Source organism: Streptomyces sp. NPDC059850, from assembly GCF_042731515.1.
Lineage (GTDB): Bacteria > Actinomycetota > Actinomycetes > Streptomycetales > Streptomycetaceae > Streptomyces.
In genome coordinates, this window is record NZ_JBHWJI010000003.1 from 57,672 (window position 1) to 173,014 (window position 115,343).

76 protein-coding genes and 9 pseudogenes (2 of these 85 cut by a window edge) are annotated in these 115,343 nt (G+C 71.4%); 49 read left to right on the forward strand and 36 right to left on the reverse strand.

Features of this window, described 5'->3' with window-relative positions:
• On the forward strand, positions 1-110 hold the 3' portion of the coding sequence (locus tag ACFV9T_RS03450) for an ATP-binding cassette domain-containing protein (RefSeq protein WP_385436409.1). It extends 562 nt beyond the left edge of the window; 110 of the gene's 672 nt are visible here — the last part of the coding sequence; the start codon falls outside the window, past its left edge; its stop codon occupies positions 108-110.
• Positions 107-1,111: a transporter gene (locus ACFV9T_RS03455; protein WP_385436410.1), complete on the forward strand. Its 1,005-nt coding sequence runs from the start codon at positions 107-109 to the stop codon at positions 1,109-1,111. The genes ACFV9T_RS03450 and ACFV9T_RS03455 overlap by 4 nt, the downstream gene beginning before the upstream one ends.
• Positions 1,112-1,454: 343 nt before the next feature.
• Here ACFV9T_RS03455 and ACFV9T_RS03460 read toward each other — a convergent pair whose 3' ends face one another.
• The 5 genes and pseudogenes from ACFV9T_RS03460 to ACFV9T_RS03480 all read right to left on the reverse strand — a co-directional run.
• Positions 1,455-1,712 (reverse strand): DUF4158 domain-containing protein, encoded by a 258-nt coding sequence (locus ACFV9T_RS03460; RefSeq protein WP_385436411.1) that lies wholly within the window; start codon positions 1,710-1,712, stop codon positions 1,455-1,457.
• Between the two features lie 95 nt (positions 1,713-1,807).
• Positions 1,808-3,583 (reverse strand): stealth family protein, encoded by a 1,776-nt coding sequence (locus ACFV9T_RS03465; RefSeq protein ID WP_385436548.1) that lies wholly within the window; start codon positions 3,581-3,583, stop codon positions 1,808-1,810.
• A gap of 152 nt (positions 3,584-3,735) precedes the next feature.
• Positions 3,736-4,419 carry an RDD family protein gene (locus ACFV9T_RS03470; RefSeq protein WP_385436412.1) on the reverse strand — a complete coding sequence of 228 codons (684 nt, stop codon included), beginning with the start codon at positions 4,417-4,419 and terminating at the stop codon, positions 3,736-3,738.
• Between the two features lie 76 nt (positions 4,420-4,495).
• On the reverse strand, positions 4,496-6,703 hold the full coding sequence (locus ACFV9T_RS03475) for an NACHT domain-containing protein (RefSeq protein ID WP_385436413.1): 2,208 nt from the start codon (positions 6,701-6,703) through the stop codon (positions 4,496-4,498).
• A gap of 125 nt (positions 6,704-6,828) precedes the next feature.
• Positions 6,829-7,074, reverse strand: a pseudogene (locus tag ACFV9T_RS03480) (alpha/beta hydrolase); the annotation flags it as partial.
• Positions 7,075-7,106: 32 nt separating this feature from the next.
• Here ACFV9T_RS03480 and ACFV9T_RS03485 point away from each other — a divergent pair.
• A pseudogene (locus ACFV9T_RS03485) lies at positions 7,107-7,418 on the forward strand (helix-turn-helix domain-containing protein); the annotation flags it as partial.
• A gap of 85 nt (positions 7,419-7,503) precedes the next feature.
• On the opposite strand, the gene ACFV9T_RS03490 reads toward ACFV9T_RS03485, so the two are convergent.
• Positions 7,504-8,457 (reverse strand): hypothetical protein, encoded by a 954-nt coding sequence (locus ACFV9T_RS03490; protein ID WP_385436414.1) that lies wholly within the window; start codon positions 8,455-8,457, stop codon positions 7,504-7,506.
• 197 nt (positions 8,458-8,654) lie between these two features.
• On the opposite strand from ACFV9T_RS03490, the gene ACFV9T_RS03495 reads away from it, so the two are divergent.
• Positions 8,655-10,919, forward strand: coding sequence for a heavy metal translocating P-type ATPase (locus ACFV9T_RS03495; protein WP_385436415.1), 2,265 nt, complete (start codon positions 8,655-8,657; stop codon positions 10,917-10,919).
• Positions 10,920-11,002: 83 nt separating this feature from the next.
• Here ACFV9T_RS03495 and ACFV9T_RS03500 read toward each other — a convergent pair whose 3' ends face one another.
• The 4 genes from ACFV9T_RS03500 to ACFV9T_RS03515 all read right to left on the reverse strand — a co-directional run bounded on the left by ACFV9T_RS03500 (position 11,003) and on the right by ACFV9T_RS03515 (position 15,496).
• The gene (locus tag ACFV9T_RS03500; RefSeq protein WP_385436416.1) at positions 11,003-12,112 is read right to left on the reverse strand and encodes a hypothetical protein; all 1,110 of its coding nucleotides are present in this window, start codon (positions 12,110-12,112) and stop codon (positions 11,003-11,005) included.
• Positions 12,113-12,114: 2 nt separating this feature from the next.
• Complete coding sequence (locus ACFV9T_RS03505; RefSeq protein WP_385436417.1) at positions 12,115-13,164, reverse strand: hypothetical protein; 1,050 nt, start codon at positions 13,162-13,164, stop codon at positions 12,115-12,117.
• A gap of 104 nt (positions 13,165-13,268) precedes the next feature.
• Positions 13,269-13,991 carry an aspartate/glutamate racemase family protein gene (locus ACFV9T_RS03510; protein ID WP_385436418.1) on the reverse strand — a complete coding sequence of 241 codons (723 nt, stop codon included), beginning with the start codon at positions 13,989-13,991 and terminating at the stop codon, positions 13,269-13,271.
• A 23-nt stretch (positions 13,992-14,014) separates the two neighbouring features.
• Complete coding sequence (locus ACFV9T_RS03515; protein ID WP_385436419.1) at positions 14,015-15,496, reverse strand: NCS1 family nucleobase:cation symporter-1; 1,482 nt, start codon at positions 15,494-15,496, stop codon at positions 14,015-14,017.
• Between the two features lie 227 nt (positions 15,497-15,723).
• Between ACFV9T_RS03515 and ACFV9T_RS03520 the strand changes: the two genes are divergently transcribed.
• Positions 15,724-17,106 carry an erythromycin esterase family protein gene (locus ACFV9T_RS03520; protein ID WP_385436420.1) on the forward strand — a complete coding sequence of 461 codons (1,383 nt, stop codon included), beginning with the start codon at positions 15,724-15,726 and terminating at the stop codon, positions 17,104-17,106.
• 117 nt (positions 17,107-17,223) lie between these two features.
• A complete protein-coding gene (locus tag ACFV9T_RS03525) occupies positions 17,224-18,744 on the forward strand; it encodes a purine-cytosine permease family protein (RefSeq protein ID WP_385436421.1) in 1,521 nt (506 codons plus the stop codon).
• On the opposite strand, the gene ACFV9T_RS03530 is transcribed toward ACFV9T_RS03525, so the two are convergent.
• From ACFV9T_RS03530 to ACFV9T_RS03545, 4 genes are all read right to left on the reverse strand, one after another.
• On the reverse strand, positions 18,720-19,232 hold the full coding sequence (locus tag ACFV9T_RS03530; RefSeq protein ID WP_385436422.1) for a flavin reductase family protein: 513 nt from the start codon (positions 19,230-19,232) through the stop codon (positions 18,720-18,722). The genes ACFV9T_RS03525 and ACFV9T_RS03530 overlap by 25 nt on opposite strands.
• 51 nt (positions 19,233-19,283) lie before the next feature.
• A complete protein-coding gene (locus tag ACFV9T_RS03535; RefSeq protein WP_385436423.1) occupies positions 19,284-20,708 on the reverse strand; it encodes an LLM class flavin-dependent oxidoreductase in 1,425 nt (474 codons plus the stop codon).
• 187 nt (positions 20,709-20,895) lie between these two features.
• Positions 20,896-21,690: an IclR family transcriptional regulator gene (locus ACFV9T_RS03540; RefSeq protein ID WP_385436424.1), complete on the reverse strand. Its 795-nt coding sequence runs from the start codon at positions 21,688-21,690 to the stop codon at positions 20,896-20,898.
• A gap of 128 nt (positions 21,691-21,818) precedes the next feature.
• Entirely contained in the window at positions 21,819-23,189 is a 1,371-nt protein-coding gene (locus tag ACFV9T_RS03545) for an MFS transporter (RefSeq protein WP_385436425.1), read from the reverse strand.
• 217 nt (positions 23,190-23,406) lie between these two features.
• On the opposite strand from ACFV9T_RS03545, the gene ACFV9T_RS03550 reads away from it, so the two are divergent.
• The 10 genes from ACFV9T_RS03550 to ACFV9T_RS03595 all read left to right on the forward strand — a co-directional run bounded on the left by ACFV9T_RS03550 (position 23,407) and on the right by ACFV9T_RS03595 (position 32,838).
• On the forward strand, positions 23,407-24,195 hold the full coding sequence (locus tag ACFV9T_RS03550) for a 2-keto-4-pentenoate hydratase (protein WP_385436426.1): 789 nt from the start codon (positions 23,407-23,409) through the stop codon (positions 24,193-24,195).
• Positions 24,196-24,241: 46 nt separating this feature from the next.
• On the forward strand, positions 24,242-25,543 hold the full coding sequence (locus tag ACFV9T_RS03555) for a flavin monoamine oxidase family protein (RefSeq protein WP_385436427.1): 1,302 nt from the start codon (positions 24,242-24,244) through the stop codon (positions 25,541-25,543).
• A 57-nt stretch (positions 25,544-25,600) separates the two neighbouring features.
• Positions 25,601-27,076 (forward strand): aldehyde dehydrogenase (NADP(+)), encoded by a 1,476-nt coding sequence (locus ACFV9T_RS03560; RefSeq protein WP_385436428.1) that lies wholly within the window; start codon positions 25,601-25,603, stop codon positions 27,074-27,076.
• Between the two features lie 54 nt (positions 27,077-27,130).
• On the forward strand, positions 27,131-27,898 hold the full coding sequence (locus tag ACFV9T_RS03565; protein WP_385436429.1) for an SDR family NAD(P)-dependent oxidoreductase: 768 nt from the start codon (positions 27,131-27,133) through the stop codon (positions 27,896-27,898).
• An 18-nt stretch (positions 27,899-27,916) separates the two neighbouring features.
• Complete coding sequence (locus ACFV9T_RS03570; RefSeq protein WP_385436430.1) at positions 27,917-28,678, forward strand: SDR family NAD(P)-dependent oxidoreductase; 762 nt, start codon at positions 27,917-27,919, stop codon at positions 28,676-28,678.
• Positions 28,679-28,765: 87 nt separating this feature from the next.
• Positions 28,766-29,479, forward strand: coding sequence for a GntR family transcriptional regulator (locus ACFV9T_RS03575; RefSeq protein WP_385436431.1), 714 nt, complete (start codon positions 28,766-28,768; stop codon positions 29,477-29,479).
• 115 nt (positions 29,480-29,594) lie between these two features.
• Positions 29,595-30,662 (forward strand): Ldh family oxidoreductase, encoded by a 1,068-nt coding sequence (locus ACFV9T_RS03580; RefSeq protein WP_385436432.1) that lies wholly within the window; start codon positions 29,595-29,597, stop codon positions 30,660-30,662.
• On the forward strand, positions 30,659-30,961 hold the full coding sequence (locus ACFV9T_RS03585; RefSeq protein ID WP_385436433.1) for a putative quinol monooxygenase: 303 nt from the start codon (positions 30,659-30,661) through the stop codon (positions 30,959-30,961). The genes ACFV9T_RS03580 and ACFV9T_RS03585 overlap by 4 nt, the downstream gene beginning before the upstream one ends.
• Before the next feature lie 18 nt (positions 30,962-30,979).
• Complete coding sequence (locus tag ACFV9T_RS03590; RefSeq protein ID WP_385436434.1) at positions 30,980-31,414, forward strand: cupin domain-containing protein; 435 nt, start codon at positions 30,980-30,982, stop codon at positions 31,412-31,414.
• Positions 31,411-32,838 (forward strand): aldehyde dehydrogenase family protein, encoded by a 1,428-nt coding sequence (locus ACFV9T_RS03595; RefSeq protein WP_385436435.1) that lies wholly within the window; start codon positions 31,411-31,413, stop codon positions 32,836-32,838. Before ACFV9T_RS03590 ends, ACFV9T_RS03595 begins: the two co-directional genes overlap by 4 nt.
• Here ACFV9T_RS03595 and ACFV9T_RS03600 read toward each other — a convergent pair.
• On the reverse strand, positions 32,778-33,776 hold the full coding sequence (locus ACFV9T_RS03600) for a helix-turn-helix domain-containing protein (RefSeq protein ID WP_385436436.1): 999 nt from the start codon (positions 33,774-33,776) through the stop codon (positions 32,778-32,780). The genes ACFV9T_RS03595 and ACFV9T_RS03600 overlap by 61 nt on opposite strands.
• A 140-nt stretch (positions 33,777-33,916) precedes the next feature.
• A complete protein-coding gene (locus ACFV9T_RS03605) occupies positions 33,917-35,905 on the reverse strand; it encodes an FAD-dependent oxidoreductase (RefSeq protein ID WP_385436437.1) in 1,989 nt (662 codons plus the stop codon).
• A gap of 179 nt (positions 35,906-36,084) precedes the next feature.
• Between ACFV9T_RS03605 and ACFV9T_RS03610 the strand changes: the two genes are divergently transcribed.
• Positions 36,085-37,863: a GntR family transcriptional regulator gene (locus ACFV9T_RS03610; RefSeq protein WP_385436438.1), complete on the forward strand. Its 1,779-nt coding sequence runs from the start codon at positions 36,085-36,087 to the stop codon at positions 37,861-37,863.
• Positions 37,864-37,892: 29 nt separating this feature from the next.
• Here the strand turns inward: ACFV9T_RS03610 and ACFV9T_RS03615 are convergent, their stop codons facing one another.
• Complete coding sequence (locus ACFV9T_RS03615) at positions 37,893-40,283, reverse strand: FHA domain-containing protein (RefSeq protein WP_385436439.1); 2,391 nt, start codon at positions 40,281-40,283, stop codon at positions 37,893-37,895.
• A gap of 212 nt (positions 40,284-40,495) precedes the next feature.
• Here ACFV9T_RS03615 and ACFV9T_RS03620 point away from each other — a divergent pair, with 212 nt between their 5' ends.
• The 8 genes and pseudogenes from ACFV9T_RS03620 to ACFV9T_RS03655 all read left to right on the forward strand — a co-directional run bounded on the left by ACFV9T_RS03620 (position 40,496) and on the right by ACFV9T_RS03655 (position 48,164).
• A complete protein-coding gene (locus ACFV9T_RS03620) occupies positions 40,496-41,125 on the forward strand; it encodes a DUF4232 domain-containing protein (RefSeq protein WP_385436440.1) in 630 nt (209 codons plus the stop codon).
• Positions 41,126-41,306: 181 nt separating this feature from the next.
• Positions 41,307-41,588 (forward strand): hypothetical protein, encoded by a 282-nt coding sequence (locus tag ACFV9T_RS03625; protein WP_385436441.1) that lies wholly within the window; start codon positions 41,307-41,309, stop codon positions 41,586-41,588.
• Complete coding sequence (locus ACFV9T_RS03630; RefSeq protein ID WP_385436442.1) at positions 41,507-42,355, forward strand: tetratricopeptide repeat protein; 849 nt, start codon at positions 41,507-41,509, stop codon at positions 42,353-42,355. The genes ACFV9T_RS03625 and ACFV9T_RS03630 overlap by 82 nt, the downstream gene beginning before the upstream one ends.
• 255 nt (positions 42,356-42,610) lie before the next feature.
• Positions 42,611-43,093, forward strand: a pseudogene (locus ACFV9T_RS03635) (heavy metal translocating P-type ATPase); the annotation flags it as partial.
• Between the two features lie 129 nt (positions 43,094-43,222).
• Positions 43,223-43,768: a copper chaperone PCu(A)C gene (locus tag ACFV9T_RS03640; RefSeq protein WP_385436549.1), complete on the forward strand. Its 546-nt coding sequence runs from the start codon at positions 43,223-43,225 to the stop codon at positions 43,766-43,768.
• A 301-nt stretch (positions 43,769-44,069) separates the two neighbouring features.
• On the forward strand, positions 44,070-44,357 hold the full coding sequence (locus ACFV9T_RS03645; RefSeq protein WP_385436443.1) for a hypothetical protein: 288 nt from the start codon (positions 44,070-44,072) through the stop codon (positions 44,355-44,357).
• Positions 44,358-44,422: 65 nt separating this feature from the next.
• A complete protein-coding gene (locus ACFV9T_RS03650) occupies positions 44,423-45,250 on the forward strand; it encodes a BTAD domain-containing putative transcriptional regulator (RefSeq protein ID WP_385436550.1) in 828 nt (275 codons plus the stop codon).
• Positions 45,240-48,164, forward strand: coding sequence for a BTAD domain-containing putative transcriptional regulator (locus tag ACFV9T_RS03655; protein ID WP_385436444.1), 2,925 nt, complete (start codon positions 45,240-45,242; stop codon positions 48,162-48,164). The genes ACFV9T_RS03650 and ACFV9T_RS03655 overlap by 11 nt, the downstream gene beginning before the upstream one ends.
• Here the strand turns inward: ACFV9T_RS03655 and ACFV9T_RS03660 are convergent.
• A complete protein-coding gene (locus tag ACFV9T_RS03660) occupies positions 48,128-54,541 on the reverse strand; it encodes a type I polyketide synthase (protein WP_385436445.1) in 6,414 nt (2,137 codons plus the stop codon). The two genes, ACFV9T_RS03655 and ACFV9T_RS03660, sit on opposite strands and share 37 nt — an antisense overlap.
• A gap of 58 nt (positions 54,542-54,599) precedes the next feature.
• Positions 54,600-66,203 carry an SDR family NAD(P)-dependent oxidoreductase gene (locus ACFV9T_RS03665; RefSeq protein ID WP_385436446.1) on the reverse strand — a complete coding sequence of 3,868 codons (11,604 nt, stop codon included), beginning with the start codon at positions 66,201-66,203 and terminating at the stop codon, positions 54,600-54,602.
• A 183-nt stretch (positions 66,204-66,386) separates the two neighbouring features.
• Here ACFV9T_RS03665 and ccrA (ACFV9T_RS03670) point away from each other — a divergent pair, with 183 nt between their 5' ends.
• Genes ccrA (ACFV9T_RS03670) through ACFV9T_RS03680 form a run of 3 tightly spaced genes read left to right on the forward strand, consistent with a single transcriptional unit; the run spans position 66,387 to position 71,370 of the window.
• The gene (gene ccrA / locus ACFV9T_RS03670) at positions 66,387-67,742 is read left to right on the forward strand and encodes a crotonyl-CoA carboxylase/reductase (protein WP_385436447.1); all 1,356 of its coding nucleotides are present in this window, start codon (positions 66,387-66,389) and stop codon (positions 67,740-67,742) included.
• 40 nt (positions 67,743-67,782) lie between these two features.
• Positions 67,783-70,041 carry an aspartate aminotransferase family protein gene (locus ACFV9T_RS03675; protein WP_385436448.1) on the forward strand — a complete coding sequence of 753 codons (2,259 nt, stop codon included), beginning with the start codon at positions 67,783-67,785 and terminating at the stop codon, positions 70,039-70,041.
• Between the two features lie 6 nt (positions 70,042-70,047).
• Entirely contained in the window at positions 70,048-71,370 is a 1,323-nt protein-coding gene (locus tag ACFV9T_RS03680) for a PucR family transcriptional regulator (RefSeq protein WP_385436449.1), read from the forward strand.
• Positions 71,371-71,424: 54 nt separating this feature from the next.
• Here ACFV9T_RS03680 and ACFV9T_RS03685 read toward each other — a convergent pair whose 3' ends face one another.
• A complete protein-coding gene (locus tag ACFV9T_RS03685; protein WP_385436450.1) occupies positions 71,425-72,606 on the reverse strand; it encodes an acyl-CoA dehydrogenase family protein in 1,182 nt (393 codons plus the stop codon).
• A gap of 200 nt (positions 72,607-72,806) precedes the next feature.
• Here ACFV9T_RS03685 and ACFV9T_RS03690 point away from each other — a divergent pair, with 200 nt between their 5' ends.
• Together ACFV9T_RS03690 and ACFV9T_RS03695 are read left to right on the forward strand one after the other, a co-directional pair.
• On the forward strand, positions 72,807-73,514 hold the full coding sequence (locus tag ACFV9T_RS03690) for a hypothetical protein (protein ID WP_385436451.1): 708 nt from the start codon (positions 72,807-72,809) through the stop codon (positions 73,512-73,514).
• Between the two features lie 104 nt (positions 73,515-73,618).
• The gene (locus tag ACFV9T_RS03695) at positions 73,619-73,762 is read left to right on the forward strand and encodes a hypothetical protein (RefSeq protein ID WP_385436452.1); all 144 of its coding nucleotides are present in this window, start codon (positions 73,619-73,621) and stop codon (positions 73,760-73,762) included.
• Here ACFV9T_RS03695 and ACFV9T_RS03700 read toward each other — a convergent pair.
• Positions 73,729-73,857 (reverse strand): annotated as a pseudogene (locus tag ACFV9T_RS03700) (type I restriction endonuclease subunit M); the annotation flags it as partial. The gene ACFV9T_RS03695 and the pseudogene ACFV9T_RS03700 overlap by 34 nt on opposite strands.
• A gap of 14 nt (positions 73,858-73,871) precedes the next feature.
• On the opposite strand from ACFV9T_RS03700, the gene ACFV9T_RS03705 reads away from it, so the two are divergent.
• Positions 73,872-74,069: a hypothetical protein gene (locus tag ACFV9T_RS03705; RefSeq protein WP_385436453.1), complete on the forward strand. Its 198-nt coding sequence runs from the start codon at positions 73,872-73,874 to the stop codon at positions 74,067-74,069.
• Here the strand turns inward: ACFV9T_RS03705 and ACFV9T_RS03710 are convergent.
• Both ACFV9T_RS03710 and ACFV9T_RS03715 read right to left on the reverse strand, forming a co-directional pair.
• Complete coding sequence (locus tag ACFV9T_RS03710) at positions 74,023-74,733, reverse strand: GNAT family N-acetyltransferase (RefSeq protein WP_385436454.1); 711 nt, start codon at positions 74,731-74,733, stop codon at positions 74,023-74,025. The two genes, ACFV9T_RS03705 and ACFV9T_RS03710, sit on opposite strands and share 47 nt — an antisense overlap.
• Positions 74,734-75,033: 300 nt before the next feature.
• Positions 75,034-79,914 carry a DUF4132 domain-containing protein gene (locus ACFV9T_RS03715; protein WP_385436455.1) on the reverse strand — a complete coding sequence of 1,627 codons (4,881 nt, stop codon included), beginning with the start codon at positions 79,912-79,914 and terminating at the stop codon, positions 75,034-75,036.
• A 149-nt stretch (positions 79,915-80,063) separates the two neighbouring features.
• Here ACFV9T_RS03715 and ACFV9T_RS03720 point away from each other — a divergent pair.
• From ACFV9T_RS03720 to ACFV9T_RS03730, 3 genes and pseudogenes are all read left to right on the forward strand, one after another.
• Positions 80,064-80,408, forward strand: a pseudogene (locus ACFV9T_RS03720) (aminotransferase class V-fold PLP-dependent enzyme); the annotation flags it as partial.
• Positions 80,394-80,904 (forward strand): annotated as a pseudogene (locus ACFV9T_RS03725) (class I SAM-dependent methyltransferase). The pseudogenes ACFV9T_RS03720 and ACFV9T_RS03725, both read left to right, overlap by 15 nt.
• Before the next feature lie 53 nt (positions 80,905-80,957).
• Positions 80,958-81,257 carry a hypothetical protein gene (locus tag ACFV9T_RS03730; RefSeq protein ID WP_385436456.1) on the forward strand — a complete coding sequence of 100 codons (300 nt, stop codon included), beginning with the start codon at positions 80,958-80,960 and terminating at the stop codon, positions 81,255-81,257.
• 123 nt (positions 81,258-81,380) lie between these two features.
• On the opposite strand, the gene ACFV9T_RS03735 is transcribed toward ACFV9T_RS03730, so the two are convergent.
• Both ACFV9T_RS03735 and ACFV9T_RS03740 read right to left on the reverse strand, forming a co-directional pair.
• A complete protein-coding gene (locus ACFV9T_RS03735) occupies positions 81,381-82,133 on the reverse strand; it encodes a TIGR03943 family putative permease subunit (protein WP_385436457.1) in 753 nt (250 codons plus the stop codon).
• Positions 82,130-83,203 carry a permease gene (locus tag ACFV9T_RS03740; RefSeq protein WP_385436458.1) on the reverse strand — a complete coding sequence of 358 codons (1,074 nt, stop codon included), beginning with the start codon at positions 83,201-83,203 and terminating at the stop codon, positions 82,130-82,132. Before ACFV9T_RS03740 ends, ACFV9T_RS03735 begins: the two co-directional genes overlap by 4 nt.
• A 234-nt stretch (positions 83,204-83,437) precedes the next feature.
• On the opposite strand from ACFV9T_RS03740, the gene ACFV9T_RS03745 reads away from it, so the two are divergent.
• On the forward strand, positions 83,438-83,896 hold the full coding sequence (locus ACFV9T_RS03745) for a Fur family transcriptional regulator (protein WP_385436459.1): 459 nt from the start codon (positions 83,438-83,440) through the stop codon (positions 83,894-83,896).
• A 100-nt stretch (positions 83,897-83,996) separates the two neighbouring features.
• On the opposite strand, the pseudogene ACFV9T_RS03750 reads toward ACFV9T_RS03745, so the two are convergent.
• The 4 genes and pseudogenes from ACFV9T_RS03750 to rpmG all read right to left on the reverse strand — a co-directional run.
• A pseudogene (locus ACFV9T_RS03750) lies at positions 83,997-84,107 on the reverse strand (30S ribosomal protein S18); the annotation flags it as partial.
• A gap of 21 nt (positions 84,108-84,128) precedes the next feature.
• The gene (locus ACFV9T_RS03755) at positions 84,129-85,295 is read right to left on the reverse strand and encodes a CobW family GTP-binding protein (protein WP_385436460.1); all 1,167 of its coding nucleotides are present in this window, start codon (positions 85,293-85,295) and stop codon (positions 84,129-84,131) included.
• Positions 85,292-85,549, reverse strand: coding sequence for a type B 50S ribosomal protein L31 (locus ACFV9T_RS03760; RefSeq protein ID WP_385436461.1), 258 nt, complete (start codon positions 85,547-85,549; stop codon positions 85,292-85,294). Before ACFV9T_RS03760 ends, ACFV9T_RS03755 begins: the two co-directional genes overlap by 4 nt.
• 5 nt (positions 85,550-85,554) lie before the next feature.
• Positions 85,555-85,719: a 50S ribosomal protein L33 gene (rpmG, locus tag ACFV9T_RS03765; protein ID WP_009719228.1), complete on the reverse strand. Its 165-nt coding sequence runs from the start codon at positions 85,717-85,719 to the stop codon at positions 85,555-85,557.
• Positions 85,720-85,805: 86 nt separating this feature from the next.
• On the opposite strand from rpmG, the pseudogene rpmB reads away from it, so the two are divergent.
• The 5 genes and pseudogenes from rpmB to ACFV9T_RS03790 form a co-directional block, all read left to right on the forward strand.
• A pseudogene (gene rpmB / locus ACFV9T_RS03770) lies at positions 85,806-85,940 on the forward strand (50S ribosomal protein L28); the annotation flags it as partial.
• 156 nt (positions 85,941-86,096) lie between these two features.
• A complete protein-coding gene (locus tag ACFV9T_RS03775; RefSeq protein WP_385436462.1) occupies positions 86,097-87,587 on the forward strand; it encodes an ABC transporter substrate-binding protein in 1,491 nt (496 codons plus the stop codon).
• Entirely contained in the window at positions 87,584-89,323 is a 1,740-nt protein-coding gene (locus ACFV9T_RS03780; protein WP_385436463.1) for an ABC transporter permease subunit, read from the forward strand. The genes ACFV9T_RS03775 and ACFV9T_RS03780 overlap by 4 nt, the downstream gene beginning before the upstream one ends.
• A gap of 54 nt (positions 89,324-89,377) precedes the next feature.
• Positions 89,378-90,391 (forward strand): ABC transporter ATP-binding protein, encoded by a 1,014-nt coding sequence (locus ACFV9T_RS03785; RefSeq protein WP_385436464.1) that lies wholly within the window; start codon positions 89,378-89,380, stop codon positions 90,389-90,391.
• On the forward strand, positions 90,388-91,161 hold the full coding sequence (locus ACFV9T_RS03790) for an ATP-binding cassette domain-containing protein (RefSeq protein ID WP_385436465.1): 774 nt from the start codon (positions 90,388-90,390) through the stop codon (positions 91,159-91,161). The genes ACFV9T_RS03785 and ACFV9T_RS03790 overlap by 4 nt, the downstream gene beginning before the upstream one ends.
• 83 nt (positions 91,162-91,244) lie before the next feature.
• Here the strand turns inward: ACFV9T_RS03790 and ACFV9T_RS03795 are convergent, their stop codons facing one another.
• Positions 91,245-92,459, reverse strand: a complete 1,215-nt coding sequence (locus ACFV9T_RS03795; protein WP_385436466.1) for a GTP-binding protein — start codon at positions 92,457-92,459, stop codon at positions 91,245-91,247.
• Between the two features lie 186 nt (positions 92,460-92,645).
• Here ACFV9T_RS03795 and rpmF point away from each other — a divergent pair, with 186 nt between their 5' ends.
• The 6 genes from rpmF to ACFV9T_RS03825 all read left to right on the forward strand — a co-directional run bounded on the left by rpmF (position 92,646) and on the right by ACFV9T_RS03825 (position 97,428).
• Entirely contained in the window at positions 92,646-92,816 is a 171-nt protein-coding gene (gene rpmF, locus ACFV9T_RS03800; protein ID WP_385436467.1) for a 50S ribosomal protein L32, read from the forward strand.
• A 7-nt stretch (positions 92,817-92,823) separates the two neighbouring features.
• Positions 92,824-94,041, forward strand: coding sequence for a GTP-binding protein (locus ACFV9T_RS03805; protein WP_385436468.1), 1,218 nt, complete (start codon positions 92,824-92,826; stop codon positions 94,039-94,041).
• 232 nt (positions 94,042-94,273) lie between these two features.
• The gene (locus tag ACFV9T_RS03810) at positions 94,274-94,573 is read left to right on the forward strand and encodes a Fur family transcriptional regulator (RefSeq protein ID WP_385436469.1); all 300 of its coding nucleotides are present in this window, start codon (positions 94,274-94,276) and stop codon (positions 94,571-94,573) included.
• Between the two features lie 151 nt (positions 94,574-94,724).
• Positions 94,725-95,645 (forward strand): metal ABC transporter solute-binding protein, Zn/Mn family, encoded by a 921-nt coding sequence (locus ACFV9T_RS03815; protein WP_385436470.1) that lies wholly within the window; start codon positions 94,725-94,727, stop codon positions 95,643-95,645.
• An 11-nt stretch (positions 95,646-95,656) separates the two neighbouring features.
• Positions 95,657-96,550 (forward strand): metal ABC transporter ATP-binding protein, encoded by an 894-nt coding sequence (locus ACFV9T_RS03820; protein WP_385436471.1) that lies wholly within the window; start codon positions 95,657-95,659, stop codon positions 96,548-96,550.
• Positions 96,547-97,428 carry a metal ABC transporter permease gene (locus ACFV9T_RS03825; RefSeq protein ID WP_385436472.1) on the forward strand — a complete coding sequence of 294 codons (882 nt, stop codon included), beginning with the start codon at positions 96,547-96,549 and terminating at the stop codon, positions 97,426-97,428. Before ACFV9T_RS03820 ends, ACFV9T_RS03825 begins: the two co-directional genes overlap by 4 nt.
• A gap of 560 nt (positions 97,429-97,988) precedes the next feature.
• Here the strand turns inward: ACFV9T_RS03825 and ACFV9T_RS03830 are convergent.
• The gene (locus ACFV9T_RS03830; RefSeq protein ID WP_385436473.1) at positions 97,989-100,343 is read right to left on the reverse strand and encodes an MMPL family transporter; all 2,355 of its coding nucleotides are present in this window, start codon (positions 100,341-100,343) and stop codon (positions 97,989-97,991) included.
• 126 nt (positions 100,344-100,469) lie between these two features.
• On the opposite strand from ACFV9T_RS03830, the gene ACFV9T_RS03835 reads away from it, so the two are divergent.
• Positions 100,470-101,108 carry a TetR/AcrR family transcriptional regulator gene (locus tag ACFV9T_RS03835; RefSeq protein WP_385436474.1) on the forward strand — a complete coding sequence of 213 codons (639 nt, stop codon included), beginning with the start codon at positions 100,470-100,472 and terminating at the stop codon, positions 101,106-101,108.
• 572 nt (positions 101,109-101,680) lie between these two features.
• On the opposite strand, the gene ACFV9T_RS03840 is transcribed toward ACFV9T_RS03835, so the two are convergent.
• Positions 101,681-102,418, reverse strand: a complete 738-nt coding sequence (locus tag ACFV9T_RS03840; protein WP_385436475.1) for a hydroxylase — start codon at positions 102,416-102,418, stop codon at positions 101,681-101,683.
• A 214-nt stretch (positions 102,419-102,632) separates the two neighbouring features.
• Positions 102,633-103,406, reverse strand: coding sequence for an endonuclease/exonuclease/phosphatase family protein (locus tag ACFV9T_RS03845; RefSeq protein WP_385436476.1), 774 nt, complete (start codon positions 103,404-103,406; stop codon positions 102,633-102,635).
• A gap of 395 nt (positions 103,407-103,801) precedes the next feature.
• On the opposite strand from ACFV9T_RS03845, the gene ACFV9T_RS03850 reads away from it, so the two are divergent.
• A complete protein-coding gene (locus ACFV9T_RS03850; RefSeq protein WP_385436477.1) occupies positions 103,802-104,206 on the forward strand; it encodes a helix-turn-helix domain-containing protein in 405 nt (134 codons plus the stop codon).
• A gap of 9 nt (positions 104,207-104,215) precedes the next feature.
• Positions 104,216-105,144, forward strand: a pseudogene (locus ACFV9T_RS03855) (integrase).
• Positions 105,145-105,195: 51 nt separating this feature from the next.
• Here ACFV9T_RS03855 and ACFV9T_RS03860 read toward each other — a convergent pair.
• The 3 genes in view from ACFV9T_RS03860 to ACFV9T_RS03870 are tightly spaced (at most 59 nt apart) and all read right to left on the reverse strand, a layout consistent with a single transcriptional unit that may run on beyond the window.
• Positions 105,196-112,968: a type I polyketide synthase gene (locus tag ACFV9T_RS03860; RefSeq protein WP_385436478.1), complete on the reverse strand. Its 7,773-nt coding sequence runs from the start codon at positions 112,966-112,968 to the stop codon at positions 105,196-105,198.
• A gap of 59 nt (positions 112,969-113,027) precedes the next feature.
• On the reverse strand, positions 113,028-114,263 hold the full coding sequence (ccrA, locus tag ACFV9T_RS03865) for a crotonyl-CoA carboxylase/reductase (RefSeq protein ID WP_385436479.1): 1,236 nt from the start codon (positions 114,261-114,263) through the stop codon (positions 113,028-113,030).
• Positions 114,264-114,299: 36 nt separating this feature from the next.
• Positions 114,300-115,343, reverse strand: the 3' portion of a protein-coding gene (locus ACFV9T_RS03870; RefSeq protein WP_385436480.1) for a glycosyltransferase. It continues 180 nt past the right edge of the window; the window shows 1,044 of its 1,224 coding nt (coding positions 181-1,224); its start codon lies beyond the right edge, outside the window; the stop codon is at positions 114,300-114,302.

The following is a 115,343-nucleotide window of genomic DNA, read 5'->3' on the forward strand; positions in this document are numbered from 1 at the left end:
CGTCCTGGACCGTCAGCCCGCTCGGCCTGGAAGACATCGTCCTGGCCTACATGACCCGGCCTGCCGATGCGGTACGTGACACCCGACCCGCACTGGAGGTACTCCGATGATCTGGCTGACCTGGCGCCAGTTCCGCACTCAGGCCGCCGTGCTGTTCGCCGCGGTGGCTGCCCTCGCCGCCACCCTCGCGGTCACCGGCCCGCAGTTGGCCGGCCTCTACCGGACGGCCGGCAGCGACCTGGTGGACCAGGTCTCCAGTTCGGACCAGACCCTCTACTACACCGGACTGGCGGTTGTGCTCGCCGTGCCGGCGGTCATCGGGATGTTCTGGGGCGCGCCGCTGATCTCCCGTGAACTGGAGGCCGGCACCCACTACCTCGCGTGGAACCAGGGCGTCACCCGCACGCGCTGGCTGGCGACCAAGCTGGGCCTTGGTGCGGCGGGCTCCATTACCGCCGCAGGACTGGCCGCACTCGCGGTGAGCTGGTGGAGCAGCCCCATCGACCGGGCTGTCAACGGCGGTGCCGAGACGGACACGTACTTCCCGCGGCTCGACCCCGTGGCCTTCGCCGCACGCGGTGTCGTCCCCATGGCCCATGCCGCCTTCGCCTTCGTCCTGGGCGTCGCCCTCGGCCTCGTCATCCGCCGCACCCTAGCCGCGATGGCAACCACACTCGTCGCCTACGCCGCCGTCCAGATCACAGTGCCGATGTGGATCCGGCCTCATCTGGTCGCCTCGGATCAGACCACCGTGCCGATCACGACCGGTATCCCCATCAGCATCCAGGAAGGCGCCAAGGAGATCGTTGCGCAGGCCGAAGTGCCCGGTGCCTGGGAAACCTCCCAACAGACGCTGAACGCCGCCGGTCAGCGGTCCTCCCTGCCGTCGTCCTTCGCCGAGTGCCTGCGCCCCGAGTCGGGCTCGCCCACCGCGCGGCAAATCGACGGCTGCATCGCCGACCTCGGTGCCCAGGGCTACCAGCAGCAGGTGACGTACCAGCCCGCCAGGAACTTCTGGGCCCTTCAATGGGCCGAGACCGGGCTTTACATCGCACTCGCCCTAGCCCTGACCGGGTTCTGCGCCTGGTGGATCCGCCGCCGAGTGACCTGACAGACGGCAGTCCCACCACGGGAGTATCCGCGAGGGCCTGCCCGGAGGCCCGCCGAGCCGTCCGCGAGCGCCCGCCGACATCCTGTCCAGGCTCTCGGTCATCCGCTGCTTCAGGCTCGCGATGAACGCCCTCGACATAGATCTCCCGGCGCCGGATCGCGTCCCGCAGCGCGACCAGGACGCACAGCTCGTACGGGATGCGCTCGACCTTGCCCTTGTCGTCCACGACAGCCTAGAGCCAGTCCTTGCGTACGACGCCGTCCAGCGCCATCGCGTCCATCACCGACCGGTAGGCAGTGTTGTTGCACTTGAAGCCCAGCGTCCTCAGCAGCGGCGGCAGCATTTACCGGTAGTACGAGCTGTAACCAGCAACTCCACCAGCGGTCAGCCGCTCCTCGTCGTCCAGCGTCGCAGGCCGGAACTTCAGGGCTTCCCGGGTCTGCTTACGGTGCCGCTTCGCCCCCGTCAGGTCGTACAGGTCGTACTTCGCAAGCTCAGTCGCAGGGACCTTCGCCAGACCGGCGACGTACTCGACAGCGGGCTGTGGGAACTCCTCGATGAACTCCGGGAACCGGCCCTCCATCTCGAAGATCTTGAGCATCAGGCAGCGTCCAGCACGCCACCACGTCCTCCGGCGACCACCCCTGCCGCACACCCGCCCCATTTCGTCCGCCCCACCCTGGGACTACGGGGCCGTCAAGAGTGCGTACGGGCCCGCTCGTAGCGGCTGGGGAAGGGGAAGTAGTGCTCCAGGAAGGTGTGGAGAGCGGCGGCGACGCGCTCCCTCTCGTGCTCGGGAGTGTTGACGTCGTTCAGGCAGAAGAAGTCGTGGCCACGGGAGCGGGCGAGTTCGGCGAGCGCGTCGGTGACGTCCGGCCGGGCCACGTCGATGTAGCGCAGCTTGTACTTGGCGGGCACGGCCCGGCCCGTGAGGTAGGCGTAGTGGTGGTGCAGTGATGTGGTCATCGCGATGTCGGTGACCGAGCGGAAGCGTGCGCGGCTGGTGCGGGCGATGTCCTCGGCGAAGCGATTCTCCAGCTCCTCCATCACCACGCGCCGCTGGGGGTGCGGGGTGTGCATGAACTTGTTGACGGTGAACCGGTCGTGGGTGTCGCGCAGCAGCCCCCGCACGTTCTTGCCCGCCGAGTTCGGCGCGGGGTCATCGGGGTGCGGTGCGCCCAGGCCGAGCTGGAAGGGGGAGAAGGGGAGCTTGGCGATGCCATTGCCGTGGAAGAAGTGCCCCGCGCCCACCGGACGGCCGAGGAAGACGTCGTCGTTGAGGTAGAGGTAGTGCTCCGACAGACCGGGTATGTGGTGGAGCTGCGTCTCGATGGCGTGGGAGTTGAACACCGGCAGGACGTCCGGCTCGGCGAAGATGTCCTTGTGATCCACGATCTGTATGCCGGAAGCGTCGGTGTTCAGCCAGGCAGGGGTCTGGCCGTCGGTGACGATGTGGATGTTCCGTACGAACGGGGCGTACATCTCCAGGGAGCGCAGGGAGTACTTCAGCTCGTCGTGGCTGGTGTACCGGGAGACACCGGTCTCGCGGGGATGGATGCGCGGCGCCTCGCTCCCCTCGCCCCGGTGTGCCTCGCGCCTGGCTGCCAGCTCGGGGTCCGCTCCGTCGACCCAGGTGTAGACGACGTCGATGGGGAAGTCGACGGTGTCGATGCGGGGCTGGAAGAGATCCGGGTAGGTCGGGTAGACGCGGCCCTCGATCGTGCGGGACGCCGGGATACGGGCCTCCGCGGGCAGGGCGTCGGTGACGGCGTTGAGGCGGGGTGCGACCAGGGCGTCGGTGAGCACGGCCGGAGGCGTCTGGCTCCGCAGCGCGGCGATCCGTTCGGCACCCCGCTCGCCGTCCTCCAGTAACTGCTGTCCCTCGTGCCAGAATTCGACGTCGCAGCCATAAGAGAGGTCCGCGAGCATCTGGTCTGCGGGGCCGAGCAGGATCTCGCCGAAGCGCAGGGTGTCCTGCCGTTTGAGCGAGGTGGGCAGCGCTCCGTCCGCGTACAGGACCGCGTCGGCCGGCATCGGGTCGCTGCCCGGCTTCATGACGTACAGCGCGGTGGAGCCGTAGATCTCGCGCAGGGTCTCCAGCAGCCGTTTACGGTCGGCCAGGCGCATGCCGATGACGTGGCGGACGCGGGAGCGGCCGGGGGCCAGGAAGTACGGGATGGCGGCGCGTTCGAGGGCATCGCCGATCAGGGCGAGGTTGCGGGCCGATGCCTCGTCGGCCCGGAAGTGGCCCACGCGCCGGCCATAGTACGTCCGCCCCTCGACGGTCACCGGCCGCAGATCGCCGTCCGACTCGAGAAGCGCCCGCCGCAGCGCCTCGATACGCTCCCGGCGCCGTCGCCGCTCCGCTTCGGCCGCCGCTTCGGCCTCGGCCGCCCTGCGCTGCTCGGCGCGCTCTTCACGCAATCGCGCGGGCAGCATTCGTTCCCGCAGCGCCTCGATGCGTGACGGCATGCGCATACCTCTCTCCATTGTGGGCCGCGAAGCGTCGGCGCAACGGAATGATGAATGGCATGCGATCACGAAGGAAAGAAGTGTGGAACTTTTGCTAAAACTTCGCCAAATGGCAGCGACGGGCACAGAGCACAGGCCGACCGGCGGCGGGCCTAGCGCAGTACGCCGACCCGGGCGAGCACGGCACGGACCTGCCACGCGCTGGTGACGGTGACACCGGCCAACCGGTCGGCCAGCGACCTGCGGGAACCCACCAGCGCCAACCCGGAGTTGAAGGCGAAGGAGACCACGGCGACGACCCAGCACAGCACCGAGAGCGCGATCTCACCCCCGACCAGCAGGCAGCAAGCCAGTGCGTACCAGCCGACATCGACCACCGTGGTCACCGCGGCGCGCACCGCGGCCCGGCCCCGGCCGGGCTTCCCGCCGCCGCCACGCCGCACGACGCACAGGGCCGCCAGCGCCTGCCCCGGCGTGCGGCTCATCACGGCAAGCGAGACGAAGTGGTAGACGAAGGTGAACACGACCAGTGCCGCGAACGCCTGCTGGACGGCGCTCATGGAAGACCGCCACAGCGACTCCCCGACGTCCCGGCCCACCCCCGCCACGTCGCCGTCCGAGGTGATGACCTCCCAGGCGCTCGTCCCGGCCAGGCTCGTCATATCGGGCACCTCGGCGCTGATCCGCTGGAAGGTGAGCCAGCCGAGCAGCACGGCCACCGCCACGCTCACCGCGAAGTCCAAGGCCCAGGCGCACAGTCGGCGCGTCCGAGGGGAACCGGCCGACGCCGCCCCCTCCTCAGCTGTCGCGGGTGTCGACACCGCTCGCTTCCACATCAGTCCTCCCCCAGATGGCGTGACGTCGCGGTGCCACAGTGTAACCAGGTCCGGCGGGAAGCGGGCCCCTTCGCACCTAACGTCCGAGCCACTGGAGCAGGCGGTCGTGGCGGAACTGGTACGTCGTGGAGGCGATGCGCAAGATGCCCGCTGTACGCGCCCACCGCATGAATCGGGTAAGGCGCCAGGGAAGGTGACGCCTGGAACAGAGCAGCAGAGCCAGATAGCGCCGTGACACCGCCGAGGTGAATCCGGGTCCGGCGGCCAGGAAGGCCGAAGCCCCCACGAGGACCGCGAGCGGCAGCGGGGCGGACATCCATGACGCACGCCAGGCCACGACGAACGCGATGGCCCCCGTGATCGCTCCCGCGACAACACCCGCCACCACATCGTTGCGCAGTGCGCTGTCGGGACTCGGAAGGCCGGGTTCATCCTGGTCGGGGAGGCCGCCTCCCCTTCTGCGGGCCAGAGCGATCCCCACGTGCACGGCCACAACCAGCGCCAGCGCTCCTCCGGCGAGCCCCGCCACCAGCCCGGCGAACGCACCGAAGCCCAGGACCGTCACCCCAGCACCGGCGCCTCCAGCCAGGCCCACGACGAGGGCTGCCGACAAGGCTGCTTTGAGATGGATGTCCGAGCGCACGGATACCGCCAGGCCGAGACCGAAGACAAGGGCGAATCCCGCGCCGTACATCACGCCGAACCCGGCGGTGAAGGCCACCGCCCCGTTCGCGGCCAGCACCGTCCCCAACGCCGCCGCGCAGGCGACGCGGCCGATGCCGCGGGCGGTGACGAGGTTGCCGAGAATGACGCGCCGGGGCTGTGGCCAGTGACCCGCACTGGCCAGCACAGCAGCCGAGGGCAGTAGCGCCAGCAGCAGCAGAATCCCGGCACCGGGCTGCGGAAAGTGACTCTGCCGATCCAGGCACATCACCAGGGAAACGAACGCCGGGACCCACAGGGCCACCGTGATCGCGGCGGTGACCGTCCGCGGCAGAATGTTCCCCGCGATGGGCCACAGCTCATGAAGAGTGATCTCCCTGCCCGACATCATTCGTCCGCCGAAGACCCGCCCGCCGGTCTCCCGCAGATGGCCCGCGAGCCGCGACGACCAGCGGCGGACATCACCGTGGTCGTAATGCCCTCCGCCCGGAAGGGCGTGCAGCGCGGTGACCGAGGCCAGGTAGCGCGGCAGCAGCTCGTGCTCGAACGCCGAGAGGGCGGCCGACTGCGCCGGTTGCTCAAGGAACGGCTGGAGGAATGCCGTATCACCGTCGGCTTCGGCGACGGTGGACACCATGGTCAGCAGCCAGGGCGTGGTCAGCGTCGTGGCCAGCACACCCGACTCCCGCTGATCGAGGTCGTGCAGCACCTCGCGCCACAATCCGACGTCGTACGCCCGGGCCTCCAGGTACTCACGAGCCTGGTGTGGCGGAACGTCCTGAAGGTCGACCGGAGCGCAGTCCCGCAGTCGGCAGCGCGCCGCTCGCATGGCGTCGTACTCGTCCCTGCGGCAGGTGAGCACGAGCGCTTCGCCGCGCTCCGTCTCGTTGAGCGTCATCAGGGCTGCCCGGGAGCGTCGGCTCGGGTCGCCCTCATGCACCATCTCGTCCAGCCCGTCGAGTACGGGGAGGATCGATCTGTCCTGCACCAGCATGGCGGCGAGCGACCGGGGGCATTCCGGTAATCGGGAGAGTTCGTCCACGAGCCAGTCGGCGAAGGGGACAGCGGTGTCCCACGTGGCCAGGGAGACTTTGAACGGTACGGGATCGTCTGCCTCGCGGTCCTCCAGCAGCTGTATGGCCAGCTCGATTACGAGCAGGGTCTTGCCCGAGCCCGGCGCCCCCGTGATCACCAGGCGCCGGGGATGCAGCTGCCGGTAGTAGTCCGCGATGTGGCCGAAGGAGCCGGTCGGCCCGGCGTTCTCCGCGTTGCGCCCTCGCTCCGGCGTGTAACGGAAACCGACGTCGATCGCCTTGAAGTCGTTGCCCAGCAGGTTCTTCCGCTCATCCCGGTAAACGCCCAGCAGCGTCCGCGCCAGATTGCGGCGTGCGGTCTCCAGGGCGTCCACATCAACGGATTGCGGCCGGTGCCAGCCCGCAATCGCTATGAAAGCGCTGACGAATGAGCCCACGACCGTCACCAGATTGGCGACGGTCGTCAAGTCGCTTCCCTGCGTGGCTTTCCAAGCGACCGCCGCGAGGAAACCGACAGCCGCCATGAGGGCGAGCACGCCGACCAGTGACCGCCCGTGCCGCCCCAGCAGACCCAGACGTTCGACCACGTCCGCTCCTCTCGCCGCTGTGCGCGACAGCGGGTTGCCTCCACAGCAATCTAGGGCACGGACGGGCAACCTCACATGCCCCCGCGGCCCCCTCGCGGCCTGCGGCCCAGGTGGGTGGTAAAGAAAGTGGTGAGTTTGGCGACGGCCGGAGTGACGTGCTCGTCCTTGTCATAAAAGGGGTTTTCCAGGCCGCGCGGCTCGCCCTCGCTCTCGCCTTGGCAGGCGGCGTCGAAGACCAGCGCGGCGAATCCCTCGCGGGCCAGACGCTCGGCGTAGACGCTCGCGGTCTGCTCCTTCACACCGCCGCCCGGGTGGGAGACGACGACGGCCGGGAGCCGGTCGGCGGAGGGCGTGCCCGGCAGGAAGAGGATCCCGGCGAGCGCGAAGTCGCCGCTGGGTTCGCATGAGCAGCGAACCGGGCGACTTCCTCAAGGCGCGGCGGAGGGAGCTGAGCCCCGTGGCGGTCGGGCTCCCCGGCGGGGGGCGGCGGCGGGTTCCGGGCCTGCGGCGGGCGGAGGTCGCCCTGCTCGCGTCGATCAGCCCCGACTACTACACCCGTCTGGAACAGGGGCGCCGACAGGCCGCCGAACCGGTGCTGGACGTCCTGGCGAGCGCGCTGCGGCTCAGCGAGGATGAGCGCGTCTACCTCTTCGAACTCTCGGGCAAGGACGTCGGCCGACCGCGTCGGCGACGTGGAACCCGCTGGCCGCCGCGCTGTTCACCGACTTCACCCCGCCGTCACCACCGTCGCGTCGGCGCCGCCGCGTTCGTCAGCGCTCGGGTAGGCCACCGTGCCACGGTCAGTGCGAGTGCTCCGAGGACTCTTCGGGTTGCTCCGGCTTCTCGGGTTGCTCCGGCTTCGCGTCCGCGCCCCGCGCATGCACCGTGAAGGCCGCCGTGCGGACCGTGCCCTGGTGCTTGAAGTCCAGGAACAGGCGGTACGCGCCCGGGCTCGGCGCCGTAGCCGTGAAGGAGATGCCGGGGCCGGGCCTGGTCTTGCCGTCGCCCGGCTCGCCGTTGGGGTGGACGTGCAGGTACGCGAGGTCGCCGGAGCGCAGGGCGACCAGGTGGCCGTAGGCGCCGAGGTAGGGCTGGAGGTCACGCACCGGCTTGCCGTTCTTGGTGACGGTCAGCGTGAGTTCACCGGCCTCGCCGGGGGTCAGACCGCCACCCAGCTCGACCTCGTAACCGTCGGCCTTGGCCGTGGCGTGGTGCGCGGGTAGCCGCGTCGGCTCGTACGACCCGGATACGGCGAGGTCGGCGCCGAGCGTCAGCGCCTCTCCCCCTTTGGGCTTGAAGTCGGCGAAGACGCGGTAGCCGCCCGCCCGAGGCAGGTCCACGGGAGTGGACCAGGTGCCGTCGGCCGCCCGGGTCGGATGCAGATGGCGGTATTCCGCCAGGTCGCGCGAGGCGACGATCAGGTGCAGCTCCTTGTCGTGTTCCCGGGCGTAGCCGGTGACCTGACGCCCCGTCGCGTCGCGCACGATGGCGAAGCGCAGGTCGGCGCTCTTGCCTGCCCGGAGTCGCGGAGTCTTGAGGTCGAGGGTGTAGCCCCCGTCGGAGACCTGCAGACCCCCGGGCGGGGGCCCGGAGACCTGCGGACCCCCGGGCGGGGCGGCCTCTTGGTGCTTTCCGTGAGCCGCCTTCGCGGGCTCGGGCGAGATCTCGCCGACCCCGCTGCCCACGCCGTACGCGGTGCCGAAGGTCGCGGCGAGCGCGGCGGCGAATGCGGTGATCCGCAGTCCGGTGTTCATGGCGCACTCCTCGTCTGCTGGCCGCCCGTGGCGCGGCCTTCCGCACTTCACGATACCCCTGGGGGGTATCGTGTCAAGCCGCTCCCCCACCTTGCCAAGGATACGGGTGGGGGGTATACAGGAACGGGTCGCGACCATACCCCAGCGGGGTATACGCCACCTTCATGTGTCACGTCCGTGAGCTGCGAGGAGCAGACATGACCACCACCACACCCAGCACCGAAGAGGTCGAACTCGCCATCGGCGGCATGACCTGCGCCTCGTGCGCCGCCCGGATCGAGAAGAAGCTCAACCGCATGGACGGGGTCGAGGCCACCGTCAATTACGCCACCGAGAAGGCCAAGGTCACCTTCCGGGAGGACATCGCCGTCACGGAACTGATAGCCACCGTCGAGGCCACCGGATACACCGCCCGCGAGCCCGAGCCGGACCCCGCGCACACCGCGCCCGGCGCCGATCCGGACGACGAGGGGGAGGCCGAACTACGCCCGCTGCGGCAGCGGTTGACCGCCGCCGTCGTGCTCGCCGTTCCCGTGATCGCGATGGCGATGGTCCCCGCGTTGCAGTTCGAGTACTGGCAGTGGCTGTCGCTGACGCTGGCGGCGCCCGTGGTGACGTACACCGCCTGGCCCTTCCACAAGGCGGCCTGGACCAACGCCCGGCACGGCGCGGCCACCATGGACACGCTGATCTCGGTCGGCACGACCGCGGCGTTCCTCTGGTCCCTGTGGGCCCTGTTCTTCGGCACGGCCGGAACGCCCGGCATGACGCACGCCTTCGAGTTCACCATCGCCCGCACCGACGGCGCCGGGAACATCTATCTGGAGGCGGCGGCTGGGGTCACCGCCTTCATCCTCGCCGGGCGGTACTTCGAGGCACGGTCGAAGCGGAAGGCGGGCGCGGCGCTCAAGGCGCTGATGGAACTGGGCGCCAAGGAGGTCACGGTCCTGCGCGGCGGCCGTGAACAGCTCACCCCCATCGGCGAGTTGACGGTCGGCGACCGGTTCCTGGTCCGGCCCGGCGAGAAGATCGCCACCGACGGCGCGATCGTCGAGGGCACGTCCGCGATCGACGCCTCGATGCTCACGGGCGAGTCGGTTCCCGTCGAGGCCGGTGTCGGCGACCACGTCACCGGGGCCACGCTCAACGCCGGTGGCCGCCTGGTCGTGGAGGCCACCCGGGTCGGCGCCGACACCCAGCTCGCCCGCATGGCCAAGCTCGTGGAGGACGCGCAGAACGGCAAGGCGGCGGCCCAGCGGCTCGCCGACCGGATCTCGGCGGTGTTCGTCCCGGTCGTGATCGCCCTGGCTCTCGGCACCCTCGGCTTCTGGCTCGGCAACGGCGCGGGGCTGACCGCCGCCTTCACCGCCGCGGTCGCGGTCCTCATCATCGCGTGCCCGTGCGCCCTGGGCCTGGCCACTCCGACCGCGCTCATGGTCGGCACGGGACGCGGCGCCCAGCTCGGCATCCTCATCAAGGGCCCCGAAGTCCTGGAGACCACGCGCACGGTGGACACCATCGTCCTGGACAAGACCGGCACCGTCACCACCGGCCGCATGACGCTGCTCGCGGTGCACACCGCCGACGGTACGGACGAGACGGACGTACTGCGGCTCGCGGGCGCCCTGGAGCACTCCTCCGAACACCCCATCGCCCAGGCCGTCGCGGCCGGGGCGGCCACCCGCGTGGGCAACCTGCCCACCCCGGAGGACTTCGCCAACGTGGCCGGACTCGGCGTCCAGGGCATCGTCGAGGGTCACGCGGTCCTGGTCGGCCGCACCAAGCTCCTGGCCGAGTGGACCATCTCCCTGCCCACGGAGCTGGAGCGCGCCAAGGCGGAAGCCGAAGCCGCCGGACGTACCGCCATCGCCGTCGCGTGGGACGGCGAGGCCCGCGCGGTCCTGGAGGTGGCCGACGCCGTCAAGGACACCAGCCCGGAGGCGATCCAGCGGCTGCGCGCCCTCGGTCTCACCCCCGTCCTCCTGACCGGCGACAACAAGACCGTCGCCGAGGCGGTGGCCGCCGAGGTGGGCATCGATGCCGGGCAGGTGATCGCCGAGGTCATGCCGCAGGACAAGGTGGACGTGGTCAAGCGGCTGCAGGCCGAGGGCCGTTCGGTGGCGATGGTCGGCGACGGAGTCAACGACGCCGCCGCCCTCGCCCGGGCCGACCTGGGCCTCGCGATGGGCACCGGCACCGACGCCGCCATCGAGGCCGGGGACCTGACCCTGGTGCGCGGCGACCTCAGGGCCGCCGCCGACGCCATCCGGCTGTCCCGCAAGACCCTGGGCACCATCAAGTCGAACCTCTTCTGGGCCTTCGCCTACAACGTCGCAGCCCTCCCCCTCGCCGCCTCCGGACTCCTCAACCCGATGATCGCCGGAGCCGCGATGGCCTTCTCCTCCGTCTTCGTGGTCGGCAACAGCCTCCGCCTGCGCGGCTTCCGGGCCGCGGGCCAGTGACCCGGCGGAGCCGAGCCGTTGGCCGGAGCGGCCTTGACCTTGACGTCGTGCGGTACGCCTCGGGCGGAGCCCCGTTCGTCAGCTCAGCCGAACCGCAGGACGCGCGGGGCGAAGGTGGCCTCGGGGCCGTCGGCTCTGCCGACCGACCACACCGTCGCCGTGCCCGGCACCGGGGCCAGCCGCAGTATCGAGGAATCGCCCTCCCCGGCCACCGCCGGTTCGCTGTACTCGGTGAACGACTGCCCGTTCCAGGCGAGGAAGTCCGGCCCGGGGACAAGTGGCGGAGAGCTGCCCGGCGGGCCCCACTTCTGGGAGCGGGCCACCGAGACCCAGGCCAGGGCGCCGGAGGTGGCGGGCGCCAGTGAGGTGATCGAGCCGAAGTCGGTGGGCAGGGTCACCCGATTCCACGCCTGCCCGTCCCAGCGGGCCAGCAGGGGCGGGATCGGACGGCCCGGTGGGCCGCCGACGAACCCGGCCGTGCCACCCGCCCACACCTCCGTCGGCGAGACCGCCAGCACACTGCCCACGGCCGATCGCGGGAAGCCGTCCACGACCGTCTGCTGCCACGCCTGTCCGTTCCAGTGCGACACGGCCGCACCCGAGTTGGTGGCGCCCGCGGCCCAGACGTCGTCGGCGGCCAGGATGTGCAGGCCGTATACGGCTCCCGGCGGCACCGGCACGTCCTGCCAGCCGCTCCCGTCCCAGCGCAGCAGTACCTGCGCGCTGTCCCGCGAGCCGATCAGCCAGGTCTCACCGCCACCCGCGACGACTTTGGTCAGCACGACACCGCTCGGCGGCCGGTTCTCGGACCAGGCGGTGCCGTCGAAGCGGAGCAGGCGGGTGCCGCCCGCCGCGTCGCGGCCGACCGCCCAGACCTCGGCCGGTGAGGTCGCGGCGATGGACAGCAGCTCTCCCTGCCAGCCGATGCCGGGCAGACCCTGGCGCTGCCACGCGGTTCCGTCCCAGCGCAGCACCAGCGGGAAGCCCGGCGCCTCGCGGCCGACGGCGTCGGCGCCCACCGCCCACGCCCGGTCCGGCCCGAGCGCCACGGCCTCGTTCAGCCCGGCCTGTGGGCGTACCTGTGCCGGGACCGGAACGTGTTGCCAGGGCGAGGTGTCCGCCGCCGCCGAGCCCATGAGGGTCACGAGGGTCATGGCGACGGCGAGCGCCGCGACGAGAAGTCGGCGTGCCATGGTCAGCCTCCCAGCCGCTCGCTCATCAGATTCGGTTTCGTGCCGTAGATCTCGGCGGTCCCGAAGGACAGCAGCGCGAATCCGGCCTTGGTCAGGGCACGCGGCTTGACGTCGATCGCGCCTCCCCGCTCCGGGCCGTAGGAGAAGGTGGTGCGGGGGCCGTCCACCCGCGCGTACTTCGACTGGAACGCGCGGTCGCTACGCACCGGCAGCCACAGCGCGCCGTCCGGGCCGCGCGCCATGGCCTCGGTGGAGGTGTCGCCCAGCGGTGGGTAGGTGGTGCGCCAGGCGTGCCCGTTCCAGGTCATGAGGTAGGTGCGGGCCACGCCGTCGGTGTACTGGCTGCCGCCGACCGTGACCCGGCCGGACGGTTCGGGCAGGATCGTGTGCACGTTGCTGTCCGGGGGCAGCGGCACCTTCGCGTCCCGCCACGCCGTGCCGTTCCCGCGCAGGACGGTGGTCCCGGTGCTGGTGTCCGCCCAGGCCCAGACGTCGGTGGCGGTACGCGCGGTGATCCCCATCAGGAACAGCACACCGTCCGGGGTGGACTGCGTGGTCCAGCGGGAACCGTCGTAGTGCAGCACCTTCAGCCCGGTGGCGTCCTCACCGACCACCCACGCGGCGCCCGGTACGGCGGTGAAGTCCTGGTAGGTCCACAGGGTCTGCGGCAGCGGGACGGCGCTCCACCCTCCCGCCGTCCGGCGCAGGATCTGCCCCTCCCCCGCGCGGCCGTGGAGGATCCACACTTCCTCGCCGACGAACCGCACCTTCCCGAGCCAGCCCGGTTCACCGGCGCCGGGGAAGGTGGTGTCCCGGCTCCACGCCGTGCCGTCCCACCGGTACAGCATCGGCCGCGGTCCATCGGCGGCGTGCTCGTACCCGGTCGCCCACGCCTCGCCCTTCCCTCGGGCGGCGAGATCGGACACGGTCACGGGCGGGGCCGCCCCCGGCACGGGCAGCGCCGACCAGCTCGGCGTCACCGCCCCGGCAGGCGACACCAACGTGGCACACGCGAACACAAGGCAGACCAAAACCGCACGGAGACCGTTCATGAGCCCCCCAGAGCGCGAAGGTCGCACAGCCTATGGGCGCTCACGCACCCATGAACAGGCGGCATCCGGCCGATCCCGGTGGGGTGTTGACCGCACGGCACCCGTCACGCCGGTGGGGGCCAGTTGACGATCTTCTTGGGCCGAGGAGGTGCGTAGGTGCGCACCTTGGAGGTGGACAGGCCGAGGCGGACGAGGGACTCGGCGATCGTCACAGCCGCCGTCACCCCGTCGACGACGGGGACCCCGGTACGGTCGACGACGCGTTCGGTGAGGCCGGACATGCCGCCGCAGCCCAGGCAGATCACCTCCGCCCGGTCTTCCTCCACCGCACGGGCGGCCTGTTCGGCGATGGCGTCGATGGCCGCGCTCTCGTCCCGTTCGAGATCCAGTACGGCGAGCCCGCTGGCGCGTACGGAGGCGCACCGGGCGCTCAGACCGGCGGCGTGCAGGCGCTCCTCGATCAGCGGGACCGTGCGGTCGAGGCTCGTGACGACGGAGTAGCCGCGGCCGAGGAACTGGGCGGTGCTCGCGGCCGCCTCGGTGATGTCGACCACCGGGACGTCGAGCAGTTCCTGCAGCCCTTCCCTGCCGTGTTCGCCGTATCCGGCCTGGATCACGGCGTCGAACGGCTCCGGGTAGGCGCGGACGGTTTCCATCACGGCGACGGCGGCGAGGTAGCTCTCGTAGTTGCCCTCGACCGACTCCGCCCCGAAGGCGGGCGTCAGCGCGATGATCTCGGTTCCGGGCGATGCCACACCGGCCGCCTGCTGGCCGATCGCGTCGGTGATGGACGGGGTGGTGTTGACGTTCACGACGAGGATGCGCATCGTTCGGCCTTCTGCTGAGGAGGTCATTCGGCGGCGACGGCGATGGCCTCGCCGTCCACGTCCCGGTGCTGCACCGTGCGGTCCGCGATGACCGCGTACAGCGCCGCGGCGAGGGCGGCGCCGATGAACCAGGAGAATCCGGCCACGGCGTGGAACACGGGGGCCAGGGCCATGGCGACGGCGATGGCGGCGCTGGGGACGAAGGCCCAGACGGCCCGGGGGTTGTAGCCTCGGCGGTAGTGGTACTCGCCCCGGGCGTCGTCGGTGTAGAGGTCGGGCACGTTGACGCGGGACTTCCGCAGCAGCCAGTAGTCCGCCATGATCACGCCGAACAGCGGTCCGAGCAGGGCGCCGAGCCCGCCGAGAAAGTAGTTCACCACGACCGGGCTGTTGTAGAGGTTCCACGGCAGGATCACCAGACCGATGACCGCGCTCACCAGACCGGCCCGGCGGAAGTTCAGCCGTCGGGGGAAGAGGTCGATCAGCGCGTAGATCGGTGCCACGAAGTTGGCCAGCAGGTTCACCGCGATGGTCAGGGTGATGAGGGCGAGTGAGGCCGCGGCCAGCAGGAACTCGTTCGGGATCGTCCGGACGATGTCCGTGGGGCTGGTGATGACGTGGCCGTCGAGCTTGAACTGCGCCCCGCTGAGCACCACGACGATGACGGCGAAGAAGAGCATGTTCACCGGGATGCCGATCACGTTTCCGCGGACGATGGAGCTGCGGCTCTTCGCGGACCGGGTGAAGTCGCAGAAGTTGAGCACGAACGTTCCGTAGATCACCACCCACAGCGCGGCGCCCTGCAGGATCTGCAGCCACATCTCGGCGCCGACGAGCGGCTCGTCGACGGACAGCGAGATCGAACCGTCCGCGCGGACGAACATCCAGACCGCGAGGGCGCACATGGTGATCAGCGTCGTGGGCGCCGCGAAGGCCATGTACCGCCGGATCATCTGCATCCCGTAGCTCACGATGAGGACCTGGAGGGTCCACAGGGCCAGGAAGGTGATCCAGCCGAGCGTCGACTGGCCGAGCAGGGAGTTCGTGTCCAGGGTGCGGAGGCCGGGAAACATCGCGACGAGAAGGGCGCTCAGGACCGAGGAGGCGAGGTAGGTCTGGATGCCGAACCAGGCGATGGCGACGGCGCCCCGGACGATGGCCGGTATCTTCGCTCCCTTGATGCCGAACGCCATGCGGCCCATGACGGGAAAGGGGACGCCCGTCTTGTGCCCCATGAAGCCGGACAGCGTGAGCAGAAGGAAGAGCAGGACGGAGGCGAGCGCGAAGGCCGCCAGAATGCCCCACACGTTGAGCCCGAGCGCGAAGAGGCCGATGGCGAACGCGTAATTTCCCAGGCTGTGCACGTCATTCGCCCAGAGCGTGAAGACGTTGTAGGCGCCCCAACGGCGCCCTTCCTTCTTCGTCGGGGCGAGATCGTACGTATACAGGCCGGAACTGACAGCGCCTTCGGTGCCCACACACGATCGGCCATCCACAGCAGTCATACGGCGCTCCAGAGGGGGGAAGTAGGTGGCGTACGCGACTGGAGGTTTCCACAAAACGGAAGCAATCTTCCGTTCAGCGAAACGTAGTTTTCGACAACCACGCCGTCAAGGGGTCGGACCCAGACAACTTCACGCCTCAGACGTGGCGCCGGACCTGTGGTTGTCCCCCGGAGGAGACTGACGCTGGCAGGCTGTCCGAGCCTGCCGCCCATCGGCAGCCTTACTCCATGCCTGTATCGCACAGACCACATCGATCGCATCGGTTACGACTGCTCCTGCTGGCGCTGACACTCCAGGTCGGCGCGCTGACGGTCGCCACCCCGACGGCGCACGCGAGCGCGAGGGCCACCACCGATCCAGCGCGCGAACTGGCGCGCGTCGCGGAGCCGCTGCGCTCCACCGAACCCGGCGCCCCCGGCGGCGATCTGCGCCCGCTGGGCCGCATGATCGGCTCGGCGAAGATCGTCGGGCTGGGCGAGGCCACCCACAGCTCCCGGCAGTTCTTCACGATGAAGCAACGCGTCTTCCGGTACCTCGTCGAAGAGAAGGGCTTCACCACCTTCGCGCTGGAGGCGCCCTGGTCCACCGGCCTGGTCCTCAACAGGTACGTGCTGCACGGGAAGGGCGACCCGGAGAAGATCATGCGGAAGGAGTTCCAGAGTTCGTACCGGATCTGGAACACCCGCGAGTATCTCGATCTGCTGAGGTGGATGCGCGCCCACAACGTCCGCCACCCCGGCCACCCCGTGCAGTTCATGGGCGAGGACAACGGCTACGCGGGACCTGAGCTTTTCGACCGGGTCACGGAGTACGTGTCCGCCCACCACCCACGGCTGCTGCCGGAGTTCCGCCGCTCCTACCGCGAGCTGCGGCCGACCGGGAGCGTGGAAGAGACCGTCAACGGGAACCTGGCCAAGCCCCTCGCCGAGCGCGAGCGGATCGCCGCGAACGTGCGCCGCGCCTACGAGCTTCTCCGGGCGCAGGGGCCGGACGGGGACCGGCGGGCGTACGAGTGGGTTCTCCAGCACGCCAGGGCCATCGCCCAGACCGGCACCCTCTACGCGTACTACGGCTTCGACGACCCGCAGAAGATCGCCAGGGCCATGCTCTACCGCGACCAGATCATGGCCGAGAACACCGTGTGGTGGCAGCGGCACACCGGCCACCGGATGCTGCTGTCGGCCCACAACGGCCATGTCTCCTACGAGTCCGACAACCCTGAGCAGTATCCGAAGACCCAAGGGGAGTTCATCCGCGAGAGCGTCGGGCCCGAGTACGTGAACATCGGCTACACCTTCGGGCAGGGCTCGTTCAACGCGATGGATCTGACGGACCCGGAGGAGCCCTACCGCCGCTTCTCCGTGGAGCCGCTGGGCGCGGGCAGCAACGAGGAGGTGCTGGAGCGCGTCTCGCGCCGGGACTACTACGTCGATCTGCGGACCGTGCCCGAGCCGACGCGAGACTGGCTGCTGGCGAAGCGGCTGACCCGCTCCATCGGGAACTCCTGGCCGGAGAGCCCCTACCAAACCTCGCTCAGCCGCCAGTTCGACGTCCTGATCCACCTCCATCGCGTCACGGCCGCGGATCTCCTGCCGACGACCCGGGACTGAGTACGGAGCATCAGCAACCGCGCCACCGACGGTTGCCGCTGGTCAGGGGCGGGACGCAGACTGTGGCCCGGCCCTGACCACGGGGCGATGCCACCGCCGGACCGGAGAGTGAAGCCTGTGACCACGTCGATCACCGAGATCGAGACCCATGGCGTCGAACGCATACCGGACGAGGACCGGTCGGCCCGCCCGATCGACCTCTTCCGGCTGGCCTTCGGCGGCGCCAACACCTTCGCGACGTGCGTGCTCGGCGCCTTTCCCATCCTGTTGGGGCTGTCCTTCACGCAGGGTCTCGCGGCGACCGTCCTCGGCCTGGTCGCCGGGGCGCTGCTGCTCGCCCCCATGGCGCTGTTCGGCCCGGCGAACGGCACGAACAACGCGGTCTCCTCCTCGGCACACCTGGGAGTGCACGGCCGGATCGTCGGCTCGTTCCTCTCGCTGCTCACCGCGATCGCGTTCTTCTCGATCTCGGTGTGGTCCTCGGGTGACGCGCTCATCGGCGGGGCCCACCGGCTCGTCGGCGTACCGGAGTCGGAGGTTTCGTACGGCGCCGCCTACGCGGTGTTCGCGGTGCTCGTCCTCATCGTCTGCGTCTACGGCTTCCGCTTCATGCTGCTGGTCAACAAGGTTGCCGTGATCGCCGCGTCGGCGCTCTTCGTGCTGGGCGCCGTCGCGTTCGGCGGTGATTTCGACCCCGGCTACGCGGGCACCTTCGACTCGACCGCCGACCCGCTGTTCTGGCCGTCGTTCATCGGCGCCGCGCTGATCGTGCTGTCCAACCCGGTCTCCTTCGGCGCCTTCCTCGGTGACTGGTCCCGCTACATCCCGGCCGCGACACCGCGCCGCCGGGTGATGGGCGCCGCGTTCCTCGCCCAGCTCGCCACCCTGCTGCCGTTCGTCTTCGGCCTGGCCACCGCCTCGGTCATCGCGACCAAGGCCGCCTCGTACGTCGACCCGGCCGCCCCCAACTACGTCGGCGGGCTGCTGGCGGTCTCGCCCGGCTGGTACTTCCTGCCGGTGTGCCTGATCGCGCTGATCGGCGGCCTGTCCACTGGCACCACCGCGCTCTACGGCACCGGCCTCGACTTCTCCAGTGTCTTTCCGCGCTTCAGCCGGGTCCGGGCGACGTTCCTCATCGGGGCGCTGTCGATCGTGTTCGTCTTCCTCGGCCGGTTCGCCCTGAATCTCACCCAGTCCATCTCGACCTTCGCGACGCTGATCGTCACGTGCACCGCGCCCTGGATGGTCGTGATGGTTCTCGGTTATGTGACCCGCCGTGGCTGGTACGACGCGGAGGCGCTGCAGGTCTTCAACCGCCGCCAGCGCGGCGGCCGTTACTGGTTCACCCACGGCTGGAACTGGCGCGGGATGTCCGCCTGGCTGGTGTCGGCCGTGGTGGCGCTGCTCTTCGTGAACCTGCCGGGCCAGTTCGTCGGCCCGCTGGGCGACCTCGCGAACGGGGCCGACATCTCCCTGCCGGTCGGCCTCGCCCTCGCCGCCGTGAGCTACCTCGGCCTGCTGACCGCGTTCCCCGAACCGCGCGGGGTGTACGGGCCGGACGGCCCCCGTCTCGTACGGGCCTCCGCCGCCGACACCCCGCCCATCAGCGACGCTCAGGCGGCGACCGCTTCGCTGTAGCTGCCGAGCTTTCCCTTGTGGAAGACCAGGGGCTGCCCGGGCCCCGCGGCCATGCGCAGCACTCGGGCGACCACGATGAGGTGGTCGCCGCCGTCGAGTTCCTGCGTCACCTCGCAGTCGATCCAGGCGACCGCGCCGCTGATGTGCGGGGCGCCGTCAGGGGACGGGTGCCACTCCACATCGGCGAACTTGTCACCGCTCTTGCGGGACAGGGACCGGCAGACCGCGTCCTGGCCTCCGGCGAGAATGCTGGCGCTGAACCGGACCCCGCCGCGGACCTTGGGCCAGCTGCTGGAGGTACGGGCGACACTGAAGGCGACCAGCGGCGGGTCGAGGGAGAGCGAGGCGAACGTACCGACGATCATGCCGACGGGCTGGGCCGTGGACGGCTCGATGCCCGTCACCGCCACCACGCCGGTCGGCAGGTGGGACATGACGTGGCGGAAGTCCATCTGGTCGAGCTGCTGCTCGGTGGCGTAGGTGGTCATGGTGACGCTCCCTTCGAGGTGGTCAAACGGTGAGTGGGGGTGTGCGGGCCGTCAGGCCCGTGCTCCGCTGAGGGTGGCCCGTGGCCGGTCGCCCTCGGGCAGGGCGGAGCGGATCTTCGAGGCCGGGTGGTCCGGCAGCGTGCGGCGCCGACCCGCTCCGTAGAAGCTCTCGCGGAGCGTGGTGGCGTTCTCGTCGTAGCACTCGCGCGCCAGGCCCTGTCGGCGCAGCTCCGGAAGCGCCAGCTCGATGAAGTCCTCCCAGCCACCGGGCTTGGTCGCGTAGCTGACGTTGAAACCGTCGAGGTCGGCCACGTCCCGCCACCTGCGCAGCTCGGACGCCACCGTCCGCGGCGAGCCGACGATGACCGCGCCGGTACCGCCGATGCCGATGAACTCGGCGATCTGGCGGGTGGTCCAGGTCCGCGTGGGGTCCGCCTTGGAGAACATCTCCACCATCGAGCGCGAGCCGTCCACCTCCGCGTACTCCAGCGGCATGTCCGGGTCCACGCCGCTCAGGTCGATCCCGGTCCAGCCCGCGAACCGGGCCAGCGCGCCCTCGTAGCTGACGTTGCGAAGGTGCCGCTCGTACTTCTCCCGCGCCTGGGCGTCGGTGGGCGCGACGATCACGGTGATCAGCGCGAGGACCTTGACGCTCCGCGGGTCGCGGCCCGCCTCCGCCACCGCGGTACGGACCTTGTGGACGCTGCGCCGGGTCAGCTCGGGAGTCATCGTGTTCACGAAGACCGCTTCGGCGTTCTGGGCGGCGAAGAGCATCCCCCGGGAGGAGGCCCCGGCCTGGAAGAGCATGGGGGTGCGCTGCGGGGACGGCTCGCACAGGTGCAGCCCCGGCACATCGAAGTAGGTGCCCTGGTGGTGAATCGGGTGGACGCGCCGCGGGTCGAGGTAGGAACCGGCCGCTGCGTCGCGGATGACCGCGTCGTCCTGCCAGGAGCCCTCCCAGAGCTTGTAGCAGACCCGCAGGTACTCATCCGCCATGTCGTAGCGCTTGTCGTGCGGGATCTGCGTGCCGAGCCCGAGGTTGCGCGCGGCCGATTCGTTGTAGGAGGTGACGATGTTCCAGCCGACCCGGCCGGCCGTGAGGTGGTCCAGCGTGCTGAACTTGCGCGCCAGGGCGTAGGGCTGTTCGTACGTCAGGGACGAGGTGACGCCGAAGCCCAGGTGACGCGTGGCCGAAGCCATCGCCGAGACGACGAGCGCGGGGTCGTTGATCGGAAACTGGGCGGCATCGCGCAGGGCGGCGTCGGGGGACCCGCCGTAGACGTCGTGGTAGCCGACGGTGTCGGCGAAGAAGATGCCGTCGAAGCAGGCCTCTTCCAGCATGCGGGCCGTGTCGGTCCAGTAGCTCAGGTCGGTGTAGCGCCGTCCCTCGTCATCCGGGTCGCGCCAGGAACCCGCGGTCAAATGCGCGGGAGCGGACACATCGAAGGCGAAGAACTTCAGCGGCTGATTGCTCATGCTGCGCTCCAGAGTCATGTGGAACGTTCACTAAGCGAACGTCGCGTTCATGTTGCGACGCCCAGAAGGGTCATGTCAACAGAGTGGATGGGGCTGCTCTACGTCGATTCTGAACGTCACGTTCGCTTAGCGGTCGCTCGGGGATACAAAAAAGCCGCCGCTCATCGCGGCGGCTGAACGGGCTCGGTCACTCAGCGGCCGAGTCCTGCCAGAACACCTCGATCAACCGGTCGACGATGGTCTGCATCTGCTGAAGGGCCTCGGGGATCTGGGCCCGGCTGAACCGGTACCGGGGCCCGTTGACGGTCAGGACCGCCACCAGCGTGCCGGACGAGTCGCGGAGGGGGCGCGACAGCGACAGCAGCTCCTCCTCCAGCTCGTTGTCGATGACGGCGAAACCCTGCTCGCGGACCTCGTCCAGCTCCCTGAGCAGGGTCGCCCGATCGGTGATGGTGCGCGAGGCGAAGGACTCCAGCTCCTTCGGCAGCAGCGCGACCACCTTCTCCACGGGCATCTCCGCGAGCAGCACCTTGCCGGTGGAACTGGCGTGCAGGGGGTAGTGCAGCCCCACCATGTTGTGCTGCACGATGCCCACCACATGTGACCCCGTGGCCTCGGCGACCACTTCGAGCCCGTCCTGAAGATCCGGCACCGAGAGGGTCACCTGCTCGTTGAACTTCTCCGCCAGCTCCTCCAGCAGCGGCTGCGCGCGGGCGACGAGACCCGCGTGCGGATCCGCGTAACGGCCGAGCCGCGCCAGCTCCCAGCCGAGGATGTAGTTGTTGCCGACGCGGTCGACGAACCCGCTCACCTCGAAGCTGTGCAGCAGGCGAAACGCGGTGGGCCGGGAGATCCCCGTCGCCTTCGCGAGCGTCGTCACGGTGGCCCCGGACCGGGGCTGGGCCGCCAGCTCGCGAAGCAGCCGCACACCCTTGGTCACCGACTTGTTCGTCATCTCTACCGGTGCGGACGCGTCGCTCATGAGGCCCCTTCGTGGTGCAGAACGCTGCGCGCGCACGCAGCTCAAACCTTCCTCTCTGCCACTCTAACGTCTGCATGTTCAGATACTGAACGCACCGTGAGCCCGCCCCCGTGGGGCAGCCCGGGCTTTCAGACCGGGGCCTTCCCCGGACGAGACCTGCCGCGGTGCGGGGCGGAGGTTTCGCTCAGCGGCCGGCCGGTGGTCTCCGGTGCGAGGACCTGGGAGACCACGGCGCCGACGACACAGACTCCGGCCGCGATGAGCATGCTCGGCCCGGGGCCGAGGTTGTGCATCGACCACGGCAGCAGGAAGGTGCCGAGGCCGGCGCCGACGCGGCTGAAGGCGCAGCCGAAGCCGGTCCCGATGCCGCGGATCTCGGTGGGGAACACCTCGCCGGGATAGACGCCGGTGATGGCCGTGGGTATGGCGTTCGTGAAGGCGAAGACGAGGAAGCAGACAAGGACCAGAGCGGGCGGCGCGGAGGTCCACACCCCGATGACCAGGAGGACGATCGCGCACACCCACTGGGTGGGAATGATCAGCCTACGGCGGCCGACACGTTCGATGAGCGCCAGGGAGACCAGCACGCCGACCAGGGCGAGCCCGTTGAGGCCCAGCGCCCCGCCGAAGCCGTCGCCGAGACCGTAGTCGGACAGCACGCTGGCCGCGAAGGTGGCGATGGCGAAATACGGGGTGACGGTGCAGAACCAGAACACGGAGACGAAGGTCGTGGTCCGCCAGTAGTCACGGGAGAACAGCATCCCGAAGGTGCCCTGACGGGTGGTTTCACCGGCGAGGTCGAGGACGTCGGCGGGTGATTCGAGAAAGTCGTGGGCGATCCGGTGCGCTTCCTCGGTACGGCCCTGGTTCATCAGCCAGCGCGGCGACTCGGGGAGGCCGAGCCGGGCCAGGAACAAGATCGCCGCCGGCACCGTGCTGGAGCCGAGGATGATCCGCCAGTCCGCCGAGAACACCGAGTTCATCGCGTAGCCGACGCAGAAGGCGAACATGAAGCCGACGTACCAGGCGACCTCCGAGAGGGACATCAGCCGTCCGCGCAGGCGCGCCGGGGCGAATTCGGCCAGCAGTGGCCAGCTCACCGAATAGTCGACCCCGATCGCGATCCCCATCAGCAGGCGCACGCCGAACAGCTGCCAGGTCGAGTCGACGAAGAACTGCAGGACCGAACCGACCAGGAAGAGCGCCAGGTCGAGGGTGAACGTCGGCTTGCGGCCGAGTTTGTCGGCCAGCCAGCCGCCGAGCGGCCCGCCGATGAAGATGCCGATCAGGGCGGACGCCCCGGTCAGCCCTTCCCAGAACAGGGACATGTGAAGCTCGGCGGTGGCGGCGGCGATGGCAGTGCCGATGATGCCGAGGATGTAGCCGTCGATGAACATGCCGCCGACGGTCAGACCGGTCAATTTGATCATGAAGCGCCGTTTGTCGACCGGACCGGCCCCGCCCCTCGCCAGGGGGTCGGGTTTGCTGATGGTGGTCACACTTCAGTCCTTCCTCAGCAGAAGGTGTTCAAATATTGAGCACCACGACCAAAATTTTCGGAAGCGTGGCATGAACACCATGGCCCGTCAAGGCTTCCGGACAGCACTGCAACCCTCTGCGACCCTTGACAGCAGGGCATGCGCGACCCACCATCACACTCATCTTGCTTGAACGTTAAGTTCACTATGTGAACGCCTTGAGATGTGGGTGGCTTCCATGCAGACGTCCGAACTCCACGACATCGCTACGGCACTGCGCACGGCGCGAGCCAACGCCAAGCCCGTCACCGCGCCGACGACGACCTGGCCCACCCTCGACGCGGACAGCGCTTTCGCGGTCCAGCGGATCACCATGGAAGCGGCCATCGCCGACGGCGACCGCCTGGTCGGTTACAAGCTGGGCAACATCGCCAAGGTGATGCAGGACGCCTTCGGTCTCGACCAGCCCGACTACGGGTATCTACTCGGATCGACGTTCGCCTGCGAAGGCATCCCGCAGGAGCGGCAGCGCTACATCGAGCCGTTCGTGGAACTCGAACCGGCCTTCATCCTGGGGCGCCCCCTCAGCGGTCCCCACGTCACCGTCGCCGACGTCATCAACGCCGTCGAGTACGCCGTGCCCGCCATCGAGATCATCGACTCGCGCGTGGAGAACTGGGCGATCGGCCTGCCGGACACCCTGGCGGACAACGGCTCGACCGGCGCCGTCATCCTCGGTGGAACACCGCGCCGCATAGCCGACCTCTCGCTGAGCGACACCCGAGGGGTCCTGCACTTCAACGGCCGCCAGGTCATCGAGGGAAGCACCAAGAACATCCTCGGCAACCCCTTCGCCGCCACCGCGTGGCTGTGCAACCGGCTCGCCGCCTACGACATCGCCTTCGAACCGGGACAGGTCATCCTCCCCGGCAGCTGCCTGCGGGCCGTGCCCATGAACGAGACCGGTCACTGGGCGGGCACCTTCGAGGGCTGGGGAACGGTCGAGTTCGACGTGTCCACGGCGTAGTCGGCGCCCGTCACAGGAAAGGCCCGTCACACAGGAAAGGGCAGACATGGAACAGCAGGCAGACGTGGTCGTCGTCGGAGCGGGAGTCGCCGGACTGATCACCGCGCGCGAACTGAGCCGCCAGGGCGTGCGGACCGTCGTCCTCGAAGCGCGCGACCGGATCGGCGGCCGGACCTGGACCGATCACCGTCTCGGCCGGGACCTGGAGATCGGCGGCACCTGGCTGCACTGGGTCCAGCCGCACGCCTGGGCGGAGGTCACCCGCTACGGACTGGACGTCACCCGCGGGCCCCGCTCGGAGGAAACGTACTGGCTCGCCGGTGACGAGGTGCGCCGCGGGACGCTGGACGACTTCATGAACCTGATCAACCCGGGCATGACCCGGCTGCTGGAAGACACCATGAAGTGGATTCCCCGCCCCGACGCACCCCTGACCGTGCGGCGGCTGGCCGACGTCGACCAGTTCACCCTGCAGGAGATGCTCGACGAACTCGACCTGCCCGTTGAAGAGCGCAACGCCAACGAAGCCGCCTGGGTCGGGCACTTCAACGCCCCGCTCACCCAGTGCGCCTACCTCAGCGCCCTGCGCTGGACCGCCGCGGCCGCCGGCTCCTGGCACCTGATGCACGAAGCCTCCGCGATCTTCCGGCTCACGGGCGGCACGCGGGGTCTGGTGGAGGCCATCGCCGCCGACTCGGGCGCCGACATCCGGCTGGAAGCCCCGGTCCGCTCGATCACCCACGACGAGCGGGGAGCCGAGATCACCTACGGCGACGGCCACACCCTCCGGGCCCGGCGCGTGGTGATCACCCTGCCGCAGAACATGCTGCACCAGCTCGACGTCACCCCCGCGCTGCCGGAAGACAAGATCCGCCCCAGCCTGGAGAAGACCGCTTCCCGGGGCGCGAAGGCTTGGATCCGGGTGCGCGGCCCCATCACGCCGTTCTTCGCCTACTCCTCACAGCACCACCCGCTCTCCGTGGTGCGCACCGAGTTCATCGGGGCGGACGACGCCGTACTGGTCGCCTTCGGCGCCGACTCCTCCCGGATCGACGTCAACGACCCGAAGGCCATCGACGCGGCGCTGCGGGTCTGGCGCGATGACCTCGATGTGCTCGAAGCCGGCGGGCACGACTGGATGGCAGATCCCCACTCCCAGGAGACCTGGCTGATCCAGCAGCCCGGCCAACTCACCCAGTATCACGAGGCGTTGCAGGCGAGCACCGGGGTCCTGCACTTCGCGAGCAGCGACGTCGCGAACATCTGGGCGGGTTTCATCGACGGCGCCGTCGAAAGCGGCACCCGAGTGGCCCGCCACGTCCACACCAGCCTGGAACAGCGGCACTGAAAGCACACTGCCAAACACCGACACTGCCAAACACCGACACCGACGAGGAAACACTGCATGACCACCACTGCGGACGCCCTGTCCACGACCTCCACCGAACAGCTCGATGAGCAGATCCGAGCGGCCCGGACGGCTTACGAGCGGGCAACGGAGGTGCCCCCGCGCCGACGGGCGGAGTGGCTGGAGGCCATCGCCTCGGCGCTGGAAGAACACGCCGGGGAGCTGGTGCCGCTGGCCCAGCAGGAGACACACCTGGCCACGGGACGTCTCCAAGGCGAGCTGAAGCGCACCGTCTTCCAGCTCCGGTTCTTCGCCGACGAGATCGTCCGCGGCGAGCACTTCGCCGCCACCATCGACCACGAAGACCCTTCCTGGGGCATGGGGCCACGTCCGGATATCCGACGCGTCAACGAACCGCTCGGCGTCGTCGGCGTCTTCGGTGCCTCCAACTTTCCCTTCGCCTTCAGCGTGATCGGCGGAGACTCCGCCTCCGCGCTCGCCGCCGGATGCGCGGTGGTGCACAAGATCCACGACGGCCACTATGCCCTCGCCGTGCGCACCGGGCAGATCGTGACCGAAGCGCTTCGGGCCGCCGGTGCCCCGACGAGCCTGTTCTCCACGGTGACCGGACGTGACGCGGCACAAGCCCTGGTGGACCATCCGCTCGTGCGGGCCATCGGGTTCACCGGCTCCCCGACCGGAGGACGCGCCCTCTTCGACCGGGCCTGCCGCCGTCCCGTTCCCATCCCCTTCTACGGAGAGCTGGGCAGCGTCAACCCCGTCTTCGTCACCGAGAAGGCCTGGACCACCCGCCGGGACGAGATCCTGGCCGGTTACGCCAACGCCTCCACCATGGGCATGGGGCAGTTCTGCACCAAGCCCGGACTCCTCTTCGTGCCCGCTTTCGACGACGACGAGGTCACCGACGTACTCCGCCGGGAACTCGGCACCAAGCCGCTCACGGCGCTGCTGACCCCGAACCTGCGCGAAGCGTTCGACACGGCGCTCGCTTCCGTGCGGGCCCTGCCGCAGGTGGACGAGCTGATCTCCGGCGACGATGCCGAGGCCCCCCGGCCGACGGTGCTGATCACCACCTCGGAGGCCGTCCGGGAAGACACCACCGTGCTGGAACGGGAGATCTTCGGCCCGGCCACGGTGATCGTTCAGTACCGTTCCGAAGGCGAGCTGGCGGAACTGGCGTCGCTGCTGGACGGGCAGCTCACCGCCACCCTCCAGGCCGAGCCCGACGAACAGCTCACCGGCCTGGTGGGCGTACTGCGCGACAAGAGCGGCCGGGTGCTGTGGAACAGCTGGCCGACCGGTGTCACCGTCTCCTACGCCCAGCACCACGGTGGCCCTTACCCGGCCACCACCGCTCCCGCCACCACCTCCGTGGGCACCGCCTCGATCGGCCGGTTCATGCGGCCGGTGGCCTACCAGTCCTTCCCGGAGGGCCAGCTCCCACCGGCCCTGCGAGAGGCGAACCCCTGGGCCATCGCGCGCCGCGTGGACGGACACCGCACACAGAACTAGCCGTCGGCACACACGGTCGGGACACACGGTCGGGACACCTGAAGGAGGAGCACGGTGAGGTTTTCGGGAAAGGTCGCCATCGTCACAGGCGGCGCGGGAGGCGTGGGCAAGGCTCTGGTACGCACGCTGACGCGGGAAGGGGCCGCCGTCATGGTGGCCGACGTCGCGGCGGAGGGATGCCGGACGCTGGCAGCGGACATCGAAGCGGCTGGCGGCACGATGCGGTTCAGCGTCGGTGACCTGCGAGAGAAGACCTATTGCGAGCACGTGGTCGCGGACACCCTGGAACACTTCGGCAGGGTGGACATCCTGGTCAACAACGCCGGGATCATCCCCCGGGGAACGATTCTGGAGACCTCCGACGACATGTGGCACACCGCCCTCGACGTCAATCTCACCGCGATGTTCTACCTGTGCCGAGCCGCCATTCCCGCCATGAAGGAACGTGGCGGAGGCGCCATCGTCAACACGTCTTCCGTATGGGGCGTGTACCCGGGTCCGCAGCACCTCGCCTACTGCACCACCAAGGGAGCGGTAGCCGCCTTCACCAAGAGCCTGGGGCGCGACCACGCACCCGACGGCATCCGCGTGAACGCCGTCTGCCCGCACGAGATCAACACCCCCATGCTGCGCTCCGGGTTCGAGCGCCGGGGCCTGGATCCGGATGAGGCCGTCGCGGAATTGAACAAGACCGTACCGCTGGGACACATCGCGGAGCCCGAAGAGATCGCGGACGTCATCGCGTTCCTCGCGTCCAGCGAGGCCCGCTACATCGCCGGGGAGACCGTCGAGGTCACCGGCGCCAAGCCGGTGGCGAACTGAGGAGAAGGGAGAAGCACGGTGCAACTGGACGGAAAAATCGCCCTGGTGACCGGCGGCGGGCGCGGCATAGGCCGAGGCATCGTCGATCGTTTCCTCGAGGAAGGAGCGCGGGTGGCGGTCGTGCAACGCCAGGCTCTGGACACCGCGCTTCAGGACCACCCGGGGGTCGCTCATATCCATGCCGACCTGAGTATCCCGTCATCGATCGCGACGGCCGTCGAGGGTGTCGTCGAGCGGTTCGGCGGGATCGACATCCTGGTCAACAACGCCGGGATCATGTTCGAGCGCGGTGTCTCCGACATCCAGGTGGAGGAGTGGGACCTCATGGTCGCCGTCAACATGCGCGCACCGTTGTTCCTGGCCCAGGCGGCTCTGCCGCATATGCGAGGACGCGGAGGCGGAAGCATCATCAATATCGGCTCCATCGAAGGGCTCGGGGCGAACCCTGGACATGCGGCCTACTGCGCCTCCAAGGCAGGTGTTCACGGCCTGACCCGCGCCCTGGCGGTCGACCTCGGCGAACACAACGTCCGCTGCAATGCGATCGCGCCCGGCTGGATCACCTCCGAACTCAGCGAGAACTACCTGGCGTCACACCCCGACCCGCCCACGGCCCGTGACGCTCTCCACCGCCTGCACCCCCTGGGGCGCGTAGGACAGCCCACCGATGTCGGCGACCTCGCCGTGTACCTCGCGAGTGACAAGTCGGGCTTTCTCACCGGAGAGACCGTGGTGCTCGACGGCGGACGGACCGCGAAACTGCCCACACCGTCCTCATAGCTCCCTCCGCATAGGTACCGGCCCCCCTCGCGATCAGCCCGCTAATCTGTATACAGAAGCGTGTGCGGCGGATCGGCGAGGAGTTTCATGGCCCGGGCGACTGGTAAGGGCGAGGCGGTCTACGAGCGGCTCAAGGGGGACATCGAGTCGCTTCGGCTGCGGCCGGGGGCCAAGCTGAGCGAGGTTCAGCTGGGTGAGGAGCTGGGTGCCTCGCGTACGCCGGTGCGTGAGGCCATCCGGCGGCTGGCCCAGGAGGGGCTGGTCGATTTCGCGCCGGGTGAGATGGCCCGGGTCGCCGCCATCTCGCTGGGCGGTGTGCGCGCGCTGTTCGAGTTCCGGATGCTGCTGGAGCCCCGGGCCGTCACGGCGGTGGCGACGGCGGGGGCGTCGGACGAACGCGTACTGGGCCCGTTCCATGAGCTGCTGGAGCGCCTGGAGGAGTTCGACGCCTCGTTCCGCGCGCTGGACACCGCCGGGCAGGTTCGGTCGTATCAGGAGTTCTACGACCTGGCCGAGGGCTTCGACCAGGCGGTCATCGCGGCGTGCCGCAATCCGTATCTCGCCCGCACCATCCGTGACCTCCGCAGCCAGACCGTCCGTCTGCGGAACATCTCGCACAGCGGTCCGCGGCGCATGCTGACGTCGCTGGAGGAGCACCGGGCGATGCTCAAGGCGATCACGCAGGGAGACGCCCGAGCGGCGAAGGCGGCGTGCCTGCACCACCTGGCGCAGACCCTGCAGGCGCTCATCGACAGCCTGACGGGCGAGGATCCGACCTTCGGGGCCGACGTCCAGCTCTGACGTCCAGCTCTGACGGGCAGCCCTGACGTCCAGCTCTGACCCGCAGACCTGTGGTTTTGGCGGGGCATGTGATGTATACAGAGGTGAATACATCTGCTGATGCGAGGTCCGTCTCATGCCGTACACCGTCGGTGCCACCGACCTGCTGGGGTTCGCCGCCGCCACCTCCGAAGCCCACGGCGTTCCCCCCGTGGACGCCCAGCTGCTCGCGGACACTCTGGTGACGGCGGAACTGTGGGGGCATCCGTCCCACGGGATGCTCCGCCTGTCGTGGTACCTCAGCCGTATCGCGAGCGGCGCGACGGCGGCGGTCGCCACCCCCGATGTCGTGAGCGACAACGGCGCCGTCCTCGTCGTGGACGGCCGCGACGGTCTCGGCCAGGTGCTCACCGACCGCGCCGTGACCTGGGGTGTGGAGCGCGCCGGGCGGCACGGGATCAGCGCGGTCGCGGTGCGCGGCTCGGGCCACTTCGGGACGGCCGCGTACTTCACCCGCAAGGCCGCCGAGCAGGGCTGTGTGGCGCTGCTGGCCACCAATGCCAGCCCGGCGATGGCGCCCTGGGGCGGACGGGAGAAGCGGGTCGGCACCAACCCCTGGTCGATCGCCGCCCCGGGTGGCCGCTACGGCACGGTCGTGATGGACATCGCCAACACCGCCGTGGCGCGCGGCAAGATCTACCACGCCCGGGAGCGCGGCGAACCGATACCCGAGGGCTGGGCGGCCGACGCCGACGGCGTGCCGACCACCGATCCGCGCCAGGCCATCGAGGGCCTGATCCTGCCCATGGCCGGCCACAAGGGCTATGCCATCTCCTTCATGTTCGACGTGCTGGCGGGTGTCCTGACCGGCAGCGCGTTCGGCACTTCGGTCGTCGGCCCCTACCAGCCGACCGGTCGCAGCGGCGTCGGCCATCTGCTGATCTGCGTCGACATCCGGTCGATGGCCGATCCGGCCGAGTTCGAGCGGCGGATGGAGGCGCTGATCGAGGAGACCAAGGCCACCCCCACGGCCCCGGGCACCGCCGAGGTCTTCGTCCCGGGCGAGCCGGAGGTCCGTACGGCCGAGCGCCTGAGGACCGAGGGCATCACCGTCGCCGATGACACCTGGGCCGCCCTGGCGAGCATCGCCGACGCCACCGGTGTCCCCCTGCCCACCCCCACCTGCGAGGAGCTTCCCGCATGATCGCGCTGACCGTTTCGCTCCAGGTCGTCCCCGGCCGCCGGGACGACTTCCTCGCGGCCATCGAGGAGAACGCCGGGCGTTCCTTCACCGATGAGCCCGGCTGCCGCTACTTCGACGTCGTGTGCGATCTGGCGGACGACCACCACTTCGTGTTCCACGAGATCTACGACGACGAGGCCGCCGTCGAGGCCCATCGCGCCGCCCCGCACTTCGCGGTCTGGCGCGAGGCCGCCGGGAAGTACGTCGTCCCCGGCAGCCAGGTCAACACGCTCTCCCGTCGCCTCTTCCACCACTCCTGACCAAGAACGGAACCAGCCATGTGCACCAAGCCCCCGGCACCCAATCTGCTCATCCACCCCGATGAGGTCGAACGCTTCGACCGTGGCGGAGGCGTCGCCACCATCCCCTACGTCGGCAAGTGGAACTCCGAAACGGCCGTCATCACCACCGGCCAGACGGTCTTCCAGCCCGGTACGGGGCTGCCTCTGCACAGCCACAACGTCGAGGAGTCGGTCCTGATCCTCGAGGGCGAGGCGACGGCGGAGATCGACGGCGAGTTCTTCGATCTGGAGGCCGGGCAGGCGACCTGGGTCCCGGCCGGTGTCCCGCACCGGTTCTTCAACCGGGGTGCGGGCGTCATGCGGATCTACTGGGTCTACGGCGGCCGGGACGTCACCCGCACCATCACCGCCACCGGCGAGACCTTCGCGCACCTTTCCGAGCACGACAAGGGAGGGGCGGCCACCGCATGAGCGGCACCATCACGACCGTCAACCCGGCGACGGGTGAGGCGATCGCCACGTACGAGGGCTGGGACGCGGAACGCGTCGAGGCCGCCGTGGCCCGGGCGCATGCCGCACACCGCGCCTGGGCCCTCGTCCCGGTCGCCGAGCGTGCGGCCCGCTCAGGCCGCCTCGCCCGCACCCTGCGTGCGCGCGAGGACCACCTGGCGTCCCTGGCCGTCATGGAAATGGGCAAGCCCGTGGCGGAAGCGGAAGGAGAGGTCGAGAAGTCGGCGGTGACGGCCGAGTACTACGCCCGGCAGGGGCCCGGCATCCTCGCCGACGAGCGCGTCGAGGTCGACGGAGCGGAAGCCTGGGTGGCGTACGAACCGGCCGGGCTGGTGCTGGCGGTCATGCCGTGGAACTTCCCCGTCTGGCAGGTCATGCGCTTCGCCATCCCCTCGCTGGTGGCGGGCAACGGCATCCTGCTCAAGCACGCGTCCAACGTCACCGGCAGCGCGCTGGCCCTCCAGGACCTGTTCGTCGAAGCCGGATTCCCCGAACACCTGGTGACCACGCTCGTGATCGGCGACGGCGCCGTGCCCGAGGTCACCGCGGGGCTCATCGAGGACGACCGCGTCGCCGCCGTCACCCTGACCGGAAGCAATCGGGCGGGCGCGGCGGTCGGATCGGCGGCCGGGCGCGCGGCGAAGAAGTCCGTTCTGGAGCTGGGCGGTTCGGACGCCTTCGTCATCCTCGACGACGCCGACATCGCGGCCGCCGCGGCGGCCGCGGTGCGGGCCCGCTTCGCCAACTCCGGGCAGAGCTGCGTGTGCGCCAAGCGATTCATCGTCAGCGCCACCGTGGCGGACGCCTTCACCGCCGCGTTCGTGGCCGGTGTCGACGCCCTGCGCGTCGGTGACCCGCGCGACCGCGACACCCAGGTCGGCCCGCTCGCCCGGGACGACCTGCGGGCGGCGATCCAGCGGCAGGTCGAGGAATCCCTCGCGGCCGGGGCCCGGCTGCTCACCGGGGGCAAGGCCCTGCCCGGCGACGGCTACTTCTACGAGCCGACCGTCCTGGCCGGCACCGGGCCGGGGATGGCGGCCTTCGACGAGGAAACCTTCGGGCCGCTCGCCGCCATCGCCGTCGCCCGGGACGACGAGGACGCCGTCCGGCTCGCGAACGCCACGCCGTACGGGCTCGGCCTGAGCGTATGGACGGCCGACCCCGCCCGTGGCGTCGCCCTCGCCCGCCGCGTCACCAGCGGGGCGGCCTTCGTCAACGCGATCGTCGCCTCCGATCCGCGCGTGCCCTTCGGCGGCACCAAGCGCAGCGGCTACGGCCGTGAACTGGCAGCCGCCGGTATCCGCGAATTCACCAACCCCCGCACCTACTGGGTGACCGCGCCCAGGCCTGAAGCGTCATGTGAACCGAGCGCCTGGTGTCGGTAGTCCCTGGGTGGCATGCCGTACTGGGCGCGGAAGGCGCGGGTGAAGTCCGCGGCGTGGGCGAAACCCCAGCGGGCGGCGATCTGGTGGATGGGGGTGTGCCTCAGCGCCGGGTCGGTGAGGTCGCGGCGGGTGCGTTCGAGGCGTTGGTGGCGGATCCAGACGGCGACGGTGGTGCTGCCTTCTTCGCGGAAGAGGCGGTGCAGGTGGCTGAGGGAGATGTGGTGTGCGTCGGCGATCACGCCGGGGGTGAGGTGGCGGTCGGCCAGGTGCTGCTGGATGAAGGACTGGATGCGCAGGGTCAGCGTCCGCCGCCGGGTTTCCGGGGTGAGGTTGTCGTCGGCGTGGAGTTCGTGGGCGAACAGTCCGGACACCAGGTCGAGCAGGATGGTCCCCAGCCGGGGGCCGTCGGCGGGCTGAAAGGAGGTGCTGTCCGTCGTGACGCTGGTGAGGAACTGCGCCAGCAGGGCACCGAACCCGTTCTGCGCCGATATCCGGCGTCCGAGCAGCTTGTTGACCTTGTTCCCGGTCAACGTCAGCATCTGCTTGGGGATTTCGACCCCCACCCCCTTCACCGGGCCCGCGTGGGAGTCGAACGGCTGCGAGAAGTCGACCACGCACAGCTCCCCGGCGCCGGGTACGGTCTCCTGCCCGGCGTGGACCATGCCCATGGTCCCGCTGGCGACGATCGTCATGTGGAGCAGTTCGGGATCGGCCTGCCGGATGAGCTTGGGGGTCCGGTGAAAGCTCACCGCCTGGAAGGCCGTCGGCCACACGTACACGGCGCCGAGCTCCATCACACGCATGGATGCCCGAAAGTCGTCAGCATGGTCACTGCTCATGTCCATCGGCGCGACCGTCTGGATCATCAGCTCACGCCAGTAGTCGAACCGATCCGCGGCGGATACGTCCTCGCTTCGGAACACCGTCTCGTACACCATGGCCTGTCGCTACCCTCACTGTTGAATGCCTGCCCCCCGTCGCCCCGCCTCAAGAGGCCCGGCACAGTCTCCTTGAGCACCCCGGCAAAGCTCGAATCGGCCTGCGAGAACAGGCCGGGAGGAGCCCGCCCTCGCGCTCACTACCGCACCGAGGCGGTGGCGAGTCGTCGCAGGATGTCGTGGGCGAGGCGGCTGCCACCGGTGACGGCGTGGCGGATCAGCCCGGGGGAAGAGGCGTCGCCCACGACGTGCCAGCGTGCCTGCGGGCATGCCGCCCTCAGCGACACGTGCCGCGCCTCGTCCGGCGACCGGTATCCGCAGCCGAGCACCGTGCTCCCCGCGTCCACTTCGGTGGTGTCCTTGGTGACCACGTCGCGCAGGAACAGCTTCGAGTCGTCGGTGCGGATCAGTTCGGTGTAGGGCAGCACACGCACGGCGGAGCGGAGGAGCCCCTTGGTGAGCCGGAGCCGGTTCGGTGTTTCCACCTGGCCCCCGGCCGACCCCAGCGGTGTCACCAGGGTGACCCTGCGGTCGGTGTCCGTGGCCAGCCGGAGTGCGATGACGCTGCCCGCGCTGTAGCCCTCGGGGTCGTACACGACGACGTTGCCGTTCTGAGCCGGTTCCCACGCCCCGGCGAGGTAATCCGCATCGGTCCGTACCTCGTGGTGCGCGGACTCCAGCCACGGGGGCAGCACCGGCGACGAGCCGCCCGCGAACACCACGCGCTCAGGCGTCAGACCCGCCAGGACGGACGGCGTGGCGCGGGTGCCGAGGCGAACCTCGACACCGTATGCGGACAGGGACCGCTCCGCCCAGCGCCGGTACTGGCGCACCTGGTGCGGATCGGCGAGCAGCGCGTAGCCGATGCCCCCGCCGACGCTGTCGTCCTGTTCGAGCACGACAACGTCCAGTCCGCTCCTCGCCAGGACGCGGGCCACTTCGATACCGGCGGGCCCCGCACCCACGATGGCGGTCCGTCCGGCGCCCGCGAGGTCCACGGGCATGGGTGCCTCGGCCAGTTCCGGGTGCGCCACCTCGGGGTTGACCGAGCACGCGAGCGTGAGCGACGCGCCGACACGGCGGCATCCCTCGTTGATCGAGATGCACGGCCTCGCCAGCTCTGCCGTGCCGGTGTGGATCCGCGCGGCCAGCCGGGGTTCGGCGATCATGGCGCGGGTCATGCCGACGAGGTCGGCGTCCCCGGAGGTGACCACGTCCTCGGCCTGCTCGGCGTCCAGGACCCGCCCGGCCACCAGCACCGGGGCGCGCAGGCGGGCCCGCGCCCGCGCCGCGAGTTCCCGGTACACGCCCCGGGGGTAGTCGGCGGTCGGCACGGTGCCGACGGCGCCATCGGCGGTCGCCGAGCTGCTGCCGACGACGTCGAAGAGATCGACGACGCCGAGTCCGTCGTAGTGGCCGGCGATATCGAGCAGGTCGTCCCTGCTCAGCCCGAGCCGCCTGGTGCGGGTGTCGAGGGACATGCGCAGGGCGACCACGAAGTCACCGGACACGGCCTCCCGCACAGCGCTCAGCACCTCGGAACCGAACCGCAGCCGGTTCTCCGGACTGCCACCGTAGGCGTCGTCGCGGCGGTTCAGCACGGGGCTCCAGAACTGTTCCAGCAGATGCGTGCCGTACGCCGTCACCTCGATGCCGTCCCAGCCGCAGCGGTGCAGTCGCCGGGCGACATCCGCGTAGTCGCGCACCAGGCTCGCGATGTCCTCCTCGCTCAGCACCCGCGGTGTGCCGCTGGGCAGGAACCCGGCGCCCGCCGAGGGCGCCACGTGTTCATGGTCGGGATCCGCCATCACTTCCCGGGCACCGCGATGCGTGGCCTGGGCGATCAGGGCGGTGCCTTCCGCGTGCGCGGCGTCGGCCATCCGGCGCAGGGCGGGCTCGTTCTCCGGGTTCCAGAGGGCGGGGTTGAACCTGTTCGCGGCCGTGGCGCTCACCGACGCGGAACCGAACGCGATGATCAGCCCTGCGCCGCCCTGCGCCCGGCGCAGGTGGTAGCCCTCCAGATGGGGGGTGATCAGCCCGTTCACCGCGAGCTGTTCGGAGTGGGCGGTGGAGACGACGCGGTTGCGCAACGTCAGGTGTGCGAGGCGGAAGTGCTCCATGAGTTTCATACGTGGCCCTCCTTGCGGTCGGACGAGGGACGTCGAGCGGGTCGGCAAGGATCTCCGACCAGGCACGGCCGTGCTCGGTCGCAGGGAGTATGCGAACAGGTCGGGATGTCAACAAGAATTTTGGTGCGCGGCGGGGAAAAGAGGGGACACCGAGTCGAAAGTTCTCTTACAGTCCGACCATGGCCAGACCTTCGCGGGCCGCGGTGACACTGACGAGCCAGGAGCGGCGGATGCTGGAGAACTGGGCGCGCAGCCGGGTGTCGTCGCAGGCGATCGGGTTGCGGGCCCGGATCATCCTGGCCCGCGCGGAGGAGCCGACCGACCGGGCGGTGGCCGACCGCCTGGGTATCTCCCCGCAACTGGTCGGCAGATGGCGTTCGCGGTTCCTGGCCGGGCGTCTCGACGGACTCACCGATCGGCCACGATCCGGCCGACCGCGCGCGGTGACCGGAGCGCAGCGCGATCGCGTCGTACTGCGGGTGCTGGAGGATCCGCCCGGGGGTGGATCCGGGTGGTCCACCCGCTCGCTCGCCGCGGCGACCGGCGTGAGCCAGACAAGTGTCAGCCGCATCATGAACGCACTCGATCCCGGCGCGGACGCGCCCGCCGACTGGTTTCCCGGGCGGGAGCGCACCATCGGCGGCGTCCTGCTCGATCCGCCCGTGCGTGCTCTCGCGGTCGTCCTGGCCGAGGACACACCGCCCGCCTCCGGCGCCGCCCGGGGCTCGCGCGGGACGAGCCACCGGGACGATGCCGTGCTGGTCCTCGCGGCGGCCGGTGCTTTCGCCGCCGCCGCGCCGGACGAGTCGAATCTGTCGGACGTATCGGAAGCGCACACGAGCGGCTTCCGGGTGTTCCTCGACCGGCTCCACCAGGCCACCCGGCCCGGAACCGAGGTGCACATCCTGGTGGACGGCGCAGCCGTGCACACCGATCCGCACGTCGCCCACTGGCTGCGTCGGCACCCGCGCGTCCGCATGCATCCGGTGGCCGTCGGCCGCACATGGACCGGCGACGCGAGAGCGCTGCTGCTCGGAAACCCGGCCGACCGGCACGGCACGGTGGCGCGGGCGCTCGTACGTGACCTCCGCGACCACGTCCGGACGTGGCTGGCCGACCGGTCCGGGCCGCTGATCTGGGTCCCCGGCCAGCCTGAGCGACATCACGTTGGTTACGACTCACCACCGGACGCTTCCCGCCTCACCGCCACCTCCGGAGCCGGTACAGCGGTCACGGGCGTACCGGGTTCACCGCGTCTGGTGGACCGGGTCGCCCACGCGCTGCGGGAACAGATCGCCAGCGGGCACTTTCCGCCGGGTGAGCGGATCAAGGAAGCACCGCTGGCCGCACGGCTCGGCGTCTCCCGTGGCCCGGTCCGCGACGCGCTGAGACTGCTCGCCGAGGACGGCCTCGTCGAGTCGATGCCCCACCGGGGCACGACCATTCCGATGGCCACGGCGGAGCGGGTCATGGAGGTCTACGCGGCGCGCGCCGCGCTCGGCGCGGTGCTCCTCCGGCGGCTGGCCACGCTCGAACCCGAGGCGCTCCACCCGGTCGGCACCGTGCTCGCCGACGTGTGCCGAGTCGCGCGGCAACGGGACCACTCCCGGATCGGAGACGCCGACCTCCGGTTCCAGGACGCGATCGCCCGCGCGGCCCGGCTGCGCCACACGTCCCTGTTCTTCCTGCGTCTCACGATGCAGCTGCGGATGTTCATCGCCATCCTCAAGCTCGATTACGCCGACGTACCCGGCCGCATCGAGCGGGCCAACAGCGCGATCTTCCGCGCGCTGCGGGAGCATGACGGGGGCGAGGCCGTCCGCGTGTGGCGCGCCAAGTTGGACATCAGCGTCAGGTACATGGTGGCTCAGCTGCCGACGGAGAACTTCGACCCCGAACTGTGGCTCACGATCTCCGGCTTCACCCAGCCGCGAGACGGCCGACGGCGGCCTCACTGACCCACGCGATCTCCGCGGCCGCCGCGGGCTTAGTCCCGCATGACCTCGGGTTCGTGCCGACGCAGCAGGCGGGCCACCGCGAAGCCGCAGACCAGCGCGATCGCCAGGAGCGCACCGAGGTCGATGCCCCACTGGGTGACGGTGTGGGCCCACAGCGGGTCGACGTCGTCCGGCTTGTCGAGGTCCCAGGGCGGCATGGTGTGCGCGAGGTCGAGTGTCGTCCCCGCGCCCGCGACCGCCCAGCGGGCGGGCATCAGCCAGCCGATCTGTTCGATGCCCGGAGAGTCGAACAGCTTGAAGAGGACCCCGGTGAAGACGACCTGGACGACGGCGAACATCACGAGTAGCGGCATGGTCTTTTCCGCGGTCCTCACCAGCGCGGAGATGACCAGGCCGAACATCATGGTGGTGAAGCCCAGCGCGCTGATGACCACGCAGACCTCGACGGCCGTGGGCATGAGCATCCCCTGGGCGGGCAGCTGACGGACGGAGAAGCCGATCGCGCAGATGACGACACCCTGCATCGCGGTGATCAGACCGAGGACGATCACCTTCGACATCAGATACGCGGACCGGGACAGCCCGGTGGCTCTCTCCCGTTCGTAGATCACCCGCTCTTTGATCAATTCCCGTACGGAGTTGGCCGCGCCGGAGAAGCACATTCCGACGACCAATACCAGCAGAATGGTTCCGGACTCCTGGTTGTAGCGGAAACGGCTGTCGGGCGGTGGCGGGGCGAGTCCGTACGGCGCCGGAACCAGACAGCTCACTCCGCCCAGCACGGCCGGGAGCAGCACCATCAGCACCATGAAGCCCTTGTCGGAGGCGATGACCGACACATAGCGGCACATCAGCGTCCACAACTGGCCGAGCCAGCCCTGTGGTGTGGGCTTCAGGGCTCGCGCGGGCGGATGGGCCGCCGCGGTGTCCGGCTGCTGCGGCGGTACGGCCGAGTCGATCTCCGCGGCGCACCGTTCGTACTGCCGGGACGACAGCCAGCGCCCGCCCCAGTCGTCGTCGCGATGGTTCTCGAAGGCGGAGAACACATCGGCCCAGCTTTCGTGACCGAAGAAGTCCAGGGCCTCGCCCGGAGGGCCGAAGTACGCCACGGAGCCACCGGGCGCCATGACCAACACCCGGTCGCACAGGGCCAGTTCGGCGACCGAGTGGGTCACCACCAGCACGGTGCGGCCGTCGTCGGCCAGCTCCCGCAGCAACTTCATGACATCACGGTCCAGGCCCGGGTCCAGACCGGAGGTGGGCTCGTCGAGGAAGAGCAGGGAGGGCTTGGTCAGCAGTTCCAGGGCGACGGACACCCGTTTGCGCTGGCCGCCGGAGAGCGAGGCGACCTTCTTGCCCCGGTGAACGTCGAGCTTCAGCTCCTGGAGCACCTCGTCGATACGGGCCTTGCGCTCGGCCGCCTTGGTGTCGCCGGGAAAGCGGAGCCTGGCGGCGTACTTCAGAGCGACGTCAACGGTCAGCTCCTTGTGCAGGATGTCATCCTGCGGGACGAGGCCGATACGGTGGCGCAGCTCGGCGAACTGGGCGTAGAGATCGCGGTGGTCGTAGAACACCTGACCACGGTCCGCGGGCCGGTAGCCGGTGAGTGCGCGCAGCAGGGTGGACTTTCCGGAGCCCGACGGTCCGATCACCGCGACCAGCGACTTCTCGGGGACGCCGAAGGAGACATCGTCCAGGATGGTCTTGCCGCGCCCGACGGTCACCGTCAGGTCGCGGGCGGTGAAGGTGACCTCCCCGGTGTCGACGAACTCCTCCAGCCGGTCCCCGGCGAGACGGAAGGTGGAGTGGCCGACACCGACGATGTCCTGCGGGCCGATGATCCGGCGGCGGTCCACGGGTTGCCCATTGACATAGGTGCCGTTGTGACTGCCGAGGTCGACGATTTCGAAGCGGCCACCGGGCAGGGGCCGGAACTCCGCGTGGTGGCGGGAGACATACGGGCCCTCCACCACGAGTTCGTTGTCCTCCGCGCGACCGATACGCAGCCGTTGCCCCAGGACGATCCGGTGGACGCCCGAGGGTTCCCGGTCGAGGGAGAGGGTCGCGGCGGCTCCACGGGGATCGGCGGCGACACCGTCCCGCGCCTGCTCGTCGTTCACCGCCGCCGACGCTCCGGTGAAGTCCAGCCGCGTGCCGGTGGCGACATCGCCCAGCCGGACGATCGAACCGTGGCCGATCTCGATCCGCTGGATACGGCGCCCTTCGGTAAACGTGCCGTTCGCGCTGCTGAGATCTTCGACGACCCACGTTCCGCCGTCGCAACGGATCACGAGATGCCGCCGGGAAACCCGGCGGTCGACGCACGGGATGTCGGCCTGCTGATCGCGCCCGATGGTGTAGCTCCGGGACGCGTCCAGGGTCCAGGTGCGTCCATTGGCATGCAGTACAAGTTCCGGCACGTCTGCGGTGTCCTCATGGAGTCGGAGTCGGTCAGCCGGTGTGGAAGAGGGCGCGGGACATGCGGAGGTTGCGCGCCATGGCGTGGTGATCGTCCTGCCCGGCAGCGCGTGTAACAGGACTGTATTAGGCGGCGGTTGGAGTGAACGGTTCGCCGACCGATTGGATCTTGGTGCTCGGAAACGCTCCCCCAACCGATTCTGAGGAAGAAACGATGCGCGTTCACAAGCTCACCTTCGCCGCCCTCGCCGTTGCCGCAGGCCTCTCACTCACGGCCTGCCAGAACGACGACGGCACCGGGCAGAGCGACCCGTCCTCCGCGTCCTCCGCGTCGTCCTCGGGCGGCGCTTCGGATCAGGGCGGCGGGAAGGACTCCGGCGAGCAGGGCACGGCCGCCGGGACCGGCTCCAACGAGAACGGCGAGGTCGACAAGTGCCGCACCGACGAGCTGGAGGTCACGGCGGCGGACCGCACCATCGACGGCGACGGCGAGGGCACCGTCGCGGTGACACTGAAGAACGGTGGCGGCCGGGACTGCGCGATCTCCGGGCACGCGGGCGTCGACCTCAAGACCAGCGAGGGGGCGCTGTCCGCGAAGCGCAGCGGTGAACCGGCCGACACCCACATCCTCAAGGACGGGGAGTCGACGTACTTCGGCGTCAACTACCCGATCAACGAGTCGGGTGGCTCCGGCGTCCGCATCACGGGGCTGGTGGTGACCCCGCCGAACGAGACGAAGTCGGTCACCCTCGACTGGCCGGGCACCGGCACACTGCCCGTCACGGACGGCTCCGGCTCCCCGGTGAAGGTCGGCCCGATCGGCGGCATCGGCCAGGGCGGCTGACCCGCACGCCCCAGGGTGCTCGGGCCCCACCGGGCCTGCTGTCGGTCCAGGTCATCGCCTTGTTGATCGCGGTTGTGGTCGATGTGCTGACTCCGGTCAGCGAGCCTCCGGTGACTCCACCGACCGGCAACGGCCGTGGTGAGGGCTCCGGGGGATCCTCACGGCCGCCCTCACCGGGGCCGTGTCACCGGAGGACGGCAGCGCCCTGCTCGCGTGGATCGGCCTGGAGCGGCCCCTGCGGCTGCTCACCGACCACGGCACGTGCTATCCGGCGGCGGAGCCGGGCGCCGTCCTCGAGCCGCTCTACCCGGACCGACTCGACGAGGACTTCCTCGCCCTCAGCCTCGACGGGCACCGCGTGACCGGCTATCCAGCCGCCCCTTGGGCCGCACCGTCCGGGGCGCGCACGCTCAGCGCCCGCGCCCGGACGGTGCGGTTCCGCCGTCGGTCACGCGCGGCCTGACGTTCCTGGCCGCCGCGGCGGCGCCGGGGCGCTGGCCGCACATCGTCGGGCACCTGGAGCAGATCCTGCGGCAGGACCCTTCGGTGGCCGTCGCCGCGGGCAGCGCGGCCCTCACGGCGCTCGCCGAGACCTCCCTTCCGGCCTCCGTACTCGCCTCCGTGGAGACCTGCTTTCCGGAGTTCGGGCAACCCGACCTGGACGCCGGCATCGCCACGTTCACTGCCCGACTGGTCGCCGAACACCTCCCCCACACCGCCGACCCTGCCGAGCGCGGCCGCCTGCACCAAGGCCTCGGCTTCCGGCTCGGCCGGGCGGGGCGGGCGCAGGAGGCGCTGGCCGCGGACGAGGAGGCGGCCGCGCTATTCCAGGACCTGGCCGTGACGGACGCGGTGACCCACGAGACCGGCCTCGCGCTCGCCCTGAACAACCTCGGCGCGTTCTCCTGGCAGCTGCGCCGCCTCCCGGACGCCGTGGCCGCGCAGGCGCGGGCCATCGAGTTCGCCCGGCGCGGCCTGGCGGCCGGTCCACCCGCCGGGTCGCTGCTCGCCCGCGCGTTCGTACTCGACGAGTCCGGGCTGGCGCAGTGCCTGAGCAATCTGTCCGTCCTGCTGTGGGCGTCGCGGCGCAGGGAGGAAGCAGTCACCGCGCTGGAGGAGGCGGTCGCGACCGCCCGGCAGCTGGCCGCGGTGGCGCCCGCCACGCAGGAACCGGTCCTGGCCGACATCGCGTCGCGGCTCGTCACCTATCTGGGGAGGCTGCAACGGTGAGCGGAGGCCGTCGCCAGTCGGCCCAGGCCCGGCTCGGCACCAGGGGAAGCCTCGCCGCCGCGCGCCGGGACGCCGACCTGTCCGTAGTTCGCCAGGCGTTGAGCGGTCCACGTCCTCGGCCCGTACACGTGAGCGGACCCGGCCGTTTCCGGGGAGCCTGCTCGTGGGGAGTTCCGACCATGCCGTTGATCGATACCGCCTCACCGCCGCGTCACCGCGCGTGGACAGGGGCGCGATGAGCGCCGTGTCCGACGCGCCACCGTGGAGCGGGCGGGTTACACCGCCGAGCTTCCGGCGCCGCCCGCCGGATCAGCGGACGAGTCCGGAGAGCAGGACCATGAACAGGCCGCCGGTGACTTCGAACGCTTGGTCTTCACCGCGGTGTTGGCGGTGCCCGTGATGGTGCTCTCGATGGTTCCCGCCTGGCAGTTCGACCGGTGGCAGCAGGTGCGTTTCATCCTTGCCACACCGGTCGCGACCTGGGGCGCCTGGCCCTTCCGCCAGCGGGCGCTGCGCGGCCTGCGACACGTGGCGGCCACCATGGACACCCTGGTGTCCCGCGGCGTCCTCGCGTCCTTCGTGCCCCACATCTACCTGGAGGCAGCGGTCGCCGTACCGGACCGAAACGGCAACCGACAGGTCCCCGTGAGCGTGCCGGTCGAGGTGACGCCCGGCACGGCCGTGGTCGGCGGGGCCGTGGTCGGCGGTGCCGTCAACTCCGGCGGTCCGCTGGTCGTACTCGTCGTCAACAGCCTGCGGCTGCGGTCCTACAACCCCGGCAGGCGGCGGACGGGCGCCCCGGCGGAGCCCCCATCGTCACCGCCGCCCCCATCGCCGCCGAGCGCGGCACCCTACGGAAGGATCGCGATGTCCTCAGCGACCGATGAACACCCGGAGGCGGACGTCGACCGCCCCGGCCCGGGAGGGCGCCTGCGAGCGGCACTGGCCCGGGGAGCACGGGCGGCCCTGATCCCGGCGGGCGCCTGCGCACTGGCGCTGGCACTGCTCACGGCCTACACGGCGACCGGGGCGGCGGGCGAACCCGTGCCGAAGATCCGGGTCAACGTCGGCTGGATCCTCCAGCCCGCCGGGCAGCCGGCCGCCGCGTTCTTCGAGATCCGCAACACCGGGAACATCGACGACACACTGGTCTTCGCCGACTCCCCGGCACTCGGCGTCTCCATGCTGCGCAAGCCCGACCGGAACCAGCCGGGCACCGCGCAGCGGGCGCGGCGGGTGGCCGTGCCCGCCAAGAGCACGGTCCGGATGGCCGAGGGGGGAATTCACATCGCCGTCCTCGACCCGCCCGCGCTGCGGCCCCTCGAGAGGGTCCCGTTCAACCTGTGGTTCGAGGGGCGGGGCCGGGTGAAGGCCGTGGCGGTGCTGATGCCCCCGGAGGGGGCCCGGCCCTAGTTGGCGGTCGTCGCCGCCCGCACCCGACTCAGGCTCACCCGGACCGCGCGCACCGCCTCCTACCTGGGCAGATGATACTTTCGGCAAGGGCGGCGTCGGTGCGGCGCCCTGCGGAGCGGAAGCCGTGCCAGGCGCTGTTGGCTACGGGCCCTTGGATGCTCGTCGCCGCGTGAGCTTCCGCGGTTCGTCAGCTGCGGGTCCACCGTGGATGGTCGCGCCCCACAGGGCGGAGCCGCGTACCGGCACCGCCCCGTGCCCCTTACGAAGCGCCATCCGCCCGCACAGAAAGGAGCCGCTGACCATGCACGCGCTTGTGCTCACCGGCAGTCCCAACCCCCGCTCCTCGACCGCCGCGCTCGCCGTGGTGGCGGGTCGCTCGCTCAGCGCCCTGGGCAGTTCGGTGGACACCGTGGACCTGTCGGTGCTGGCCAGCCCCGGCTGCCCGGATGACTTCGCGCCGGGCCCGGGCGGCACCCGGGGGCCGAACGAGGACTTTCTCTCCCGTTGCGACAAGTTGGCCAGGGAGCCGTACCGCTGCGCCACGATGCTGGACCGTCCGGCGCCGGCCGCCGCCCGGGACAGGGTGTGAGCCTGACGGTCCCCGCTCAGCTCGATCAGCGACGAACCGCGAACTCCCGGAGCCGCATCGTGCAGATGAATCTGCTGGGGCCTCTGGAGGTCGTGCACGACGGTGTGCCGACCCCACTCGGCGCCGCGAGAGCCCGTACCGTACTCGGCTTCCTGCTCCTCCATCCCAACGAGACGGTGTCCGTCCACCGGCTCACCGAAGCCCTGTGGCCCGTCGATGTGCCGAGCACCGCCCGGAAAATGGTGCGCAACGCGGTGTCCGCGCTGCGTGGCGTGCTGTCGGCAGCGGACGGCCTGTGCGCCGGATCGGCGTCGGTGGTGTCCACCGCGCGGGCGCCGGGCGGCCAGGGGTATCAGCTGCGGGTGGACCCGGAGCACGTCGATCTCGAGCGATTCTCGGCTCTGAGGATCGCGGGTGAGCGTGGTCTGTCGGCGGGAGATTGGGGGTTAGCCTCGCGCACTCTCAGCCGCGCGCTGGCGCTGTGGCGCGGCGATGTGCTGGCCGACTTCACCGACCAGCACCTGGACTGGCCGGAGCGCCAGGCCGTGCGCGAGGAGTGGTGGGCCGCGCTGGAGGGCCGGATCACCGCCGATCTGGCGCTCGGGCGCGATCACGAGGTGATCCGGGAGCTATCGGTACTGCTGGAGGAGAACCCCGAACACGCCCATCTGGCAGGCATGTTCATGCTCGCGCTGTACCGGCGCGGACGGCAGGTGGAGGCGCTCAGCGCCTATCGCCGCACGCGCAGGGCGGTGGCCGCCCGCACCGGGCACGAGCCGTGCCGGGAGCTGCAGCGGGTGCACACCGCGGTGCTCTCCCATGCCCCATCCCTGATCGAGCCGTTCAGCGGTTTCCGTCACCACCACCAGGAGGGCGGCCACTGTGACTGCTGACGCCATACCCACCGATTTCCGCGTCCTGGGGTCGCTGGAAGTGATACGGGACGGGGCGACCGTGCCGCTGGGCGGGCCGCGGCGCCGCGCGGTGCTGGGCTATCTGCTGCTCCACTGCGGCCAGGCCGTACCGACGAGCAGGCTGATCGCCGCGCTGTGGGGCGACCACCCGCCGCCCTCCGCCCGCAAGGGGCTGCAGAACGCGGTGTGGCACCTGCGCGCCGCGCTGTCACAGGGGCGGACGCGCGGCCGGGGGCCGGAGCTGGTCACCTGCGCGCCGGGCTATCTGCTGCGTGCCGACGCCGGAGACGTGGATCTGCTCAGATTCCAGGAGCTGACGGATCAGGGGCGGGCGAGCTTCGCCGAGGGCTCGGTGCGCGCCGCCTCCGGGCTGTGGCACCGGGCGCTGGCGCTGTGGCGGGGACGGGCACTGGCCGACCTCGCCGAGGCGGGCTTCTCCTGGCCCGAGCTGCGCGCCCTGGAGGAGTCCCGGCTCGATGTGCTGGAGGACTTCTTCGACGCCGAGTTGCGGCTGGGGCACCACGACACGGTGCTCGCCGAGCTGCAGGAGGCGGTACGGGCCGAGCCCCGCCGGGAGCGGCTGCTGGAGCAGCTGATGACGGCGCTGTACCGGGGCGGGCGGCAGGCCGAGGCGCTGGCCGTCTACCGCCGGGCGGAGTCCTCGCTCGCGGAGAACCTGGGCCTGGAGCCCGGGCGCGCGCTCCAGGAGCTGGAGTCGGCGATCCTCGCACACGCCCCGGAACTCTCGCAGCCCGCGCACGAGCCCACGGCGGTAACCCTGACGGACGGCCCGCACTCGTCGCAGGCTCCGCACCTGCGGCCCAAAGCGGCGCCGGAGTCCGTCCGCCGGGACCGCCGCACATTCCCGGCGGACGTCCGCACGCAGGCCACCGTCCTGATGCTGCGGGCGACTTCAGGAGAGGGCCGCCACGAGGAGGACGGCTCGGACGGCCCGCTGGCCGAGGTGGACCGGGTGGCGCTCGAAGAGGCGGCGCGGTTCGGCGGCAACGTCGTGGCCCGGCTCGGCGCGACCTGGCTCGTCCTGTTCGCCGACCCGCGCCCCCACGACCAGAACCACGCCCGCCGCGCTGTCTCGGCGGCCCTGGCGGTCCGCTACCGCTTCGCCCACACCCGGTGGGCGGCACCCTCGTTGGGCGTCCGGGCCGTGGTGGCCACCGGCGATGTGGTGACCCGTCACTCCTCGGTGCCAGCCACGCCGTTAGCAGTCACCGGGGCCGTCGTCGACACCTGCCACGGGCTTCTGCCGCGAGTGCCCGAGCACACGGTGTACGTCACGGAGGCCACCCGGCGCTGTACGCGATCGGCCATCGTCCACCGGCCGGCCGTACCCGAGGGGTGCTGGGAGGCCGTCGGCACCCGGGACGCTCGGCCGGACGGCCACTCCGCTCCCCTCATCGGCCGGGATGACGAACTGGCGTCACTGATGCACCTGTTGAGCGAGCCGGCAGGGGAGGCGGGGCCGCGCGTGGTGACCGTGATCGGCGAGGGAGGCCTGGGCAAGAGCAGGCTGCTCGACGAGTTCGCGGCCCGGGCGGCGCGGCTGCCCGGGCCCGGCGCCCCGCTCGTGTTGCGCGCGCCCGCCACGCTGGTCGACGGCTCCACCCTCACCGTACTGGCCCAGGGACTACGCCGCTGCTGCGGCATCGAGGACGGCGACTCGCCCCAGACGGCGCGCGAGAAACTGTACGAGGCGGTGCGGCGTGCGGCTCCGCAGGACGAGGAGAGGACGCTGATCCGGCTGCACCCGCTGATCGGCGGGGACCGGCTGCTGGAACCGCCCATGGTGCCGCACGAAGTGCTCTTCGCATGGTGGAAGTTCATGGCCGGGACGGCGATGCACCGGCGCTTGGTCGTGGTCGTGGACGAGCTGGACTTCGCCGATGACGCGGTGCTCGACCTCGTCGAGAGCCTTGCCGTGGTCCCGGCGCCGGGACGACGGGGTGCGCTGCTGGTGGTCGCCGGGGCCCGGCCCGCGCTGCTGGAGCGCAGGCCGCACTGGGAGTCGGTGCGGCAGTCCCGCACCATGTCGCTGAAGCACCTCGGCGCCGCTGCCGTACGCCGCTATCTGACGACGGTGCTCGACGCCCCGGACGCGGAGTCCGACGGCCAGGGCCCGCGACACCCCCGCCTCCCCTCGGCGAATGAACACTTCGCCGGTGCGCTGGCCGCCGTGGTCCCCGGCAATCCGCGGGTCGTGGCCGCATACATACGGGATCTGCTCGACCCGGCCACGGCGGAGCGGCCGGGGGCGGGTGAGGCCGCGCTGCCCGGTGAGGTGCGGCGGTTCACCGCCGCACGGCTGGACGCGCTGCCGGAGCCGTTGCGCCGGGTGGCGTGCGATGTGGCGGTGCTGGGCGAGGCCGCGTGGTCGACGGCGGTCGCCGAGGCCGGGGGCCGCCGCCACGAGGAGGTCACCGGGCCGCTGGAGGAACTCGTGGACCACGGGGTGCTGGTGGACCGGGACACGGACCCCCCGCCGACCGCGCCCGTCGGCCACCGCTACGGCTTCCGCCACGAGACCGACCGCCAGGTCGCCCGGAGCCGGGTGCCGTCGGACGAACGGGCCTGCGTGCACCGGGCCGCCGTCGGCTGGCTCGCCACGGTGGCCGACGGTCACCCGCAGGTGGCGACCCATCTGCGGATGGAGGCGCTGCATCTCGCCGCCGCCACCAGCAGGCCGGTCCCGGACCTCCTGGAGTGCAGCCTCCGGAAACTGGATGCCTCCCCGCAGGCGTTCGCCGATCTCGACCGCACCGGCGTTCACTACCTCATCCTGGCGGAGACGCCCGCCACGCGCCTGGTCGAGCTGGAGCGCGTCGCGGAATTCTGCCGCCGTCACCGGCCGGTCCGGTTCGGGGGTGCGGGGAAGTAGCCTGCGGCGCGGAAGAAGTCGGCGTAGAGATCGGTGAGTTCGGCCACCGACTCGGGGCAGGCGATGCCGGTGCCGTCCAGGGCGCGGGCGGTCGCGGAGCTGTCCATGAGCGGGTAGGCCTCCTCCTCCGAGGTCGTCACCGCCTCGAATGAGTCGAGCAGCGGGACCAGGGCGTTGGCGGGGTCGCCGGTGACGCGGGCGGTCCAGGTGGCGCGGTCGGTCCGAGGAAGGTCGTAGCCCGTCTCCCGCAGGCGCTGCACGATGTCGGTGAGCGCGACGGGGTTGTCGTTGGAGAGGTGATAGGTGCGGCCGGCCGCGTCCGGGCGGCGCGAGAGGGCGAGGACCACGGCGCTCACGTAGTCGACGGGCACCATGGGGAAGCTGCCGCGCATGTCCTTCGGTACGGCACCGGCCTGGAGCATGCCACGGACGCTCAGCCAGACGAAGTCCTGGGTCTGGCATGCGCCGTGCTTCTGATCGCCGCACACCACGTCCACGCGGTGGACGGTCACCGGCAGGCCGCGCTCGCGGGCGATGCCGACGAGTTGTTCGCCCGCCCACTTGGTCTGCCGGTAGCCGCTGGGCAGCGCCGCGCCGGGCCCGATGGGGTCGGCCGGACGCAGCGGGGCGCCGTCGGGTCGCGGGCCGGTGAAGACTCCGGTGGAGGAGAGGTAGTGCACGGGCACCGTGCGGTGCAGCGCGGCGAGCCGGAGCACTTCGCGGGTGCCGCCGACGTTGACCTCGCGCATCACCTCGTACGGCTTGAGCCAGTGGACCTGTGCGCCCGCGTGGAAGACGACGTCGGCGCGGCGGGCCAGTTCGTCGAAGCGGCCGGGGGTGAGTCCGAGTTCCGGTTCGGCCAGGTCGCCGGTCTCGATCGAGACGCGGTTCAGGTCGATCTCGTCGGCCACGCGGTACCACTCCAGGTTGCGCAGCAGCCGTTCCCGCCCTTCCTCTTCGCTCGCCGCGCGCACCAGGCAGTGCACGACGGCACTGGTGGTGGCCATCAGGTCGCGCAGCAGAAAGGCGCCGAGGAAGCCGGTGGCGCCGGTGAGCAGCACCCGGCGCGGGTCGCTGGCCTCGCGTACGACGGTGGCGGCCGGGCGGACGTCGTCGGGGAGGTGGAGATCGGCGGAGAAGTCCGGCCCCGTACCCTCCCGGCCGGGGTTGTCCACCGACACCTCTTCCTCCTCCGCACCAAGTTGGGCGAGGAGGGCGTCGGCGATGCCCTGCGGGGCGGAGTGGTTGAAGACGAGGGAGAGCGGGACGCTCAGTCCGGTGGCGGCGGCCAGGTGGTTGCGGAGCTGGATCGTGGACAGTGAGTCGAGCCCGGCGTCGTGCAGGGGGAACTGGGGGTCGACCGGCTCGCGATGGCCCAGGGCGAGCGCGATGCCGGAGGTCACCAGGTCCAGGACGGCCGGTGCGCGGCGCTCTGCGGGCAGGGCGGCGTAGTCCTCGGCCGGGACGCCAACCGTCGCACCCTGGGCCATGGCGCTGCGGCGGCCCGCCGTACGCGCCAGGGTGCGCAGCAGCGGGTGGACGCGCTCGGCGGTCCGTACGGTGTCCAGGTCGAGCGGGCTGGCGGCGACCACGGGCAGGTCGGTGCGCAGCGCGGCGTCGAACAGAGCCGGTCCGACGTCGGGGGTGACGGGGGCGAAGCCCTCGCGGGCGATGCGGGCCAGGTCGGCCGCGCCGAGGTGGCCGCCGAGCCCGGCATCCAGCTGCCACAGGCCCCAGGCCATCGAGGTCGCGGGCAGTCCGAGGGCGGCCCGGTGCCCGGCCAGCGCGTCGAGGAACGCGTTGGCCGCCGCGTAGTTGGCCTGTCCCGGGCCGCCGAACAGTCCGGCGACGGAGGAGAACAGCACGAAGGCCGCCAGGCTGTGACCGGCCGTCACGTCGTGCAGGTTCCACGCGGCCTCGGCCTTGGCGCGCCAGACGGTGTCCAGGCGCTCGGGGGTGAGGGTGGTGATCAGGCCGTCGTCGAGCACGCCCGCGGTGTGGACGACGGCGGTCAGCGGGTGTGCGGCGGGGATGCGGTCGAGCACGGCGGCCAGCGCGTCCCGGTCGGCGGCGTCGCAGGCGACGGCCTCGGCGTGGGCGCCCGCCCGCGCCAGGTCGGCGATCAGCTCGGCGGCGCCGGGCGCGTCGGGTCCGCTGCGGCTGAGCAGCAGCATTCGGCGCACGCCACGGGTGGCGGCCAGGTGCCGGGCGAACAGGGCGCCGAGGGCACCGGTGCCGCCGGTGATCAGGACGGTGCCGTCCGGGTTCCAGGCGCCGGGCGCGGTCAGCTGAGGAGCGGGGACTCGGGTCAGGCGGGGGACGAAGACGCGGCCCGCGCGTACGGCGACCTGCGGCGCGCCGGTAGCCAGGGCGTGCGCCAGGGCGTCCGGCAGATGGCTTCCGGACCCGGCCCCCTCGGCGGGCTCGGCCCCGGTGTCGACGAGGACGATCCGGCCGGGGTGCTCCGACTGCGCGGAGCCGAGCAGGCCTTGGACCGCCGCCCCGAGCGGCTCGGGTCCGTGGTCGTCCAGCCCCTCGCCCACCGCGCCCCGCGTCAGCACGACGAGCGGGACCTCGGCGAGCCCGTCCTCCGCGAGCCACTGCCGGACCAGCGGCAGCACCCGCAGCAGGCCGTCCCGCGCCGAGGCGGCGGCGTTCGCCGTGTCCCGTGGAGAGGTGGCGTGGGCAACAGCGGGGAGCACGACGGCGTCGGGCCGCTCGCCGTCCGACACCGCCTTCCGTACGGCAGCGGCGTCGGCGTACCGGACGGCGCCGGGGAGGTCCTGCCTCTCCCCCAGGACGCCCCACCGCAGCGGGGCGCGGTCCCGGGGGGCCGTCACCACGGGTGTCCATACGCGCTTGAAGAGCGCGTCCGGTATCTGAGCCGACGCCTCGCCCGTCGGGGCGGCCCCGCACACGACGGCGTCGGCGCTGAGTACGACCCGGCCGCCCGCGCCACGTACCACCAGCGCGAACTCCCGCTCGCCCAGGGGCTCCACGGACGCCGACACCTCGGTGGCACCGGTCGCGTACGAGCGCAGCCCGCGCCATTCGGTCGGGGTGCCGGGCAGCAGTTCGGACAGGAGGCGGTCGAGGAGGCGGGGGTGCAGGGCGTGGTCGGCGCCGCCTTCCGCCACGTCGCCGTCGTCGAGGCGGGCCGTCGCGGACGTCCCCGTCGGCGGGTCCGCGTGCGCGCCCGGTGCGGGCTCACCCGCCCGGGCCAGCACACCGGTGGCGCACCGCACCCAGCCCGCCTCCGTGCCGCCGGGCCTGGCGTGCACGCGCATCGGGCGGCGGCCCGAGCCATCGTCCGGGCCGACGACGACTTGGAGTTCGGCAGCGGTCCGCTCGTCCGTCTCCAGCGGGCGGAGCAGATCGAGGCTCTCGACGAGGGGGTGGTCCACCTCGTCGCCCGCGCGCAGGGCCACTTCGGCGAAGACGGCGGCGGAGGCCATGGTGCCGCACGCCACCTTGCCCGTCATCACCGTGATGTCACCGCCGTCCGAACCCGCCGCGCCGGGGATGTCCGTCGTGGTGTGCAGCAGCGGGTGTCGCTGCGGGCCGGTCGTGACGCCGCGCCGGGCGGGCGGCAGCCAGAAGCGCTGCCGCTGGAACGCGTACGTCGGCAGGTCCGCGTGGCCGTCGCCGACGGGAGGGACGGCGGTGGCGAAGAGCCGCTCCCAGTCGGCCTCGACGCCGTGGACATGCAGTTCGCCCAGGGCACGCAGCGCGGTGTCCGGCTCGGGGTGCTCACGGCGGACGGGGGCGATCGCCAGGTGCGGGTGGTCGCCGAGGACTTCGCCGGCGAGCGCGGTGAGCACTCCCGCCGGGCCCACCTCGACGAAGGTGTCCACGCCGCGCTCGGCGAGGGCACGTACGGTGTCGGCGAAGCGCACCGGCCGGCGGGCGTGGCGGACCCAGTGGTCCGGGTCGGACAGGGTGCGGGCGCCGACCGGCGCGCCGTCGAGCATGGAGACGAGCGGAACCGCCGGTTCGGCCGCGCTGACCTGCGCGGCGATGGGCCTCAGCTCGTCCAGCAGGTCGTCCAGCTGGGGCGAGTGAAAGGCACCGCCGACCGTCAGCTGCCGGGTACGGACGCCGCGCCGGGTCAGCTCTTCCGCGAGGGCCAGCACCTCGGTGCGGTCACCGGTCAGGACGGTGGCGGCCGGGCCGTTGACGGCGGCGATCCCCACGAGGTGCTCGCGGCCGGACAGCAGCGGCAGCACGTCCGCCTCGGGCGCGGATACGGCGACCATCGCGCCGTCCTCCGGCAGCCGCCCCATGACCGCGCCACGGGCGGCCACCAGCGCGACGGCGTCGTCCAGGCCGAGCGCGCCCGCGGCGTGGGCCGCGGCGATCTCGCCGAGGGAGTGGCCCGCGACGAAGTCGGGCCGCACTCCCCAGGACTCCAGCAGCCTGAAGAGCGCGATCTCGAAGGCGAAGAGGGCGGGCTGGGCGAACTCGGTGCGGTCCAGCGTCGCACCGCCCGCGAGCACCACGTCCTTCAGGGACCGGCCCTTCAGTGAGCCCCCGAGCACGGCGTCGAAGCGCGCGCACACATCGTCATAGGTATCGGCGAACTGCGGGAAGACGGTGGCGAGTTGGCTGCCCATCGCCGCGCGCTGGGCGCCCTGGCCGGTGAACAGGAAGGCGGTACGGCGGTCGGACCCGGCCACGCCCTGGGCCACTCCCTGTGCCCGTGGCTCCCCCGAAGGAGTGCCATCGGCGAGCGCCGCGAGGCCATCGAGCAGGGCAGCCCGGTCACCGGCCACCACGACCGCGCGGTGTTCCATGGCCGTACGGGTGAGGGCCAAGGCCTTGGCAACCGGGCCGAGGCCGACGGAGTTCTCTTCCACAGCGCCGCGCAGTTTCCGTGCCTGCGCCCGCAGCGCCCGCGGGTCGCGGGCGGAGAGCAGGAACGGCAGGGCGCACCCGATCTCGGACGGCGCCTCCTGATCCAGCGACTCCGCTTCTTCTTCCACGATGAGATGGGCGTTGGTGCCGCTGACGCCGAAGGAGGAGATCCCCGCGCGGCGCGTGCGCTCGCCGTGGGGCCACGGCCGGGACTCGGTCAGCAGCTCCACCCCGCCGGAGGACCAGTTCACGATCGACGTGGGCGTGTCGATGTGCAGGGAGGCAGGCAGCACACCGTGCCGCAACGCCATGATCATCTTGATCAGGCCGCCGATCCCGGCCGCGGCCGAGGCGTGCCCGATGGCCGACTTGAGCGATCCGAGCAGCAGCGGACGGCCTTCGGGCCGGTCCTGGCCGTAGGTGGCGAGCAGCGCCCGCACCTCGATCGGGTCGCCCAGCTTCGTCCCCGTGCCGTGGCCCTCGACCGCGTCCACGTCGGCGGGTGTCAGCCCGGCGTCGGCCAGCGCCTGCTGGATGACGCGCTGCTGGGCCGGGCCGCTGGGGGCGGTGAGGCCGTTGGACGCGCCGTCCTGGTTGACCGCCGTGCCACGGATCACCGCGAGCACCGGGTGGCCGTTGCGGCGCGCGTCGGACAGGCGTTCCAGGACGACCAGGCCCGCGCCCTCGGACCAGCCGGTGCCGTCCGCCGCGTCCGCGAAGGATTTGCAGCGGCCGTCGGGGGCGAGTCCCCGCTGGGTCGCGAAGTCCACGAACGCGCCGGGCGTGGCCAGTACGGTCGCGCCCCCGGCGAGCGCCATGCGGGACTCGCCGCGCCGCAGCGCCCGGCAGGCCAGGTGGATGGCCGTCAGCGAGGACGAACAGGCGGTGTCCACCGTGACGGCGGGGCCTTCCAGGCCCAGGGTGTAGGCGATCCGGCCGGAGGCGACGCCGGGCTCGCTGCCGGTCATCAGGTACCCGGCGGCCTCCGGGTCCTCGCGGTCCATGTCGGTGTAGGTCTGTCCGGCCAGCCCGGCGTAGACGGCGGTGTCGCTGCCGCGCAGCGACGTGGGCGGGATACCGGCGCGCTCCAGTGCCTCCCAGGCCACCTCCAGAAGGAGGCGCTGCTGCGGATCCATGGCCAGGGCCTCGCGCGGCGAGATACCGAAGAACGCGGCGTCGAACAGCGGCGCTTCGTGCAGGAACGCGCCCCGCCTGGTGTAGGTACGGCCCGGTGTGCCCGGTTCGGGGTCGTAGACGCCCTCCAGATCCCAGCCCCGGTCGGTGGGGAAGTCCGAGGTGGCATCGGTGCCGTCGGCGACGAGCCGCCACAGGGCCTCGGGGGTGTCGGCGCCGCCGGGATAGCGGCAGGCGGCGGACACCACGGCGATGGGCTCGCGGTCGGCCGCTTCGAGTTCGGCGATGCGCCGCCTGGCCTTGGTGAGGTCACGGGTGACCCACTTCAGGTAGTCGGCCAGCTTCTGCTCGTTGCTCTGCGGGTGTTCCGGGGCGGGAGGCTCGGACATGCGGTGGTTCTCCATGGGGGCTCGGCGGCGGACCGGGTGACTGATCCGGTTCGGTCGGTCAGTCGGTGGTGCGGCCGAGGTCGTTGTCGATGAAGGCGAACAGGTCGCCGAGGTTGCCGAAGTCGTCGGGCGCGGCGGGGTCCGGGTCCGGGGTCCCGGGAGGTGTTCCGGCCTCCGCCTGGCGGGTGTCCTCGTCCCAGCCCGAGGCCAGCCGTCGCAGCCGTGCGGCGACCGACGTGCGCGCGGACGCGTCGTCGCCGAGGGCTGTCGCGCTGGCCAGCGTCTGTTCCAGGCGGTCGAGTTGGGCCAGCACGTCAGCCTGGCCCGGTTCGGTCTCCTTCAGGACGAGGTCGGCGATCCCGGCCGGTGTCGGGTGTTCGTACACGAGCGTGGCGGGCAGGTCGAGGCCGGTCAGCGCGCTGATGCTGGCGCGCAGCCGGACGGCCGCGAGGGAGTCGACGCCCAGGTCCTGGAACGGCCGATCGGGTTCGACGACGGTGAGGTCGGCGTGGCCGAGCGCCTCGGCGATCCGCTGCCGGATGGCGTCCAGCGCGTACCGCCGTCGCGCGGTCCCGCTCAACTCGCCCAGCCGCGCGGCGAATTGCTGGCTCCGGGCCATGGGCTCGTCCGCCTCGGGCTCCCCGGTGACCGTGGGCGCCCCGGCCACTTCGAGCCAGTACCGCGTGCGCTGGAAGGGGTACGTGGGCAGCGGTACCCGGCGGGCTCCGGTGCCCGCGAAGAACGCCTCCCAGTCGACGCCGACTCCGCGGTCGTGCAGCCAGCCCAGCAGCGACAGCACTCCGGTGGCCTCCGGCTGGCGGCGGCGCAGCGCGGACAGTGCGCCCGGGTCGCCCACCTGTTCCTCGGCCGCCAGGGTCTCCTCGATGACCGTGCTCAGGGTGGCGTCCGGCCCCACCTCGCAGAAGGTGTCCACGCCGTGGGCCCGCAGCGTCGCCACCGCGTCGCCGAACCGTACGGTCCCCCGCGCGTGCCGCACCCAGTAGTCGGGGTCGCGCAGCTCCTCCGGGTCCGCGATCCGCCCGGTCAGCGTGGAGACGACGGGGATCCGCGGGGCCGCGTAGGACAGGCCCTCGGCGACGGCGCGGAACTCCTCCAGCGCCCCTTCCATCAGCGGTGAGTGGAAGGCGTGGCTGGTGCGCAGGCGACGGTGGCGCTCGAAGCGCGCGGCCAGCGCCAGTACGTCCTCCTCGGCACCGGAGACCACCACGGACCGGGGGCCGTTGACGGCGGCGAGGCCGACCCGGTCCTCCTGACCCGCGAGCAGCGGCAGCACCTCCTCCTCTGCGACCGGCAGGGCGACCATCGCCCCGTGCGCCGGAAGGGCGTTCATCAGCCGACCGCGCGCCGCGACCAGGGTGACGGCCGAGGGCAGGTCCAGGACTCCGGCGACGTGGGCCGCGGCCAGCTCGCCGACGGAGTGACCGGCGACGAAGTGAGGCGCCACGCCCCAGGACTCCAGGAGCCGGAACAGCGCCACTTCCAGGGCGAACAACACCGGCTGGGTGTAGTCCGTACGGTCCAGCAGCGCGCTCTCCTCGGTGTTCGGCGCGGCGAAGGCCACGTCGTGCAGCGGTCGGCCGAGGTGCGGTTCGAACAGCACGCTGATCTCGTCGAAGACGGCGGCGAACACGGGGTGGGCGGCATGAAGTTCGCGCCCGGCGCCCGCGCGCTGCGAGCCCTGGCCGGTGAACAGCACGGCGGCGCTGCGGCCGGCCCGCGCCGACCAGGTCTCGCCCGCGCCGCGCGCCAGCGCGGCCACGGCCGCCCGCAGGGCGTCCGGCCCGTCGCCGACGGCGGTGGCACGGTGGTCGAGGGCACTGCGCGTGGTGGCGAGGGAGTACGCGAGGTCCAGCATGTCCCGCGCGTCGGCACCCTCCATCGCGGTCAGCAACCGCTCCGCCTGGGCGCTCAGCGCCTGAGGGCCGCGCGCGGAGAGCGGCAGGGGAAGCGCGGACGGCGACGCGGCGCTGTCGTCCGTGAATTCCCTGTCGTCCGTGAATTCAGCGGCCTCCCGGTCTTCGGCCGGGGGCTCCTCCAGGATCACGTGAGCATTGGTCCCGCTAATGCCGAAGGACGAGATTCCGGCGCGGCGGGCGCGTTCGGCGCGCGGCCAGGACCGGGCCCGCGTCAGCAGCTCCACGCCGCCGCTCTCCCAATCCACGGCGGGCGAGGGCTCGTCCACGTGCTGCGTGGCGGGCAGGGACTCGTGCCGCAGCGCGCCCAGCATCTTGATCACACCTGCCACCCCGGCAGCCGCCTGCGTATGGCCGATGTTCGACTTCACCGAGCCCAGCCACAGCGGTTCGCCCGTGGCCCGCTCACGGCCGTACGTCGCCAGCAGCGCCTGGGCCTCGATCGGGTCGCCCAGCCGGGTCCCCGTACCGTGCGCCTCGACCACGTCCACATCCGCGCCGGACAGCCCGGCGTCCGCCAGCGCGGCCCGGATCACCCGCTGCTGAGCACCGCCGTTCGGTGCGGTCAGGCCGTTGGAGGCGCCGTCCGAGTTGACCGCCGATCCGCGTACGACCGCCAGCACCCGATGGCCGCGGGCCCGCGCCACGGACAGCCTCTCCAGCAGCATCAGCCCGACACCTTCCGACCACCCCGTGCCGTCCGCCGCCCCGGCGAAGGACTTGCAGCGGCCGTCCGCCGCCAGGCCCTGCTGCCGGGTGAAGTCCTCGAAGACGGTGGGGGTGGCCATGACCGTCACGCCGCCCGCGAGGGCCGCCTCGCACTCACCGGCGCGCAGTGCGCGGCTGGCGAGATGAAGCGCCGTCAGCGAGGACGAGCACGCGGTGTCCACCGAGATCGCCGGGCCTTCGAGTCCGAGGGTGTACGCGATCCGCCCGGAGGCGACGCTGTGTGCGCCGCCGGTGAGCAGATAGCCCTCGGAGCCACCGGGAACGTGCGTGGCCCCCGCCCCGTAGTCGTGGTGCGCGACGCCGGTGAACACGCCTGTGGCGCTGCCGCGCAGGTCCGACGCGGGCATCCCGGTCCGTTCGAAGACCTCCCACGCGGTCTCCAGGAGGAGCCGCTGCTGCGGGTCCATGGCCACGGCCTCGTTGGGGCTGATGCCGAACAGGGCGGCGTCGAAGTGCCCCGCGTCGTAGAGGAATCCGCCCTCGCGGGTGCCCGACGTGCCGGGCCGGCCGTCCGAGCCGTAGAGGGTGTCCAAGTCCCAGCCCCGGTCCTCGGGGAAGGCCGCCATGACGTCCGCGCCCTCGGCGACCACACGCCACAGGTCCTCCGGAGAGCCGACCCCGCCCGGGAAGCGGCAGGCCGCCCCCACGATCACGATCGGGTCCTCGTCATCGGCGGACGGGTCGGCGGGGGCCGCGACCGGCGTCGGCTCCCGGGTGTCCAGCACGAGTTCACCGGCCAGGTAGCGGGCGACGGCGAGCGGTGTCGGGTGGTCGAACAGCAGTGTCGCGGGCAGTCGTACGCCGCTGGCGGTCGCGAGGCTGTTGCGCAGTTCCACCGCGGTCAGCGAGTCGAAGCCGGAATCCTGGAACGCCCGGTCGGCGGCGACCGCGCCCGCGCCGCCGTCGCCGTGTCCGAGGACAGCCGCGGCGTGGCCGCGTACGAGGTCGAGCAGCACCCGGTCGCGTTCGGCCGTCGGCATCGCGGCGAGGCGGGCCGCGAAGTCCGGCGCGGGCGCGTCGGACTGCGCGGTGCGCCGCACCGCCGTCCGCACGAGGCCGCGCAGCGGGGCGGGTACCGGGCCCGAGGTGCGGCGGACCGCCGCCAGGTCGAGACGGGCCGGTACGAGCAGGGCGTCCTCGGCGCCCACGGCGGCGTCGAACAGGCTCAGCCCGTCGGCGGTGGGCAGCGGGGCGACACCGGTGCGGCGCATGCGTGCCACGTCGGCGGCGGCCAGCTCGCCCAGTCCGCTGGGCTGCTCCCACAGGCCCCACGCGAGCGAGGTGGCGGGCAGGCCACGGCTCCTGCGGTGCTGGGCGAGCGCGTCCAAGTAGGCGTTCGCGGCAGCGTAGTTGGCCTGCCCGGCGCCGCCCAGGACACCGATGACGGAGGAGAAGAGGACGAACAGGTCGAGCCCGGTGTCGGCGGTCAGCTCGTGCAGGGCGAGCGCGGCCTCCGCCTTGGGGCGCAGCACCCGCTCAAGGCGCTCCGGCGTCTGGGACTCGATGACGCCGTCGTCCAGAGCACCGGCGGCGTGCACGACGCCGGTCAGCGGGTGCGCGTCCGGGACGGCGGCCAGCAGCCGGGCGAGCGCGGCGCGGTCGGTGACATCGCACGCGGCGACGGCCACTTCGGCTCCCAGCTGCCGCAGTTCGTCGCGCACGGCCACGGCCCCGGGGGCTTCCTCGCCGCGCCTGCTCACCAGGAGCAGGTGCCGGACGCCGTGTTCGGTGACGAGGTGACGGGCCAGGAGCGCACCGAGCGCGCCGGTGCCGCCGGTGATGAGCACCGTGCCGTCGGAGGAGAGCACCGGCGGCTTGGCGGGGTGCGCCTTGACGAGCCGGGGGGCGAGCAATTGTCCCCCTCGTACGGCGAGTTGGGGTTCCCCGGTGGCGAGGGCGGCGGCGATGGCCGAGCGCGTGACGCCCTCGTCCTCGGACTCTTCCGTGACATCAGGTCGTACGGAGTCCAGGTCGAGCAGGACGAAGCGGCCCGGGTGCTCGGTCTGGGCAGTGCGCACCAGCCCCCATACGGCGGCGCAGGCGAGGCCCGGGACGTCGTCGTGGGCGGTGGCCGCGACCGCGCCGCGGGTGCGGACGACGAGGGTTCGGGCGCTGTCGTCGTCGGCGAGCCAGGTGTTCAGGCGCTCCAGTACGGCGGCGCAGGAACCGGCCGACTCGGCGTCCAGCACGACCGCGTCCGACGCCTCCGCCGAGGGGCCGCCCGCAGGCTGCTCGGGCAGCGCGGTCCACTCCACCCGGTGGAGGGCGTCCAGGGACGCGGCCCGCGAGGCCGTCAGCTCGGCCACCGGCACCGGGCGCCACACCAGCGACTCGATCTCGGCGACCGGCCGCCCCGTGGAGTCCGCGACGGTGAGCGCCACGGCGTCGCGCCCGGCCACCGGAGTGACGCGCACCCGGGCGGTGGCGGCTCCGGTCGCGTGGACCGACACCCCGCTCAAGGCGAAGGGCAGCAGCACCTCCCCTTCGGCCGACTGCCCCTTGCCCAGCAACACGGTCTGCAGCGCCGCGTCCAGCAGGGCCGGGTGCAGGCCGAACTTCTGTGCCTCCTCGCGGCGTTGCTCGGGCAGAGCCAGCTCGGCGAAGAGTTCCTCGCCCCGGCGCCAGGCAGCCCGCAGCCCCTGGAAGGCGGGCCCGTACTCCTGGCCGCGCGCGGCGCGCTCCGCGTAGAAGTTCTCGACGGATACGGGTTCGGCGCCGGGCGGCGGCCACGCGGTGAGGCCGTCGGGTTCGGGCCGGGTGCGGGGGGTCAGGGCGCCGGTCACGTGCCGGATCCAGTCCCGTGCGCCCTGCCCGTGGCCAGGGCCGTCGTCCGGGCGGGAGTGCACCGCGAAGGGACGGTGGCCGTGTTCGTCCGGTGCGCCGACCGACACCTGGAGCAGCGCTGCCTGGGTTTCTGGCAGCAACAGCGGGCGTTCCAGGGTGAGTTCGTCGATGCCGCCGCAGCCTGCCTCGTCGGCGGCGCGCAGCGCGAGTTCGGTGAAGGCGGCACCCGGCAGCAGTGCCGCGCCGGGTACGGCGTGGTCGGCGAGCCAGGGGTGGGTACGCAGCGAGATGCGGCCGGTGAGCAGGACACCGTCGTCGGCGGCCAGGCCGACCACCGCGCCGAGGAAGGGGTGTTCGGCGGATCCGACGCCTGCCGAGGTGACGTCACCCGTTCCCGCGTGCGCCCAGTAGTGCTGCCGCTGAAAGGCGTACGTGGGCAGTTCGACGCGCCGCGCGGGGGTGGCTGCCGACGGGGTGCACACCCCGGCGATCACGGCCGCGCGGTCCACGGCGTCGCCCCGCACCTGGGCCTCGGCGATCGACCGCAGGAAGCGGTCCAGGCCGCCCTCGCCGCGCCGCAGCGACCCCACGGCCGTGACCGTCGTCTCCGCTTCCTCCGCCGTGGTGTGCACGCTGGTGACCAGCAGCGGGTGCGGGCTCATCTCCAGGAAGGAGCGGTGCCCGGCGCCGAGCAGGGTGCGGGTCGCGCCGAGGAAGTCGACGGGCTCGCGGGCGTTGCGGAACCAGTAGTCGGCGTCCATCGTGCGGCCGTCGATCAGTTCCCCCGTCACCGAGGAGCACAGCGGGACGTCGCCCTCGCGCGGACGCAGCTCGCCGAGCGCGTCCAGCAGCGGCTCGCGCAGCGCGTCGATGAGGGAGCAGTGCGAGGCACCGTCCGGGACGATGACGCGGGCCCGCAACTCGTCCGCCTTGCACGCGTCCACGAAGCGTGTCACCTCGCCGGGCTCGCCCGCGACGGTGGTCGCGCGCGGGCTGTTGGCGCCGGAGACCTCAAGTCCCGGGAACCCGTCGGCGATCCGCTCCCGTACGTCGGCCACAGGCAGCGCCACCGAAGCCATCGCCCCTCGCCGGGTCAGCGCCTCGGCGAACACCCGGCTGCGGACGACCACGGCCCGTGCCGCCTCCTCCAGGGACAGCACCCCGGCGACGCAGGCTGCCGCGATCTCGCCCTGCGAGTGGCCCACGACGGCGTCGGGGCGCACCCCCGCGTCCGTCCACGTCCGTGCCAGGGACACCATGACGGCGAACAGCGCCGGCTGGGCGACGTCGATCCGTTCCAGGGACGGCGCGCCGGGCCCGCCGCGTACGGAGTCCATCAGCGACCAGTCGACGTGCGGGTCGATCGCCGCCGCGCACTCGCGCATCCGCGCGGCGAACCCCGGTGATTCCTCCATGAGTCCGTCGGCCATGCCGGTCCACTGGGAGCCGTGCCCGGGGAAGACGAAGACGGTCTTCCCCTCGGCGCTCGCGCCTGCCACACCGGTGACGACGGACGCGTCGGCCTCATCTGCCGCCAGCGCCGCGAGGCCACGCAGCAGTTCCTCTCCGTCCGCACCGACGACCGCCGCACGGTGGTCGAAGGCGGTTCGGGTGGTGGCGAGGGAGTGGGCGACGTCCAACGGCCGCGCGGGGTGGCGCTCCAGGTGGGCACGGAGCCCGGCGGCCTGGGCGCGCAACGCCTCGGGGGTGCGGGCGGAGAGGAACCACGGGACGGGCGGCGCGACGCCGGGTTCCGTGGTGTCCTCGTGGCCATCTTCCTCGGCCGGGGGCTCCTCCAGGATCACGTGCGCGTTCGTACCGCTGATGCCGAAGGACGAGATTCCGGCGCGGCGAACGCGTTCGCCGCGCGTCCAGGACCGGGGCTCCGTCAGCAGTTCCACACCGCCGCTCGACCAGTCCACGGCCGGAGACGCCTCGTCGACGTGCAGCGTCGCGGGCAGCACGCCGTTCAGCAGCGCACCCAGCACCTTGATCACACCGGCCGCCCCGGCCGCCGCTTGCGTGTGACCGATGTTCGACTTCACCGACCCGAGCCGGAGCGGATGTCCGGAGGCCCGCCCCTGCCCGTACGTGGCCAGCAGCGCGCCCGCCTCGATCGGATCGCCCAGCCGCGTCCCCGTGCCGTGCGCCTCGACCACATCCACATCCGCGCCGGACAGACCGGCGTCCGCCAGCGCGGCCCGGATCACCCGCTGCTGAGCGCTGCCGCTCGGCGCCGTCAGGCCGTTGGACGCGCCGTCGGAATTGATGGCGGAGCCGCGTACGACCGCCAGCACCCGGTGGCCGCGGGCCCGCGCCACCGACAGCCGCTCCAGCAGCACCAGGCCGACGCCCTCGGACCATCCCGTACCGTTCGCCGCCCCGGAGAAGGGCTTGCACCGGCCGTCGGGCGCGAGGCCGCCCAGTCGGCTCAGTTCGGCGAAGATTCCGGGCTCGGGCATCACGGTCGCGCCGCCCGCGAGGGCCGCCTCGCATTCGCCCGCGCGCAGCGAGCGGCAGGCCAGATGGATGGAGACCAGCGACGCGGAGCAGGCGGTGTCCACGGTGGCCGCAGGGCCCTCCAGCCCGAGCGCGTAGGCGATACGGCCGGAGGCGACGCTCGGCGTGGTGCCGGTGAACAGGTGGCCCTCGGAGCCGCCCTGGGCGTCGGCGAAGCGCGGGCCGTACTCCTGGTAGGTCGTGCCGACGAAGACGCCGGTGGGGGTGGAGCGCAGGCGGGCGGGATCGATCCCGGCGCGCTCCAGGCACTCCCACGACGTTTCGAGGAGGAGCCGCTGCTGCGGGTCCATGGCGTGGGCCTCGCGCGGGCTGATGCCGAAGAAGGGCGCGTCGAACTCGGCGGCGCCACGGAGGAATCCGCCTTCACGGACGTACGTGGTACCGGGGCGGCCCAGCTCCGGGTCGTAGATGCTCTCGACGTCCCAGCCCCGGTCCTCGGGGAAGTCGGAGATGACGTCCGCGCCCTCGGCGACCACGCGCCACAGGTCCTCCGGGGAGCCGACCCCGCCCGGGAAGCGGCAGGCCGCCCCCACGATCACGATCGGGTCCTCGTCATCGGCGGACGGGTCGGCGGGGGCCGCGACCGGTGCCGTCCGCCCGGCCAGTTCGTCGCCGAGGTGTTCGGCGAGCGCCTGCGGGGTGGGGTGGTCGAAGACGAGGGCGGCGGGCAGGCTGAGGCCGAGCGCCTGGGACAGGCGGTCGCACAGCTCCACCACGCCGAGTGAGTCGAGCCCCTGCTCGCGCAGCGCGGTCCGCGGATGCACGGAATCGGCGGACGGGTGCCCGAGGACGACCGCGGCGTGCAGCCGGACGGTGTGGAGCAGGGCACGCGGGTCGGCCTTGACGTCGGTGCCGGTGCCGGGGGCATGGCCACCGTCCACACCGGCTGCCGCCACCGGAGCGTCCGGGGTCCCCGGAACAGCCTGAGCATCCGGTGCGGCGGAGGCGTCCGGCGCAGCCGAGGTGTCCGGCCAGTGCCGCTCCCCCTGGAAGGCGTAAGTGGGCAGTTCCACGCGGTGCCCGGTGCGCCCGGCGAGCGCCCGCGCGCTGACGCGATGGCCGCGTACGTGCAGGGTCGCGGCGGCCATCCGCGCGGCCTGCGCCTCGGGCCGGGCGCCGCGCAACACCGGCATGAAGCTCTTGCCGACGGCAGGCACCGACTCGCGGGTGGCGGCGCACAGGACGCCGTCCGGTCCGAGTTCGATGAAGTCGCGGACACCTTCGGCGTCCAGGCGACGCACTCCGTCCAGGAAGCGGACGGTGCCGCGCAGGTGGCGGACCCAGTAGTCGGCGGTGGCGATCTCCGAGCCGTCCACGACCTCGCCGGTCAGGTTGGAAATGATCGGGATGGCGGGAGCGTGGAACGTCAACTCCTCGGCCACGCACCGGAATTCATCCAGTACGGGATCCATGTGGTGCGAGTGGAAGGCGTGGCTCACGGGCAGCCGCTTGACCTTGCGGCCCCGTTCCCGCCAGCTCGCCGCCAGCTCGGCCACCGCGTCCTCGTCACCGGAAATCACCGTGGAGTGCGACCCGTTGACGGCCCCGACGGTCAGCCGCCCCTCGTACTCGGGCAGCTCGGCCCGTAGCTCCGTCTCCTCTGCCTGGACGGCGACCATCGCGCCCCCGGCGGGCAGCGACTGCATCAGCCGACCGCGCGCGGCCACCAGCGCACAGGCGTCCGGCAGCGACAGGACACCCGCGACGTGGGCCGCCGCCAGCTCGCCGACGGAGTGGCCGATCAGGAAGCCGGGCCGTACGCCCCAGCCGTGCACCATCCTGAACAGCGCCACTTCCAGGGCGAACAGCGCGGGCTGGGTGTACTCGGTACGGTCCAGCAGACGCTCCCCGTCCTGCTCGGCATCGTCTTCGGACGCCCAGAGGACCTCGCGCAACGGGCGGTCCAGGAGCGGGTCGAGGTGTGCGCAGATCTCGTCCAGCGCGGTTCCGAACTCCGGTGAGGCGGCGGCCAGTTCGCGGCCCGAGCCGAGCCGCTGCGCGCCCTGCCCGGTGAACAGCAGCGCGAGCGCGCCATCTGCCCCCTGCTCCCCTTCCGTGTCCCCTTCCACCACGCCCGCTGAAGGCGTGCCGGTTGCCAGCGCGTCCAGCTGGCGCAGCAGTTCGTCCCGGTCGGCGGCGAGCGCCACGGCCCGGTGCTCGAAGTGGCTGCGGGTGGTCGCCAGCGACCAGGCGACGTCGGGCAGCGCGAGCCCCGGGCGGGCCTCAAGGTGGCGGCGCAGGGCGTCCGCCTGGCCGCGCAGGGCCGCCGTACTACGGGCCGACAGCGGGAAGCCGATCACATCCGGTTCGCCGACGGCCTCGGTTTCCCCCGGGTCCGCCTCCGCCTCCTGATCGCGCGTGGGGGCTTCTTCCTGATCGCGCGTGGGGGCTTCTTCCTGATCGCGCGTGGGGGCTTCGGCGAGCACGACATGGCAGTTGCTGCCGCCCATCCCGAACGCGCTCACCCCGGCGATCAGCCGTCGCCCGGGGAGCGGCCAGCGGCCCAGCTCCGTGTGCACCCGCACGTTCGCCTCGTCCAGGCACAACGCCGGGTCGGCGGTGCGGTGATTGAGGCTGGGCGGCAGCTCGCCGTGCTGGACCGAGAGCGCTGCCTTGAGCAGACCGGTGATGCCCGCGGCACCCTCGAGGTGTCCGACGTTGGTCTTCGCCGACCCCACCAGCAGGGGGTCGTCCACGGGCCGCCGTGTGCCGAGGGCGGCGCCCAGCGCCGTGGCCTCGACCGGGTCACCCACGGGCGTGCCGGTGCCGTGCAGTTCGACGTACTGGACGTCGGCCGCCGTCACACCTGCCCTGGTCAGGGCGGTCTCCACCACCTCCCGCTGGGTCTCGGCCCGGGGTGTGGTCAGGGACTCTCCGCCGCCGTCGTTGTTGACGGCGCTGCCCAGGATGACGCAGCGCACGTGGTCGCCGTCCGCCAGCGCCCGGCTCAGCGGCTTCAGGACGACGAGGCTGCCGCCCTCTCCCCGTACGTAGCCGTTGGCCCGGACGTCGAAGGTGTGGCAGGCGCCGTCCGGGGACAGTGCGCCGAAGGCGGCGACACCTGCCGTGCTCGCGGGGTCCAGAAGCAGGCTGACGCCACCGGCGAGGGCGATTTCGGACTCGCCCTCGCGCAGGCTCTCGCAGGCGAGGTGGACGGCGGTCAGGGACGAGGACTGCCCGGTGTCGACCGTCATGCTGGGCCCGCGGGTGCCCAGCATCCAGGACGTGCGGTTGGCGATGACACCCCGGCTCCGACCGGTGAGGGAGTGCCGGCCGGGCCCGTCGGCCGCCGCGTCCCGCGCCTGCCGCGTCACCCAGTCGTCGCCCATGGCCCCCACGAACACTCCGGTACGGGAGTCGCGCAGCGTCGTGGGAACCGTCCCGGAGTTCTCCACCGCTTCCCAGGCCAGCTCCAGCATCAGCCGCTGCTGCGGATCCATGGCCCGGGCCTCGCGCGGGGAGATGCCGAAGAACGCGGCGTCGAACACGCCCGTGTGGTCCAGGTAGCCGCCGGGGTGCTGGTCGCCGTCGGCCACTCCGGGGTGGCCGGGAGGCGGGGCGGCGACCGCGCTGCGGCCCTCGCGCAGCAGCTCCCAGAAGGCGTCGGGGGTCGGCGCTCCGGGGAGGCGGCAGGCCACACCCACGACGGCGATCGGCTCCTCGGCCGTGCCGTCGGCGCTCCGGACCTCGTTCATGGCTCTACTCCCTGGTCGTCGATCGCCGGTCTTCAGTTGTCGGTCGCCGACCCTAAGCAGCGGCGGGGAACGCCCCGGTCTTCGTCCGTTTACCCGAGGCCGAGAGCGGGCCGAGACCGTCGCGTTGACCTTCGGGCGCCGGTCGCTCAGTACGTTGGCAAACAGCCGAAAGGAGCCGAATCCATGCAGAAAACTCCGGAAACCCTGGACCCGCTCGCGGAGGCGGTGCTCTCCGGCGCGGACCCCGACGAGCTGCGCCGCACGCCCCTGCCCCGCGAATACGTGGCGGCGCACCTGCTCGCGTCGGACGTCGGCATGTTCCGCGACAGCACGTCCAAGGACGTGCGCTCCTCACTGCGCGTCGGCCGGGTGCCCATGCCCGAGCTGGCCCCGGACGAGGTCGTGGTCGCGGTGATGGCCAGCTCCATCAACTACAACACCGTGTGGTCGGCGATGTTCGAGCCGCTGCCCACGTTCGACTTCCTGAAGCGGTACGCCAAGCAGGGCGGCTGGGCGGCCCGGCACGACCAGCCGCACCAGGTGCCCGGCTCCGACGCCTCCGGGGTCGTCGTACGCACCGGCAGCGGCGTCCGCCGCTGGCAGGTCGGCGACCACGTCCTCGTCCACCCGGTCCACGTGGACGACCAGGAGCCCGCCACCCACGCGGACGGCATGCTCGGCACCGAGCAGCGCGCCTGGGGGTACGAGACCAACTTCGGCGGCCTGGGCCAGTACGCGGTGGCCCGCGCCAGCCAGCTCGTCTCCAAGCCCGCCCACTTGACCTGGGAGGAGTCGGCGAGCAGCCCGCTGGTCGGCAGTACGGCCTACCGGATGCTGGTCAGCGACACGGGCGCGCGCATGAAGCAGGGCGACGTCGTGCTGATCTGGGGCGCGGCAGGCGGGCTGGGCAGCTACGCGAGCCAGCTCGTCCGCAACGGCGGCGGCACGGCGGTCGGCGTCGTCGGCTCCGAGCGCAAGGCGGAGGCGGCCCGCGCGATGGGCTGCGATGTGGTGATCAACCGTCAGGAGCTGGGGCTCGGCGACACCATCGACCCCACACCCGAGGAGACCATCCAGATCGGCAAGCGCCTGGGCCGGATCATCCGCACCGAGACCGGCGACGACCCGCGCATCGTCTTCGAGCACGTGGGCCGGGCCGTGTTCGGCATCTCCGTCTTCGTCGCGGCGCGCGGCGGCACGGTCGTGACCTGCGGCTCCAGCACCGGCTACCAGCACGTCTTCGACAACCGCTATCTGTGGATGCGGCTGAAGAAGATCGTCGGCAGCCACGGCGCCAACCTCCAGGAAGAGCAGGAGTTCACCCGGCTGATCTCGAACGGACGGATCGCGCCGGCGCTCTCCGCGCTGCACCCGCTCGCCGACGTCGGCGAGGCCGCCCGGCTCGTACAGAAGAGCCAGCACGTCGGCAAGGTCGGCGTCCTGTGCCTGGCGCCCGAACGCGGGCTGGGCGTCACGAATCCCGCGCTGCGTGCGTCGATCGGCGAGGACCGGATCAACCCGCTGCGGCAGTTCGCCTGAGCCCGCCCCAGCACCGAATCCCCACCACAGCGAGGACGCCATGAACCCCTCCCCCTCTCCGAAGTACGCCGAGAAGCACGCCGAGCGCTTCCTGGACGACATGCTCTCGGCCTGGTGCCTGGATGTGGAGTACACCCACGCACGGGGCAATACGGTCCACTCCCCCGACGTGTCCGGCAGCGGAAGCGACACAGCGGTGACCGACTTCGTCGGCGGCTTCGGCTCGCTCATCTTCGGCCACAACCATCCGGAGATCATCGACCACGCCAAGGCCCTGCTGGACGAACTGACGCCGGTGCACGCGCAGTTCTCCCAGCGCACCCAGGCCCACGAGGTGGCCGCCCGGCTGAACGCCATCCTGCGCCGGGAGTTCGCCGACCAGGACGAGGGCTCCGCCGGCAGCTACTCGGCGATCTTCGCGAACAGCGGCGCCGAGGCCATCGAGGCCGCCCTCAAACACGCCGAGCTGGAGCGGGTGACGCGCCTGGGCGCACTCTCCGAGGAGCTGACGGGCAACCTGGCGCGGGCCACCGAGGCGCTGCGCGCCGGAACGGCGGTGCTCGGCCCGCGCGCCAGCGACCTGATCGACTCCAGCGCGGACCAGGACGCCGACGTCACCGTCCTGGCCGAGGAGTTGGGCCGCCACAACGCCGCCGCCCTGGCGTGCCCTTCCCTCTTCCTCGCGCTCACCGGCGGTTTCCACGGCAAGCTGACCGGCAGCCTGCAGCTCACCCACAACCAGGGCTTCCGGCTGCCGTTCCAGGGTCTGGGCGCCCAGACCAGGTTCGTCCCGGCCGGGCAGCCGGAGAAGCTGCTGGAGACCCTGGAAGCGGAACGGGTCACCGCACTCGATGTGACGCTCTCGGACGGCGTAGTGGAGGTCGTCGATCGCGACGTTCCCGTCTTCGCCGCGATGTTCGCCGAGCCGGTGCTGGGCGAAGGCGGAATCGTCGAGCTGCGCCGCGCCGAGGCGCAGCGCATCCAGGAGATCTGCCGCGCGGCCGGTATCCCGCTGGTGGTGGATGAGATCCAGACGGGCGTGGGCCGCACCGGCGCGTTCTTCGCCAGCTCCCGCATCGGGCTGCGCGGCGACTACTACACCCTGGCCAAGAGCCTTGGCGGCGGGCTCGCCAAGACCTCGGTACTGCTGGTGCGCTCCGACCGCTACCAGCAGGAGTTCGAGCTGCTGCACAGCTCCACGTTCGCCAAGGACAGTTTCTCCTGCTCCATCGCCCTGAAGGTGCTGGACATGCTGGAGGCCGACGGCGGCCATGCCTACCGCCTGGCGGCCGAGCGCGGTGCGGCGCTGCGCACGGCGCTGGAGGGCGTACAGGCCGACTACCCCGACGTCGTCGCCGACGTACGGGGCACCGGCCTGCTCCTCGGATTCGAATTCCGCGACCAGTCCGACGCCGTCTCGGCCCATATCCGCGCCCAGGCCCTCGGCGGCTTCTTCGGCTTCGCGGTGGCGGGCTATCTGCTGCGGGAGCACGGGGTGCGCCTCATGCCCACCGGCAGCGCCCCGAACACGCTGCGCGTCGAGCCGTCGGTGCAGGTGACGGACGCGGAGATCACCAAGCTCACGGCCGGCCTGCGGACCGTGTGCGAGATCCTGCGCAACCAGGACGCCCTGCATCTGGTGCGTCCGCTGGCGGGCCGCACCGCCGAGTCCGCCCGACGCGAGGTCAAGGACTTCCGGACGGAGATCGCGGTACCCCACCTCGACGAGCCGTCGCCCCTCACCGTCGGTTACGTGGCCGACCTCGGCACCCCGGCCGCGCTGCGCGCCTTCGACTCCTCCCTCGCCGACCTCGACGACGACGCGCTGCGGGCCTTCGTACGCCGGACCGCGGTGGCCGGGGCGCTCGCGCCGCTCCCGCCCGTCCGCTTCCGCTCGCGGCACGGCTCGTCGGTGGACCTCGTCGTCTATCCGGTCCTGACCCCGGAGTCCGGAGGCTCACAGGACGAGCACCCGGAACCGCCCGCCGCGGCGCTCGGGCAGCTGCGCACGGCCGTGGCGGCCGGGCATGCCGCCGTGGCACTGGCCCCCGCCTTCGCCACCGCCGCCCTCCCCTTCTCCCCGGGCGTCCCGGTCGTGACGGGCGACGGGCTCGGCGGCGCGAACACCGTCGTACGGACCCCGGACGGCGCCTCCACGCCGCCCGGCTTCGCCGTCGAGGGCGGTGTGGGCGGCGCGGTGGCCGAGGCGCTGCTGCTCGCCCTGAACGGGCCCGACCGGCAGCCCACCGGCGGTATGCGTCAGTCGGCGGCCGAGCACGGCTTCCAGATCGCGGGCTGAGGCGCGATGTCCCAGCGGCAGGCCGACCCGGACGACCGTACTCCGCACTCCCTGTTGCGGGTGCTGCGCCCTTCCGACGACACGGTTGTGGAACGCGCCGCGGTGGGTCTGCCGCTCCTCGCCGAGGCCGTGGACCGCGTCGGCCGGCGGCCCACCGGATGGGCGGTGGAGACCTCCACCGCCCTCAGCGGCGAGGTGGTGCGCGAGTGCCGATCCCCTGAGCGCCCCTCCCCCGCCTCGGATGAGCGCTTCGTCGAGGCGCTGGTGCTGTGGTCCGTCCTCGCGCTGCGCGAGGCGTCGCCACCTGATCCGCTCTTGGCCGAACTGGGCGCCACGGTAGGCGAGTTGGTGCACCTCGGGCTCCCGGTCGACCTGGCGCTGAAGTATCTGCGGGTCACCCACGCCCGGGTCAGCTCCCTGCTGTTCACCCGTTGCGCGAGCGCGGTACCCGGGACGGCGCAGGCCGACGTGATGCGGGAGACGTCCGCGCGGCTGTTCAACGCCATGGAGCAGATCGCCTCCTGGCTCTGCGAACACTTCGCCGCCGAGCGGGAGCGCTGGCTCGCCGACTCCCGGGCACGGCGGGCGGAACTGGCGCGCTCGCTGCTGTCCGGTGCGAAGGTATCCCCCGGCCAGGCGAGCACGCGGCTCGGATACGACCTGACGCTGCACCATCTCGCGCTGGTGCTGTGGTGCGAGCACCATGTGGACGGCTGTGTCGGCGAGTTGGAGCGTGAGGCCCGCCAGTTGCTGGAGCGGGCCGGTTACTCCTCGGTACTGCTGCTGCCCGCCGGACCCGGCAGGCTGTGGGCCTGGGGCGGCCGGGCCAGTGGCCCGCCCCCCGAGACGGGACGGCTGCGGGCCGCTCCGGAAGCACCGCCGCACGCCCACATCGCCGCCGGACTCCCCGGCGCGGGGCTCGCGGGGTTCCGCCGTTCCCACGAACAGGCGGGCCGGGTCGAGACGGTCGTCCGTACGTCCGGCTCTCCCGCCTCCGTCCACGATTACGCGTCCGTCGAACTGGCCGTGCTGCTGGGCGGCGACCTGAACTCGACGGCGGGCTTCGTGACCCGGGAACTGGGGCCGCTGGCCGGGGGCGGCGAGACCAACTCCGCGCTGCGGGAGACCGTCAAGTGCTATCTGGACCACGAACGGAGCCTGTCGACGGCGGCCGAGCGGCTGCACGTCGCGAAGAACACGGTGGCCTACCGCGTCAAGAAGGCCGAGCACCTGCTCGGCCGCTCCCTGCGCGAGGAGCGCCTGCGCCTGCACGTCGCCCTGCACCTCGCGCAGACACTCGGCACCGCTGTCCTGCGCGGCGTCTCGTAGGGGGCGCGACGCCCCCCGACGCCTCCCCGCGACGCCCCCTACGAGACCCGACACTCAGTGGAAGATCGAGATTCCCGGCCGCCCGAGCAGCGCCCGGCTGTAGTCCTCCAGGATCATCGGGTGGTTCAGCATGGCGTGCCGGCTTCCGGTCTCCAGGTCGCGCCAGTAGCGCTGCACCGGGTTCTTGAGGGCGAAGCCGCTGGTACCGGCGATGTCGAGGAGCTTCTGCATCCCCCGGCGGCTGCATTCCAGCGCGGAGGCGCTGTGCATGCGCAGCCGCGCCCGCTCGGGACCGGCCAGCTCCTCGCCCTTCCGCGCCTGGTCGATGCCGTCCGCGGTGGCGAACATGTGCAGCATGCCGGTCTCGATCAGGTGCGTGGCCTCGGCGAACCACACCTGGATCGTCGGGGAGTCCACCGCGCGCTCGTAGGTGGAGTAGGCGATGGGCCGGTTCTTGTCCAGCGTCTCCCGTACGACGTCCAGCGCGCCGCGCGCGGCGCCCACGAGCGAGGACAGCGAGTGGAGGTTGCCCTTGACCAGGACGGTCGGCGAGATCAGCTCCTCGTAGCGGCCATCGGGGGCGCGGTTGGGGATCAGCGCCCGGTGGTGCGGGACGAACACGTCGGTGGCGACCATCGCATGGGTGCCGGTGCCCTCCAGCCCGGCGACGTGCCAGGTGTCCTCGATGACCATCTCGCTGGGCCGCAGGAGCACGTCGACGGCGCCGACCGCCTCGCCGTCCTCCATCAGCGGTACGGCGCCCAGCATCGCCCAGTCCGAGATCTCGCAGCCCGAGGCGTAGGGGAAACGGCCGTTGACGACCAAACCGCCCTCGACGCGCTCCGCGCGCGACGCGTGGAGGCTGGCGGCGGACAGCAGCACCGCGTTGGGGTTCGCCCCGAAGATCTCCTGCAGCCCTTCCTCGGGCAGCAGCAGCGCGAAGTCCGTGGACGCGGCGTGGTTCGCGGTGATCCAACCGGTGGAGGCGCAGCCGCGGCCGATCTCGGAGAGCACCTCCACCTGGGTGCGCATGTTCACTTCGTACCCGCCGAAGCGCGGCGGGATGGTGAGCCGGAACAGCCCTGAGTCACGCAGCGCCTGCATGTTCCCGGGCGCGACATTGCGCTGCTGCTCGGTGCTCTCGGCGTTCGAGCGCAGCTGCGGAATGAGGTCGTGCGCACGGGCCACGAGATCCTGGGGAGCGATCGTCTGCTCGGCTACGGAAGCGACGGACACGGTGGGTGTTCCTCCTTGAGTGGTACGGGGCAGGACCGCCCCGTTCACCTGGGCAGTCAACTCCCCCCGCCCGGCTCAGCGGCTGGCTCCGCACCCCAGACTCCCCGCGAACTTTGGTCCCCGGGACCAGCCGCGGCCTACAACCTAAGGTGCCGCGGAAGCGTCCCTTGGATGACCGGTTGCGTGCGCGAGGAGGGGCTATGCGTTGGAGCGACTGGACCGGAGGCCGACGCGCGGTGGTGGCCGCGGGTGCGGCTCTGGCGGCGGTGGTGGGTGTGGCGGGCAGCCTGTACCTGGCCGATGGCGAGGGCAACGGCTATCACGGCTGCCGAGGCGCCGATGCCAACTACGACGCCGCCTATCCCGACTATCCGGCACAGGATGCGCAGGACTGGGTGTCGTTCGGCGACCACGTGACTGTCTTCCACATCAGGGAAGGCAGCGAGAGGCAGGCACGCGGCGAACGCAGTGCGGAGATCGTCGTCGACAAGGTGCTGCACAGCAGGGACCATGCGAAGAAGCTGCCGGACCGCTTCCGTGCAGAGCTGTGGCAGGTTCCGTGCGCCCCGTGGATCAAGGCCGGTCACACCTACCTGGGCCTGATGGTATTCGACAGCGTAAGAGATGAACCCCCCTCATGGCGGCCCGTGCACAGCGGAGGTGTGCTGCCCTACGACCACGAGTCCATCGGCAGCGGCGAGATCGCGGGAAAGGAAGGCGAGATGCCCTATGAGGACCTGTCGCCGTTCGGGCTCTCCAAACAAATGCATGGCGAACACGCGCTGACGCTGCAGAGCCTCCTCATGAAGACCGAGCCGCACTCGGAAGCGGCGAAGCACCCGGACCTGTCACCGGGCGAGCGGTACGAGCGGGTACGCGAAGCCCAGGAAGCGGGACGCGACGATTGAGATCCCGGTGCGAGTGCCCCGCTTGTCCAACCCTGCGACAATGGATGAAGCGATGCCATGCGGATGAGCACGTCCGATCGTCCGCGTACCAACGCGTCGTCTCGGTGGCCGCTTCCTCACGGAGCCGCGACCGGGACCGCGAGATGGTGGCCACGATCCTGCGGGACCTCATCGAGGTGGTGTCCAAGACGGCGGTGATCGCCCTCGTGGACAGGATCGCGATGGCGAACAGGTTCGTGTTGGGATAAGGCTCCGGCCACCACGGCACGTGGCCGGGGGCGTCGAGGGGAAGCTCACTGATCGTCGCGTCCGAGTGTTCCCACGTGCGCCGGTAGAACCCGACGCGCCCTGGGCGACGTGCACGCCTTCGAGACCCACCTCGCCCGGCGGCTGCCCCGCCTGGCCATCGACGACCGTTCGCTGGTCCTGCGCACGGTCAAGCACATGGGGCGGTTGCTCGACGAGGACGGCCGCTCCGTGGGCATCGTCCCGCTGTTGCACCCTCCCGTCACGGTGTGCGGAAACCTCGGAAAGTCACCTGCTTGCGGGTGGTGAAGCCGAGCCGCTCATACAGCGCGATCGCGCCGGTATTCGCCTCGGCCACATGCAGGAAGGGACGTTCACCGCGGGCCACGATCCGCGCGACGAGCGCACTGACCAGACGTGCGGCGTGGCCTCGCCCGCGCGCCTCGGGAGCGGTGCAGACCGCGCTGATCTCGGTCCACCCCGGAGGCCGCAACCGCTCCCCCGCCATCGCCACCAACGTGCCATGGTCGCGGATGCCGAGGTAGGCGCCGAGTTCGTGGGTGCGCGGCCAGAACGGCCCCGGCTCGGTCCGCGCGACGAGATCGACCATCTCGGCCACGCTGTCCCCGCCCAGTTCGACCACCCCGTTACCGGTCCCGGCCCCCGCAGGGGAATGATCGGGCCGAACGATGCCGGGCCAGACCATCTGACGGCCCTGGAGACAGAAGACCGGCTCCCAGCCCGGCGGCGGAGTGGCCGGACAGCTGAACATGTCGGCGAGTTCGCCCGGTCCGAGCAACCCGGCCAGGTCGGCCCATTCCGTCGCGTCCGGGTCGGCGGACACCGCGGAGAAGGTCGCGACGTCCGGCAGGTAGGTGGCAGCCCGGCCGAACCGGCGGGCGAGATGCGCGTGGTGACCGCCGAGCGATTGCCCCACCGGGTCGTCGAGTGCCAGGACGTCGCGGTCCACCATGGTGCCGTACCTCTCATATCGCGCGCGGGACCCAGCCACCCACGCAATGCCATAGGCGTCCCGACGGGGGCGCGTCTGCCGCCGGTGCGGCGGCCGCTGTGCGCGGCTCGCCGCTGAGCCCGATCACGGCACGTGGACCTTCGCGGTCAATCTCGCGAGCAGCGGCTCGAGGCCTTCAGCTTACGGCCTCGACCTGGTCGGCAACGTCATCGAGATGGGCATCGCCACCGCCATGGGCCTGATGCGGCGACCGTGGTTCAGGCCGAGGTAGACGTCGATGAGCGGCTTCCTCCGGGAACGTCACTCCAGCCGGGCCGCGGCCTCCAGGGGCTCGGATGTACGGAGGAAGCGCAGGTCGTCCATGACCAGGGCGACATCGGTGGCGCCGCCGAGGCGGAGGGCCGGGGCCAGCGCGTCCAGGTTGGACCAGCGGGACGGGCGGAGATGGACGCGGTAGCCGTCTCCGGCGGGCTCCAGGGTGAGGGCTTCGCCGATGGCGAGCCTGCTCTCCGGGAGGTGGGCCGCGGTCGCTCCGGCGGCTCGTTCCAGGGCGGTGACCGAGGTGACCCCGGCGGCGATGGGCAGGGTCGTGTCCGGGCCGGTGACGTGTTCGCGCAGGTCACGCAGGCGGGCGGCGGCGGTCGTACGGGCGGGGTGGCCCCCCGGCAGACGGTCGGCCAGGAGCCTCACAGCGCGGGCGATGTGGCCCAGCGGCGGTTGGGACGGACGCTCGCCGAGCAGGGCCATCAGCGCCGCCAGGGCGTCCTCGGCACCGGAGGCGAGGGTGACCCACTGCTCGGTGGTGAGCGGGGTGAGCCTCGGGTGGCGTTCCGTCCAGTACGCGACCGCCCGGTCCAGGTCGGGGCCCGTACGCCAGAGGTCGGCGGGGTCGTCGGGCATGAGCGACTCGACGACTCGCAAGGCCTCGTCGGTGGTGGTGAGCGCCTCCAGGGAGAGCGCGGCGATGCGCAGTTCGATCTCGGTCAGGCCGAGTTCGCGGGCGCGGGCGGTGTCGCCCTCGCGGAAGGCGGCGACACGGCCCCGCGCCCAGCCGTCCGGCCAGGAGAGCGTGCGGGCCGAGGTGGACAGCAGGATCAGACACTGGGCCGGTGACAGGCCGGTGGCCTCGGCGAACGCCCGTACGGTCGCCTCTCGGTCCACGGGCGGCGGGCCGTTCTCGGCGATCAGGTCGAGCGCCCGCCGGAGCCGGTCCGGGTCGCCCCAGCCGCGGCAGGTTCGCAGCTCGACGACCCTGTTGCGGGTGAACAGGAGCGGGTTGGGCCCGTCCGGGGTGTAGAGGAGTGCCGTGACCGCGTACCCGTTCCCCACCTGCTCGTAGTCGGCGAGGGCGGCGGCCATGATGGGGCCGTAGCCCGAGTGGATCTGCCCGAGGTCGTACTCCGGGCGCAGCCGGGCGACATGCCAGGTGCCGTCGGTACGGAGGAGTTCGGGGACGGCGGCCAGTTCCGCAAGCGGGGCGTGCCTGTCGCCGTTGTCCCACGCGGCCTCCAGGACGGCGGCGCCGAGGCGGCCCAGCGTGTTCTCGATCCCCTTGACGGCGGGGGCGTCGAATATCGCGATCTTCTTGTCGTACGGCACTTCGACGGCGGCGCGGGCGAAGTGGACGATCCTTTCGTACGGGGACTCGGGCCCCGGATCCTCCGGCTCGGGGGACTTCTCGGACCGGACGGCGGCCGGTGCCGCGGAGGCCTGTGCCGGGCGCGGGTGGGGCGGCGGGCTCAGCGCCAGGCGTTCCAGCAGGGCGTACGCGCGCTCGCGGCATTCGACGGCCGTCCACACCAGGGACGTGACGCCCGTCCAGAGCGACTCGTCGGTGATCTCCGGCAGCAGCGGGCGGAGCCGTCCCGCCAGCTCGGCGCGGGCGGCGGCCTTTGCCGAGTACTCGCTCTCGGGGTCCAGCACCCGCATGAGGTCGGCGGCGAGCGCGGCGTCCGCGACGTCGATCAGGGCCCGCGCCTTCTTCTCGTCGACGGCGCGCAGCGCCCTGGACCCTTCGGGGTCGCGCGGCCGCATCGCCGACCACCAGCCGGGCGGCGCGACCAGGCGGGTCCCGGATGCGTAGCGGTGGTACTCGACCGTGCTGATGTTCTGGGCACCGTCGTGCTCGGGCACCCTGCCCCAACCGCGGACGTAGCGGCCGATGGTCCGTCCGGCCGGGTCCCGCAGCTCGATGATCCGGCCCTGGCCGCGCCATACGGTGGCCTCGGCGCCACCGGGGAAGGCGACCCGTTCGCCGTCGGCCGGTTCGACGCGGCGGGCGGCGGGGTGCGTGCTGCCGTGCGGGCAGTGCGGGCCGCCGTGGTCCAGTACGGTCACCCGGCCGTTCACGGCGATCAGGCAGCGGTCGTAGAGGTCGCGCGCCTCGGTCCGTTCGTGGGACCGGTGGGAGACGGGCTCGTACGTGCCGAATCCGTGGGCCGGGCCGACTCCATCCGGTGTGACGACGGAGGCGCGGAACTTGTGCTCCCAGAGCCGTCCGGACTGGATCAGGAGCAGGTCGGTGCCGCTTTCCTCCAGGTAGTCGGTGATGGTGTTGACGTGGCCGGGGACGAAGGCGGGCAACTCCAGTTCGTCGAGGACGCCGCCGCTCAGCGTGGTGGCGAGGGCGCGGGCCGGGTCCGTACCCGTAGCGATCGTCCGGACGCTGTCCAGGAGGGGGCCGGGAACTCCGGCGACGGTGAGGCGTTCGGCGTCGCACAGGGCGGCATGCGCGTCCGGAAGTCCTTGATGGGGGACCCGCTCGGCGTGCTCGGCCAGGATGGCGGCGACAACCCGTGCCGTTCCCGGTGTCGCGGTCAGGGCCCGTACGGTCTCGGGGGCGGTCTGCTTCGGGACGGCGGGCTCGGTGACGTTGAGCTGGTTGGTCACGTTGCCCACGATCGCGTCGCGCAGGAGCGGAGCCCAGTGCGGGTCGGCGGCGACGGCGGACAGGTCGGTGCCCGCTCCGGAGGCGAGCCGGTCGTACAGCTTGAACGTGTGCAGCAGCCGGGGCCGCGCGAGCGGGACGCCGCGGTCCAGGAGGAGTTCCAGGAGCGGGAGGTCGGCGGCGGTCTCCTCCCAGCGGTTGACCTCGTCCTCGTCCACGCCCAGTACCGCCTCATGGTCGTCGCAGGTGAGGCCCTCCGCGCGCAGCCGCGTACCGGCGTCGTGCAGGAGGTCTCCGAGACCGGCGACGGGGAGTGCGAGCCCCGCGTACAGCTTCAGGAAGCGGCCGAGCCAGTCCTTCGCCGCCGCCCCCGCAAGCCCGGGGGATGTGGTGAACGGGGCGGTCAGGCCCGCGCCCGCGAGGTTGCCGAGGAGGAGCGACACTGCCGCGCTCTTCGCCGTGGGCGTGTCCTTGGCGGGCAGCGGCAGGATGGCGAGGAGCGCGCGACCGATGCCCGCGTCCGCCCGTGCCATCGGGCCGAGCAACGGAAGGACGAACTTCCACAGGGCCTGCGGTGCCGACTCCATGCAGCCGCTCTCCAGCAAGGCCCGTACGGCGCGTTCGTCCCCGGGCCCGCCGAGCGCGTGCCCGGCGGGCTTCGCCAGCGCCGCCCAGCCGTCGGCCAGGGCCAGCGCGCCGTCCGTGCCGTCCGTGCCGTCCGTGCCGTCCGGGAATTCCTCGCACCATTCGGTGAGCAGGCCGCGGTGCCAGCGGTACGCGTCGGGGGCGGGATGGCGGGCGGCGAGCCGCTTGCCGTGCTTCTTGAGCGTGGCCGTTCCGGCGGCGTCCGGTCCCGCCGCGAGGTACGCCGCGACGAGCGCGGCCTCGGCGACCGACAGCGCGTGCGCGTCCTCGGCGGCGCGGGCCTTCTCGAAGAAGGCGGCGGCGAAGCGGGCGCTGCCCACGGCGGCCAGGATCCGCGCGCATTCCTCGTAGAACGGCGGCAGCAGCTCGGGCGCGTGCGTCTCCAGGTCGTCGCCGGTACGGGTGAGCGCGGTGCGCGCGAGGCCGGGCTTGCGGGCGGCCAGGGCGCGGGCGGCCCGCAGGTCGGTGTGCGCGGCCAGGATGCGGGCGCGGTGCGCCGGGTGCCTGTTCAGGACGGATGCGAGGAAGCCGAGCGGGCCCGCGTGCACGGTGCCGAGGCCGGTCTCCGCCACCGGGTCCAGGTCGTACAGCGACTTCTCGGCCTTGTCACCGTCTACGGCCGCGCGCCGGACGAGTTCGACGACCGGCTCGTCCAGGACGGAGTGCTCGTAGCGGACGGCGACGCACGTGTCCTCGTCGGAGCCGGTGGGCGTGCCCGGCAGCACCGCCCCGGCGCGCAGCAGCACGTCGCGCGTCGGGGCTGTGCTGCCGGAGGGCACCACGGTGCCGGGCTCGCCTTGGAGGGCGTCGCAGTAGTGGGCGTACGCCTCGGCTGCCTCCACCACCGGCTCCGTCCCGTCCACGGTGCGGGCCGCGTACAGAGCCATGAGAACGCGGACGCCCTCGGACCAGGCGATGTCGCCGATCTCCCGGCCGCCCGCGGTGAAGCTCAGCCCCGCCATGTAGGCCGGGCTCATCGGCCCGCTCCAGTCCAGGTCGATCTCGATGCCGAGCGGCTCGGGCGCGTGCACGGTGAACCGCGCCCTGTCCCCCTTGATACGCCCGCCCAGCTCATGCACACGGCGCTCGAACGCGGCGCCGCTCTCGTATCGGGCGTCCAGGTATCCGAAGGTGTCGACCACGCCGAACGTACGGTCCATGCTCGCGGGACGCGTCCACACCTCGCGGCGTACCTGCTCAACAACCTGCGTGAGGTTCCGCCCCCGCCAGATGGGCAGCTCGTCGCCGAGCAGCAGCGGGTGCGGGATCGCGAAGGCGTCCGCGCCGGTCCACGCACCCTCGCGCAGGAGCGCGCAGCGACCGAGGCAGGGCGCGCCGTCCACGATCGGGGCGATGACCAGGTCGGTGAGCGTCTCGCGCCACACCGGGTCGTCCCACACGGCCGCGAACACCGCGGCCGGGACCGGCAGCGACCGCACCATCCAGGACTCGACCCGGTCGTGCACCGCCCGCGCGTGCTCGCCGAGCCGGCCGCAGAGGGCGGCGAGCCGTACCGCGGTCGGGTCCTTCCTGACGTTGGCGGGCACCTTGGCCAGCACGCGGCCCGCGGCCGTCCGGCAGGCGAGCACCGGCCGCTGCGTCCCCTCGACGGTGAGTTCGTGGCCCGTCGCGATCCCGATCCATCCCATGGCACGCCATTCTTGACCACCCCTAAGACATCCGGCGGCCCCGGACCGAAACCCGTCCGGCCGGATCGAGAAGTCACCGAGTAGACCTGCGTCGCAGCGCGGGTCGGGAAGGCACGAGGTCATCTCCCATGTGGCTCCCAGAAGGCAGCCAGGTCGGCCATCTGCGCGTCTCCGTGTCCGATCTGGACGTGGACTTCGTCGCCTTCTCCGGGCACAAGGCCCTGGCGCTGCCGGGCTCGGGCGCGGTATGGGCGCGCCAGGCGCGCGGACCGGCCTTCCGGCCCGGTGGCTGGAGCGGTACGCCGAACACCGTCGGCATCGCGTCCCTGGTGGCCGCGCTGGACTGGCTGGACGCGGCGGGCACCGACCGGATCGAGCGCTGGACGGTCGCCCTGGCCGCCCGGCTCACCGACGGACTGCGGCAGTTGGACGCCTATCAGGTGCTGGGCTGCCAGACCAGCCTCGCCGCGGACTCGGGCGTGCGGGAGCGCCAGCAGGAACGCTACGCCGTCGGCCGCGAGGAGCGGTTCACGGTGATGGCCGACATCGTGCAGCACGTAACGGCCGGACAGCCGTGTCCGCTGATCGTCGACCTCGGCTGCGGCCCGGGGTCGCTCGCCGCACGGCTGGCCGAGCGGATACCGCGGGCGGAGGTCGTGGCAGTGGACATGGACCCACTGCTGCTGGAACTCGCCCGTACCCGCCACGCGGACGCGGCCCGCTATGTGGAGGCGGTCATCGCAGACGCCGGATGGACCGACGCGCGGTGCCCGGCGTTCCGAGCGGCTGCGCGCGTTCGCCCATGAGGACTGGGAGTCCTGGTGGGCATCCGCGGCCACTCCGCTGTCCCGGCATGTCGAGCTGCTCCGGCAAGCGGGGTTCGCGCAGGTGGGACCGGTCTGGCAGGTCGGGAACAGCCATGTCCTCGTTGCCCGTTCCCGCTCCCCATGGAACAGGAATGCACGTCCTGAGCGCCGAACCGTAGCGTGAGATGTGGCCCAAGTGCACAATGTGCCAGGGGGGAGAAAGAAGGTGTTGCCCCCATGACAACCAGCACGCACACACCCCACACCGACCACTCCCACCAGCATGGCAGCGGCTGCGGCCACGTCGCGCTCCCGCACGACGACCACACCGACTATGTCCACGACGGCCACCTGCACCGGACGCACGACGACCACGTCGACGAGTGCGAGCCCAGTGGCCACATCGTCCACGACGGCCACGACCACCAGCACCACGCCGACTGCGGACACGTCGCCGTACCACACGGCAACCACGTGGACTACGTTCACGACGGCCACCGCCACGCCGAGCACGAGGGGCACTGGGACGACCACTGACCGCTCCCCGGCTGTCGCCATGACCACTGCGTTCCGCGACGGCTGACCCTTCGGCCTCCCCGCCCCGGGAGACCGGAAAAGCCCCAGGCCGTCGGCCTGGGGCTGGCCCTTGTGCCACTGTTGTCAACGGCCCGTCCGGGTCACCACCACATCGTTGTACGGGTCCTTGGGTTCGGGAACGCGCTTGACTGTCTCGGCGTCCAGGGCGGGGCTGGCGTCGTCCGTACCGACCTTGCCGGTGGGATGCCAGGCGCCGGTGACGGTGACCCAGGCGTCGGCGGGCGGCGCCGCGGCCCCGTGCACCCGTATCTTGCGCACCGTCGCGTCGGCGGCGCAGCAGCTGATGGCCAGGCGGCTGACGTACCAGGTGCCGTGGTGTCCGGGGGTGACGAAGCCGGTGAGACGGACGGTGCGCCCCTTGAGCGTGCCGCCGGTGTCCCAGACGGCGCGGGAGCTGAAGTCGTTCAACGACATCTCGACGACCCCGTTGCGCGGGAGGGCGGGGTAGAGGCTGTCCGAGGCGGCGGGGGCCTCCGCCTTCGTGTCGTCGCGGGCGGCGGTGTACGAGCCGAGGGCGGGCGGCGCGAGGAACAGGATGGTCAGGGCCGGTACGTAGAGCAGCCAGGCGATTCGTGGACCCCCGGAATGATCGTGACCGTCGTGGCCATGACCGTGGTCCGTGCGCGGGCGGTTGAAGGGGAAACCGTCGCGGGCGGCGCTGACCGCGCCGAGCACGATCAGCAGCACTCCGGAGACGATGAGCGCGGGCCGCAGACCAGGCCGTACGTAGCGCAGATACAGATCGGTCAGCAGGGCGATGTGCAGCAGGCCGACGCCGGTGAACAGGAGCAGCAGCACCTGGATGTTGCGCTTCACAGCAGCCACCACCCCACCAGGGCGCTGCACAGCACCGCCGTGACCCAGGTGGCAGCCGAGAAGCGCAGCGCGAAGGCGCGTCCGAAGGTGCCCGACTGAAGGGCGATGAGCTTCAGGTCGACCATCGGCCCGACCACCATGAAGGCGAGCCGGGCGGTGGGCGAGAACCCGGTGAGCGAGGCGGCGACGAACGCGTCGGCCTCGGAGCAGACCGCGAGGACCACCGCGAGCAGCCCCAGCATGGGCAGCGACAGCCACAGGGAGTCGGAGAAGAGCCGCAGTACGGAGTGCGGTACCGCGACGTTGAACGTGGCCGCGGCCGCCGCGCCGACCACCAGGAAGCCCCCGGCGTGCAGGAAGTCATGCTGGAGCGAGACCCGGAACTCCTCCGCGCGGCTCGCGCCGGGCGTGTGCCCGAGCGGCCCCTTCGGCAGCCGCAGCCACTCCTCACGGCCCGCCCTGAGCCACAGCCACCCCATGGTGACGGAGGTCAGCAGCGAGGCGATCAGACGGGCCGCGACCATCCAGGGGTTACCGGGGAAGGCCACGTATGTCGCCATCAGCACGATCGGGTTGATGGCGGGGGCCGACAGCAGGAAGGCCAGCGCCGCCGCCGGGGTCACCCCGCGCCGCATGAGGCTGCTCGCCACCGGGACCGACGCGCACTCGCACCCCGGCAGCACCGCCCCGGCAGCGCCCGCCACCGGCACCGCGAGCGCCGGGTTGCGCGGCAGCACCCGGGTGAATACCCACGCCGGTACGAAGGCGCTGATCGCGGCCGACACCAGAGTGCCCAGCAGCAGAAACGGCACCCCCTGAATGACGATCGCGGTGAACACCGTCCGCCACGCCGCCACGGCCGCGTTGTCGAGCCCGGCGGAGATCTCGGACCTCAGCACGAGGGCGACGACTCCGAGCACCGCCACGGGAAAGCCCGCGACCAGCGCATGGGAAGTGATGCGCGCGGCCACGCGCAGCCCGCCGCCCCCGTCGGGGTGTGCGACCGGCGGCGTCCGCTCGGGGGTACGGCCCTCGGGCAGCGGTGGCGCGACGTCGACATCGCTGTCCACTGCGCCCCCTCAATTGGCTCTTTCTCACGGCGACATCCGCAGGCACACATTAGCGGCGAGGGGCCGGGGGCGGATGCCTGTTCGGGAATCGGCCGCCCCGGTCCTCCTCCTCGGCGCCGGGCCGAGCGGCCTCACACACATGAGCCACCATTCATACGGCGATGGCTTTCATTTTCATCTATGGTGGAGTGACACATACCGCTTCCAGCCGAGTGCCCGTGGAGGTGATCTGCCGTGAGCAGCCGGAGGACCCGGCAGCGGTCCGCCGTCCTGCGCGTCCTCACCGGCTGCCAGGACTTCGTCTCGGCCCAGGAACTGCACGCGCTGCTGGCCGCCGAGTCGGTCCCGATCGGGCTCACCACCGTTTACCGCACCCTGCGACACCTGGAGGCCACCGGCGGTGTCGATGTCGTCCGCGACGACGCCGGGGAACGGCTCTACCGTCCACGCCCCGCCGACGGGCACCGCCACTACCTGATCTGCCGCCGCTGCGGCCGGAGCCGGCCGGTGGACTCCGAGGTGGTGGAGCGGTGGGCGGAGCGGATCGGTACGGATACCGGATTCGCCGCGGTGGAGCACACCGTCGAACTCACCGGTGTCTGCGCCGACTGCCAGTCCACCGCGGACGAAGGTGGGCCGCCCCCGTGCCATCGGGAGCCCGCCCGGGGCCTGGCCCGCGGCTGCGCGAGCTGAGGCAGACGGTACGTCGTCCGCTCTGCCGCGACGACACCACCACCGAAAGCCGCTGAGGGGTTGGTCATCAGCATGACCAACCCCTCAGCGGCCGGAGCGGCTATCGGGAGCCGTAAGGGATCAAGGCCATTTCGCGAGCGTTCTTGATGGCGCGGGCTATCTGGCGCTGCTGCCGCCGCGTCACATGGGACACCCGGCGGCTGCGGATCTTCCGTACGGTGCCCGTCCTCGTTCAGGACACCGGGTCGAGCAGGTCGTCGAAGGCGTGCGACAGCTTCTTCCAGCCGTCCGGCCCCGCCGCGTACTCGGCGTCGGTGAGCAGACACGAGTCCAGCAGGGCGATCAGACCGTCGCGATCGAGGCCGGGCGAGGTGAAGGTGAGGTGCTGGCAGCGGTCGCCGTGTTCGGGGTGCCAGTCCAGCGAAGCGGCCACCCGGCGCTCGGCCGGCACCATCTCCCAGGCGGCGTCCGGCAGCGCGGCCAGCCACGGCCCAGCGGACTCCACGCACAGGGCGCCGCCCGCGGCGTCCCACGACAGCAGGGTGTCGGGCCGGTCGGCCAGCCAGAAGCGGCCTCGGCTGCGGGCCGCGGCGCAGCTCAGATCTTCCAGCGCCGCATAGAGCCGGTCCGGATGGAAGGGGCGGTCGCGGCGCCAGACCAGGGTGCTCACCCCGTGTTCATCGCCCTCCTGCGGCAACAGTGCGCAGGCCGGATGCTGACGGGCGGCCGCCGCCTCGACGTCGAACCCGGTCAGCAGCGCCGCCCCCAGAGCCCCCTCGTCGACACCCACTTGCCGTGCGCCCGGGGTGAGCTGGGTCAGCAGGGTGTGGTCAGCGTCGTCCGCGGGCTCCTCACATGAGGTGTCCTCGGCAACGGCGATCACGGTGGGGTACTCCACCTGCCGGGCGAAGGTGTCCGCGACGGTCCGCTGGTCGGCCGGGGCCGCGGCGAGACCGACCTCGGCGAGGTCGTCGCCGTTGGCGAGATACGGCACCATCAGAGCCGGGTCGATCGCGGTGGCCACCCCGGTCAGCTCCAGCGGCGCGCCCTCGGCGGCGATGACGGCGGCCATGGCCTGGGGCTCGACCGATTCCCACAGTTCGACGACGGCGAGCCGGTGTCCGCCGCCGGTGGCCAGACGCAGCAGTTCAGGGACTATGTCCTCGCGCAGGGCACAGCACGCGCAGTCGTTCACCAGTGGCGCGTCACCGCTGTCCAGTAGGCCCGAGGCGTCGCGCACGGTGCGGCGCACGGCGCGGTCGGTGGCGGCCGACAGGTCGTGGTGGAGCGCCACGGAGCCGGGCACCGTACGCAGGATTTCCTCGACGGCCGCCCGGCGCGCGTCGGCGTGCAGTCCGCCGACGACGGCGACGGGCAGCCGGGGCTCGTCCGCGTTCACCGGTCCCTCCGTCCGCGCCCGTAGCGCCGCTCGAAGCGCTCAACGCGGCCCGCGGTGTCCACGACCCGCTGGTTGCCGGTGTAGAAGGGGTGGCTCACCGAGGAGATCTCGACGTCGATGACCGGGTAGGTGTTGCCGTCCTCCCACGCGACGGTGTGGTCACTGGTGGCGGTGGAGCGGGTGAGGAAGGCGAAGTCGGCGGCCCGGTCACGGAAGACGACGGGCCGGTAGGTGGGGTGAATGCCGGGCTTCATGGCGGTCAGCGCTCCTCACGGAAGTCGACATGGCGGCCGACGACCGGGTCGTACTTGCGCAGGGTCATCCGGTCGGGGTCGTTCCGCCGGTTCTTGCGGGTCACATAGGTGTAGCCGGTGCCCGCGGTGGACCTCAGTTTGATGATCGGGCGTAGCTCGTTCCGTGCCATGAACGACAGCATACATGGGATCGATTTTCATTTTCATCAAGCTGGTGCGGTGCTGCCGCCACAACCCCGCACGAGAGAGAGGACCCATGTCCGCCCACTGCCAACTCACGGGCCGGCAACCCGGCTTCGGCAACCACGTCTCCCACTCCCACCGCCGCACCAAGCGCCGGTTCGACCCCAACATCCAGCGCAAGCGCTACTGGCTGCCCAGCGAGGGGCGAAGCAGAGCAAGATCGCCAAGATCGACGGCCGCCCTCGCGGTCGGCCCGGCCACCCACCCCCAGCGCCGGACACAGCTCCATACTTGACAATGGTTATCGTGTGCTAGGTTCAAAGGCAGGTAAATTCCCCGCTCGCCGCTCATCCGAGAGACGCCTGTGAACCTGCCCAAGGCCCTGCCCACCGCCGCGATATGCGCGGCCTCCTCGCTCGTGCTCACCGGCTGCTTCACCTCCGGCGCGCCCTCCGCGTCCGAGGGCAAGCGCATCCGCGTCGCGATGATGCAGCCGCCGCGCTCCGGGCTGTCCCCGCTCAGCGACGATGCCTTCAAACTGTCGCGCTGGAGCACCGCCGAGACCCTGGTCACCCTCGATGAGGACGGCGACGCGAAACCGGCGCTCGCCACGAAGTGGCAGCGGACCGGGGACCGCACCTGGACCTTCACCCTCCGCCGGGGCGTGGAATTCCACGACGGGACGGCACTCACCGCCCAGGCCGCCGTACGGTCCCTGACCACGGCCGCCAAGGCCGCGCCCAAGCCGCGCATTCTGGACGGGGTCGACATGACGGTGAAGGCGAGCGGTGAGGACACCGTCACCGTCACCACCAGCGACCCGGATCCGCTCATCCCTCAGCGGCTCTCCTCACCGCAGCTGTCGATCCTCGCCGCCAAGGCATACCGGGGGAAGACGGTCAACCCGGTCGGCGCCGGCACCGGCGCCTTCGTCCTGAAGAAGGTGGGCGGCACCACCTCGGCCACCCTCGACCGCAACACGGACTACTGGGGCGGCAAGGCCGAGGCCGCCGGTATCGACGTCACCTTCGTGCCCGACGGCTCCGCCCGCGCCGCCGCCCTGCGCAGCGGCGAGGCCGACATCGTCGAGGCCGTACCCGTCTCCCAGGCGGCGCTGCTGGACGAGGACCAGATCAGCGAAGTCCCCATGCCGCGCACCAACACCCTCTACCTCAATACCGAACACGGCCCCTTCACCGACCCGGCGCTACGCGCCGCCGCACGCCGCGCTATTGACGCCAAAGCGCTGGTCAAGGGGGTCTACGAAGGCCGTGCCGATGTCGCGCGGGGGCTGCTGGGCCCGGCGCTGCCCTGGGCGGCCGAGGGGCGGAAGGGCCGTACGAAGACCGTCAAGGCCGGTGAACCGGACCGCCGGACCATCACCATCGGGACCTTCACCGACCGGGCCGAGCTGCCCGAGGTGGCCACCGTGCTGCAACAGCAGCTCCAGGACGCGGGCTTCAAGGTGAAACTGGACGTGCGCGAGTACGCGAACATCGAATCGGACGCCCTGGCGGGGAAGTTCGACGCCTTCATCCTCTCCCGCGCGACGGTGCTGGACTCCGGTGACCCGGCCGCGTACCTGCACAGCGACTTCGCCGGCGATGGCTCCTTCAACATCCCCCAGCTCCGCGACAAAACCGTCGACAAGGCGGTACGGACGGCCGAGGCCACCGCGTCCGGCGACGCCCGGCGAGCGGCGATCCTGAAGGCCGAGACCGCGATCCTCAACACCGACGCCGCGATCCCCATGCTGCACGAGCGGGTCATCCAGGGGGACGCGGTGGACGTCGTGGGTTCCGCCAAGGACCCGCGCGAGCGCGCGCTGGTCACCACCGACACCTACGTCAAGTGAGCGCCGCCGCGCTGCGGTCCGGGCTGACCCGGGTGGCGGCCCTGGCCGCCGTCACCGGCGCCGTGGGACTGCTGCCCTGGCTGTCCGGCCGGGACCCGGCACTCACCGTGCTGCGCGCCCGGTCCGCCGAGCAGGAGCCCACGCGCGAGGCGCTGGCGGCCGTGCGGCGGGACCTCGGGCTGGACGCCGGGGCCCCGGCTCTGCTCGGCGACTGGCTGGCCGGGCTGGTACGCGGGGACCTCGGGCGGTCGTGGGTCTCCGGCACCGAGGTGCTGCCGTCGGTGCTCACCGGACTCGGCGTCTCCCTCACCCTGATGGGCGCCTCGCTGCTGGTGGCGCTCTTGGTCGCCGCTGCCCTGTGCGCTCCTGCGCTGGTGCGGGGTGCGCGGGGCAGGGTGTCCGGAGGCGGTGGCGCGGTGGCCGCGATGATGGCGGCCGTTCCCGAATTCCTGCTGGCGACCGTGCTGTTGATCGTGGTCGGGGTGTGGTGCGGCTGGCTGCCGACTTCCGGGTGGCAGGGGCCCGTTCACCTGGTGCTGCCCGCCCTCGCCATGGGCATCCCGGCGGGGGGCATCGTCGGGCGGCTCGTCGACGACGCGCTGCCCGCCGTGTTCGGCGAGCGGTGGGCAGGGCTGTGGCGGGCGTCCGGTGTGACGAACGGACGGATCGCCGGAGCGGCGCTGCGGCGGGCCCTGCCCGCGCTGGTGCCGCAACTCGGCCTCGTGGCGGTCGGCCTCACCGGCGGCGCCGTCGCCGTCGAGACGGTCTTCGCCGTGCCGGGACTCGGCCGCACCGCCCTCGGCGCCGCAAAGTCCCAGGATCTGCCGCTGCTTCAGGGCTCCGTGCTCGCCCTTCTCGCCCTCGGGCTGACGGCGGGCGCGCTGGCACACCTCGTACGCCGCCGGCTGCTCGGGCCGGGGCTGAAGGACGCGGCACTGTCCCTGCCCGCTCCCGTGGTGGCCGAGCCGACGCGGCTGCGCCGGGCGGTGCCGGTGCTGCTCGGGGCCGTGCTGGCGACCGCGATCGGATGGGGGCTGCTCGGTGATCCGTACCGGGTGGACACGGCCGGGCGGCTGGCCGTGCCCTCCCTCGCCCATCCGCTCGGCACCGACGCGCTCGGCCGCGACATCCTGGCCCGGCTCGGGCACGGGGCCGCCGCGACCGTCGGTGTGGCCGTCGCCGTGTGCGTGGTCTCGTATCTGTTCGCGCTGGCCTTCGGCTTCCTGCCGAACGTCTCGACCGGCGCCGCCGATATCGCCAACGCCCTGCCCCCGGTGATCGTCGGCATCCTCGTCGCCGCCGTCCTCGGCCCCGGTACGGCCGGGGCGTCGCTCGCCGTCGCCCTCGTCTCCTGGCCTCCGCTCGCCGCGCATGCGGCGGCGCTGGTGCTGGAGACGCGCGCCGCCGCCTATCTGACGGCCCAACGAGCCATCGGAGCACCACCGTTGTGGATCCTCACCCGGCACGTCCTCCCCGCCGTCGCAGGGCCCGTCGCCCGCCACGCGGTGCTGCGGCTCCCGGGAATCGCCCTGGCGCTGGCCTCGCTCGGCTTCCTCGGACTCGGCGCCCAGCCGCCCGCTCCCGAATGGGGCCTCATGCTGGATGAATCACGGCTGTACGTGGAGCGGGCCCCCTGGGCCGCGCTCGCCCCCGCGGTGGCCCTCGCCCTGCTGGCCGGGCTCGCGGTATCCCTGTCGACCGCGGGCCTGCGCACGCGCCGCAGCACTGGCCCGTGAGGTCCCTTCCAGCCCTCCTCCCATCCGATCCGGCACCGGAAAAGGTGACGCCCCATGCCCGAACCTCTCCTCGCCGTACGCGACCTCCACGTCACCCCGCGGGACCGGCGCCGGGCCGTACCCGCCGTCCGCGGGGTGTCGTTCGAGGTGAACGAACGTGAAGTCCTCGCCATCGTGGGTGAGTCGGGAGCAGGGAAGTCCCTCACCGCCCGGGCGGTGCTCGGCATGCCGCCGCACGGCGCCCACGTCACGGGCAGCGTGCGCCTGCGCGGCCGCGAACTCGTGGGAGGGTCCTACGCGGACGTGTGGGGCCGCCGGATGGCGTTCATTCCGCAGGACGCGCTGACCGTGCTCAGTCCGGTGCACACGATCGGCGACCAGATCGCCGCGGCCGTGCGGTCCGTGGCGAAGTCCTCCCGCAAGGAGGCCCGGGCACGCGCCAAGGCGGCACTGGACCGCGTGGGGATCGCGGACGCGGCACGGCGGGCGCGGGCGTATCCGCATGAGTTCTCCGGCGGAATGCGGCAGCGGGCGGTCATCGCGATGGCGATGGTGAACGAACCGGAGCTGGTCGTCGCCGACGAACCCACCACCGCGCTGGACCCGGAGGTCGAGGCCCAGGTACTGGAGGTCCTGACGAACGCCCGCGAAGCCACCGGCGCCGCACTGCTGCTGATCACACATGACCTGCGGGTCGTCACGGGGTACGCGGACCGGGTCCTGGTGATGTACGCGGGCCGGGCCGTGGAGTCGGGACCGGTGGACCCCGTGTTCCACACGCCCCGAGCCCCTTACACCGCGGGCCTTCTCGCCTCGCTGCCCCCTGCCGAAGCGGACGCGGCGGACCGGTGGCTGCCGTCGATCGACGGAGCGCCACCGTCGCCGACCGAACTGCCGCACGGCTGCGCGTTCGCACCGCGCTGCCCACTGGCCCGGCAGGAGTGCGAGAAGGCGGAGCCCACACTGGCCGCGGTGGCAGGGCAGCCGGGCCATCTGGCCGCGTGCCACCGCTCCGTGGACCTCCCCGTGCCGGCGACCCGGCTCTTCACAAGGGAGGCGACAGCATGACCGGCCCGCTGCTGAAGGTGACGGACCTCGTGGTCCGCTACGGCCGTCACACCGCCGTCGACCGGGTCTCCTTCGAGATCCATCCCGGGGAGACACTCGCCCTGATCGGCCCATCGGGCTGCGGCAAGTCCTCCACTGCTCTGGCCTCACTGGCGCTGCGCCGCCCCGACGGCGGGAGCGTACGTTTCGAGGGCCAGGAGCTCACCGGCCTGCGGGAGCGGGAACTGCGCCCGCTGCGGCCACGGTTCCAGCCGGTCTTCCAGGACCCCTACGGATCGCTCAGCCCACGGCTGCGCGTCCGCGACGCGATCGCCGAACCCCTGCGCGTCCAAGGGGCGCCACCGGCACCCGGCCGGGTCGAGGAGCTGATGGAGACGGTCGGCCTCGACGGCTCGCTGGGCGACCGGCTGCCGCACGAACTCTCCGGCGGGCAATGCCAGCGCGTCGGGATCGCACGGGCGCTGGCGGGCGAGCCGCGGCTGCTGGTGCTGGACGAACCGGTGTCGGCACTGGACCCATCGGTGCGCGCGGGGGTGCTCAACCTGCTCACCGCCCTCCAGGACGAGCAGGGCCTGGCCTACCTGTTCATCTGCCACGACCTCGCGCTCGTACGCCACCTCGCACACCGTGTCGCGCTCATGCGGCAGGGCCGGATCGTCCGGACCTGCGCGGGCCGCGAGCTGAGCCTCACCGCGCTGGGGGGCCTCCCTGCGCAGCCCGTCGCAGGACGGTCGCCTCATGCGGCAAAGGCCACGCTTGACGAGCTGTGAAGGCTGCGTCAGCGCCTGTCGACGATCGTCGGCGGTTGGTGTGATCGGCGCGCGGGCGCCCGCCGGGCCCACACGCCGATGCCTCAGCCCGCCAAGTCCTCCGCCGCGTCGCCGAGCAGCGGATCGGGCAGACGGGCCCAGTGCTCGGCGCCGAGGGCCAGTTCACCGTCGTCGAGCACGGCGGCGTCCAGCGCGGCCCGCAGCCGGTCCTCGTCCAGTTCGGCGCCGGTGAAGACGATCTCGTTGCGCCGTTCGCCGTAGTAGTGGTCCCAGTACCACGAGGCCAGCGTCCGGCGCTGGGGCGAGGCGGCGTGCCACGCCGCGATGTCCCCGTCCTCCAGCCAGCCTCCCGCCTCGCGCAGTTCGAGCCGGCGTCCGGCCGAGCGCCAGGAGATGACCGTCCGCGGGCGGGTGGCCATCCACAGGTGTCCGCTGCTGCGCACCACCGCGGGCATGACCCGTGGCAGGCTCTCCGCCAGCCGTTCGGGATGCAGCGGGCGCCGGGACCGCCACAGCACCGAGGTCACGCCGTGGTCGATGCCGCGGTGGCGTACGACGGGGGCGACAGCGTCAAGGCGGTCGGCCGGTCCGGCCGTGGTCCAGCGGGAATCGGGCCGCGTCAGGGCCGTCAGCGCAGCGTCGTCGCCGTCCTCCGCGTCGAGGTGCACCACCGCCGACGGGTTGAGGTGGCCGAGCAGGGCGCGGCACCCTTCCCGGTGGCGGTCATCCTGCCCCGGCCCGTCCCGCACGACCATCACCTGGGCGGCCTCCACATGGCGGGCGGCCGCTTCGGCGAGTGTGAGGGGCTCGGCGTGCGCATGGTGGCCGAAGACGTGGGCGGTGCGGTGCACACAGCGCAGATCGTCAATCATGCGGTCGGGGTCCACGCCGACGGCGGTCGGGGCCAGGTCGTAGTGGTGCGACAGCGGAGTCCTGCCCGGTGGAGTCCGCCACAAGGCGGCCAGAAACGGCACGGCGTCCACGTTGTCGGGGAGGGCTAGCACGACATGCGGACGCGTGGCAGCGCGGGCGATGGCGTCCAGGTCCTGCCGGATGATCACCGCCGGGTCCCCGGTCGCCCCCTGACACAGCGAGGCCCGCTGTTGTTCCTCACCACCGGCGGCGAAGCGCTGCACGAAGGGGTACCTCCCGGCCTCGTCAGCCTGCACCGAGACCGAGAGCACCAGCGCGTCGGGCACGGCACACCGCAGCAGATCCAGTACGCGCCCCCGGGCTTCCGGGGTGTTGCCGCACACCAGGCCCAGCAACCCCCGGCCCGGGTTCCCGCCGGTACTCACTCCGCCGCCTGCGCGAGGGCGGTCACAAGGTCGTGGGCGGTTCTGCGTACCCGCAGCAGCACCAGCGGCACAACTCCTCCTGGGGGATGGCGTCACAGTGTCACCGCGGAGACTACATGGAAACGGTACCCATTTTCATATACGCTGTGGCCGACCGCCCACCGATCAGGAAAGGACGCGCATCTCATGGCCGTGCCCAAGCGGAAGATGTCCCGGAGCAACACCCGCCACCGCCGCGCCCAGTGGAAGGCGAACGCCCCGGAGCTGGTGACGATCACCATCGACGGCCGCGAACACCGCGTCCCGCGGCAGCTCGTCCCCGCCTACCGGCGCGGCCTGCTGCGCCCCGAGGGCTGACCGCCCGATGGCCGACCAGCTGCCGGTGACGGTCCTGTCGGGTTTCCTGGGATCCGGCAAGACCACCCTCCTCAACCATCTCCTCAACAACCGCGAGGGCTTGCGCGTCGCCGTCATCGTCAACGACATGAGCGAGGTGAACATCGACGCCGCACTCGTCCGCGACGGCGACGCGGCCCTCTCCCGCACCGAAGAACGCCTGGTCGAGATGACCAACGGCTGCATCTGCTGCACCCTGCGCGACGACCTCCTGGAAGAGGTGGAGCGACTCGCCGGGGAGGGGCGGTTCGACTACCTCCTCATCGAGTCCAGCGGCATCTCCGAACCCATGCCCGTCGCCGCCACGTTCGCCTTCCCGCGCGACGACGGCGCCACGCTGGGCGAGGTCGCGCGGCTCGACACCATGGTCACGGTCGTGGACGCCGCGGGCTTCCTGCCGGAACTCACCGGCGGCGACGAACTGGTCGAGCGGGGCCTGGACCAGTACGAGGACGACGAGCGCACCGTCAGCGATCTCCTCATGGACCAGGTCGAGTTCGCCGACATCATCGTCCTCAACAAGCTCGACCTGGTCATCCCCGAGACCGCCGAACGGCTGGCGGCGGCGCTGTCCCGGCTCAACCCGGCCGCCCGTATCGTGCCCGCCACACACGGCCGGGTGGAACCGGCGGAGGTGCTCGGGACCGGCCGCTTCGATCTCGAACGCGCTCAGCAGGCGCCCGGCTGGGTCATGGAGCTCAACGGCGACCATGTGCCGGAGACCGAGGAGTACGGCATCTCCAGCACCGTCTTCCGCGCCGCCCGGCCGTTCCACCCCGCCCGGCTGTGGGACTTCATCGCCACGGACCTGGACAGCGGGACCTACGGCGACGTCCTGCGCTCCAAGGGCTTCTTCTGGCTGGCCACCCGCCCGCGCGTGACCGGGCTGTGGTCACAGGCGGGCGCGGTGGCCCGGTTCGAACCCTCCGGAGCACGCGACGGCATCGAGCCCGGCGCCGCGACCGGCCCCGACCGCGGCCAGGAACTCGTCTTCATCGGCACCGGACTGCGCGCCGCCGCCCTGCACGAGGCCCTGTCCGCGTGCCTGCTGACCGACGATGAGCACGCGCAGGGCGCATCGCACTGGACGGCCTGGGAGGACCCCTTCCCCGCCTGGGAGACCTACGGCCTCGACGAGAGCTGCGACCACGAGCACGGACCGCACGAGGCCGTGCCGGTGCCGTAGTCCTGAGCCCTGGCACACCCGGCCGGCTCCGAGCGGCACCGCCCGCGGGCCGGACGGGTGCCGCCCACCGTCCGGCATCCATCCAGCACCGCTGTCCGCCGAGGAACCAAGCGACCCTCACGAACGATCCGCCGAGGACATCGACTCGCGATCGCCGAGGCGTGGGAGGCAAGCAGCATGCACGGTTCGCCGACCAGGCGGCTGCCGTCGGCATGGCGGTCGACCTGGCACGGTGGGACTGACCACGGTGTACCGCACCCTCCGGAGGCTGGAACACGCCGGGCAGGTCGACGTCGTACGGGACGTGACCGGCGAGCGGCTCTACCGCCCCCGCCCCGACGACGGCCACCGCCATTACCTCGTCTGCCGTCGCTGCGGCCACAGCCTCGCCGTCGAAGCGGATCTCGTCGAGCGCTGGGCGGACGGCGTGGCCGCGGCGACCGGATTCGCCGAGGTCGAGCACACCGTCGAGCTCACCGGGATCTGCGACCGCTGCCACCCGGCGCCGAGCCGGGACGCCTCGCTTCCCTAGCGGGCGCGTCAATTCTTGGCAACGATTTTCATATCAACGAGACCGGATCATGGTCTTGACATTCATTTCTATTAGCGTTGCGTCCGCCAGGTCCCGACCGAGTGGCCCCTCGCCCGTGAAGACTCCCCTTCCCACCCGCCGTGGAGGATCCATGTTCTCGTCCCCGTCCCGCCGCCTGGCGCTGATCAGCGGCGCCTCCCTGACCCTGCTGGCAGGCTGCGGCAGCTCGTCGGACTCCGGAAGCGACGGGAAGTCCTCGTCATCCAAGATCACGGTGGTCGCCTCGACGAACGTGTACGGCGACATCGCCGACCGAATAGGCGGCGGGAAGGTCGACGTCACCTCGATCATCAACGACCCCGACCAGGACCCGCACTCCTACGAGGCCGACGCCCGGACCCAGCTTGCCCTGTCCAAGGCGAAGGTCGTCATCGAGAACGGCGGCGGCTATGACGACTTCGTGGACCGCATGCTCAAGAGCGGCAACTCCTCCGCCGACGTGATCAACGCGGTCAAGGTCTCCGGCAAGACCGCACCGAAGAGCGGTGAGCTCAACGAGCACGTCTGGTACGACTTCCCCAGCGTCGCCAAGGTCGCCGACCGCATAGCCACCGCCCTGGGCAAGGCCGCCCCCGGCGACGCGGCCGCCTTCAAGAAGAACGCCGAGACCTTCAAGTCGAAGCTCAAGCCGCTCCAGGCGAAAGAAGCGGAAATCAAGAAGGAGCACGGCGGCGAGGGCGTCGCCATCACCGAGCCGGTGCCGCTCTACATGACCGAGGCGAGCGGCCTGGCGGACAGGACGCCCGAGGAGTTCAGCGAGGCCATCGAGGAGGGCGACGACGTCTCCCCGAAGGTTCTGCGGGACACCCTGGCGCTGTTCACGGGCAAGCAGGTCAAGGCGCTCATCTACAACGAGCAGACCTCCGGTGCGCAGACGAAGAAGGCCGAAAGCGCCGCCAAGGCCGCCGGCATTCCGGTCGTGCCCGTGACCGAGACCCTGCCGAAGGGCAAGGACTACCTCGGCTGGATGACCGCCAACGTCGACGCGCTCGCGGGCGCGCTGGGCAAGTGAGGCGCCCGGCCATGGCTCGCGCACCCCGGGCCGGCCGGGGCGAGGCCGAGCCCAGCGACACCGACACCGACACGCTGATCAGCCTGCGTGGCGCCGCCCTGTCCTACGGCGAGCGCACGGTGTGGCGCGATCTCGAACTCGACGTACGGCCAGGTGAGTTCCTCGCCGTACTCGGGCCCAACGGATCGGGCAAGTCCAGCCTCGTACGGGCGCTGCTGGGCCTGCAACCGCTGTCCGCCGGAACGCTGACCGTCCTCGGCCGGCCCCCGCGCGACGCCGGCCGTCACGTCGGCTACGTCCCCCAGCACGCAGCGCTGTCCGCGCACGCGACGCTGCGCGCACGCGACCTCGTGCGCTTCGGGATCGACGGGCACCGCTTCGGACCGCGGCTGCGCACGAGCGCCACCCGCCGCCGCGTGGACGAGATCCTCGAATCTGTCGGGGCATCGGCCTACGCGGACGTCCCCGTCGGCCTGCTGTCCGGAGGCGAGCGGCAGCGCGTCCGCATCGGACAGGCCCTGGCCACCGACCCCCGGATCCTGCTGTGCGACGAGCCGCTGCTCTCCCTCGACCTCCACCACCAGCGGGCGGTCACCGAACTGCTGGACACCCGGCGCCGCTCCCAGGGGACTTCGGTGGTCTTCGTCACCCACGAGATCAATCCCGTGCTCGGACTGGTGGACCGGGTGCTGTACCTGGCACGGGGCGGTTACCGCATCGGGACCCCGGAGGAGGTCCTGACCTCCTCCTCCCTGTCCCAGCTGTACGGAACGCGGGTCGACGTCGTCCGTGTCCACGGCCGGATCGTGGTCGTCGGAGCCCCCGACGAGCCCATCGCGCCCGCACCGCCCCACCACCCCCACGAAGCCTCCGCAGCAAACGAGACCGACGGAGTCCGCCGATGACGCTCGCCGACGGGATCTGGCACCAGATCTTCAACTTCGACAACTACGGCGAACTCCTGGCACTGGTCCGCAACTCCCTCATCGCCGGCGCCGCACTCGGTCTGATCGGTGGCCTCGCCGGGGTCTTCGTCATCATGCGCGACCTGCCCTTCGCGGTACACGGCATCAGCGAGCTGTCCTTCGCGGGCGCCTCGGCCGCGTTGCTGCTGGAGACGAACATCGTGGCGGGCTCGATCGCCGGCTCGCTCATCGCGGCCGGCACGATCGGAGTCCTGGGCACGCGCGCCCGGGACCGCAACTCGGTGATCGGCATCATGATGCCGTTCGGCCTGGGCCTGGGGGTACTCTTCCTCGCCCTCTACAAAGGCCGCGCGGCCAATAAGTTCGGCCTCCTCACCGGCCAGATCGTCGCCGTCGACACTCCTCAGATGTCCTGGCTGCTCGGCACCTCGGCCGTGGTTTTCGTCGCCTTGGCGGTCATGTGGCAGCCGCTTACCTTCGCCAGCGCCGATCCGGATGTCGCCGAGGCCCGCGGGGTACCGGTGCGCGCCCTGTCCATCGCCTTCATGATCGTGCTCGGACTCGCGGTCGCCTTGTCGGTGCAGATCGTCGGCGCACTGCTGGTCCTCGCTCTCCTCGTCACCCCCGCCGCGGCGGCCGCCCGCATCACCGCGTCGCCCGTGCTGCTACCGGTGCTCAGTGTGGTCTTCGCCGTCGCCTCGATTGAGGGCGGCATCCTGCTCGCCCTCGGCAGCTCCATCCCCATCAGCCCCTACGTCACGACCATCTCGTTCACCATCTACCTCGTCTGCCGACTGGCGGGCACCTATCGCACCCGACGGTGGGGAGCCCGGAGGACAGCCCCCCAACCTGCCTGAACGACGGCGCCGCACACGCGGGTTGTCGAGGTGGGTGCCCGACCTCGGTGTGCGGCGGGTTGTTACATCGGAATCTCGAAGGGCACCGTGGCGACGCCCGGGCCCCTTTCCCTCGGTGGTGCGGGCATCGAACACCTCCTTGGCCAGAGGTGAGCCACATGCCGCGGGGTGGGCGCCGCACGCAACCGGTCCGGGAGCGTGCCGTCCTCAGGCATTCCGGCGCGCAGCGGGTCCGGAGCCGATCTACGACCACCCAACGACCACCAACGGAAAAGGCCGCCCCCGCCTTCCGGCGGAAACGGCCTCCGACCTGCAATAACACCGTCGGGACGACAGGATTTGAACCTGCGCCCCCTTGACCCCCAGCGTGGTCCCAAACTGGTCCCAGGAGAGTCAAGACGTTTCGCACATGTCTGCCCGTATCTAACCACCCTCCACGAGCGGCTCTTGACGACCAGGCCGACCGGCCCGACGTACAACTCAGGGCCTGCAGAAACATCCCGTGGATGACCGATTGGGTGCGTGAGGAAGGGCTATGCGTTGGACCCTCCTCTGGTAGGTCAGTCGGTGGTCTCGGTCTTGTGCGCGGTGGCGTGCGGTTGGTGGGGCGCGGGATGGGTCAGCGGGATCTTCTGCGTGAGCTTGTCGCCTTCGACGTCGAGGTCGGGCAGCAGGCGGTCCAGCCGGGCGGGCAGCCACCAGGCTTTCTCCTGCGCGAGTGCCATGGTGGCGGGTATGAGGGTCATGCGGATGACGAAGGCATCGATGAGGATGCCGGTGGCCAGTGCGAAGCCGGCCTGCTTGATCATGGGCTGGGGGTTGAAGATGAATCCGGCGAAGACGGAGACCATGATGGTGGCCGCCGCGACGACGACGGAACTGGCACGTGCGAATCCCGTGACGGTGGCGTTGAGCGGAGTGGCGCCGTGGACGTGGGCTTCCCGCATGGAGGTGACCAGGAACATCTGGTAGTCCATGGCGAGCCCGTACAGGACGCCGGTGATGATGATGGGCAGCAGGCTCACCACGGGGGCTCTGGCGTCGAGTCCGATCAGGTCCTGGAACCAGCCCCACTGGAAGACAGCCGTGGTCAGGCCGAAGGTGGCGCCGATGGAAAGCAGGAAGCCGAGGGTGGCCATCACCGGGATCATGAGGGAGCGGAAGACCAGGAGCAGGACGATCAGGGAGAGCGCGAGCACGGTTGCCACGTAGATGGGCAGGACGTCGGCGAGCCGGTCGGAGACATCGATCGCGAGGGCGGTGAAGCCGGAGATACCGATGGTGGCACCGTGGGCTTCGCCGATCTGTGCGCTCTTGTCCCGTATGGCAGTGACGAGGTCCTTGGTGGCGTCGTCGTTCGGCCCGCTGCCGGGAATGAGGCTGAGGATGGCCGTGGTGCCGGTGCTGTTCATTCCGGCCAGGGACACCGAGGTCGAGCCCTTGATGCCTTTGATGCCGGAGGTGATTGAGGCGAGAGTTGCAGGGGTGAGGGGCTGCCCCTTGGCGGTAGAGGTGACGGCGACCATGAGCGGGCCGTTGTAGCCGGGCCCGTAGACGTCGCTGACCAGCTCGTAGCTCTGTCGCTGCGCGGTGTCGGTGTTGTAGCTGGCCCCGGAGGGCAGGCCCATCTTCATGCCGGCGGCAGGCACGGCCAGGATCACAGGGATCAGGAGCGCGGACGCGAGGGCCGGGTACTTGCAGCGGATCAGGCGCGCTGCCCAGCGACTTGCCCGCGCGTGGTCGGCGGAAGCCCTCTGTTGCCGCGCCCTGTTCCGGGTCCGGGTGGGACAGATGCGTTCCTGGACCAGCCCCAGCAGCGCCGGCAGCAAGGTCAGGGCGAGGAGGACGGCCAGGGCGATCGTGGCAGCCGCCACGATGGCCATGGTGCTGAGCAGGGTGATCCTGACGACCAGGAGCCCCATCAAGGCGATGATGACAGTGCAGCCGGCGAAGAAGACCGCGCTTCCGGCTGTGCCGACGGCGCGGCCGGTCGCTTCGTGCGAGTCCAGGCCGTCTTCCAGGATCAGACGGCGTTCCCGGTTGACGATGAACAGGGCGTAGTCGATACCGACGGCCAGTCCCAGCATCAGAGCCAGGACCGCGGTGAGCGAGTGGATTTCGAAGACGGCGGAGAGAGTGAAGGCTCCCCCCACCCCCACCGTGACACCGACCAGGGCGATGACCAGGGGTAGCCCCGCCGCCACGACCGACCCCAGCGTGACCAGCAGGACAATGGCCGCGACGACGACACCAACGATCTCTCCGATGCCGACGATCTCGGGGATCTCCATCATCGACGCGGACGGCAGGACTTCAAGACCGCCATGTGCGGCCTGACGCTCGGCGGCCTTGACGGTGCCGTCGATCGTCCCGGAGGGAAGCTCGTAGGTCTGCTCGTCGAACTGGAACTGCATCAGTGCTGTCGAGCCATCGGCGGAGACAGTGACCCCCGGCACCGGTCGGCCGTCCACCTCTAACGGGACGGGCGCCTTGCCGGAGGACGGCTGTCCGGCAGCCCGAGCCACCGCCGCCTGAGTCCGTATCAGGGGGCTGTTCTTCCCCCGGGCGGCTTGCTGAGCCACGACCTTCCGGGCGTCGATGACGTGGTCGTGGCGGTAGACGGCATCCACTGCCGCGACCAGGGCTGCTCGGACCTTCCCGTCGTCGATCCGGGCACCGTCCGGTGCGCTGAAGGCCAGCATGCCCTGCCCCCCGGACGCCTCCGGCAGGGACTTGGCCAGTTCGTCGATGACCTTCTGCGACGGGGTGCCGTCGATACGGACCTCGTTGCTGAGCTTGACCGGGTTGGTCAGGAGGAGGCCCACCACTGCCGTCACCACGGCCAGCCAGCCCCCGATGACGTACCAGGGTTTGCCGTAGGCGAACCTTCCCAGCCGATACAGCAGAACGGACACAGCTCTCTCCCTCTTTCGCGCGTCGAGACCACGACAGACGCGAAGTAATAGTCCCCTATCAAAGTGATAGGACACTATCAAAGCTGGGGAGGATAGCCTTCATCGCAGAGCAGGGAGGAGCTGTCGATGGCAACTACGAAGGACCGCGGCCGCCGACGCAGGGTCGACGCGCGTACCAGCGCCGAGCGCATCACCGCTGCCGGACGGACCGTCCTCGCCACCGGCGAGGCGTCCCTGGAACAGATCGCAGCCGAGGCCGGCGTGGGCATCGCCACCCTCTACCGCCACTTCCCCAATCGGGAGGCGATCGTCCGGGCCGTCCTCGACGACATCCTCGAGACGGACCTTCTGCCCTGCATCGACCGCGCCGCCGATGCCCCCCACCCGCGCCAGTCCCTCCAGGACATCGCCACGCACTTGCTCGACCTGATCACCGAGGAACGGGGGCTGGTCAGCTTCGCCAGCAACTTCACCGACGTGGCCGTGGAGGCTCTCCAGCGCTTCAGCCACTCCCTCCACCCCTTGTTGCTGCGCGCACAGCAACAAGGGGAGATCCGCTCCGACCTCACCGCGGAAGACATCCCGCGTTTCCTCGTCATGGCGGTCGCCGGTCTCGCCCTCCCCGGCACCGCGCCCTCTCTGCGCGCCCGCTTCATCGCCCTGCTCTTCGACTCACTCAACCCCGCCAACGCAACCCCCCTGCCCCCGCTGCTCGCCGGGGAGGACGACCTGCGTACCGCGGTCAGTAACGTCGCACGCCCGTAATGCGCCGACCCCGCCCTCAGCACCGGAGCCGATACAGACTTACTGCGGCAGTGCGGATCCGGTTCCCCTCGCTCATGCGCACCTTCGGCGCGGCCTGCTCGGAGCGGAGTGCCCGCGGTTGCGGGTGGTCTTCCGCAGCCGGGCGCTGATCGACTCGATCAAGTTCGCCGGACAGGCCACCTTCCTTATCTCCGGCGGAACAGCCAGGTAGGGCGTGAACTCGCTCCAAGCGGCTGGCCGACGGCGTATCGCGGCCACCGTGCTCGCTCTTCGGCAGGCCGATCCTGGCCTGCCAAGCGATATCCACGACGGAAGGCGACACGGCACGATCGCATCCTCAACGAGGCCCATGAGAGATCGGCTGAACCTGATGCGGCTGTTCGGCATCACAGTTGCAGCAAGTAAAAGCGCAGCGGCGCGGGCCCCTCGGGCATTGCCTCAAAACGGGCCCAGGCCGTACGAGAGCTCAGGCCGGGACGGCTGCGAATCCCGGCGGAGCTCCAGGAGGCCAGGTAACTGGGCGTTCAGGGCCGCGACCGCGCGGCACATCCGGCGGCGTGAGGGACTGCGGTTCAGGCAGACGCCAGCTTCCGGATGCGCGGATGGTTCTCCAGCGCCCACCGCACGCTCTTCGGCGGACGCCCGAGCAGGGTTTCCAGCTGGTCGGTGGCGCCGTGGTACCCCCCGCCGGCGATCAGCCGGGTCAGGGTCTTCAGGTGCTCCGCGGTGTGCGGCAACTCGGCCAGGACGCTGTCCACGTAGCTCTCGTTCCAGGTTTCGACCTCTTCGGGAACGTAAGTGACCTGACGTCCCAGCGCGGCCCCGTAGTCCTCCGCGAACCCGTGCATGTCCTTCAGTTCCGGACCGTTGAGCTCATAGGACTTCGAGATGTGCGGCGCCGGGTCGACCAGGATCTTCACGCACAGCTCCGCCACGTCGTAACTTGCGATGGGCGCGAGCCGCTGGCGGCCGAACGGCAGGCGCAGTTCACCGTTGCTCAGCGGGCCCAGCGCCAGCCAGGTCAGAATGGGGTTCTCGACGAACATGGCCGCCCGCACGTTGACGGTCGGGATACCGGACCAGTCCAGCACCTGCTCGGCGACCCAGTGGGCCCGCTGCTGCGGGGACCAGTCCGCGATGAGCCCGCCAAGCCACGAACGCCGTTCTTCGTCCGGGGCGGTCATCTTCTCGAACGTCATGAACGACTGCTCGAACTCGGAGATGTTGACGAAGACCTCGATGCCGCCCTGGGCCCTCGCCGCCGCGGCCATCAGGCTGACGGCGTCGGTGTAGTGCGGCGACAGGCTCATGCTGAAGTAGAGGGCTGCGGCCCGAGGCTCAACTCACCCGAATCTGCCCGCGATCCGGGCCATGCTGGTCGAACATCGCCCGCCAGCGGGCAGGGTCTACGCTATGGCCTGCGGCCACCGCACGATCTTCAGGAGTCAACCCCCGATGATCACGCGGTGGCCGGACCCGTTCCCAGCCGGGGCCGCGACAAGATCGCGAGACCTGACTGGAGTACTAGTTGACGGTGCACGGCCTGCGGGAGGCCGGACCTGCCGTGACGTCACTGACCATCACACGGTGGTCCCACGTCCACTGACCGTCATCAATCACCTTCACCGCGTGCATGTTGCACCGCTTGGAGTTAATACCCCGATGCAGGATGAAATCGAACTTCTTGCCCACGTGCTGGGTGCCGTTGCAGCGGCGGTCGTAGTTCTTGCCACAGTACCGATCGACGTCGCGGTACCGGTTGGCCCACACCGGTTTCATCTCCGGCCATTCCCTGATCCATGGCTGGGCGTTGAAGTCTCCGGCCAGCATCGCGGCAGGATGACCGCGGGCGGCCTTGACAAGGTCCCTGACTTGCGTCGTCCTGTAGTCCCTGTACTCACAGCAACTGAGCTGCGTGTTGAAGACCGTTACCTGCTTGCCCGCCAGCCGCGTGCGGAACGTCGAATACCCGCGGTGTTCTGGAGGGGCCTCGCCCGCGCTGTAGTACTCACGGCCGAAGTTCGAATCCGAAGGCGCTTGGTAGCCCTTAGCCACCAGAATCTTCTGTCCCAGACGCCCAAATGGACCGCCGCAAGCCCAGTGCACGCTGCTCGGACCATCCTGGCCGCCGTCAGTGTACTCAAGCCGGTACTGGGGTCCCTTGAGGATTTCCAGGGCCTCAGCAACCTCGTTGAAGCAGGATTCCTGTAACAGAACCACCTGCGGCCGAAACCGCGCTATCTCTCGGGCGAGGATGCTCGGAGTCCCGTATTTCTGTCCGTCGGAGTTCCACGACATGACCCGATCTTTGACGACCGGGGCCCTGGCGGAGGGTGTGTCGCTGGTGGCGTATGTGGGTGAGACGAGTCCCGCCGTCATCAGGAGCGCCGCCAGCCCTGCCTTTGCGAGGGCTCCTCGCCTTGAGTGGTGCACCTTGGCCCCCTCTGTGAGTGGTGACGTTGAGCCCGCACCGGCCTGTCCATGACTCCCCGTGACCGGTCGGAGCGGGCTTGGTGAGAAGTCTGCTCGGGCTGTCGCGCAGGGTGCAACGGGTCTCGGTGTCCGGGACATCAATTTTCCTGTCCGGCCTGCTCATTGGGCGTGTCCGAAATGTGTCCGGATCCTGTCCGGCGACGGCTTGTGCGCACCCGTGGGCCGGTGGATGTTGTGGCGGTGCTGAAACCGGAAGGCTTGTGTGGCCGCCGGAACAACCCGAGGCGTTCATCGCCGCACTGCGTGATCTCAAGGAGCGCTCAGGACTCACCTACCGGCAGTTGGAGGAGCGGGCCGCGGAAGTGGGCGACGCCCTCCGCCGGAGCACCGTCTCCGACGTGCTCAACGGGACGCGGATGCCTAGCACGGACTTCGTGGCCCTCTTCATACGTACCTGTGGCGACGGGGTAAGAGTGGAGGAATGGGTCGCCTATCACCAAAAGGCATCCAGACAGCAGAAGCGCCAGCCCTCGAAACAGCGCAGAAATGTGCTGATGCTGGCGGCGTTATCCGCCCTGGTGGGGGCGGTTCTTCGGGTGTCCCGAAATCTTGGCCGCGTCCGCTCGAGCTCGCGCTCTCGCGCAGTTGCCGTCAGCGCGTCATGATGATCGATCGTGCTGCTGCGACTGGCTTACCTGGGTGTGACGAGCGCGTTCACGATGCTGCGTCTGCTGCCGATGGCCGATCGGGACAAGGACGCCGAGATCCTCGCCCTGCGCCATCAGATCACCGTGCTGGAACGCCAACTCGGCAAAGAAAAGATCCGGTTCACGCCGAGCGATCGGGCGTTCCTGGCGGCGCTGCTGCACTGGCTGCCACTGCACGTCCTGCGAAGATTACGGCTACTCGTCCGCCCCGAGACAGTGCTGCGTTGGCACCGCGACCTCGTCGCACGCCGACATGCCGTCTCTTGTCGACCCAAACGCCCGGGACGACCACGCACCGTGCGCTCCATCCGCATCCTGGTACTGCGGCTGGCGAAGGAGAACCCGAGCTGGGGGTACCGACGTCTGCACGGCGAGCTGCTTGTGCTGGGGGTGAAGGTGGGCGCGTCCACCGTCTGGGAAATCCTGAAGGAGGCAGGCATCGATCCTGCGCCCGAGCGGAGCTCCAGTACCTGGGCCGACTTTCTGCGTTCCCAGGCTGATGCCCTGCTGGCCTGCGACTTCATGGAAACAGCCACCTTGTCGGGGGTACGGATATACGTGCTCGTAGTGATCGAGCACGGCAGTCGCCGGATCCGCGTCCTGGGCGCCACCGCGCATCCGACCGCAACCTGGGTAGCGCAAGCGGCGAAGAACCTCGTCATGGACCTCGACGACACCGGCTGCCGGGCACGATTCATGATCCGGGACCGGGACGGGAAGTTCCCCGACCTCTTCGATGCCGTCCTCAAGGACGCAGGGATCGACGTCGTCCTCAGTGGCATCCAGATGCCACGAATGAACTCGATCATGGCGATCCAGACGCGATAGCCCGCCTCGACATACGACGCCACGATCGCCTCGGCGGCATCCTCCACGAATATCAACATGTAGCGTGACCTGCACGGATGCGGATTCCGGCAAGGGCAGGGTTCGGGTGAGCGTGCTCATCAGGTGAGCCAGTAGGAAGAGCGCTGGAAGGCGTAGTGCGGCAAGGGCACGCTGTGTGCGCCTGAATCCGCGTATACCGACTGCCAGTCCGGCGTCGCGCCCGCCGCGTACGCGTGGGCCAGGGCCGTCCATACGGTGGAAGGGGCTGCGGCTCCGGCCGGCGGGAGGGTGAGGGTGGTGGCGTCGGCCGCTGGTTGGGGTGGTGCGGCGGGCCTGCGCGGGGTTGTGCCGGGGGCGGCCAAAAGCGCTGCCGCCTCCGGCAGCGGGAGGTCTCCTCGCAGGTGGGCGGCGGCGAGGTCGCCGAGGCCCTCTCCGGTGACGGTGTCGGGGGTGATGCCCCACTCCGTGAACAGCCGTCCGAGCGCCACCGCGGTGGTGAAGTGGGCGCACCGGGTGACCGTTTCCGTCTCGGCGACACCGTCCGGATGCGGCCCGGAGCGCAGGGCTTCGCGCAGGGCGCGGCCGTCGAGCAGGGGTGTCATCGGGGCGGCGGCCTTGTCCCATGCCTCGGCGTAGCGGGGCATGGTGTCGTACAAGTCGAGGAGGTCTCCCGGCGACCTCTCCCGCCCGTAGGTGCCGTCGGTGCTGTCTGATGTCAGGTCGGGGACGTGCAGGGTGAGCGCGTTCGGCGTGCCGCTGCCCGTGATGACGCCTGGGGCGGCCGAGCCCTGGGCCAGCGCGTCGAGACGGTCGAGCAGCTCGGTACGGTCGGCGGCCAGGATCACCGCCCGCGTGTCCAACTGCGCGCGGGTGGTAGCGAGCGAGAAGGCCAGGTCGGCGAGGTGTTCGCCGGCCGGCGCCCGCGCCACCCGGGTACGCAGCCGCTCCGCCTGGGCACGCAGGGCCGCGTCGGAGCGTGCCGAGAGGACGAACGGCAGGAGCCCGTCGAACGCGGCGCCGACGGTAGTCCTCTCCGTCGTCCCTTCGCCCCTCTCCGGCGTCTCCTCGCCCCTCTCCGGCGGCCGCGACGGCCCGTCCGAGGCAGGCGGTTCCTCCAGGATCAAGTGCACCTTGGTGCCGATCACGCCGATCGAGGACACACCCGCACGGCGCGGTCTCGTGGAGCGTGGCCACGGGCGTGCCCGCGTGAGCAGCCGTACGCCGCCGTTGCCCCAGTCCACCCGGGATGTCGGCCGGTCCGCGTGGAGCGTGCGGGGCAGCAGGCCGTGCCGCAGGGCCAGCACCGTCTTGATGACACCCGCGATACCCGAAGCCGCGTGCGGGTGGCCGATGTTGGACTTGACGCTGCCGAGCCACACCGGCCGGTCGTCCGGCCGTCCTGCGCCGTAGACCGCCTGCAGCGCACCGGCCTCGATCGCGTCGCCGAGCGATGTTCCGGTGCCGTGGGCCTCCACCGCGTCGACATCGCCGGGCGCCAGCCCGGCGTCGGCCAGTGCGTGGCGGATCAGGCGTTCCTGCGAGGGGCCGTTGGGTGCGTGCAGGCCGTTGCTCGCGCCGTCGTTGTTCTGCGCGGAGCCGCGCACCACGGCCAGTACCTCATGGCCGTGGCGGCGTGCGTCGGAGAGGCGTTCCACGACGACCAGGCCGCCGCCCTCGCCCCAGCCGGTGCCGTCCGCTTCCTCGGCGAAGGCACGGCACCGGCCGTCCGGCGCCGCTCCGGCACCTTCCGGCAGCACAAACGGCTTGGCCAGCACGGTCACCCCGCCCGCCAGCGCCACCCGGCACTCCCCGTCGCGTACCGCCTGGCAGGCCAGATGGAGCGCCACCGCCGACGAGGAACATCCGGTGTCCGTGGTGAACGCCGGTCCTTCCAGGCCCAGTGCGTACGCGATCCTCCCCGAGGTGAACAGCGCGCCGATGCTGGAACCCAGATGGGGCCCGCTGCTCTCCGGCACCGCCGAGTCAGCGGTGACGTACGGCTGGTGGAAGGCCCCCATATAGACGCCCACGCGCCGGCCGCGCAGCGAGTCCGGGGCGATCCGGGCGTCCTCCAGCGCTTCCCAGGCGAGTTCCAGGAGGATCCGCTGCTGCGGGTCCATCACCAGGGCCTCTTCCGGGGTGATGCCGAAGAGTTCGGCGTCGAAGGCGGACGCCTCCCGCAGGAAGCCGCCCTCGCGCAGGACGCGGAGCCCCGGTATCCGGGCCGCCTCAGCCTCGAGATCCGAGGCGTCCCAGCCCCGGTCCGCGGGCAGCGGGCCGATCGATTCGGTGCCGTCGGCGAGCAGTCGCCAGAGCCGTTCCGGGCTGTCCGCGCCGGGAAGCCGGCAGCTCATGCCCACGATGACGACGGGGTCGTCCTCGTCTGCGGCGGCATCTGGCCGGGCGGGCTCCACGGCTTTCCGCTCCGCGGCCTGGTCGCCGAAGAGTTCGGTGACCAGGCGGGCGCTCAGTGCCGATGGTGTCGGATGGTCGAAGACCAGGGTCGGGGGCAGCCGCAGACCGGTGGCCTGGTTGAGACGGTTGCGCAGTTCGACGGCGGTGAGCGAATCGAACCCCAGATCCTTGAAGGCCCCGTGCGGAGCCAGGCTGCCGGGGTCGTCGTGCCGCAGTACCGCGCAGGCGGTGCGGCGTACCAGGTCGAGGAGCCTGCGGTGGCGCTGCGCCCTGGGCAGCCGGGCCAGCCGGCGCACGAACTGCTCGCTGTCGCCCCCGCCTTCGGAGCCCGCGGCCCGGCCCACGGCCGACGGGGCGAGTCCGCGAAGCAGCGCGGATACGGTGCCCGGCGTGTGCTCGGTCCTGAGGCTTTCGAGGTCCAGGTGAACGGGGACCAGGAGCGCATTGTCCGCAGCGCCCGGGCCGGACGCCGCGGACAGACAGGCGTCGAACAGCGTCAGCGCCTCCTCGGTCCGCAGCGGCAGGGCTCCGGCGCGCACCATGCGAGCCAGGTCCGTGTGGCTGAACCCCTCCCGCATCCCGCTCGCTTCGGCCCACAGTCCCCAGGCCAGGGAGAGTCCGGCACGTCCGGTCGCCCGCCGCCGCGCGGCGAGAGCATCGAGGAACGCGTTGGCGGCGGCGTAGTTGGCCTGCCCCGGGTTGCCGAAGAGTCCGGCGCCGCCGGAGAAGACGACGAACGCGTCCAGGTCGAGGCCGACGGTCAGCTCATGGAGGTTCAGCGCGCCGCGCACCTTGGGACGCAGGACACGCTCCAGCCGCTCCTGTGTGAGCGACTCCAGGACCCCGTCGTCCAGGACACCCGCCGCGTGCACCACTCCGGTCAGCGGATGCGCGGCGGGAATCGAGCCGAGGAGGCGCCGCAGCTGGTCCCGGTCGACGACATCGCACGCGGCCACGGTTGCCTCGGCCCCCAGGCCGTTCAGCTCCGCGACCAGTCCGGCCGCGCCCGGTGCGGCGGCGCCGCGGCGTCCGGTGAGGACGAGACGGCGGATGCCGTGGTGGGTGACCAGATGCCGGGCCACCAGGCGCCCCAGGGTTCCGGTACCGCCGGTGATCAGCACCGTACCCGCCGGATCGAGCGGCCCCTCTGCGCCGGACGACGGGCGCAGTCCGGCGCGCACGAGACGGGGCACGTACACGCCGTTGCCGCGCACGGCGACCTGGGGTTCGCCGGAGGCGAGTGCGGACCACAGTGTCCCGGTGACGTTCCGCGAAGGCTCATCGCCGAGATCCAGCAGGCGTACGCGGCCGGGGTGTTCCGACTGCGCCGAGCGCAGCATCCCCCACAGCGCACCACCCGCCAGGTCGGGCACCGTGTCCTGGCCGGGCCGCGCCGCCACGGCGCCGTGGGTGACGAGGACGAGGGTGCTGTCGGCGAGGCGGGAGTCCGCCAGCCAGCCCTGGAGCAGCGCGAGCGCGGATGCGGCCGCGGTCGAGGTCGCGTGCGCGTCGTCGGGCTTCTCCTGGAGCGGTGGCCTCGTCAGCGTGGTGAGCACCAGCTCGGGTACGGGCTCTCCGCCGTCCAGCGCGCCGGTGAGAGCCGCCAGGTCGGGCAGGGCACGAGCGCCGAGGGCGGTCAGCTCGTCCAAGCCTTCGCCGAGGACTCCCCAACTGCCGGGCCTGGACGCCTCGTCGTACGGCAGCGGTGTCCAGCCGACCCGGAAGAGCGAGTCGCGGCGGACGGACCTGGTGGTGGTGTGCTCCGGCGCCCCGGCGGCCGCGGTCCGCACCGAGCGGGCGGTGAGGACCGGCTGCCCCAGAGCGTCGTCGGCGCGCAGCGAGAACTCCGTGTCCGGTCCGGTGCGCTTCAGGGTGAGGTGCAGGCGTACGGACGTGGCGTGGGATCCGTGCAGGGTGACGTCCCGCCAGTGGCCTGCGTCGGCGACGGCGGGCAGCGGATCTGAACCGCCGTCCGCGGACGAGACGGCGGAGACCGCCTGCAGGGCCGCGTCCAGGAGCGCCGGGTGCAGTCCGAAGCCTTCGGCCCCAGCGGCGTCCGGGGTACGGGCCTCGCCACTCACCTCGGCCTCGGCGAAGAGCTCGGTGCGGCCGTCCGTCGTCCGCCGCCAGAGCGCCCGCAGCGTACGGGCCGCCGGTCCGTACGAGACGTGCGGGGCGTCGCCGACTTCGGGTGCTTCGGGGGCGGCGTCGGGCACCGGCACATCCAGGGGTTCGGCGTCGCCCGGTGGCCAGTCCTCGCTCGTCTGCGGTTCGGCGCCGGCGGCCGGGGCGAGGACGCCGTGGGCGTGGGCCGTCCACTCGGTGGTGTCGGTGGCGCCACCATCCGGGCCCGGCTGCGGCTCCCGCTGCGGACGCGCGTATACGGTGAACCGCCGCAGGCCGTCCGTGTCCGGCGGGCCGACGGTGAGCTGCAGCCGTACGCCTCCCAGGGGGACCGGTAGCGGTGAGGTGACGATGAGTTCCGCGATCCGGCCGCAGCCCACCTTGTGGGCGGCGGCGAGGGCGAGCTCGGCGAAGAGCGCGGCCGGAGCGGTCGCGCGGCCGCCCACCTTCCTGTCGCCGAGCCAGGGTTCGGCCTCAGGACGTCCGTGGAGTACGCCGGTGAAGGTGGTGCGTTCCTCGTCGGCCGCCGCGAAGACGGCGCCGAGTACCGGGTGTGCGGCCGTCTCCAGTCCCAGTGCGGAGGGTTCGGCGCTCCGCCGGGCCCGGCCCAGCCAGAAGCGCTGCCGGTGGAAGGCGTACGTCGGCAGCTCCACCTCCCGTACGCCGAGACCGCCGTAGACCGTGTCCCAGGCGGGTCTGACGCCGGCGATCCACGCCTCACCGAGTGAGGTGAGCAGCCGGTCGAGGCCTCCGTCCCCGCGGCGCAGCGAGCCGATGACCGCCGCGGGCCGGCCCGCGAACTCGGCCGTCTCCAGGGTCGCGGGGCCGAGCACCGGATGCACGCTGGTCTCGATGAACACCGCGTGCCCCTGGCCGAGCGCCGCGTCCACGGCCTGGTGGTACAGGACCGGTTCGCGCAACACGGAGTACCAGAACTCGGCGTCGAGCGTCGTGCCGGCGTCGATCAGGCCTCCGGCCCTGGCCGAGTAGAACGGCAGGGAGCAGCGGCCGGGCCGCAGCACCCGCAGCTCGGCGAGGAGTTCGTCGCGCACCTGCTCGATCTGGGCCGAGTGCCCGGCGACATCGGTCTTGAGCTGTCTGGCCCGCAGCCCTTCCGCCTGGCACACGGCGAAGAACTCCTCGGCCGCCTCGCGCTCGCCCGAGACCACCGTGGTGCCCGGCCCGTTGACCACGGCGACGGACATCCGTCCTGCCCAGTCCGCGATGCGCCGCTCCGCCTCCGGCCGTGGCAGGTCCACCGACACCATGCCGCCCTGTCCCGTCAGGCGGCGGTGCAGCAGTCTGGCGCGTACCGTCACCACACGCGCGGCGTCCTTTAGGGACAGCGCACCGGCGATATGGGCCGCCGCTGCCTCGCCCTGGGAGTGGCCGAGAACGGCTGCCGGTGCGATCCCGTAGGACTGCCACAGCCGGGCCAGGGCCACCATGACGGCGAAGAGCGCCGGCTGCACCACGTCGATCCGGTCCAGTGGCGGGGCGTCGGGCGCACCCCTGAGCACTTCGAGCAGACGCCAGTCCACCAGCGCGTCGACCGCCTCGGCGCAAGCGTCGAGATGGCCGGCGAACAGCGGTGACGCGTCGTACAGTTCGGTCGCCATGCCCAGCCACTGTGCGCCCTGTCCGGGGAAGACGAAGACCGGACGGCTGTCGTCGCGCAGCACTGAGCCCTCGGTCACACCGGGTGCGGGCCGCCCTTCGGCCAGCGCGCGCAGGCCGTCGAGGAACCCCGCGCGGTTCCCGGCGACGAGGACAGCGCGCCGGGGCAGAGCGGCGCGCGTGGTCGCCAGCGAATGGCCGACGTCGGCCAGGCCCAGTCCGGGCCGTGCCTCGACATGCGCGAGGAGCCGCCGTGCCTGCCGACGCAGCGCGGTCTCGCCGTGCGCCGCGAGGGTCCACGGCAGCGCGGCCGGCAGGGTGTCAGCGCCCTTGGCAGGGGCGGCGACCGGGTCGCCCTCGGCGAGGATCACATGGGCGTTGGTACCGCTGATGCCGAACGCGGAGACGGCGGCCCGCCGTTCGCCCGCGCCCGGTTTTCGCCAGGGACGTTCCTCGGTCAGCAGCCGTACGTTCCCCGCGTCCCAGTCGATATGCGGTGAGGGCTCGTCCACGTGCAGGGTCCGCGGCAGGATCCGGTGCCGCATGGCCATCACCGCCTTGATCACGCCCGCGAGTCCGGCCGCCATCTGGCTGTGCCCGATATTGGACTTCACCGAGCCCAGCCACAGGGGCGCGTCGTCCGGGCGCCGCTGTGCGCCGTAGACGGCCTGCAGGGCCCGTACCTCCATCGGATCGCCCAGCTGGGTCCCGGTGCCGTGCGCCTCAAGGAGGTCGACCTCGCCGGGCGCGACACGGGCGTCGGCCAGCGCCGCCTCGATCACCTCGCGCTGTGCCTGTGCGCTCGGTGCGGTCAGGCCGTTGCTGGCACCGTCCTGGTTCACCGCGAGGCCACGGATCACCGCGAGTACCGGGCGCCCCTCGCGCCGGGCGTCGGAGAGCCGCTGCACGGCGAGCATCCCCGCTCCTTCGGCGAGGCCGAGGCCGTCCGCTCCCTTGGCGAACGCCTTGCACCGGCCGTCCGGCGCGAGCGCGCCGAGGTGCCGGAAGGACGCCAGGCCCATCGGGGACGGCAGCACCATCGCGCCTCCCACCAGGGCGAGGGAGCAATCGCCGCGCCGCAGCGAGGTGACGGCGGTGTGCAGCGCCACCAGCGCCGATGAGCAGGCCGTGTCCAGGGTGAGGGCGGGACCGCGCAGGCCGAGGGTGTAGGCGATCCGGCCGGAAGCGACGCTGGTGACCCCACCGGTGATCAGATACTGCGCCAGCTCCGCCGGGATGTCGGTGGCGGCGTTTAGATAGTGGGAGTTGGCCGCGCCGATGAACACTCCCGTACGGCTGCCGCGCAGCGAGAGCGGGTCCCTTCCCGAGCGCTCCAGCGCCTCCCAGGCGATCTCCAGGAGAATCCGCTGCTGGGGGTCCATGGCCACCGCCTCGCGTGGCGGAATACCGAAGGGCGCGGGGTCGAACTCGGGGGCGTCCGGCAGGAATCCGCCCCGGCTCACCGCGCTCTTGGCGGGGTCGTCCGGGTCGTAGTAGTCGTCCCGGCGCCAGCCCCTGTTCTCCGGGAACTCGTCGATGGCATCCGTACCGGAACGCACCAACTGCCACAGCGCTTCAGGTGAGTTGGCGCCGCCGGGATAGCGGCAGGCCATACCGGTGATCGCCACCGGTTCCGAAGCGGCGGCCCGCAGATCCGCCAGCCGCTGTTCGAGGCCGCTGTTCTCCAGCAGTGCCGCGCGCAGGGCCTCGACGAGTTGCTCGGGAGACGTGTTCACACTGGGTCCTTTTCCGGTGAGCACCGCGTGCCGCCGTACCGCGTGACGCGGCCGGAGGGTTAACGGAGTTCCGTGGCGGGGGCGTTGACGAGGACGGCGCCGTTCCCGGCCGGGTGGAGGTTGTCGTGCATCAGCTGATGCGCCTCGCCGATCTCCTCGAACGGCACGGCACGGGAGAGACAGGGGTCGAGCTGCCCCTGTGCGGCGAGGTTGGTCACGGCCCGGTACTGCCGGGTGTTGGCTCCGTGCGAGCCCTGCAGCCGCTTCTGCCGCATCCACAGGTACCGCAGGTCGATGTCGGCGTGGTACCCGCTGGTGGCTCCGCAGGTCACCACCATGCCGTCGTTGGCGCAGAGATAGAGCGAGGTGGACATGGTGTCCTGGCCCGGGTGCTCGAGGACCAGCCGTGGTGGCCTTCGCTCGCCGAGGACCTCCCAGAACTTCCGGCCGAACGCCTTGGCGCCGGCCTGCCAGGCGCGGAACGCCGCCGGGTCGTTGAGATCGGCGACCCGGCCCCAGTGGTCGAACTCTTGGCGGTTGATGACACCGTGGGCGCCCAGCTTGAGGCAGTGGTCGGCCTTGGCGGGATCGGAGACGACCGCGATGGGAATGCCGCCGCGCAGCCGGGTGATCTGGATCGCCATCGATCCCAGGCCGCCCGATCCGCCCCAGATGAGCACCGGATCACCGGGGTTGACGGTGTGCGGGGGCCAGCCGCAGAGCTGGCGGTAGACGGTGGCCGCGGTCAGCTGGAAGGCGGCGGCCTCGGCCCAGGACAGCCTGCCGGGCTTGGGGTGCAGCTGGAAGTCCTCCACCACGGTGAACTGCGCGAAGGTGCCGTAGTTGGTCTCGTAACCCATCGCCAGCGCGCTGTCCGATGTCATCGGATCGGCTCCGAGCCGGATGTCCTCGGCCCGCTCGTCCCACAGCGTCGCAGCGAGCACCACCTCGTCGCCCGGTGCGACGCGGGTGACATCCTCGCCGACCGCCCAGACGATCCCGGCGCCCTCGGAGCCCCCGATATGGAAGTCCTCCGTCTGGCCGCAGGCGTTGCGGGCCGCGATGACGTCGACGGGGTTGCCGCGTGCGGCGAAGACGCTGTTGTAGTTGAGTCCGGCGGCCATCACCAGGACCAGGACCTGGGAGCGGCCGGGACGGGGCGTGGGCAGGATCTCCTGCCGGAACGCCTCGCGCGGCTGACCGTAACGCTCTCTGCGGATCACCGCGGCGTGCATCAGCGGGGGCACCTCGCCCAGCGGCGGGGTCTCTCCGAGCGGGCAGACCTCGTCAGACACGTATTCCTCCGGTGTGTTCTTCGGCTTCCTCGGTCGTCATCGCTGAAGTTCCTTCACCCGGGCCACCACGGCCCCCGCACCGTCCTCTCCCGCGATACGCCGGGCGACCTCACGGGCCCGCCCGGCGTAGTGCTCCTCGGTGGTCAGCCGCCTGACCCGGTCCGCCAGTTGCCCCGGATTCAGGTCCTGGAGCGGCAGGTGGCCGGGGCCCACCCCGAGCCGGGCCGCCCTGCGTGCCCAGAAGAACTGGTCGAGCATGCTCGGCACGGCCATCGACGGGACGCCGGCGCGCAGCGCGGCGGCGGTGGTGCCCGCTCCCGCGTGGTGCACCGCCGCACGGGTCCTGGGCAGCAGCCAGGAGTGGGATACCTGCGTCACCGAGTACACCTCGTCGTCCCTGAACGACGCGTCGCTCCAGCCCGCCTGCACCACGGCCCGCAGGCCGTTGCGCCGCACCGCGGCGTCCAGCACCGCCCTCAGATCCACGTCCACGGAGCCCACCTCGGCGGGGCCGAAGTCCAGGAACACGGGCGGCGGTCCGGCGTCGAGGAAGTCCCGCAGCTCCTGCCGGGGCTGCCACATCCCTGGTTCGGCCGGCCACCAGTAGCCGACGACTTCCAGCTCGTCGCGCCAGTGCGCGGGACGCGGCAGCACGGTGGGGCTGAAGCCGTGCAGGACGGGCCAGCGGCGCGCGGCCTGCTCGCGATGGATGGCGGCGGGTGTCCTGAGTTCTGGCAGCCGGTGGGAGCGCCGCAGGTCGTTGACCGCGCCGAGGACCGGTCTGAGCAGCAAGGCGCGGACCGTACGGGTCAGGGTGCGGTTGACGAGCGGGCCGAGGCTGCGTCCCCGCGCGAACATGACCTGGAACTCCCCGGTGGGTTCGACCGCGTTGAGGTGCAGCCCCATGCTGGGGATGCCCAGACATTCCGCCACGTGGTACGCCACCGGCATCATGTGCGAGGCAAGCAGCAGGTCCGCGTCGCGCGCGCTCTCCATCGCCGTTTCCAGGAGCACGGGCGCATGGGCACGCATCCGCTGGGCGTAGACGCGGGCGCTGCCCAGCGTGGAGTCGTCCGCCTG

Coding starts and splice junctions, on each gene's coding strand:
- ACFV9T_RS03455 (WP_385436410.1), top strand. CDS start 107: ATGATCTGGCTGACCTGGCGCCAGTTCCGCACTCAGGCCGCCGTGCTG.
- ACFV9T_RS03460 (WP_385436411.1), bottom strand. CDS start 1,712: ATGCTCAAGATCTTCGAGATGGAGGGCCGGTTCCCGGAGTTCATCGAG.
- ACFV9T_RS03465 (WP_385436548.1), bottom strand. CDS start 3,583: ATGCCGTCACGCATCGAGGCGCTGCGGGAACGAATGCTGCCCGCGCGA.
- ACFV9T_RS03470 (WP_385436412.1), bottom strand. CDS start 4,419: ATGTGGAAGCGAGCGGTGTCGACACCCGCGACAGCTGAGGAGGGGGCG.
- ACFV9T_RS03490 (WP_385436414.1), bottom strand. CDS start 8,457: ATGAACACCGGACTGCGGATCACCGCATTCGCCGCCGCGCTCGCCGCG.
- ACFV9T_RS03495 (WP_385436415.1), top strand. CDS start 8,655: ATGACCACCACCACACCCAGCACCGAAGAGGTCGAACTCGCCATCGGC.
- ACFV9T_RS03500 (WP_385436416.1), bottom strand. CDS start 12,112: ATGGCACGCCGACTTCTCGTCGCGGCGCTCGCCGTCGCCATGACCCTC.
- ACFV9T_RS03505 (WP_385436417.1), bottom strand. CDS start 13,164: ATGAACGGTCTCCGTGCGGTTTTGGTCTGCCTTGTGTTCGCGTGTGCC.
- ACFV9T_RS03510 (WP_385436418.1), bottom strand. CDS start 13,991: ATGCGCATCCTCGTCGTGAACGTCAACACCACCCCGTCCATCACCGAC.
- ACFV9T_RS03515 (WP_385436419.1), bottom strand. CDS start 15,496: ATGACTGCTGTGGATGGCCGATCGTGTGTGGGCACCGAAGGCGCTGTC.
- ACFV9T_RS03520 (WP_385436420.1), top strand. CDS start 15,724: ATGCCTGTATCGCACAGACCACATCGATCGCATCGGTTACGACTGCTC.
- ACFV9T_RS03530 (WP_385436422.1), bottom strand. CDS start 19,232: ATGACCACCTACGCCACCGAGCAGCAGCTCGACCAGATGGACTTCCGC.
- ACFV9T_RS03535 (WP_385436423.1), bottom strand. CDS start 20,708: ATGAGCAATCAGCCGCTGAAGTTCTTCGCCTTCGATGTGTCCGCTCCC.
- ACFV9T_RS03540 (WP_385436424.1), bottom strand. CDS start 21,690: ATGAGCGACGCGTCCGCACCGGTAGAGATGACGAACAAGTCGGTGACC.
- ACFV9T_RS03550 (WP_385436426.1), top strand. CDS start 23,407: ATGCAGACGTCCGAACTCCACGACATCGCTACGGCACTGCGCACGGCG.
- ACFV9T_RS03555 (WP_385436427.1), top strand. CDS start 24,242: ATGGAACAGCAGGCAGACGTGGTCGTCGTCGGAGCGGGAGTCGCCGGA.
- ACFV9T_RS03560 (WP_385436428.1), top strand. CDS start 25,601: ATGACCACCACTGCGGACGCCCTGTCCACGACCTCCACCGAACAGCTC.
- ACFV9T_RS03575 (WP_385436431.1), top strand. CDS start 28,766: ATGGCCCGGGCGACTGGTAAGGGCGAGGCGGTCTACGAGCGGCTCAAG.
- ACFV9T_RS03580 (WP_385436432.1), top strand. CDS start 29,595: ATGCCGTACACCGTCGGTGCCACCGACCTGCTGGGGTTCGCCGCCGCC.
- ACFV9T_RS03585 (WP_385436433.1), top strand. CDS start 30,659: ATGATCGCGCTGACCGTTTCGCTCCAGGTCGTCCCCGGCCGCCGGGAC.
- ACFV9T_RS03590 (WP_385436434.1), top strand. CDS start 30,980: ATGTGCACCAAGCCCCCGGCACCCAATCTGCTCATCCACCCCGATGAG.
- ACFV9T_RS03595 (WP_385436435.1), top strand. CDS start 31,411: ATGAGCGGCACCATCACGACCGTCAACCCGGCGACGGGTGAGGCGATC.
- ACFV9T_RS03600 (WP_385436436.1), bottom strand. CDS start 33,776: ATGGTGTACGAGACGGTGTTCCGAAGCGAGGACGTATCCGCCGCGGAT.
- ACFV9T_RS03605 (WP_385436437.1), bottom strand. CDS start 35,905: ATGAAACTCATGGAGCACTTCCGCCTCGCACACCTGACGTTGCGCAAC.
- ACFV9T_RS03610 (WP_385436438.1), top strand. CDS start 36,085: ATGGCCAGACCTTCGCGGGCCGCGGTGACACTGACGAGCCAGGAGCGG.
- ACFV9T_RS03620 (WP_385436440.1), top strand. CDS start 40,496: ATGCGCGTTCACAAGCTCACCTTCGCCGCCCTCGCCGTTGCCGCAGGC.
- ACFV9T_RS03640 (WP_385436549.1), top strand. CDS start 43,223: ATGTCCTCAGCGACCGATGAACACCCGGAGGCGGACGTCGACCGCCCC.
- ACFV9T_RS03645 (WP_385436443.1), top strand. CDS start 44,070: ATGCACGCGCTTGTGCTCACCGGCAGTCCCAACCCCCGCTCCTCGACC.
- ACFV9T_RS03650 (WP_385436550.1), top strand. CDS start 44,423: ATGAATCTGCTGGGGCCTCTGGAGGTCGTGCACGACGGTGTGCCGACC.
- ACFV9T_RS03660 (WP_385436445.1), bottom strand. CDS start 54,541: ATGTCCGAGCCTCCCGCCCCGGAACACCCGCAGAGCAACGAGCAGAAG.
- ACFV9T_RS03665 (WP_385436446.1), bottom strand. CDS start 66,203: ATGAACGAGGTCCGGAGCGCCGACGGCACGGCCGAGGAGCCGATCGCC.
- ccrA (WP_385436447.1), top strand. CDS start 66,387: ATGCAGAAAACTCCGGAAACCCTGGACCCGCTCGCGGAGGCGGTGCTC.
- ACFV9T_RS03675 (WP_385436448.1), top strand. CDS start 67,783: ATGAACCCCTCCCCCTCTCCGAAGTACGCCGAGAAGCACGCCGAGCGC.
- ACFV9T_RS03680 (WP_385436449.1), top strand. CDS start 70,048: ATGTCCCAGCGGCAGGCCGACCCGGACGACCGTACTCCGCACTCCCTG.
- ACFV9T_RS03690 (WP_385436451.1), top strand. CDS start 72,807: ATGCGTTGGAGCGACTGGACCGGAGGCCGACGCGCGGTGGTGGCCGCG.
- ACFV9T_RS03710 (WP_385436454.1), bottom strand. CDS start 74,733: ATGGTGGACCGCGACGTCCTGGCACTCGACGACCCGGTGGGGCAATCG.
- ACFV9T_RS03715 (WP_385436455.1), bottom strand. CDS start 79,914: ATGGGATGGATCGGGATCGCGACGGGCCACGAACTCACCGTCGAGGGG.
- ACFV9T_RS03730 (WP_385436456.1), top strand. CDS start 80,958: ATGACAACCAGCACGCACACACCCCACACCGACCACTCCCACCAGCAT.
- ACFV9T_RS03760 (WP_385436461.1), bottom strand. CDS start 85,549: ATGAAGCCCGGCATTCACCCCACCTACCGGCCCGTCGTCTTCCGTGAC.
- rpmG (WP_009719228.1), bottom strand. CDS start 85,719: ATGGCACGGAACGAGCTACGCCCGATCATCAAACTGAGGTCCACCGCG.
- ACFV9T_RS03785 (WP_385436464.1), top strand. CDS start 89,378: ATGCCCGAACCTCTCCTCGCCGTACGCGACCTCCACGTCACCCCGCGG.
- ACFV9T_RS03790 (WP_385436465.1), top strand. CDS start 90,388: ATGACCGGCCCGCTGCTGAAGGTGACGGACCTCGTGGTCCGCTACGGC.
- rpmF (WP_385436467.1), top strand. CDS start 92,646: ATGGCCGTGCCCAAGCGGAAGATGTCCCGGAGCAACACCCGCCACCGC.
- ACFV9T_RS03805 (WP_385436468.1), top strand. CDS start 92,824: ATGGCCGACCAGCTGCCGGTGACGGTCCTGTCGGGTTTCCTGGGATCC.
- ACFV9T_RS03815 (WP_385436470.1), top strand. CDS start 94,725: ATGTTCTCGTCCCCGTCCCGCCGCCTGGCGCTGATCAGCGGCGCCTCC.
- ACFV9T_RS03820 (WP_385436471.1), top strand. CDS start 95,657: ATGGCTCGCGCACCCCGGGCCGGCCGGGGCGAGGCCGAGCCCAGCGAC.
- ACFV9T_RS03825 (WP_385436472.1), top strand. CDS start 96,547: ATGACGCTCGCCGACGGGATCTGGCACCAGATCTTCAACTTCGACAAC.
- ACFV9T_RS03835 (WP_385436474.1), top strand. CDS start 100,470: ATGGCAACTACGAAGGACCGCGGCCGCCGACGCAGGGTCGACGCGCGT.
- ACFV9T_RS03840 (WP_385436475.1), bottom strand. CDS start 102,418: ATGAGCCTGTCGCCGCACTACACCGACGCCGTCAGCCTGATGGCCGCG.
- ACFV9T_RS03845 (WP_385436476.1), bottom strand. CDS start 103,406: ATGTCGTGGAACTCCGACGGACAGAAATACGGGACTCCGAGCATCCTC.